This window comes from Myxococcaceae bacterium JPH2, from assembly GCA_016458225.1.
GTDB lineage: Bacteria > Myxococcota > Myxococcia > Myxococcales > Myxococcaceae > Citreicoccus.
In genome coordinates this window covers 512,166-627,508 of sequence record JAEMGR010000001.1, presented here as the reverse complement: position 1 = coordinate 627,508, position 115,343 = coordinate 512,166, and the positions used below count along the sequence as shown (strand labels likewise).

General features: G+C 69.6%; 96 protein-coding genes (2 of these 96 cut by a window edge). 52 read left to right on the top strand and 44 right to left on the bottom strand.

The features are described from left to right. A protein-coding gene (gene htpG / locus JGU66_02655) for a molecular chaperone HtpG (protein ID MBJ6759647.1) crosses the window boundary here: on the bottom strand, positions 1-95 show its beginning. 1,840 nt of this gene lie to the left of the window's left edge; only the first 95 of its 1,935 coding nucleotides appear in the window; its start codon is at positions 93-95; its stop codon lies off the left edge, out of view. Positions 96-323: 228 nt separating this feature from the next. Between htpG and JGU66_02650 the strand changes: the two genes are divergently transcribed. The 4 genes from JGU66_02650 to JGU66_02635 all read left to right on the top strand — a co-directional run bounded on the left by JGU66_02650 (position 324) and on the right by JGU66_02635 (position 4,533). Continuing rightward, on the top strand, positions 324-2,048 hold the full coding sequence (locus JGU66_02650) for a hypothetical protein (GenBank protein MBJ6759646.1): 1,725 nt from the start codon (positions 324-326) through the stop codon (positions 2,046-2,048). 77 nt (positions 2,049-2,125) lie between these two features. Then, on the top strand, positions 2,126-2,875 hold the full coding sequence (locus JGU66_02645) for a fatty acid desaturase (protein MBJ6759645.1): 750 nt from the start codon (positions 2,126-2,128) through the stop codon (positions 2,873-2,875). Between the two features lie 34 nt (positions 2,876-2,909). Continuing rightward, positions 2,910-3,899 (top strand): protein-methionine-sulfoxide reductase catalytic subunit MsrP, encoded by a 990-nt coding sequence (gene msrP, locus JGU66_02640; GenBank protein MBJ6759644.1) that lies wholly within the window; start codon positions 2,910-2,912, stop codon positions 3,897-3,899. Between the two features lie 10 nt (positions 3,900-3,909). Further along, complete coding sequence (locus tag JGU66_02635; GenBank protein ID MBJ6759643.1) at positions 3,910-4,533, top strand: sulfoxide reductase heme-binding subunit YedZ; 624 nt, start codon at positions 3,910-3,912, stop codon at positions 4,531-4,533. Between the two features lie 50 nt (positions 4,534-4,583). Here the strand turns inward: JGU66_02635 and JGU66_02630 are convergent, their stop codons facing one another. Further along, positions 4,584-5,057, bottom strand: coding sequence for a response regulator (locus JGU66_02630; GenBank protein MBJ6759642.1), 474 nt, complete (start codon positions 5,055-5,057; stop codon positions 4,584-4,586). 295 nt (positions 5,058-5,352) lie between these two features. Here JGU66_02630 and JGU66_02625 point away from each other — a divergent pair, with 295 nt between their 5' ends. Further along, on the top strand, positions 5,353-6,984 hold the full coding sequence (locus JGU66_02625; protein ID MBJ6759641.1) for a M4 family metallopeptidase: 1,632 nt from the start codon (positions 5,353-5,355) through the stop codon (positions 6,982-6,984). Positions 6,985-6,987: 3 nt separating this feature from the next. On the opposite strand, the gene JGU66_02620 is transcribed toward JGU66_02625, so the two are convergent. From JGU66_02620 to JGU66_02610, 3 genes are read right to left on the bottom strand one after another with little or no spacing between them, the layout of a single operon-like run. Beyond that, the gene (locus tag JGU66_02620; GenBank protein MBJ6759640.1) at positions 6,988-8,229 is read right to left on the bottom strand and encodes a hypothetical protein; all 1,242 of its coding nucleotides are present in this window, start codon (positions 8,227-8,229) and stop codon (positions 6,988-6,990) included. Further along, the gene (locus JGU66_02615) at positions 8,226-10,715 is read right to left on the bottom strand and encodes a TonB-dependent receptor (GenBank protein ID MBJ6759639.1); all 2,490 of its coding nucleotides are present in this window, start codon (positions 10,713-10,715) and stop codon (positions 8,226-8,228) included. Before JGU66_02615 ends, JGU66_02620 begins: the two co-directional genes overlap by 4 nt. Before the next feature lie 38 nt (positions 10,716-10,753). After that, positions 10,754-12,310 (bottom strand): serine/threonine protein kinase, encoded by a 1,557-nt coding sequence (locus JGU66_02610; protein ID MBJ6759638.1) that lies wholly within the window; start codon positions 12,308-12,310, stop codon positions 10,754-10,756. Between the two features lie 324 nt (positions 12,311-12,634). Between JGU66_02610 and JGU66_02605 the strand changes: the two genes are divergently transcribed. From JGU66_02605 to JGU66_02595, 3 genes are all read left to right on the top strand, one after another. Beyond that, a complete protein-coding gene (locus JGU66_02605; GenBank protein MBJ6759637.1) occupies positions 12,635-13,504 on the top strand; it encodes an ABC transporter substrate-binding protein in 870 nt (289 codons plus the stop codon). Between the two features lie 215 nt (positions 13,505-13,719). Then, the gene (locus tag JGU66_02600; protein MBJ6759636.1) at positions 13,720-15,549 is read left to right on the top strand and encodes a BamA/TamA family outer membrane protein; all 1,830 of its coding nucleotides are present in this window, start codon (positions 13,720-13,722) and stop codon (positions 15,547-15,549) included. A 68-nt stretch (positions 15,550-15,617) separates the two neighbouring features. Continuing rightward, entirely contained in the window at positions 15,618-16,184 is a 567-nt protein-coding gene (locus tag JGU66_02595) for a RecX family transcriptional regulator (protein MBJ6759635.1), read from the top strand. A gap of 14 nt (positions 16,185-16,198) precedes the next feature. Here JGU66_02595 and JGU66_02590 read toward each other — a convergent pair whose 3' ends face one another. Continuing rightward, the gene (locus JGU66_02590) at positions 16,199-16,975 is read right to left on the bottom strand and encodes a UPF0489 family protein (protein MBJ6759634.1); all 777 of its coding nucleotides are present in this window, start codon (positions 16,973-16,975) and stop codon (positions 16,199-16,201) included. 118 nt (positions 16,976-17,093) lie between these two features. Here JGU66_02590 and JGU66_02585 point away from each other — a divergent pair, with 118 nt between their 5' ends. Then, the gene (locus JGU66_02585) at positions 17,094-19,310 is read left to right on the top strand and encodes a DPP IV N-terminal domain-containing protein (GenBank protein MBJ6759633.1); all 2,217 of its coding nucleotides are present in this window, start codon (positions 17,094-17,096) and stop codon (positions 19,308-19,310) included. 119 nt (positions 19,311-19,429) lie between these two features. On the opposite strand, the gene JGU66_02580 is transcribed toward JGU66_02585, so the two are convergent. The 3 genes from JGU66_02580 to JGU66_02570 form a co-directional block, all read right to left on the bottom strand. Beyond that, complete coding sequence (locus JGU66_02580; protein MBJ6759632.1) at positions 19,430-19,633, bottom strand: cold-shock protein; 204 nt, start codon at positions 19,631-19,633, stop codon at positions 19,430-19,432. 169 nt (positions 19,634-19,802) lie between these two features. Beyond that, on the bottom strand, positions 19,803-21,023 hold the full coding sequence (gene odhB, locus JGU66_02575; GenBank protein ID MBJ6759631.1) for a 2-oxoglutarate dehydrogenase complex dihydrolipoyllysine-residue succinyltransferase: 1,221 nt from the start codon (positions 21,021-21,023) through the stop codon (positions 19,803-19,805). After that, on the bottom strand, positions 21,013-23,889 hold the full coding sequence (locus JGU66_02570) for a 2-oxoglutarate dehydrogenase E1 component (protein MBJ6759630.1): 2,877 nt from the start codon (positions 23,887-23,889) through the stop codon (positions 21,013-21,015). The genes odhB and JGU66_02570 overlap by 11 nt, the downstream gene beginning before the upstream one ends. 238 nt (positions 23,890-24,127) lie before the next feature. On the opposite strand from JGU66_02570, the gene fabI reads away from it, so the two are divergent. The 8 genes from fabI (at position 24,128) to JGU66_02530 (ending at position 33,053) form a co-directional block, all read left to right on the top strand. Continuing rightward, positions 24,128-24,961 carry an enoyl-ACP reductase FabI gene (fabI, locus tag JGU66_02565; protein ID MBJ6759629.1) on the top strand — a complete coding sequence of 278 codons (834 nt, stop codon included), beginning with the start codon at positions 24,128-24,130 and terminating at the stop codon, positions 24,959-24,961. 158 nt (positions 24,962-25,119) lie between these two features. After that, positions 25,120-25,497, top strand: a complete 378-nt coding sequence (locus JGU66_02560) for a response regulator (protein ID MBJ6759628.1) — start codon at positions 25,120-25,122, stop codon at positions 25,495-25,497. Positions 25,498-25,500: 3 nt separating this feature from the next. Further along, a complete protein-coding gene (locus tag JGU66_02555) occupies positions 25,501-26,367 on the top strand; it encodes a response regulator (GenBank protein MBJ6759627.1) in 867 nt (288 codons plus the stop codon). After that, on the top strand, positions 26,364-27,584 hold the full coding sequence (locus tag JGU66_02550) for an SAM-dependent methyltransferase (protein MBJ6759626.1): 1,221 nt from the start codon (positions 26,364-26,366) through the stop codon (positions 27,582-27,584). Before JGU66_02555 ends, JGU66_02550 begins: the two co-directional genes overlap by 4 nt. Next, positions 27,581-28,126, top strand: coding sequence for a chemotaxis protein CheW (locus JGU66_02545; GenBank protein MBJ6759625.1), 546 nt, complete (start codon positions 27,581-27,583; stop codon positions 28,124-28,126). The genes JGU66_02550 and JGU66_02545 overlap by 4 nt, the downstream gene beginning before the upstream one ends. Further along, positions 28,116-30,278, top strand: coding sequence for a response regulator (locus JGU66_02540; GenBank protein ID MBJ6759624.1), 2,163 nt, complete (start codon positions 28,116-28,118; stop codon positions 30,276-30,278). Before JGU66_02545 ends, JGU66_02540 begins: the two co-directional genes overlap by 11 nt. Beyond that, positions 30,275-31,348 carry a chemotaxis protein CheB gene (locus JGU66_02535; protein MBJ6759623.1) on the top strand — a complete coding sequence of 358 codons (1,074 nt, stop codon included), beginning with the start codon at positions 30,275-30,277 and terminating at the stop codon, positions 31,346-31,348. The genes JGU66_02540 and JGU66_02535 overlap by 4 nt, the downstream gene beginning before the upstream one ends. Positions 31,349-31,421: 73 nt before the next feature. Beyond that, entirely contained in the window at positions 31,422-33,053 is a 1,632-nt protein-coding gene (locus JGU66_02530) for a HAMP domain-containing protein (protein ID MBJ6759622.1), read from the top strand. A gap of 90 nt (positions 33,054-33,143) precedes the next feature. On the opposite strand, the gene clpA is transcribed toward JGU66_02530, so the two are convergent. The 4 genes from clpA to JGU66_02510 all read right to left on the bottom strand — a co-directional run bounded on the left by clpA (position 33,144) and on the right by JGU66_02510 (position 37,467). Beyond that, entirely contained in the window at positions 33,144-35,420 is a 2,277-nt protein-coding gene (gene clpA / locus JGU66_02525; GenBank protein MBJ6759621.1) for an ATP-dependent Clp protease ATP-binding subunit ClpA, read from the bottom strand. Positions 35,421-35,423: 3 nt separating this feature from the next. Continuing rightward, positions 35,424-35,747, bottom strand: a complete 324-nt coding sequence (locus JGU66_02520) for an ATP-dependent Clp protease adaptor ClpS (protein MBJ6759620.1) — start codon at positions 35,745-35,747, stop codon at positions 35,424-35,426. Positions 35,748-35,789: 42 nt separating this feature from the next. Beyond that, positions 35,790-36,950 carry an N-acetyltransferase gene (locus JGU66_02515; protein ID MBJ6759619.1) on the bottom strand — a complete coding sequence of 387 codons (1,161 nt, stop codon included), beginning with the start codon at positions 36,948-36,950 and terminating at the stop codon, positions 35,790-35,792. A gap of 76 nt (positions 36,951-37,026) precedes the next feature. After that, positions 37,027-37,467: a hypothetical protein gene (locus JGU66_02510; protein MBJ6759618.1), complete on the bottom strand. Its 441-nt coding sequence runs from the start codon at positions 37,465-37,467 to the stop codon at positions 37,027-37,029. Between the two features lie 153 nt (positions 37,468-37,620). Here JGU66_02510 and JGU66_02505 point away from each other — a divergent pair, with 153 nt between their 5' ends. Next, on the top strand, positions 37,621-38,181 hold the full coding sequence (locus JGU66_02505; GenBank protein MBJ6759617.1) for a NifU family protein: 561 nt from the start codon (positions 37,621-37,623) through the stop codon (positions 38,179-38,181). After that, complete coding sequence (locus JGU66_02500) at positions 38,178-39,083, top strand: SAM-dependent methyltransferase (protein MBJ6759616.1); 906 nt, start codon at positions 38,178-38,180, stop codon at positions 39,081-39,083. The genes JGU66_02505 and JGU66_02500 overlap by 4 nt, the downstream gene beginning before the upstream one ends. On the opposite strand, the gene JGU66_02495 is transcribed toward JGU66_02500, so the two are convergent. After that, positions 39,061-39,948 carry an oxidoreductase gene (locus JGU66_02495; GenBank protein ID MBJ6759615.1) on the bottom strand — a complete coding sequence of 296 codons (888 nt, stop codon included), beginning with the start codon at positions 39,946-39,948 and terminating at the stop codon, positions 39,061-39,063. The two genes, JGU66_02500 and JGU66_02495, sit on opposite strands and share 23 nt — an antisense overlap. Positions 39,949-40,208: 260 nt before the next feature. Here JGU66_02495 and JGU66_02490 point away from each other — a divergent pair, with 260 nt between their 5' ends. The 3 genes from JGU66_02490 to JGU66_02480 all read left to right on the top strand — a co-directional run bounded on the left by JGU66_02490 (position 40,209) and on the right by JGU66_02480 (position 43,074). Beyond that, positions 40,209-40,964, top strand: coding sequence for a 1-acyl-sn-glycerol-3-phosphate acyltransferase (locus JGU66_02490; protein ID MBJ6759614.1), 756 nt, complete (start codon positions 40,209-40,211; stop codon positions 40,962-40,964). 72 nt (positions 40,965-41,036) lie between these two features. Continuing rightward, positions 41,037-41,924 carry a DMT family transporter gene (locus JGU66_02485; GenBank protein ID MBJ6759613.1) on the top strand — a complete coding sequence of 296 codons (888 nt, stop codon included), beginning with the start codon at positions 41,037-41,039 and terminating at the stop codon, positions 41,922-41,924. Positions 41,925-41,937: 13 nt separating this feature from the next. Further along, complete coding sequence (locus JGU66_02480) at positions 41,938-43,074, top strand: RNA methyltransferase (protein MBJ6759612.1); 1,137 nt, start codon at positions 41,938-41,940, stop codon at positions 43,072-43,074. A gap of 1 nt (position 43,075) precedes the next feature. Here JGU66_02480 and JGU66_02475 read toward each other — a convergent pair whose 3' ends face one another. From JGU66_02475 to JGU66_02465, 3 genes are all read right to left on the bottom strand, one after another. Further along, on the bottom strand, positions 43,076-44,671 hold the full coding sequence (locus tag JGU66_02475) for a histidine kinase (GenBank protein ID MBJ6759611.1): 1,596 nt from the start codon (positions 44,669-44,671) through the stop codon (positions 43,076-43,078). A 218-nt stretch (positions 44,672-44,889) separates the two neighbouring features. Next, complete coding sequence (locus JGU66_02470; GenBank protein MBJ6759610.1) at positions 44,890-45,987, bottom strand: TIGR02266 family protein; 1,098 nt, start codon at positions 45,985-45,987, stop codon at positions 44,890-44,892. A gap of 13 nt (positions 45,988-46,000) precedes the next feature. Next, complete coding sequence (locus tag JGU66_02465) at positions 46,001-46,375, bottom strand: response regulator (GenBank protein MBJ6759609.1); 375 nt, start codon at positions 46,373-46,375, stop codon at positions 46,001-46,003. A 508-nt stretch (positions 46,376-46,883) separates the two neighbouring features. On the opposite strand from JGU66_02465, the gene JGU66_02460 reads away from it, so the two are divergent. The 4 genes from JGU66_02460 (at position 46,884) to JGU66_02445 (ending at position 49,962) form a co-directional block, all read left to right on the top strand. Beyond that, complete coding sequence (locus tag JGU66_02460; protein ID MBJ6759608.1) at positions 46,884-47,678, top strand: SDR family oxidoreductase; 795 nt, start codon at positions 46,884-46,886, stop codon at positions 47,676-47,678. Between the two features lie 42 nt (positions 47,679-47,720). Continuing rightward, positions 47,721-48,779 (top strand): SDR family oxidoreductase, encoded by a 1,059-nt coding sequence (locus tag JGU66_02455; GenBank protein MBJ6759607.1) that lies wholly within the window; start codon positions 47,721-47,723, stop codon positions 48,777-48,779. Between the two features lie 153 nt (positions 48,780-48,932). After that, complete coding sequence (locus JGU66_02450; protein MBJ6759606.1) at positions 48,933-49,487, top strand: hypothetical protein; 555 nt, start codon at positions 48,933-48,935, stop codon at positions 49,485-49,487. Positions 49,488-49,500: 13 nt separating this feature from the next. Continuing rightward, a complete protein-coding gene (locus JGU66_02445) occupies positions 49,501-49,962 on the top strand; it encodes an SMI1/KNR4 family protein (GenBank protein ID MBJ6759605.1) in 462 nt (153 codons plus the stop codon). 52 nt (positions 49,963-50,014) lie between these two features. Here the strand turns inward: JGU66_02445 and JGU66_02440 are convergent, their stop codons facing one another. Further along, positions 50,015-51,595: a hypothetical protein gene (locus tag JGU66_02440; GenBank protein MBJ6759604.1), complete on the bottom strand. Its 1,581-nt coding sequence runs from the start codon at positions 51,593-51,595 to the stop codon at positions 50,015-50,017. Between the two features lie 196 nt (positions 51,596-51,791). On the opposite strand from JGU66_02440, the gene JGU66_02435 reads away from it, so the two are divergent. Next, on the top strand, positions 51,792-52,496 hold the full coding sequence (locus JGU66_02435; GenBank protein MBJ6759603.1) for a dienelactone hydrolase family protein: 705 nt from the start codon (positions 51,792-51,794) through the stop codon (positions 52,494-52,496). Positions 52,497-52,641: 145 nt separating this feature from the next. Here the strand turns inward: JGU66_02435 and JGU66_02430 are convergent, their stop codons facing one another. Further along, complete coding sequence (locus JGU66_02430; protein MBJ6759602.1) at positions 52,642-52,836, bottom strand: hypothetical protein; 195 nt, start codon at positions 52,834-52,836, stop codon at positions 52,642-52,644. A 173-nt stretch (positions 52,837-53,009) separates the two neighbouring features. Further along, a complete protein-coding gene (locus JGU66_02425; protein MBJ6759601.1) occupies positions 53,010-53,420 on the bottom strand; it encodes a helix-turn-helix transcriptional regulator in 411 nt (136 codons plus the stop codon). A gap of 111 nt (positions 53,421-53,531) precedes the next feature. Between JGU66_02425 and JGU66_02420 the strand changes: the two genes are divergently transcribed. Further along, positions 53,532-53,948 (top strand): Dabb family protein, encoded by a 417-nt coding sequence (locus JGU66_02420; GenBank protein ID MBJ6759600.1) that lies wholly within the window; start codon positions 53,532-53,534, stop codon positions 53,946-53,948. A 160-nt stretch (positions 53,949-54,108) separates the two neighbouring features. Here the strand turns inward: JGU66_02420 and JGU66_02415 are convergent, their stop codons facing one another. Continuing rightward, positions 54,109-56,439 carry a transglycosylase SLT domain-containing protein gene (locus JGU66_02415; protein ID MBJ6759599.1) on the bottom strand — a complete coding sequence of 777 codons (2,331 nt, stop codon included), beginning with the start codon at positions 56,437-56,439 and terminating at the stop codon, positions 54,109-54,111. Between the two features lie 373 nt (positions 56,440-56,812). Between JGU66_02415 and JGU66_02410 the strand changes: the two genes are divergently transcribed. From JGU66_02410 to JGU66_02395, 4 genes are all read left to right on the top strand, one after another. After that, a complete protein-coding gene (locus tag JGU66_02410; GenBank protein ID MBJ6759598.1) occupies positions 56,813-57,808 on the top strand; it encodes a hypothetical protein in 996 nt (331 codons plus the stop codon). A gap of 142 nt (positions 57,809-57,950) precedes the next feature. Beyond that, complete coding sequence (locus JGU66_02405) at positions 57,951-60,014, top strand: S46 family peptidase (protein ID MBJ6759597.1); 2,064 nt, start codon at positions 57,951-57,953, stop codon at positions 60,012-60,014. A gap of 122 nt (positions 60,015-60,136) precedes the next feature. Then, the gene (locus JGU66_02400) at positions 60,137-62,140 is read left to right on the top strand and encodes a S8 family serine peptidase (GenBank protein ID MBJ6759596.1); all 2,004 of its coding nucleotides are present in this window, start codon (positions 60,137-60,139) and stop codon (positions 62,138-62,140) included. Between the two features lie 164 nt (positions 62,141-62,304). Then, complete coding sequence (locus JGU66_02395) at positions 62,305-63,540, top strand: tetratricopeptide repeat protein (protein ID MBJ6759595.1); 1,236 nt, start codon at positions 62,305-62,307, stop codon at positions 63,538-63,540. Between the two features lie 67 nt (positions 63,541-63,607). On the opposite strand, the gene JGU66_02390 is transcribed toward JGU66_02395, so the two are convergent. Next, complete coding sequence (locus tag JGU66_02390) at positions 63,608-64,792, bottom strand: TonB C-terminal domain-containing protein (protein ID MBJ6759594.1); 1,185 nt, start codon at positions 64,790-64,792, stop codon at positions 63,608-63,610. Between the two features lie 17 nt (positions 64,793-64,809). After that, entirely contained in the window at positions 64,810-65,778 is a 969-nt protein-coding gene (gene pip / locus JGU66_02385; protein ID MBJ6759593.1) for a prolyl aminopeptidase, read from the bottom strand. Positions 65,779-66,038: 260 nt separating this feature from the next. Between pip and JGU66_02380 the strand changes: the two genes are divergently transcribed. Then, on the top strand, positions 66,039-66,230 hold the full coding sequence (locus JGU66_02380; protein MBJ6759592.1) for a hypothetical protein: 192 nt from the start codon (positions 66,039-66,041) through the stop codon (positions 66,228-66,230). A 24-nt stretch (positions 66,231-66,254) separates the two neighbouring features. On the opposite strand, the gene JGU66_02375 is transcribed toward JGU66_02380, so the two are convergent. Then, entirely contained in the window at positions 66,255-67,448 is a 1,194-nt protein-coding gene (locus JGU66_02375) for a methyltransferase domain-containing protein (GenBank protein ID MBJ6759591.1), read from the bottom strand. Positions 67,449-67,510: 62 nt separating this feature from the next. Between JGU66_02375 and JGU66_02370 the strand changes: the two genes are divergently transcribed. The 4 genes from JGU66_02370 to JGU66_02355 all read left to right on the top strand — a co-directional run bounded on the left by JGU66_02370 (position 67,511) and on the right by JGU66_02355 (position 72,442). Further along, the gene (locus JGU66_02370; GenBank protein ID MBJ6759590.1) at positions 67,511-68,512 is read left to right on the top strand and encodes an ATP-binding cassette domain-containing protein; all 1,002 of its coding nucleotides are present in this window, start codon (positions 67,511-67,513) and stop codon (positions 68,510-68,512) included. Further along, on the top strand, positions 68,509-69,312 hold the full coding sequence (locus JGU66_02365) for an ABC-2 family transporter protein (protein MBJ6759589.1): 804 nt from the start codon (positions 68,509-68,511) through the stop codon (positions 69,310-69,312). Before JGU66_02370 ends, JGU66_02365 begins: the two co-directional genes overlap by 4 nt. Positions 69,313-69,318: 6 nt before the next feature. Then, the gene (locus JGU66_02360) at positions 69,319-70,110 is read left to right on the top strand and encodes an ABC-2 family transporter protein (protein MBJ6759588.1); all 792 of its coding nucleotides are present in this window, start codon (positions 69,319-69,321) and stop codon (positions 70,108-70,110) included. A gap of 163 nt (positions 70,111-70,273) precedes the next feature. Continuing rightward, positions 70,274-72,442 (top strand): kelch-like protein, encoded by a 2,169-nt coding sequence (locus JGU66_02355; GenBank protein ID MBJ6759587.1) that lies wholly within the window; start codon positions 70,274-70,276, stop codon positions 72,440-72,442. A 27-nt stretch (positions 72,443-72,469) separates the two neighbouring features. On the opposite strand, the gene JGU66_02350 is transcribed toward JGU66_02355, so the two are convergent. Next, the gene (locus tag JGU66_02350) at positions 72,470-73,357 is read right to left on the bottom strand and encodes a DNA-binding protein (protein MBJ6759586.1); all 888 of its coding nucleotides are present in this window, start codon (positions 73,355-73,357) and stop codon (positions 72,470-72,472) included. Positions 73,358-73,529: 172 nt separating this feature from the next. Between JGU66_02350 and JGU66_02345 the strand changes: the two genes are divergently transcribed. Then, on the top strand, positions 73,530-75,155 hold the full coding sequence (locus JGU66_02345) for a peptide chain release factor 3 (protein ID MBJ6759585.1): 1,626 nt from the start codon (positions 73,530-73,532) through the stop codon (positions 75,153-75,155). Between the two features lie 25 nt (positions 75,156-75,180). Here JGU66_02345 and JGU66_02340 read toward each other — a convergent pair whose 3' ends face one another. Then, the gene (locus JGU66_02340; protein ID MBJ6759584.1) at positions 75,181-75,723 is read right to left on the bottom strand and encodes a hypothetical protein; all 543 of its coding nucleotides are present in this window, start codon (positions 75,721-75,723) and stop codon (positions 75,181-75,183) included. A 42-nt stretch (positions 75,724-75,765) separates the two neighbouring features. Here JGU66_02340 and JGU66_02335 point away from each other — a divergent pair, with 42 nt between their 5' ends. Further along, positions 75,766-77,259 carry a carboxypeptidase M32 gene (locus tag JGU66_02335; protein ID MBJ6759583.1) on the top strand — a complete coding sequence of 498 codons (1,494 nt, stop codon included), beginning with the start codon at positions 75,766-75,768 and terminating at the stop codon, positions 77,257-77,259. Between the two features lie 6 nt (positions 77,260-77,265). Here JGU66_02335 and JGU66_02330 read toward each other — a convergent pair whose 3' ends face one another. After that, entirely contained in the window at positions 77,266-77,622 is a 357-nt protein-coding gene (locus JGU66_02330) for a hypothetical protein (protein ID MBJ6759582.1), read from the bottom strand. A gap of 87 nt (positions 77,623-77,709) precedes the next feature. Here JGU66_02330 and JGU66_02325 point away from each other — a divergent pair, with 87 nt between their 5' ends. Further along, positions 77,710-78,351, top strand: coding sequence for a class I SAM-dependent methyltransferase (locus tag JGU66_02325; GenBank protein ID MBJ6759581.1), 642 nt, complete (start codon positions 77,710-77,712; stop codon positions 78,349-78,351). Positions 78,352-78,355: 4 nt separating this feature from the next. Here the strand turns inward: JGU66_02325 and JGU66_02320 are convergent, their stop codons facing one another. Beyond that, entirely contained in the window at positions 78,356-79,525 is a 1,170-nt protein-coding gene (locus JGU66_02320) for a ribonuclease D (GenBank protein MBJ6759580.1), read from the bottom strand. Positions 79,526-79,590: 65 nt separating this feature from the next. Between JGU66_02320 and ttcA the strand changes: the two genes are divergently transcribed. The 3 genes from ttcA to JGU66_02305 are packed head-to-tail and all read left to right on the top strand — an operon-like array spanning position 79,591 to position 82,066. Beyond that, complete coding sequence (gene ttcA / locus JGU66_02315; GenBank protein ID MBJ6759579.1) at positions 79,591-80,427, top strand: tRNA 2-thiocytidine(32) synthetase TtcA; 837 nt, start codon at positions 79,591-79,593, stop codon at positions 80,425-80,427. Beyond that, positions 80,406-81,230 (top strand): TerB family tellurite resistance protein, encoded by an 825-nt coding sequence (locus tag JGU66_02310; GenBank protein ID MBJ6759578.1) that lies wholly within the window; start codon positions 80,406-80,408, stop codon positions 81,228-81,230. Before ttcA ends, JGU66_02310 begins: the two co-directional genes overlap by 22 nt. Before the next feature lie 11 nt (positions 81,231-81,241). Beyond that, positions 81,242-82,066, top strand: coding sequence for a phosphate/phosphite/phosphonate ABC transporter substrate-binding protein (locus JGU66_02305; protein MBJ6759577.1), 825 nt, complete (start codon positions 81,242-81,244; stop codon positions 82,064-82,066). Between the two features lie 10 nt (positions 82,067-82,076). On the opposite strand, the gene JGU66_02300 is transcribed toward JGU66_02305, so the two are convergent. The 5 genes from JGU66_02300 to JGU66_02280 form a co-directional block, all read right to left on the bottom strand. Further along, positions 82,077-83,222, bottom strand: a complete 1,146-nt coding sequence (locus JGU66_02300) for a serine/threonine protein kinase (protein ID MBJ6759576.1) — start codon at positions 83,220-83,222, stop codon at positions 82,077-82,079. Between the two features lie 67 nt (positions 83,223-83,289). Beyond that, on the bottom strand, positions 83,290-86,283 hold the full coding sequence (locus JGU66_02295) for a choice-of-anchor D domain-containing protein (protein ID MBJ6759575.1): 2,994 nt from the start codon (positions 86,281-86,283) through the stop codon (positions 83,290-83,292). Positions 86,284-86,493: 210 nt separating this feature from the next. Next, positions 86,494-87,351: an alpha/beta hydrolase gene (locus tag JGU66_02290; protein ID MBJ6759574.1), complete on the bottom strand. Its 858-nt coding sequence runs from the start codon at positions 87,349-87,351 to the stop codon at positions 86,494-86,496. Between the two features lie 43 nt (positions 87,352-87,394). Further along, on the bottom strand, positions 87,395-87,574 hold the full coding sequence (locus JGU66_02285) for a hypothetical protein (protein ID MBJ6759573.1): 180 nt from the start codon (positions 87,572-87,574) through the stop codon (positions 87,395-87,397). Between the two features lie 201 nt (positions 87,575-87,775). Next, entirely contained in the window at positions 87,776-89,689 is a 1,914-nt protein-coding gene (locus JGU66_02280; protein MBJ6759572.1) for an AAA family ATPase, read from the bottom strand. A gap of 393 nt (positions 89,690-90,082) precedes the next feature. Here JGU66_02280 and JGU66_02275 point away from each other — a divergent pair, with 393 nt between their 5' ends. Together JGU66_02275 and JGU66_02270 are read left to right on the top strand one after the other, a co-directional pair. Continuing rightward, positions 90,083-91,741 (top strand): hypothetical protein, encoded by a 1,659-nt coding sequence (locus JGU66_02275; GenBank protein MBJ6759571.1) that lies wholly within the window; start codon positions 90,083-90,085, stop codon positions 91,739-91,741. Positions 91,742-91,821: 80 nt separating this feature from the next. After that, positions 91,822-92,304 (top strand): GNAT family N-acetyltransferase, encoded by a 483-nt coding sequence (locus JGU66_02270; protein MBJ6759570.1) that lies wholly within the window; start codon positions 91,822-91,824, stop codon positions 92,302-92,304. A 30-nt stretch (positions 92,305-92,334) separates the two neighbouring features. Here the strand turns inward: JGU66_02270 and JGU66_02265 are convergent, their stop codons facing one another. The 4 genes from JGU66_02265 to JGU66_02250 all read right to left on the bottom strand — a co-directional run bounded on the left by JGU66_02265 (position 92,335) and on the right by JGU66_02250 (position 95,388). Continuing rightward, positions 92,335-93,537, bottom strand: coding sequence for a beta-lactamase family protein (locus JGU66_02265; protein MBJ6759569.1), 1,203 nt, complete (start codon positions 93,535-93,537; stop codon positions 92,335-92,337). A 127-nt stretch (positions 93,538-93,664) separates the two neighbouring features. Beyond that, positions 93,665-94,507, bottom strand: a complete 843-nt coding sequence (locus tag JGU66_02260) for a transglutaminase domain-containing protein (protein ID MBJ6759568.1) — start codon at positions 94,505-94,507, stop codon at positions 93,665-93,667. Between the two features lie 33 nt (positions 94,508-94,540). Further along, the gene (locus JGU66_02255) at positions 94,541-95,083 is read right to left on the bottom strand and encodes a DUF350 domain-containing protein (GenBank protein ID MBJ6759567.1); all 543 of its coding nucleotides are present in this window, start codon (positions 95,081-95,083) and stop codon (positions 94,541-94,543) included. A 98-nt stretch (positions 95,084-95,181) separates the two neighbouring features. Then, on the bottom strand, positions 95,182-95,388 hold the full coding sequence (locus JGU66_02250) for a hypothetical protein (protein MBJ6759566.1): 207 nt from the start codon (positions 95,386-95,388) through the stop codon (positions 95,182-95,184). A 239-nt stretch (positions 95,389-95,627) separates the two neighbouring features. On the opposite strand from JGU66_02250, the gene JGU66_02245 reads away from it, so the two are divergent. Both JGU66_02245 and JGU66_02240 read left to right on the top strand, forming a co-directional pair. Then, positions 95,628-97,295 (top strand): carbohydrate-binding protein, encoded by a 1,668-nt coding sequence (locus tag JGU66_02245; GenBank protein ID MBJ6759565.1) that lies wholly within the window; start codon positions 95,628-95,630, stop codon positions 97,293-97,295. A gap of 87 nt (positions 97,296-97,382) precedes the next feature. Then, the gene (locus JGU66_02240; GenBank protein MBJ6759564.1) at positions 97,383-97,901 is read left to right on the top strand and encodes a hypothetical protein; all 519 of its coding nucleotides are present in this window, start codon (positions 97,383-97,385) and stop codon (positions 97,899-97,901) included. Here JGU66_02240 and JGU66_02235 read toward each other — a convergent pair. After that, positions 97,867-99,195, bottom strand: a complete 1,329-nt coding sequence (locus JGU66_02235) for a glycosyltransferase family 39 protein (GenBank protein ID MBJ6759563.1) — start codon at positions 99,193-99,195, stop codon at positions 97,867-97,869. The two genes, JGU66_02240 and JGU66_02235, sit on opposite strands and share 35 nt — an antisense overlap. 164 nt (positions 99,196-99,359) lie before the next feature. Between JGU66_02235 and JGU66_02230 the strand changes: the two genes are divergently transcribed. Next, complete coding sequence (locus tag JGU66_02230) at positions 99,360-101,435, top strand: thioredoxin domain-containing protein (GenBank protein MBJ6759562.1); 2,076 nt, start codon at positions 99,360-99,362, stop codon at positions 101,433-101,435. Between the two features lie 18 nt (positions 101,436-101,453). On the opposite strand, the gene JGU66_02225 is transcribed toward JGU66_02230, so the two are convergent. Then, positions 101,454-103,562, bottom strand: a complete 2,109-nt coding sequence (locus JGU66_02225) for a hypothetical protein (GenBank protein MBJ6759561.1) — start codon at positions 103,560-103,562, stop codon at positions 101,454-101,456. A 193-nt stretch (positions 103,563-103,755) separates the two neighbouring features. Next, positions 103,756-105,432, bottom strand: coding sequence for a hypothetical protein (locus tag JGU66_02220; protein MBJ6759560.1), 1,677 nt, complete (start codon positions 105,430-105,432; stop codon positions 103,756-103,758). A gap of 359 nt (positions 105,433-105,791) precedes the next feature. Here JGU66_02220 and JGU66_02215 point away from each other — a divergent pair, with 359 nt between their 5' ends. Then, on the top strand, positions 105,792-107,345 hold the full coding sequence (locus tag JGU66_02215) for a hypothetical protein (protein MBJ6759559.1): 1,554 nt from the start codon (positions 105,792-105,794) through the stop codon (positions 107,343-107,345). A gap of 207 nt (positions 107,346-107,552) precedes the next feature. Continuing rightward, complete coding sequence (locus tag JGU66_02210) at positions 107,553-108,233, top strand: hypothetical protein (protein ID MBJ6759558.1); 681 nt, start codon at positions 107,553-107,555, stop codon at positions 108,231-108,233. Between the two features lie 116 nt (positions 108,234-108,349). Here JGU66_02210 and JGU66_02205 read toward each other — a convergent pair whose 3' ends face one another. The 4 genes from JGU66_02205 to JGU66_02190 form a co-directional block, all read right to left on the bottom strand. Beyond that, positions 108,350-109,609, bottom strand: a complete 1,260-nt coding sequence (locus JGU66_02205; GenBank protein MBJ6759557.1) for a hypothetical protein — start codon at positions 109,607-109,609, stop codon at positions 108,350-108,352. Positions 109,610-109,691: 82 nt separating this feature from the next. After that, positions 109,692-111,203: a transglutaminase domain-containing protein gene (locus JGU66_02200; protein MBJ6759556.1), complete on the bottom strand. Its 1,512-nt coding sequence runs from the start codon at positions 111,201-111,203 to the stop codon at positions 109,692-109,694. A gap of 48 nt (positions 111,204-111,251) precedes the next feature. Next, a complete protein-coding gene (locus JGU66_02195) occupies positions 111,252-111,719 on the bottom strand; it encodes a GNAT family N-acetyltransferase (protein MBJ6759555.1) in 468 nt (155 codons plus the stop codon). Continuing rightward, positions 111,610-112,710: an ATP-grasp domain-containing protein gene (locus JGU66_02190; protein MBJ6759554.1), complete on the bottom strand. Its 1,101-nt coding sequence runs from the start codon at positions 112,708-112,710 to the stop codon at positions 111,610-111,612. Before JGU66_02190 ends, JGU66_02195 begins: the two co-directional genes overlap by 110 nt. A 151-nt stretch (positions 112,711-112,861) precedes the next feature. Here JGU66_02190 and JGU66_02185 point away from each other — a divergent pair, with 151 nt between their 5' ends. After that, positions 112,862-114,154 (top strand): HD domain-containing protein, encoded by a 1,293-nt coding sequence (locus JGU66_02185; GenBank protein MBJ6759553.1) that lies wholly within the window; start codon positions 112,862-112,864, stop codon positions 114,152-114,154. 10 nt (positions 114,155-114,164) lie between these two features. Further along, positions 114,165-115,343 carry the 5' portion of an MBL fold metallo-hydrolase gene (locus JGU66_02180; protein MBJ6759552.1) on the top strand. It continues 348 nt past the right edge of the window, so 1,179 of the gene's 1,527 nt are visible here — the first part of the coding sequence; it begins with the start codon at positions 114,165-114,167; its stop codon lies off the right edge, out of view.

The window sequence follows — 115,343 nt, the reverse complement described above, 5'->3', positions numbered from 1 at the left end:
TGGCTGTAGAGCGAGTTGATGACCAGGCTCAGGAGCTGGTTGATCTCCGCCTGGAAGGCATGGGTTTCGCGCTGGGGCTGCGATTCAACGGACATGAGGACCTCCGGGCGTCACCGCGGACGCCACCGACGCTTCCCCCATAACCATGCACGCCGGTTTGTCGAGTCCTCGTCCGGGCCATCGGTGTAGGTGTTTCTCTACCCCCGGGGGGGCCGCCTCGGGATCCGTTGATGCGCCGCGCCGAATGCGGACGGTGGACGTTCGGGGATGCGGGGCCCATCGGGCGCTGGGAGGGGGGAACACAATGCGCTAGGGAGGGATGCATGACCCGAACCTTCCTGCCCCTGTTGGGCGCGCTGCTCGTGGGGAGCGCCGCCCCCGCCGCGGAAAAGAGCCCCGAGCGCTTCCCGGATGCCGTCGAACTCCAGCGCATGACCGCGCGCTTCGCGCCGGTGGACCTCAAGGTGGACGTCAAGGCGCTGCCTTCCGAGGAGAAGCTCGCCCTCGCGAAGATCGTCGAGGCCGCCCGCGTGATGGATCCGCTCTTCCTGCGGCAGGCCTGGGCGGGCAACGAGACGCTCCTGCTCGACCTCGTGCATGACGACTCGGCCCTGGGCCGCGCGCGCCTGCACGCGTTCCTGCTCAACAAGGGCCCGTGGTCTCGCCTGGACGAGGCGCAGCCCTTCATGCCCGGCGTGCCCGCCAAGCTCGACGAAGGCAACTTCTACCCGGCCGGCGCCACCAAGGCGGAGGTGGAGGCCTGGGTGAAGTCGCTGCCCGAGGCCCAGCAGCACCAGGCCACGGGCTTCTTCACCACCATCCGGCGCGGACCCGACGGCAAGTTCGTCACCGTGCCCTACAGCGTCGAGTACCAGGGCGAGCTGGCCATCGCGGCGCAGCGCCTGCGCGAGGCCGCGGCGCTCACCCAGCAGCCCACGCTGAAGGCCTTCCTCACCAAGCGCGCGGACGCGTTCCTCTCCAACGACTACTACGCCAGCGAAGTGGCGTGGATGGAGCTGGACGCGAGCATCGACCCGACCATCGGGCCCTACGAGGTCTACGAGGACAACTGGTTCAACTACAAGGCCGCCTTCGAGTCCTTCATCGGCCTGCGCGATGACGCGGAGACGCAGAAGCTGACCAAGTTCAGCTCCGAGCTTCAGGAGCTGGAGAACAACCTCCCCATCGACGCCAAGCTGCGCAACCCGAAGCTGGGCGCGCTGGCCCCCATCCGCGTCATCAACAGCCTCTACTCCTCCGGCGATGGCAACCGGGGCGTGCAGACCGCCGCCTTCAACCTCCCCAACGATGAGCGCGTGGCGGCCGAGAAGGGCACCAAGCGCGTCATGCTGAAGAACGTGCAGGAGGCCAAGTTCCAGCGCGTGCTCGTGCCCATCGCGAAGGTGGCGCTCACGGAGAAGGAGCGCAAGGACGTGGCCTTCGACGCCTTCTTCACGCACATCCTCATGCACGAGCTGATGCACGGCCTGGGGCCGCACAACATCGTCGTCGGCGGCAAGGAGACGACGGTGCGGCAGGCGCTCCAGGTGGCCTCCAGCGCCATCGAGGAGGCCAAGGCCGACATCTCGGGCCTGTGGGCGCTCCAGCGGCTGGTGGACAAGGGCGTCATCGAGAAGTCGATGTCGCGCACCATGTACACGACGTTCCTCGCCTCCGCGTTCCGCTCCATCCGCTTCGGCGTCGACGAGGCGCACGGCAAGGGCATCGCCCTCCAGCTCAACCACTTCCTGGACACGGGCGCCGTGAAGGTGAACGCGGACGGCACCTTCTCCGTCGTCGCGGACAAGATGCCCGAGTCCGTCACCGCGCTGACCCGCCAGCTCATGGAGCTGCAGGCCAGCGGTGACCGCGTCGCGGCCGAGGCGCTCCTCGCCAAGCAGGGCGTGGTCCGCCCCGAGGTCCAGCGAGTCCTCGCCAAGCTGAAGAACGTGCCGGTGGACATCGAGCCCCGCTACGTCACCGCGGATCAGCTCGTGCGTGACGCGGCGAACGCCGCCACCGCGCGCCCCGCGGCCGGCAAGAAGTAACGCGCCGCCCGTGCTCCCTTCCTCCGCGCTCCATTCCTCGGGAGCGCGGAGGGTAGGGCACGGACCTCGCGGACCCGATGGACACACTGCCGCGTCAGCGTCCGGAGTCTCCCGGGCCGTGGGGCCTCGTCATCGCGCTCGGCCTGATGGGTGCCTGGTGTGCGCACCTCGTCTGGTTGCTGCGCGCGCCGGAGCTGTCGTGGACGGCTCCTTCGGCGTGGTTGCATGGCGCGCTTCAGGCGTACCTGTGCACTGGCCTCTTCATCACCGCGCATGACGCCATGCACCGCGCGGTGTCGCGCCACCGACACGTGAACGACGCGGTGGGCATGGCCGCGTGTTTCCTCTTCGCGGGCCTGTCCTATCGACGGCTCGTGGTCCACCACGCGGCCCACCACGCGACACCCACGGGCGCGAGCGACCCCGACTTCTCCACCCGTTCGCAGGCCTTCGTGCCGTGGCTGGCGCTCTTCATGGCCCGCTACACCACGTGGGGGCAGTGGGTGCTCATGGCGCTCCAGTTCAATCTGCTCTTGCTCGCCGGGGCGACGCGCGAGCGCCTGCTGGTCTTCTGGGTGGTGCCCTCGGTCCTGAGCACACTCCAGCTCTTCTTCTTCGGCACCTACCTGCCGCACCGGCGTCCGCACACCGAGGACATGGCGCCGCACCAGGCGCGCTCGCTGGCTCGCAACCACGCGTGGGCCCTGCTGTCCTGCTACTTCTTTGGCTACCACTGGGAGCACCACGCGTCGCCTGGCACGCCGTGGTGGCGGCTGTGGCGGCTGAAGGACGCGCGGCGGGCGGGGAGTCTCGCGTCGGGGCGGTAACCGCGCGGCGGGCTCGGGCGTTATAGCCTGGGCCATGGCCGACACGCTTCCGCCCGAGCCACCCGCTTCCGAGGTCACCCCCGAGAAGCTCTACCTCCGTCGCCGCGAGTTCATCCGGAACGTCGCCCTCTTCACGAGCACGGCCGTGGGCGTGGGCGGAGGCCTGTACCTGCTGGGCGCGCGGCAGGCGCCTCCCTCGGAGGGGCTCGTGCCTGACGCGGGGGCAGTGCCTCAGCCCGTGGCGCGCGCGGCAGGGACCGCGGACACGGACGAGCCGCGCACGCCCTACGACGTCGTCACCACGTACAACAACTTCTACGAGTTCGGCCTCGACAAGAGCGACCCCGCTCGCCACGCGGGCACGCTGCGAACGCGGCCCTGGACCGTGGTCGTGGACGGCGAAGTGCACGAGCCGCGCACGTGGGACATCGATGCGCTCCTCGCGGCGTTCCAGTTGGAGGAGCGCGTCTACCGCATGCGCTGTGTCGAGGCCTGGTCCATGGTGATTCCGTGGCTGGGCTTTCCGCTGGCCCGGTTGCTGGAGCGCGCTCGGCCTACGGGCTCGGCTCGGTACGTGGCCTTCACCACGCTGAATGATCCGGAGCAGATGCCCGGCCAACGGCGCGGCGTGTTGGACTGGCCTTACGTCGAGGGCCTGCGGCTCGACGAGGCGATGAATCCGCTGACGCTCTTGGCCTCGGGGCTCTATGGCAAGCAGCTCCCACCTCAGAACGGCGCGCCGCTGCGGCTCGTCGTCCCGTGGAAGTATGGCTTCAAGGGCATCAAGTCCATTGTCCGCATCACGCTCACGCGCGAGCAGCCACCCACGACGTGGAACCTCGCGGCGCCTCGCGAGTATGGCTTCTATGCGAACGTGAACCCGGCGGTGGATCATCCGCGCTGGAGTCAGGCCTACGAGCGCCGCCTCGGTGAGTTCCGTCGCCGGCCCACGCTGCCCTTCAACGGCTACGCGGAGCAGGTGGCCTCGCTCTACCAGGGCATGGACCTGACGCGGGACTTCTGAGGGACGCACCATGGCTTCGCCTCCGCATCCGTGGCTCAACCCCGCCCTCACTGTCGGCGGTCTCGCTCCTTTGGCGATCTTGGTCCTCCAGGGCACTCAGGGCTCGCTCGGCGCCAACGCCATCGAGCGCGCTTTGAACCAGACGGGGCTCACGGCCCTGGTGCTGCTGCTGGCTTCGCTCGCGTGCACGCCGCTGCGGCTGCTCTCCGGGTGGACCTGGCCCGCGCGCGTGCGTCGCACGCTGGGGCTCCTGGGCTTCACGTATGTCGTGGCCCACTTCCTCACGTACGTCGTGTTGGATCAAAACCTCGCGCTGTCCGCGCTCGTCGCGGATGTGGTGAAGCGTCCCTTCATCACCGTGGGCTTCACCGCGCTGGTGCTGCTCGTTCCGCTGGCCGTGACGTCAACGAAGGCGTCGGTGCGTCGGCTGGGCTTTCCTCGATGGCAGCGGCTGCACCGACTGGCCTACGTGGCCGCCGCGTTGGGCGTGGTGCACTTCGTGTGGCGGGTGAAGCGCGACGTCACCGAGCCGCTCGTCTACGGCGCGGTGCTCGCGTTGCTGCTGGCCGTGCGCGTGGGCGAAGCGCTGCGTCAGCGCCGGGCACGCGCGTCTCAAGCAAGACGCGCGGCCTGAAGCGGACACGCGCGCCTGCAGCGAGGCACGTGGCCTGACGCGGACGCGCGCTACTTGCGGGGCAGCGGGAGGATGGTGTCCACCAGCGTCATGAGCTGTGCACAGCTCACCGGCTTGCGGACGAAGGCGCTGATGCCGGCCTTCTGGCCCAGGGCACGCACCTCGGCGACGTTGGGGTCGCCCGTCATCATCAGGATGGGAACCTTGGCGAGTCGCACGTTCGCGCTGGCGCGAATCTGCGCCGCGAAGTCCGCCCCGTTCATTCCATCCATGTGGAAGTCCGTGAGGATGAGGTCCACCGGTCCCGCCTCGGCGACCTTCAGTCCCTCCTCGGCGGACTCCGCCTCGAGGAACTCGAAGCTGCGGGCCATCAGGTAGATCTTCAGCAGCGTCCGGATGGAGCGGCTGTCATCCACCAGCAGGACCCGCTGGGGCGAGATTCCAGAGGTCGGGCGCACCGCAGGCGTACTCCCGGACAGACGAGGGGATGGCGCTTCGGGAGTGGGGAGGGGGCCTGACTTCATACGAGGGCGAACCCGGAGGAACAGCCCCCCGTGGAACGCATGCATGTTGTCGGAACCCCCCCTCGAAGTCAAAGTCAGGACATCCCGTACAGATCGATTTCCTGGGTTCAGTTGTCACCCGCGTGAAGCCGGGCGCGCAGGATATCGCCTGCCTGTCCGGTTGCCTCGCGCACGGCGGAAAGAGCCCGCCGCAGGGCGGGCGGGGACGGCGATGCGGTGCATGTTTCCAGGAGGGGATTGGCCGCGCGCGAGAGGCACGTCTTCGCTTGGGGCGCGTGGGTCCCGGGGGGGAACCATGTCGCGGAATGGACTGAAGCGTTTTGCCTTCACGAGCCAGGATGAGAGCGCCCCGACGGCGCGCGCGCTGAGGCCGTTGGTGGGCGTGGATGTGCAAGCGCCGCCCGGCGAGGAGCTCAAGGCGCTCTCCGCGGAGATGGTGGCGCGGCGCTACCTGTCGGGCGCGCTGGCCAGCGACAAGTTGCCCACCTTCACGCTCGAGCCGCTGGCAGAGGGGCAGAGCGAGTTTCGCTCGCTGGGGACGGAGGCGCTGCCGCTGACCGGGACGCGGACGGTGAAGTTCCGGCAGGTGTACCGGAAGATTCCCATCTACGGCTCGCTGGTGACGGTGGAGCTGGATGAGAACAACGAGCTGCTCTCCATCAGCTCCGCGATGGGCGAGCCCGCCCAGGTGGACGCGGTGGCTCACATCGCGCCAAGTCAGGCCCTGGACGTGGTGCGCCGCGAGGCGGGCTACGGCGATGTCGCGTTGGAGGTGGTGCCGCAGCTCCGGTTCTACTTCGACGCGTCGGCGCAGCGCTGGCGGCTCGTCTACATCACGCAGGACGTGCCCAAGCACTCCGCGCCCGCGAGCGCGATGCCGCAGTTGTCGGACTTCGTCGTGGACGCGCAGACGGGGGAGTTCGTCGGCGAGCTGCCCCGGACGCAGAGCACCGGCCAGCCACTTCAAATCCACGCCGTGGATGCGCGCGGGCAGGAGCGGCTCATCGGCTGCAGCCAGGAAGGGGACACCACCCAGCTCTACGACGTGGAGCGCAACGTGCGCACGTATGACTTCGGCTTCCAGGACGTGAGCTTGGAGACGGGGCTGCCGGGCCTCGCGTGCGTGGCGCCGTGGGACCCCGGGGCGGTGAGCGCCCACGCGAACGCGGCGGAGGTGGCGCTGTTCCTCAAGGACGTGCTCAAGCGCGAGGGGTTGGACAACCGCGGGGGCTCGTTCGTCTCCAGCATCAACTGCACCTATGGCGAGAGCCCCGGCGGCCACGAGTGGCGCAACGCCGCGTGGATCGGCACGCAGATGGTGTACGGGCAGCGTCTGCTGGAGGGGCGGCTGCTCAGCTACGCGGTGGCCGAGGACGTGGTGGCACACGAAATCACCCACGGCCTCACGGGCTTCACCGCGCGGCTCCAATACCAGGGCGAGACGGGCGCGTTGAACGAGTCGTACTCGGACATCTTCGGCATCCTCGTGGCCAATCGTCACGAGCCGGACGTGAGCCGCTGGGACTGGCGCATGGGCGAGGAGCTGAGTGAAACAGGCGTGCCGCTGCGCGACCTGAGCCAGCCATCCAAGTACGGTCAGCCCGAGCACATGCGCGACTTCGTGCCGCTGCCGTTGGACGCGCTCCACGACTGGGGCGGCGTGCATCGCTACAGCGGCATCCACAACCGCGCCGCGTACCTCATCCTGACGGCGAAGGACGCGTCCGGGCGCCCCCTCTTCACGCCGGCGGAGGTGGCGGCCCTGTTCTACCTGACGCTGACGCAGCGGCTGTCGCGCACGTCCACGTTCAGCGACAGCCGCCGAGGCATGCTGCTGTCCGCCCGGAGCCTCTTCCGCGCGGACGCGGCCCGGAGCGACCGACTGCAGGCGCTCGAGGCCGCGTTCGACGCGGTGGGCATCACGTAGCGGCTAGGGGACCTCGATGGTGAACGACTGCGTCTCCACCGAGGGCAGTCCCAGCGTGGGGGCCAGGGCTGGGTCCAACTCGTTGGGCACGCGCCACGTCTGGCCCGTGGAGGTGATGAGGGTGATGGAGTAGCGGCCCGAGGGCAGCGTCGCCAGCGGCGCGGGAGCGGCCGGGTTGCGTGCGTCCAGCGCGATGGGCCGGATGGCGATGTCCAACTCGGGGACGATGATGGGCTTCATGCGCGGAGCGCCCGACTCGTCGGTGAGCGCGGTGATGAGCGGATCCGGCACCAGCCCCGCGGCGAGCACCACGACGTCCGGCTGACCGTCACGCATCCCGTCGGTGTGCACGTAGTCCACGCCCTCGGCGTCTGGGATGCCGTTGTGGTCCAGGTCGTTCTCGTCGAGCACGCCCACGGTGCCGGCCAGCTTGCGCACCACCACCTTGGGCCACAGGTCGCCCACGTTGTCGCGGTTGGCGTCGTCGGGGACGCCGTCCTTGTTGTCATCCACGTACTGCACCAGGAAGCCCGGCGGGCGCTGCTCCACGCCCCCCTGGGAGATGACCTGGGGCCGCAGCTTGAGGAACTTGGTGCCGGACTTCGCGTCCAGCGTGCGCGTGCCCACGGCCACCTGGAAGGCGGGCCTGTCCAACGGCACGGTGGCCGTGTCGGAGAAGGAGACCGCGACGCCGGTGAGCGGCTGAGGCCAGCCGTCCGCGTCCTCGGTCACTTCCAGGATGCGCGAGGCACCCGTGGCCAGGTCCACCGCGGCGCCGCCCACGTCGCCCATGTTGGGCTCGCCGGTGACGCCATACCAGGGGATGAAGTCCGAGCTGTGGCAGGGCTGCGCGCCCGTGCGGCAGGTGTCCGCGTCGATGAAGCCGCGCAGCAAGTAGCGCCCGGGATACACGAGGCTCAGCGTGAACGGCGCGGTGAAGGGGCCGGTGGCCGAGGGGTCGCCCAGGGCCTGTCCGAACAACTCCACGGCGGGGATGACGGTGAACGCCTTGGGCCGGCCAGTCCCCACGGGCGGGGGCGGACGGTCCGCGTCGTAGATGAACACGATGGCGTTGCCGCGCGCGCGCGTCTGCGCCACCAGCGTGCCCTCGATGCGTGCCGCGCGGGTGTTCTGCTGGTGATCCGCGGTGGGGACCACGGACGGGGCTTCGCAGCCCACGGACAGCACGGACGAGACGGCCAGGGCCCACAGGGCCCGGGTGGATGCAGGAATGTGGCGGCTCATGGAGTCACCGTCAGCGTGGCGAAGACTCGCCGCTCGATGCGATTGCCAAAGGGATGTTGGGCGTGCGTGCCGCCCAGGTGACTGCCCACGAGCGCGACGGACACCGCGTCCTTCACGGCCTCGTAGCCCACGCGCGCGTTGATGACCGTGTAGGCCGCCAGCGGGTTGGAGTTGAACTGCACGGTGGTGGGGTCGGACGGAGAGGGCTCACGCTCGATCCACGTGGTGGACGAGGTGAAGGCCGCGTCCACGCCGAACTCCAGGTCCGCGCGCGTGCGGTACGTGACGCCGCCGTACAGCTTGACCCCGGGGGCCTGGCTGCACGGGCCGCACTGCTCCTCGTTCTGCGCCGTCATGTGCTGGAGCGCGGCGCTGGCCTTGATGCCCAGGCCGTCGATGGGGGCCAGCGTGACGCCGGCCTCCACGCCGCGCGCCGTGTAGATGGCGGCCTCGTTCTGGAAGACCGAGCGGCCCAGGAGGTAGCTGCCCGTGCCCGGGTCATACGCCTCGCCCGCGGGCAGGGCCTGGAACGCGGACAGGCCGATGAGGTCCTTCACCGTGTTCTGGTAGAGCGCCAGGTCCCAGTCGAAGCCCAGCTCCGGGGCCTCGCCACGCCACCCCAGCTCCAGGGCGGTGAGGCGCTCGGGACGCAGCTGCGTGCTGCCCGTGGTGAGCACGCTGGCGCCGTTGACGCCCGGCACCGGGACGGGAAGGCGCGTGTAGCTCTCGAGGAAGGTGGGCTCGCGGAAGGCCGAGGCCGCCGAGGCGCGGAACGCCTGTCCCTCGAACGGCGTGAACAGCGCCGAGACGCGCGGCGAGTGCGCCAGTCCGGGCTTGCCGTTGTCGAGGAGCGGGTGGCGGTCCACGCGGTAGCTGGCCACGAAGCGGAAGGGCTCCACCACGCGCCACTCATCCTGGATGAAGGCCGCGGCGTGGACCTCCTGGCGCAGCGGGCCCAGGTAGCTGAAGGCCACGCGCTTGAGGCGGCCTTCCACGCCGATGTTCACCTGGTGCTCACCCGCCAGCTCGAAGTTCTTGGCGTACAGCGCTTCGCCGTTGAACACGTTGGAGGTGACGTGCGTGGCCAGCGAGCGCTGTCCGATGGGCTCGTACTGCGGCCCCGCGTCCACCGCGAGGTGGTTCCAGAACGCCTTGACCTTGATGGGGCCCAGCTCCACGTCGCTCTTGGCGTACGCGCTCAGGCCGTTGAGGTAGTAGTTGCGCAGGAGGCCGAGCGGATAGACCTCCGTGGCGTAGCGGTGCACGCCGCCGGAGACGCCGAGCTGCCGCCCGTTGTCGAACGTGTAGACGGTGGACAGGTTGCCGCGCGCGCCGCGGAGCCCCGTCTCCGGGGAGCCACCCAGCAGCGCCACGTCCGGGCGATCATCGCCGTAGTCGCGGCTCCACTTGTCCTGTTGCGCGTACGCCGCCGAGGCCCGGAAGCGCAGGGGGCCGGAGCCGCCATGGCTGACGAACGAGCCGTCCACCGTGTGGCCACTGCCCACCGTCGCGGTGAAGCGCGAGCGGGGCCCGCTGCCGGGCGCCTGGGTGATGATGTTGATGACGCCGAGCATGGCGTTGGCGCCGTACAGGGCGCTGCCCGGTCCGCGGATGACCTCGATGCGCTCGATTTCATCCAGCCCGATGGGCAGCGTGGACCAGAGCGTCAGGCCGAGGAAGTCCTGGTACTCGGTGCGGCCGTCCACCAGGACGAGCACCTTGTTGGCGATGCGCTGGTTGAAGCCGCGCAGCGACACGTTCGCGCTGCCCACGCCGAGCGTCATCACGTCCGCGCCCGGCACCCGGCGCATCAGCTCCGACAGGCTGGTCGCGCCCGACAGGCGGATGTCTTCCGCGGTGATGACCGTGGTCGCGTTGGGCGCCTCGAGGGAGGACTGCGCGCGACGGCTCGCCGTCACGACGCGCTCTTCGTAGGGCACCGCGCCTTCGTCCACCGCGGGCGCGGCCGCCGCCTCCACGCCCGAGCCCGGCAGGGCGACGGGCACGTAGGTGGAGGAGGCCGGGCCTTGCTGCGGCTGGCTCGGCAGGGACTCGGCGCGCGCGATGGCCTTCTCCAACCGCTCCATCAGCGTGGCGAGCTGCTGCGTCGTCTGCACGCTCGCCGGGGGCGGCGGCATGGGCAGCGACGAGCCGCTCGCTCCGGGCTTCGGCTCCGCCGCGGCCTCGGCGGCCTTGAGCGCCGCCTCCAGCTTGGCCACCTGCACCGTCACGGACGAGGAGTCCGCCGGATTCGAGGTCAGGTAGCGCTTGAACGTGTCGAGCGCCTCCTGGTTGCGGCCCGCGTCCTGATACGCGCGGGCGATGTTGAAGAGGACGTTGGGGTGCGGCTTGATGACGTAGGCCGCCTCCAGCTCCGCGATGCCCGGGTCGAACTGCCCCGAGGCGATGAGGCTCATGCCATTGCGGAAGTGACGACGGGCCTCGAGGCGGGCATCGGCGAGGGCCTCGGTCGCGCACAGACACAGCGCGACGACGGCCCCTCGCTTGAGGGCTTTCACTGTTCTCACTGGTAGGGATCGTCCTTGTACGCGGACGAGCCGGGGCCCTTGCTGGGCCGCGTGCTCGCCTTCTTCGTCTTCGTCAGCTTCTGGTTGAACCGAATCTCGGTGCCGGTGCCCTCGGCGAGGACGATGATGCGCTGATAGCCGTCCAGGCTGAAGGTGAGCTGGGCGCTCGCGTGACCGAGCGCGTCCGAGGGAACCTCGATGTTCACCGGCGTCTCGCCCACCAGCTTGCCCTCGTACTCCACCTGAGCGCCGGAGGGCTCGGTGGTGATGAGGAAGCGAACCGGATCCGGAATGGGCGCCAGGTCATCGCGCGCGGGAGGCGGCGAGGGCGTGGGCGTGGGCGCCGGGGTGGGCGCGATGGCGGTGGCCTCGACCGGAGCGGGCGAGGTGGGCTCGGGCGTGGCCGGGCGCAGCGCCACGACCAATGCGCCCGCGATGCCAAGGAGCACCGCGCCGCCGAACAGCGCGACCGCGAACCCCTTCTGGCTCTTCTTCTCGGGCTCCTCCACGGAGATATCCAGCGCCACGGTGCTGGGGCCGGAGCCGGGCATCACGTGCGGGCCGGTGTGCGGACCGCTGATGGGGCCGCTGCCCACCGCCGTGCGGGGGCTGGAGAAGACGCCGCTGACGCCCGAGGCCGCGGCGGCGCGGCGCATGGCGTTCATGACATCTTCCATGGACTGGAAGCGGTCCTCTGCGCGCTTGGCCAGGCACTTCATCACCACCGCCTCGACCTCGGGCGTGACGGTGTGCTCGGGCCACAGCGAGCCGAACGCGGGCGGCGGCTCGTTGATGTGCTTGACGATGACGTCGATGCTCTGCGCGGCCAGGAACGGCGGCCGTCCCATGAGCATCTGGTAGAGCACCACGCCCAGGCTGTAGATGTCGCTGCGCGGGTCGGAGACGTTGCGCGCCTGCTCGGGCGCCATGTACTGCGGCGAGCCCAGGATGATGCCCGTCTGCGTGAGCGACGCGTCCTTGGGGACTGGATCCGCGTCGCCCTGGATCGACTTCACCAGGCCGAAGTCGAGCACCTTCACCACGTCATGGTCGGTCTCCTGGTTGAGGACCATGATGTTGGCGGGCTTCAGGTCGCGATGGATGAGGCCGACCTTGTGGGCCTCTCGCAGCGAGCGCGCCACCTGCTGGGTGATGTTGAGCGCGCGGCCCCATGGCAGCGGCCCCTCCTGGGTGAGGAGCTGCGACAGCGTGAGCCCCTCCAGGTACTCCATCGCGATGTAGAAGATGCCGTCGTCGGTCTTGCCGTAGTCGATGACGGTGACGGTGTTCGGATGGCGCAGCCGCGCGGTGACGCTGGCCTCCAGGAAGAAGCGCTTCTGGAAGCCGGGGTCCTTGCCGTCGCTGTACTGCGGGTTGAGCACCTTCAACGCCACCAGCCGCTCCAGCGGGAACTGGACGGCCTTGTAGACGCGACCCATGCCTCCGGCACCGAGCGTCTCCAAGATGCGGAAGCGCTCGTTCAATACTCTCCCCAGAAGGGGATCCGTCACGTCGGGTGGCGCGCCCGCCGTCGGGACGTCGCTTTCGATCATGTCTTCCCCCACCGAGCGAGAAGGACGGGAAACGTCCGGTCGAGCGGGGGGATGGTAACACCGCAAATGTCCGTCTCCCAAGAGACCTGCATCGCTGCCGCAGCGCGGCAGGGGCCGAGAATCCGGCTCCCGCCGCTGCGCCAGCCGCCCTCCCATACCGCAAGTCTGGGTGCGCGGACAGGTTGCTTCCACTCGGGCTCATGCCTTCGAGCGCGCACTCCGGGTCGGGTGGCGCATTGCGTCATCGCGGATCCGAACAAGAGGGAACCGGGTGGGTTGTCGGCGCGCTCGCGGTGGCGGAGAGGGGCCACTAGGGTGCCGCGCATGAACGCCCGCCTGTCCGCGCTGCTTGCTTCGGCCCCGCCGTATCCGCGGCGGGTGGTGTGCATGACGGAGGAGACGACGGAGGTGCTCTACCGCATTGGCGCGGAGGACCTCGTCGTCGGCGTGTCGGGCTTCACGGTGCGCCCGCCCGCGGCGCGCAAGAAGCCGCGGGTCAGCTCGTTCCTCGACGCGGACTTCGAGCGCATCTTGGAGCTGAAGCCGGACCTGGTGTTGGGGTTCTCGGACCTGCAGGCGGACATCGGTCGCGAGCTGTGCAAGCGCGGAGTGCCCGTCTATCTGTTCAACCAGCGCTCCATCGCGGAGATCCTGCAGGCGGTGCGCGTGACGGGCGCGCTCGTGGGCCGCGCGGAAGGGGCCGAGGCGCTGGCCACGGAGCTGGAGGCCAACCTGGAGCGTCACGCCGACGCCGCCGAGTCGCTGCCGCGCCGTCCGCGCATCTTCTTCGAGGAGTGGCACGAGCCGCTCATCTCCGGCATCCGGTGGTGCTCGGAGCTGGTGGAGCTGGTGGGCGGCGTGGACATCTGCAGTGAGTCGCGCGCGTCCCAGGGGGCCAAGGGGCGCATCTTCGACCCACAGGAGGTGGCGCGCCGACAGCCCGACGGCGTCATCGCGAGCTGGTGCGGGCGCAAGGCGCAGCGGGACAAGATTGTCGCTCGGCCGGGCTGGGAGTCGGTGCCCGCGGTGCTGGCGGATCAGCTTTACGAGGTGCGGAGCGCGTACATCCTCCAGCCGGGGCCCGCGGCGCTGTCGGATGGGGTGGCGCAGCTCGCGCGCATCGTCGCCGCCGTCGCGCGGGGTGAGACGCTGCCCCCGGCTCGGGATGGGGAGCTGCGCTCGGCGTTGTCGTGACGTGGGGCCCTGGCGGTGGGCGTGGCCCGTGACAGGATGGGCGCGTGCCGCTCCTGTTGCTCGCCCTGCTCATCGCACCGCTCGCCCAGGTTCCGCCGGGGTCTGATGCCGCGTCCGCGGATGCGGGCACGGCTTTCGTGCAGTCTCCGCCGATGGGCGGAGGGAGCACTGCTCCCGTGCGGGCAGCGCCCGATTCAGGCGTGAGCGCTGCGCCGATGCCCTCGGGTGTCGAAGCAGGGACGCGCGCCGCTTCGGTGGTGGCTGGTATTGACGCGGGAGCGAGCAACGGATCCACGCCGTCGGATCCGAACGATGCGCAGGCAAGTGCCGCTTCTGGCTCGGGCACGAGTGGCGCGTCGCCCGATGCGAGCGTGGGCGCGGACTACGAGCAGACCCTCATCGCGTGGGGCCTCGCGCGAGGCGGCGATGTGGTGGAGCCCGAGCCCGAGGGCAAGGTGCTGGAAGACGTTCGCGTCGCCGCCGAGGACGTGGTGGCCCAGAGCGACCCGTACCCGAACTTCCTCAACATCTTCCATGCGCGCACGCGCGACGACGTGGTCCGTCGCGAGGTGTTGCTGACGCCGGGCCAGCGGTACTCGGCGGCGCTCGTGGAGGAGTCCGTGCGCAACCTGCGCAAGCTGGGCCTCTTCTCCGCGGTGCGCGCGGTGACGGTGAAGGGCAGCCAGCCCGGGACGGTCGTGCTGCTGCTCATCACCAAGGACCTGTGGTCCCTGCGGCTCAACAGCGACTTCTCCGCGGTGGGCTCGCTGCTCCAGTACCTGCGGCTCCAAGGCACGGAGCAGAACTTCCTCGGCCGCGGCAAGAAGGTGGCGGTGGACTTCGTGCTCCGCCTCGACACCCTCAGCCTGGGGCAGAGCTACACCGATCGGCGCGTGCTCGGCAGTCGCTGGGCCCTCAGTGAGTCCGCGGCGGTGTTGCTCGGTCGCGACAGTGGCAAGCCCGAGGGCTCGCGCGGCAGCATCTCCGTGAGCCGGCCGCTGTACTCGCTGGCCACGCCGTGGAGCGTGAGCTCCTCCGTGGCGTGGAACGTGGAGACCGCGCGTCAGTATCGCGGGGCGGAGATCTGGCAGCTCCCGTTCCCGGACGGGCCCGCCGTTCCCTACGTCTACAACGCGCGCGAGGTGGCGGGCGGCGTCACGTACACGCGCTCGTTCGGTCAGCGCTACAAGTGGAACGTGGGCATGGGCGCGGGCGCCTATCACGATGCCTACGCCGCGCCCGTCTCCTCCATGCTCACCGAGGCGCAGGAGGCGTGGTTTCGCAGCAACTACCTCCCGCGCGCCGAGGACGCGGCCTACGCGGGCCTGTCCCTCAGTGCCTACGAGGCGCGCTACGAGGTGTTCCACGACCTGGATTCGTATGCGCTGTCGGAGGACGTGCAGCTCGGCCACTCGATTGGCGCGTCGCTGCGATATGCGCCGCCGGTGCTCTCGTCCGCGGCGCACTACGCGCAAGGGGCGGTGACCGCGCGCTACCGCGTGCGCTGGGCGGGAGACGCGCTCACCTCCGTGTCCGCCGCCGCCTCCATTCGCCGGCAGCTCGGCGAGAACGCGGGGTGGACGGACCGGCGCTGGGCCACCGAACTCGTGCAGGCCTCGCCGCAGTTCCTGGGTGGACGCATCGTGGGGCGTGGTGTGCTGGACGTGAACATCGACGACCTGTCCGACCGCATCAGCCTGTTGGGCGGTGGCAATGGCCTGCGCGGGGCGCTCGTGGATGCGTACTCGGGCAAGCGGCTCCTGCTGTTCAACCTGGAGTACCGCTCACCTCCGCTCGTCATCAAGACGGTGCACCTGGGGGGCGTGCTCTTCCTCGACTCGGGCAGCGCGTTCAATCGCAGGCCGTCGATGGTGACCTCCGTGGGCGTGGGCCTGCGGCTGCTCTTCCCGCAGTTCAACGTGAACCCGTTCCGCATCGACTTCGGCTACGTGCTCAATGGGGACCGTCCTCCCGTGAGCGGCCGGTTCTCCTTCAGCGCGGGGCAGGTGACGGACTACCGGCCCTCGTTCCTGGACGCTCCCTAGGCCGCCTGCCCTGCGAACGTCGTGGGTGCGTGCGCGGCGTCAGACCCGGGTGGTAGACACGCCGCCGCATGGAAGACGAGCTGAAGGGTGACGCGGGCCGGGGCGGCCCCAAGAAACCGAAGCAGCCCCGGAAGGTCTCCCCGCGCTACCTGGAGAACGCGGCGCTGCATTACCTCAAGCGCTACGCGGCGACGGTGAGCCAACTCCAGCGCGTGCTGGAGCGACGCGTCGACCGCTCGCTGCGCTGCCACGGAGGCGACCGCGCCGAGGCGCTGGGCTGGGTGCGCGCGCTCACCGAGAAGCTCGTCCGAAACGGGCTCGTGAATGACCCCGCTTACGCCGAGATGAAGGCGCACGCGCTGCGCGCCTCGGGACGCAGCGCGCGGGTCATCACGCAAAAGCTTCGGATGAAGGGCATCGCGCCCGAGGTCGTCGCGCAGAAGCTGGCGCTCGCCACGGAGGACGTGTCCGAGGAGGCCGCCGCGCGCATCTGGGCCCGCAAGAAGCGGCTGGGGCCCTTCCGCAGGGACTTGAGCACCCGCGAGGAGAACCGGCGTCGCGACCTCGCCGCTCTGGCTCGCGCGGGGTTCTCCTTCGCGACCGCGAAGAAGCTCGTGGATGGGCCGGTGGAGTGAGTGGCGTCGGAGCCCTACGGCGGCTCCACGCGCAGCAGCTCTCGAAACAGCACCTCGGCTATGTCGCGGAACAGCGCTCCCGAGGCGAGCAGTCCGCCGCAGTGATACGGCTCGCGCGCCAGCGTCAGGGCCACGGCCTTGCTCAGCACCGCGTCCCAGAAGGGCTCGGAGTCCGAGGGCAGGAGGAACTCGCGGATGAGCGCACGGGGCCAGGGAATCACCGTGGTGGGGTCCGCGTCGCTCAAGGTGGTGAAGCAGTCCAGGTCCACGTCGAGCAGCACCCGCTCGGCATCCTCGAGCACGGTGCGCACGGCCTCGCCGGGGGCGGGGGCTCTATATGCCTCCGCCGCGCGGTCCACCGTGGGCGCGATGACCAGCCGGTGGGTGCGCCCGCGCGTGTCCACGTAGGTGTCCTCGGTGAAGGCGCCGCGCGGTCGCGAGCGGGCGATGAGCAGCGCGTCTCCCACCACTCCGGCCTCCATGGCGGCGAGGATGTGGTCGTAGTTGCGGACATCCAGGGACCAGCGCGCGTGTTCATCCAAGGCGCGCAGCCCCGCCGAGATGTCCGGTACGTCCGAGGGCCGAGCAGGCACGACGGTGTCCAAGTGACGGTCGAGCGTCACCAACAGTGCTGGCGGCCCAGCCGCTCCGAGCGCGCAGACCCACGAGGGGAGGGCGAGCCGATGGGGGTCGAAGACGTAGGCATCCGAGGGGCCTCGGCCTCCGCCCAGAGAGAGGCGGATGACTCCGGCCAGTCGCAGATGCTGCGTGGCGTCGTCGTCGGGGCGCATGTCCAGGGAATCCTCTCGTGGGCCTTGGGTTACCCGGCCCGCGCGGCCGGCGGAGTGTAGGCTCGGCCCCGCCTTCACGCGAAAGGAGACCCGCTCCCCCGCGGGTGTTCAAGCACGCATGCGACAGGTCCTCACTGCCGCGCTCCTCCTCATGAGCGCTCCTTCCGTTGCCCAGGAGAACAAGACTCCTCCCATGGCTCCCTCGCAGACCCAGGTCGATACCTTCCTGCGCCAGTACTCGGACACGCGTCGCTTCATGAGCGGCCGTCCCGTGGGCGTGCGCATCACCCCGGACGAGAAGACCGTCCTCTTCCTTCGCACGCAGCCCACCTCCAACGTGCAGATGCTGTACGCGTTCGACGTGGACTCGGGGCAGACCCGCGAGCTGCTCACCCCCGCCTCCATCCTCCAGGGCACCGAGGAGACCCTCACCCCCGAGGAGAAGGCCCGCCGTGAGCGCATGCGCGTGAGCGCGCGCGGCTTCACCACCTACAGCCTGTCCGAAGACGGCACGCGGCTGCTGGTGCCGCTCTCCGGTCGCCTCTTCGTGGTGGATCGCGCCACGGGCAAGTCGCAGGAGCTGAAGACGGGCCCGGGCGTGCTGGACCCTCGCCTGTCGCAGGACGGCAAGCAGGTGGCCTACGTCCGCGACCATGACCTGTACCGCGTCGACCTGGCGACCAACCAGGAGAAGCGCGTCACCACGGGCGGCACCGAGCAGAAGACGCACGGCCTGGCCGAGTTCGTCGCGCAGGAGGAGATGAGCCGCTTCTCCGGCTACTGGTGGAGCCCGGATGGCAAGTCGCTCGCCTACACTGAGTCCGACACGAGCGACGTGGAGAAGCTCACCATCGTCGACGTGATGCACCCCGAGCGAGGCGGCGAGGTGTTCGCCTATCCACGCCCGGGCAAGCCCAACGCCAAGGTGCGCCTGGGCATCGTCCCCGCCGCGGGCGGCAAGACGGTGTGGGCGCAGTGGGACGCGGCGAAGTACCCGTACCTGGCCACCGTGAAGTGGGACAAGGGCGGGCCGCTGACGCTCGTCGTGCAGGACCGCGTGCAGATGGAGGAGCAGGTCCTCTCCGTCGATGTGCGCACGGGCAAGACGCAGCCGCTGCTCACGGAGAAGGACGCGGCGTGGCTCAACCTGGACCAGGACTTCCCGCTGTGGCTCGAGGATGGCAGCGGCTTCCTCTGGTACACCGAGCGCAACGGCGGCCCCGAGGTGGAGCAGCGCAAGGCGGACGGCTCGCTCGTGCGCTCGCTGGTCAAGCCCGACGCGGGCTTCCGCACCCTCAGCCGCTTCGTGCAGGCGGACCACACGCTGTTCTTCACCGGCGGCTCCAACCCCACAGAGAGCTACCTGTGGCGCGTGAAGGACGGCGGCGCCCCGCAGAAGGTGGCGTCCGGCGTCACCGGCCCGGCGATGGAAGGCGGCGCGGTGTCCAAGCAGGGCGGGCTCGTGGTGCTGGGCACGCAGGGCCCCAAGAGCATGCCGCGCACGTACGTGCTGCGCCCGGACGGCACCCGCGTGGGCGAGCTGCCCGAGGTGGCGGACGAGCCGCCCTTCTCCCCCAACATGGAGATCCGCCAGGTGGGCCCGCGCAAGTTCTGGGCGGCCATCATCAAGCCGCGTGACTTCAAGCCCGGCCAGAAGCTGCCCGTCATCGTGGAGGTGTACGCCGGCCCCACGACGACCACCGTCGCCCAGTCCATGGCCGCCAACCTCCTCAACCAGTGGATGGCGGACCAGGGCTACCTCGTCGTGAAGTTCGACGGACGGGGCACGCCGCTGCGCACCGCGGAGTGGGAGCGCTCGGTGAAGTACGACTTCGCCGGCGTCACGCTGGAGGACCAGGTGGCCGCGCTCCAGGCGCTCGCCGCCGAGATGCCGGAAGTGGACATGAACCGCGTGGGCATCGAGGGGTGGAGCTTCGGCGGCTACATGTCCGCGCTCGCCGTCCTCAAGCGCCCGGACGTCTTCAAGGCCGCGGTGGCCGGCGCCCCGGTGGTGGACTGGCTGGACTACGACACGCACTACACCGAGCGCTTCCTCGGCGTGCCCTCGGAGCACCCCGAGGCGTACGAGAAGAGCTCGCTCTTGTCATACGTGAAGCAGGACAAGCCCATTGGCGCGCTCTTGCTCATGCACGGCACCGCCGATGACAACGTCTACTTCTTCCACTCGCTGAAGCTGAGCGACGCGCTGTTCCGCGCGGGCAAGCCGCACGAGCTGCTGCCGCTCAGCGGCCTGACGCACATGGTGCCGGACCCGCTGATTACCCAGCGCAAGCAAGAGGCGGTGATGTCCCACTTCAAGCGGTACCTGAAGTGACGCGCTGACGTGACGCGCGGAACCCATCGCTGAAAAGCCAGAGGCCCGGCCTCCTTCAAGGGAGTACCGGGCCTCATCATGTGGCCAGTCCGTGAGGAGTGGCCTGAAACGCGACGACTTCAGGCAGCGCGGACGTTCTGCGCCTGCAGGCCCTTGGGGCCGCGGGCCACGTCGAACTCCACCTTCTGACCCTCGGCCAGGGTGCGGAACCCGTCCATGTTGATGGCGGTGTGGTGGCAGAACACGTCCTCGCCGCCGCCATCCTGGGTGATGAAGCCGAAGCCCTTCGCGTCGTTGAACCACTTCACGGTACCGGTTGCCATGTTGCTTCCTTGCGGTCTGCGGGGCGGTGTGGAGAGGCCGCCCGTTCTTCCTGCCCCCCCGACGACCGGGGAGGCATCCTATTTGTAGTGAAAGGGCCGACTGGAAGTCCAGCCGGCCCCTTGGATTACGGGAGTTGACGTGATTGCGGCGGTTGAAAGCCGCGCCGCGTCAGATGTCGAGGAGCAGCCGCTCCGGGTTCTCGATGCACTCCTTCACCCGGACGAGGAACTGCACGGCCTCGCGGCCGTCCACCAGCCGGTGGTCGTAGGTGAGGGCGACGAACATGATGGGCCGGATGACGACCTGGCCGTCGCGGGCCACGGGGCGCTCGACGATGTTGTGCATGCCCAGGATGCCCGTCTGCGGCGGGTTGAGGATGGGCGTGGACAGCATGGAGCCGAAGGTGCCGCCGTTGGTGATGGTGAACGTGCCACCCTGCAGGTCCGGCAGGGTCAGCTTGTCGTTGCGGGCGCGGGCGCCGTAGTCACCGACGGTCTTCTCCAGGTCCGCCAGGCCCACCTTGTCCGCGTCACGCACCACCGGCACCACCAGACCGCGGCTGCCGCTGACGGCCACGCCGATGTCGTAGTAGTGCTTGAAGATGACGTCCTCGCCGTCGATCTCCGCGTTGATTTGCGGGAAGGCCTTGAGGGCGTCCACGGCCGCGCGGATGAAGAAGCTCATGAAGCCGAGCTTCACGCCGTGCTTGGCCTGGAACTTCTCGTTGTACTTCTTGCGCAGGGCCATCACCTCGCCCATGTCCACCTCGTTGAAGGTGGTGAGCATGGCGGCGGTGGACTGGGCCTGGATGAGGCGCTCGGCCACGCGCTTGCGCAGCGGCGTCATGCGCACGCGCTCCTCGCGGGCGGCGTTGGGGCGCGGGCCGGACGGCGCGGCCGGGGCCACGGGAGCCGGGGCGGCGGGCGTGGCCGGGCGGTTGAGCTGCCCCAGCACATCCTCCTTCGTGATGCGGCCGCCGGAGCCGGTGCCCTTCAGCTGGGCGACGTCCAGCTTGTTCTCCTCGGCCATCTTCTTGGCCGTGGGGGTGATGCGCGCGTCCGGGCCCTGAGCGGCGGACTCCGCGGCCGCCGGAGCGGGCGTGGCGGCCGGAGCCGGGGCAGCGGCGGCGGGCTTCGCGGCGGAGGCGCCGGCGCCGGCCTCGATGAGGCCGAGCACGTCACCCACGCGCACCTTGTCGCCCTCCTTGAAGGCGATGCTGGCGATGGTGCCAGCGGCGGGCGCGGGCACGTCGATGGTGACCTTGTCCGTCTCCAGGACGACGAGCGGCTCGTCCGCGGCGACCGCGTCACCCATCTTCTTGTTCCACTTGCCGACGACGGCCTCGGTGATGGACTCGCCGAGGGGGGGCACTTTCAGTTCAACGGCCATTCTTGGTTCCTCGGAGGATGGCTTCCTCGATGATGAGCTGCTGCTCGTACTCGTGAGTCTTGGGGAAGCCCGTGGCGGGGCTGGCTGCCGCCGCGCGCCCGATATAGCCAATCTTCACCGGGGACTGCGTGCGCGGGGCCACCAGGTCAAGCAGGAGGGGGAGGGCGAAGTGCCACGCGCCCGCGTTCTGGGGCTCTTCCTGCACCCAGAACAGCTCGGTGAGCTTCGGCATCTTCGCGACGAGCCCTGCCAGCTCGTCGAAGGGGAAGGGATAGAGCTGCTCCACCCGGACGATGGCGATGCTCTCGTCCTTGCGCTCGTCCCGAGCCTTCACCAGGTCGTAATACACCTTGCCGCTGCAGAGCAGCAGGCGCGTCACCTTCGCCGGGTCGCCCTTGTCCGCGATGACCTCGCGGAAGGTGCCCGTGGCCAGCTCGTCCAGCTTGCTGGTGGCCTCCGGCCGCCGCAGCATGCTCTTGGGCGACATGATGACCAGCGGCTTGCGCAGCGGCCGGACCATCTGGCGGCGCAGGAGGTGGAAAATCTGCGCGGGGGTGGTGGGGTAGCAGACCTGGATGTTGTCCTCGGCGGCGAGGTCCAGGAAGCGCTCCAGGCGGGCGCTGGAGTGCTCCGGGCCCTGACCCTCGTAGCTGTGGGGCAGCAGGAGGGTGAGGTTGCTCAGGCGGCGCCACTTGCTCTCGGCCGCGGCGATGAACTGGTCGATGATGATCTGCGCGCCGTTGGCGAAGTCACCGAACTGGGCCTCCCACAGGGTGAGGCCGTCCGGCACGTCCAGGCTGTAGCCGTACTCGAAGCCCAGCACGCCCATCTCGGACAGCGGGCTGTTGTAGACCTGGAAGGTGGCGCGGCCGGTGGGGAACTGCCGCAGGGGCACGTACTCCTCGCCCGTCTGCACGTCGTGCAGCACCGCGTGGCGGTGGCTGAAGGTGCCGCGCTCGCTGTCCTGGCCGGACAGGCGCACCGGGTAGCCCTCGGAGAGGAGCGTCGCGTAGGCGAGCGACTCGCCCTCGCTCCACTGCAGCTCCTCGGACTCCAGCATGCCCAGGCGCTTCTTGATGACGGTGCGCTCCACGTCGCGGTGGACGTGGAAGCCCTCGGGGAGGGTGCACAGCTTCTGGAGCGCGTCGCGCAGCGTGGCCTTGTCCACCGCGGTGGGCACGGCCGTGGCGTTCTTCAGCGAGCCGCCCTTGTAGGCCTTCCACAGGCCCTCCAGGGCGCTGGGCTCCTTGAACTGGCTCTCCTGGCGCGCGCGGGTGAGCGCCGCGTCGAACTCCTGGAGGCAGCGCTGCTTGAGCGCCTCGGACTCCTCCGCGGACACGCGGCCCTGCTGCGCGAGCTGCTGCGCGTAGAGCGTGCGCACCGTGGGGTGCTTGCGAATGAGGTCGTACATCTGCGGCTGGGTGAACGAGGGGTCGTCGCCCTCGTTGTGGCCGTAGCGCCGGTAGCAGATGAGGTCGATGACGACGTCGCTCTTGAACGTCTGGCGGTACTCCGCGGCCAGCCGCGCCACGTGGACGCAGGCCTCCGGGTCATCGCCGTTGACGTGGAAGATGGGGATGTCGAGCATCTGCGCGATGGCGGTGGCGTAGATGCTGGAGCGCGAGTCGGACGGGTCGGTGGTGAAGCCGACCTGGTTGTTGATGACGACGTGGAGCGTGCCGCCCGTGGTGTAGCCCTTGAGGCCCGCCAGGTTGAGCGTCTCCGGGACGACGCCCTGCCCGATGAAGGCCGCGTCGCCGTGGATGAGCAGCGGCATCACGCCCACGCGCTCGGTGTCCCCGCCGCGGTCCTGCTTGGCGCGCACGCGACCCTCGACGACGGGGTTCACGCATTCCAGGTGGCTGGGGTTGAACGCCAGCGACAAGTGCACGTGGTGCCCGGTCCGGGTGGTGTGATCCGACGAGAAGCCCATGTGGTACTTCACGTCGCCGCGGCCCAGGTACGCCTTGGGGTCCTTGGGGCCGTCGAACTCGCTGAAAATCTGGTCCGGCTTCTTGCCCAGGATGTTCGTCAGCACGTTGAGGCGGCCGCGGTGGGCCATGCCGATGACGACTTCCTTGAGGCCCATCGCCGAGCCGACCTCGTTGATGGCGTCCAGCATGGGGATGAGGGCCTCGCCGCCATCCAGGCTGAAGCGCTTGGCGCCCACGTACTTCGTGTGGAGGAAGTTCTCGAAGCCCTCCGCGTAGGAGAGCTTGGTGAGGATGTGGCGCTGGTCTTCGACGGAGAACGCGGTGCGGTTCTCGCTGTGCTCCATGCGCTGCATCAGCCAGCGGCGACGCTCGCTGTCGAGCATCTGCATGAACTCGACGCCGATGTGCCCGGTGTACGTGCCACGCAGGCGCGTGAGCAGGTGGCTCAGCTGCACGCGGGGCTCGGCGAACACGCCGTTGCCCTCCACGCTCTGGGTCAGCTCGCGCGCGGTGAAGTGCTTCTCGTCCACCATGCCCATGTCCGCCACGTGCTCCAGCGCCGGTCGCGGGCGCTCGAGCGGATCCAACGTGGCGCGCAGGTGGCCGCGCAGGCGGAACGCGGTGATGGCCTGATCCACCTTGGCCTGCAGGCCAATCGTGTCCTGATCCACGGCCGGAGCGGCGGGCGCAGGCGCGGGCGCCGCGGCCTTCACCGGTGCGGCGGCCGCCTTGCCATTGGCCTTGGCAGGCGCGGCAGGCGGCGCCTCGATCAGCTTCGTGTTGAAGATGGGGCGACCGGCTCCGGAGTTGCGCTCGAACACTTCGCGCCAACTGGGATCCACGCTCGCGGGGTCCTCGAGGAAGCGCGCATAGAGCCCCTCGATGAAGTCGATGTTGCCACCGGAGAGAAAGGTGTCCTGGAAATTCGCCATGGCGGGCCGTCTTTTACTGGAAGGGCGCCCCGTTGGGGGGTTTTCGCCGCACCTTTGTTGAGCCCCCGGGGGGCGACCAGACGGCCTTTCCAGGGAGAACAGGAGGAGTCATGCCCCACGTGAGCGCAACTTCACGTCCACTCCCCATAAAAGGCGGGCGGGCTTTCACCCCTCCCGGCCGGAAGGAGTGCTAGACAGCCCGCTCCAATCCCTTTTCCCCCTCTCGAGGCTCTCGCCGATGCTCCTCCAGGGCAAGAAGCTGCTCATCACCGGGGTGCTCACCCCTCAGTCCATCGCCTATGGCGTCGCCGAACACGCCATCGCGCAGGGCGCGGACGTCCTCCTCACCGGCTTTGGCCGGGCCAAGTCCCTCACCGAGCGGAGCGCGAAGCGCCTCAAGCCCGGGATGGAGGTGCTGGAGCTGGATGTCACCAATCCCGCGCACTTTCCCGCCCTCACCGAGGCCCTGCGCCAGCGGTGGGACCGGGTGGACGGCGTGCTGCACGCCATCGCCTATGCCCCCGAGGACGCCCTGGGCGGAAACTTCCTCAATACGCCCTGGGAGAGCGCGCAGACGGCGTTCCGCATCTCCGCGTTCTCGGTGAAGGAGCTGGCCATGGCGTGCCTGCCGCTGATGCCGCGCGGGGGCTCCATCGTGGCGCTGGACTTCGACAACCGCATGGCGTGGCCCATCTATGACTGGATGGGTGTGTGCAAGGCGGCGATGGAGGCCACGGTGCGCTACCTGGCGCGTGACCTGGGCCCCAAGGGCATCCGGGTGAACACGCTGGCGGCCGGGCCGCTGGCGACGGTGGCCGCCAAGGGCATCCCGGGCTTCAAGGCCCTGTCGCAGGGCTGGGGCCAGCAGGCGCCGCTGGGCTGGAGCGAGAAAGACAGCCACGACGCGGTGGCGCGCACGGCCTGTGCCCTCTTGTCGGACTGGATGCCCTCCACGACGGGCGAGATGGTCCACGTGGATGGTGGATACCACGCGGTGGGTGCGCCACCGGTGGACGCGCAGGCCGAGTCCGCGGCGACCGCCTCGGCCCCTGGCAAGCCGTCCGAGGGCTAGCGGCGCGGAATCAAGGGGGCTTGCGTCACTCGGCTGTCCGGTCTCGCACCGGGTCGCGCCCGTGCCGCTTTCTCCCGCGAGAGTGCTCACGGTAGGATCTGCGAAGAAACGCCGGCGGTCCCGCACTCCGCGGGGCCGGCGTGAGGAGCCGTGGCACAGTGAGCACCAACGTCTTGCTGGTCGACGACAGCCCGACCGTCCGCAACATCCTCAAGATCTACCTGATGAATTTGAAGGTAGGCATTGTCGAGGCCGACGACGCCGCGCGTGCATTGCAGCTCGTGCGGCTTGTGCCCGTGAGCGTGGTGATCGCGGACATCAACATGCCGGGCATGGACGGCATCACCTTCGTGAAGGAGTTGCGGGCCAGCAGCATGCCCCTGGTGCGGGTGGTGCCCGTCATCCTGCTGACGGCCGAGAAGAGCGTGGACCTCCGGCAGAAGGGCACGGAGGCCGGGGCCAATGCGTTCATCCAGAAGCCGGTGTCTCACAATGAGCTGACGGAGACCGTCCGCCAGTTCCTGCCCCGGACCTGATCCGTGAGCCTGCCGTCCCTGCTGCTCGTCGACGACAGCGACGCCATCCTGGCGCTGGAGCGGGCCATCCTCTCGGGCCATTACACCATTCACACCGCCAGCAACGGGCGCGAGGCCTTGGACAAGGTGGGCCGGCTGCAGCCCGCGGCCATGCTGCTGGACCTGTCCATGCCGGAGATGGACGGCGACGAGGTGCTGCAGCGGATGAAGGCGGATCCGGTGCTGGCGGGCATCCCGGTCATCATCATCTCCTCGGAGAAGTCGCGCGCGGAGGCGTGCATGGGGCTGGGGGCCGAGGCGTTCCTGGCCAAGCCCTTCCGCGCGGACGAGCTGCTGCAGACGGTGGGTGACGCGCTCGCGAGCGCGCGGCGCCGGATGCGCACGGGCTCGCTGCTGGTGCTTCGGCTGTCGGTGGGAGACCTGGAGTTCGCCGTGCCGCTGGACGCGGTGCGCGAGGTGCTCCTGCAGCCACAGACGCGGCCGATGCCCACCGGGCCCGCGTACCTGCGCGACTACGTGGAGCTGCGCGGCGCGCCGGTGTGCGTGCTGGACGTGGCGCAGCGGCTGGGGCTTGTGCACAAGGTGCCGCTCGTGGAGCGCATGCTGGTGGTCATCCAGGTGGATGGCGTGGCGCTGGCGCTCGCCGTGGACACCGTGCGCGACCCCGAGGAGTACGCGGCGGCGGACATCGACCGGCGCGAGACGGTGGGCGGCGCCGACCATGGCCTCTTGCGCGAGGGCCTCATCGGGATGCTGCGCGTGGGTGGCCGCAACCAGCCCATCCTGGACCCCAAGGTGTTCATCGCGCGCGGCCTCCTGCGCGAGCTGCCGACGCTCCTGGCGCCGGTGGAGGTGGAGCGGAGCGCATGAGCGGAGGGCTCGACCCCCGGCTCCTCGCCCGCGCGCGCGAGGTGGTGGCCGCCACGACCGGCTTCCGCGACGACGCCATCGCGGGAGAGGCCATGGAGCGCGTGGTGCGCGCGGAGCTGGCGCGCGGGCGCGCCGTGGGCGAGATGCTGGGCGAGCTGCTCCGGCCTGACTCGCCGCTCGCCGCGCTGCTCGTCCGCGCGGTGCTGGTGGGCGAGACGTACTTCTTCCGGCAACCGGAGCACTTCCGGTTCCTCGCGCACGAAGGCATCCCCGCGGCGCTGCGGCGGGGTGGGCTGATGCTGCGCGGTTGGAGCGCCGGATGCGCCAGCGGCGAGGAGCCCTACTCGCTGGCGGCGTGCCTCCTGGCGTGCGCCCCCGCGGGCGTCGCCGTGGAGGTGCTGGGCACCGACATCCACGAGGCGAGCCTGGAGACCGCGCGCCGCGCGACGTACGGCTCGTGGTCTCGGCGCGAGTCCGCCCCGCAGCTGTTTCCCCTCTATATGGCCGAGCCGGATGGCCGGCACGTCACCATCCACCCGGCGGTCCGCCGCGTCACCCACTTCGCCCCGGCGAACCTGCTGGCCCCGCCGCTGGAGCGCTGGGGGCACTTCGACTTCATCCTCTGCCGCAACGTGCTGACCTACTTCTCGACGGCCGCGCGTGACGTGGCCATCGCGCACCTGGCGAGCGCGCTCGTGCCCGGGGGAATGTTGATGCTGGGCACCGTGGAGGTGGACCGCGTGCCGGCGGGGCTGGTGCGTGAGGGGCCGCCCGAGCTTCAGGCCTTCCGCCGCCCGCTGCCCGGAGAGCTGGCGCCGCCTCCTCCGGTGCGCGCGCCCGTGCCGCGCCCCGTTCCGCCTCGGCGCGTGTCTCCGCCACCTCCACCTCCGCCCGCGTTGGTGGCGCCTCCGCCCATGCCCTCGCGCATGCACCTGGACGCGCTGGAGCGCATCGAGGAGGGCGATGAGCCTGGGGCCGCCGCGGTGCTGGAGTCGCTCGTGAAGCAGGCCCCGGACTATCTGCCCGGGCTCTTGGAGCTGGCGCTCCTGCGCGAGCGCGGCGGGGCCCGTGACGCGGCCTTTCCGCTGATGCGAGCCCTCCGGGCGCGCGCCTGTCAGCTTCCTCCCGATGCGCTGGTGGAGGGCCCCGAGGCCCTGCCGGCGCGCTTCTACCAGGCGTCCGCGGACGCCTACCTCAACCTGGGGTCGCTCGAATGAAGGTCACTCCGCGGATGGTGGAGGAGGCCCAGGAGGCCGAGGCCAGGGACCTGCTGGCGCGCCGCGCTGCCCGGCTGCGTGAGCGAGGCGAGAACACCGTCGAGGAGGCGGTCCATTGGATCGCCGAGTTCCCGCTGGGCGAGGAGCGCTACGCGCTGCCGCTGGAGTCGCTGCGCGCCGCGCTGCCCCTGCGCATGGTGACGCCGGTGCCGCTGTCCGCGCCCGCGGTCATCGGGGTGCTGCGCTTCCAGGGTCAGGTGCTCTCCGCGCTCAGCCTCGCGTCGCTCCTGGGCGGACACGGCTGGCGCCAGGACCCCGCGGTCCTGCTGGTGGTGGAGAAGGGCGATGGTGAGCTGTGCGCCCTCGACTGCGAGGCCATCCCGCGTCCCACCACGCTGCCCCTGGCGGCCGTGGAGGCCGCGCGCGCGCGGACGGAGGGCGCGGTGATGGAGATCTTCACCTCGGACCGCCAGCTCATCCACCTCATCGACCTGAAGCGCCTGTTCTCCGAGCGGGACACTGGGGGGCGCCATGGCCGTTGACGCGATGTTGCAGGGGTTGGTCGTCGGGTTCGCCGCCGAGGCCCAGGAGGTCATCCAGAAGGTCACCATGGACCTGCTGGAGATCGAGCGCGATGGCCTGGAGTCCGAGGCGCTCGGGAAAATCTACGTGCGGCTGGGGCGCCACCTGCACACGCTCAAGGGCAGCGCGGCCTCGCTGGGGCTGCAGGACCTGAGCGACATCGCCCACCGGCTCGAGGATGCGCTCGCGCCGGTGAAGGCCAGCACGCAGAAGATGCCGCGCGGGCTGGTGGACACGCTGCTGCATGGGCTGGACCTGTTCATGCTGCGCGCGCAGGCGCACGCGGATGGCCGAGGCGAGCAGCTCCCGGACCCGGCCGCGGCCCTGGCTCAGCTCGTGGCGGATGCGCCGGCCCCGGAGCTGGCAGGCGCGACGAGAAACCCCAGCGGTGGTGCCGAACTCACGGCGCCTTCCGTCGCGGGACCGGGCGCGGCGGAGGCGGCGGCGCTGGCCATGACGGAAGCGCTCAGCGAGACGGCCGAGGCGGGCTGGCGCGTGAGCGCGCGGCAGGTGACGGCGCTGATGCGCGAGGTGGAGCGCCTGCGCGAGGTCCGCCTGCGCGTGGAGGAGCGCAGCCGCGAGCTGGAGCGGGTGGCGACGCTGCTCGCGCGGCAAGGGCTCCTGGCGGAGACGGCCGAGGCGCGCACGCTGCTGTCGGGAACGGGCCGCTCGCTGCGCACCGATGGCGAGGAGACGAGCGACATCGTCGACGCGCTGGAGGACGGCCTCAAGGCCATCACCACGCGGCCGGTGCGCACCATCCTCGAGCCGCTCCAGCGCATGGTGCGCGACCTGTCGCGGCAGTTGGGCAAGGAGGCGCGGCTGTCGGTGGTGGGCGCGGAGGTGTCGTTGGACCGGCGCCTGCTGGAGAAGCTCCAGGGCGCGCTCGTGCACCTGCTGCGCAACGCGGTGGACCACGGCCTGGAGCTGCCCGGAGAGCGCGAACTCGCGGGCAAGCACCACGAGGGCGCGCTCACCCTGCGCATCGAGCAGCAGGGAAACCTCCTGTACCTGGAGGCGAGCGACGACGGGCGCGGCATCGACCTGGGCGCGGTGCGCCGGGCGGCCGAGAAGCGCGGCGTGGCCAGCGCGGACGAGACCTCGCGGCTCAACGACAATCAGGTGCGCGACCTCATCTTCCGCCCGGGCTTCAGCACGCGCTCGGATGTGACGGACACCTCCGGGCGCGGCGTGGGCCTGGACGCGGTGCGCGCGGCGGTGGAGTCGCTCCAGGGCCGCATCGAGGTGGCGAGCACGCCGGGGCAGGGCACGCGCTTCGTGCTGACGTTGCCGGTGGACCTGGGCAGCTCGCCGGTGCTGGTGGTGCGCGCGCTGGAGCAACTGGTGGGTCTGCCCATGCTGGCCGTGGAGGCCACGCAGCTGGCGCGCCTCGAGGCGCTCCGGGTGGGCAAGCGCCGCGCGCATCTGGAGTACCAGGGGCAGCTGTTGCCGGTGGTGAACCTGGGCGCGCGCCTGGGCCTGTGCGCCCCCGCGGCCCCGGCCGAGGGACAGCCGCTGCTCATCGTGCAGAGCGGTGGGCGCCGGGTGGCGCTCGCGGTGGACGCGGTGGTGGGGGACCGGGACCTGGTCATCCGCCCGCTGCCCGCCGAGGTGCGCGACGTGCCCTCCTGGCAGGGCGCGGCCACGCTCAGCCGCGGCGAGCTCTTGCTCATCCTCCGCCCGGATTGGGTGGTGGGGGATACGGAGAAGACGACGGTGGGCGCGGCCAGCCGCCGGGCGCTGGTGGTGGATGACTCGCTCACCGCGCGGGCGCTCCACCGGGCCATGCTGGAGGCCGGTGGCTTCACGGTGCACCTGGCCGCCAGCGGCGCTCGCGCCCTGGAGCGGTTGCAGGCGGATACCTACGACGTGGTCATCTGCGACCTGGACATGGAAGAGATGGACGGCACGCAGCTCATCGCCCACTTGAGGGACCGGAAGGAGACGCGCGCGCTGCCCGTCATCCTGGTGTCCGCGCACGACAGCGCGTCCGCGCGAGAGCGAGGACTGCAGGCAGGTGCCGACGGCTTCCTCAGCAAGCGCGAGTGCGCGGCGGGACGGCTGTTGGCCGAGGTGCTCGACGTCATGAGCCGCAAGGGGAGTCGCGTTTGAACGCGAAGCGTCCCATCCGGGTGTTGGTGGTGGACGACTCGCCCACCATGGCGAACACCGTCACCGCGCTCCTGACCGAGGAGCCGCGCATCGAGGTCGTGGGCCGAGCCGCGGACGGCAACCGCGCCGTGCAGCTCGCGCGGCTGTTGCGCCCGGACGTCATCACGATGGACCTCTTGCTGCCGGGGCTGGATGGTCCGGCGGCCATCGCGGCCATCATGTCGCAGTCGCCCGCGCGCATCCTGGTGGTGAGCGCGGTGGCGGAGCAGCGCGGCGTGGACCTGGGCTTCCAGGCCATGAGCGCGGGCGCGCTGGAGCTCATCGGCAAGCCCAACGTCACCAACGTGGACGAGCTGCGCAAGTGGGGCAAGGACCTGGCCCACTCGGTGTGCCTCATGGCGGAGGTGCCCGTCATCTCGCGACGCCCGCGCCCCGCCTCGGCGCCGCCTCCTCCCGCGGGGGCTCGGGTGGATGCCTTTGGATTGGTGGCCTCCACGGGCGGACCTCCCGCGCTGGCGGATGTGCTGTCCAAGCTGCCGGCGGACCTGCCCGTGCCGGTGCTCATCGCGCAGCACATCACCGTGGGCTTCACGCAGGGCATGGTGCGGTGGCTGTCCCAGGTGTCCGCGATGGTGGTGGGCATGGCGCGCGATGGCGAGCGGCTGGAGCCCGGCCGCATCTACTTCCCGCTGGATGGTCACGACCTGCTGGTGGACAGCGGCGGCTTCGCGCGGCTCCAGCGCAACAAGGGCGGCCCGTGTCCCTCGGGAGACGTGCTGCTGGCCTCGATGGCGGCGGCGTATGGCCGGCGCTGTGGCGGCGGCGTGCTCACCGGCATGGGCGACGACGGCGCGCGCGGGCTCGTCGCCATCCGCGAGGCGGGCGGCGTCACCTTCGCGCAGGATGAGGCCACCAGCGTGGTGTACGGGATGCCCCGCGCCGCCATGGAGATGAAGGCCACCGACCGCTCCGTGCCGCTGTCCGCGGTGCCGAACCTCATCCTCCAGAGCTGCATGCGCCCGCCCTACCGAGGGGCGCAGGGCTCGGATGGGGGAGGTTCCACCCCATGACGCCCGCTCGACTGTTTCCGCGCCCGCTGTCCGCCCCGCGCGCTCCCGATGACGCTCGTCTCTCGGTGCCCCTGTGAATCGTTCGAATCCGCTCGTCACGCCCTTCCGTCAGTCGCTGGGGCTGGCGCCCAAGCTGGTGCTCGTCACGGCCGCGGTCAGCGCGACGGTGGCGGTGCTGCTGACGTTCATCGCCACGCGCCAGCTGGGAGATGACCTGGCGGAGCGCCACGCGAGCGAGGGCCAGACGGTGGCGCTGAGCCTCGCCATCGCGGCCGAGCAGGGCGTGTCCGCGGGCATGGGCTCGCTTCAGCCGCTGCTGGAGGCGTTCCGCTCGCGCGAGGACCTGTCCTACATCTTCATCGAGGACCCCACGGGCTACGTGACGGTGCACTCGCTGGGCGGCGACAGCTTCCCGGAGGCGCTGCGGCTCGCCACGGGCGCGAAGGTGGCCGGCGGCGTGGAGAAGGGCGGCACCCGCGTGCTGGCCTCGGTGGAGGTGGACGTGGCGGGGCGCCGCTTGCGCGCGCTGGACGTGGCCGCGCCCGTGGCGCAGGGCCGGCTGGGGACGGTGCACGTGGGCATGGCCCGCGAGTACGTGGACGCGCAGGTGGTGTCGCTGCGCCAGCGCATGTTGCTGTTTGCGCTGCTGCTGGTGGTGGCGGGCGTGGTGGCCTCCGCGCTGCTCGGCCGCAGCATCGTGCGCCCCCTGAGCGAGCTGACCTCGGTGGCGGGCCACATCGTCGCGTCCGGAGACCTCACGCGCCCCATCCAGGTCCAGAGCGGGGACGAGGTGGGGCGGCTCGCCACGTCGTTCTCGCAGATGGTGCACAAGCTGCGCGAGGTGACGCTGAACCTCCAGACGGCGGCCTCGGCGCTCACCCAGTCCACCGAGCACCTCAACACGTCCTCCACCGAGCAGGCGCAGACCATCTCCCGGCAGGCCGCCGCGCTCCAGGAGACGCAGGTGACGGCGCAGGAAATCAAACAGACGTCCATGCTGGCCGCGCAGAAGGCCGAGGGCGTGCTGAGCGTGGCCGAGCGCGCGGACAACCTGGCGCGCGCGGGCGAGGCGTCCATCGAGCAGACGATGGTCGGCCTCAACGACATCCGCGCGCAGGTGAACGCCATCGCGGAGAAGATTCTCAGCCTGGGCGAGCGCACGCAGCAGATTGGCGGCATCACCCAGACGGTGAAGGACCTGGCGGACCAGTCCAACATGCTGGCCCTCAACGCGGCCATCGAGGCGGTGCGCTCGGGCGAGCACGGCAAGGGCTTTGGCGTGGTGGCGCGAGAGATTCGCGCGCTCGCGGACCAGTCCATCCAGGCCACCACGCAGGTGCGCGAGCTGCTGGATGACATCGCCAACTCCGTCACCGCCGCCGTGCGCGACACCGAGCGCGGCGCCGAGCGCATGGAGGCGAGCCTCACGCAGGTGCGCAACAGCGGGCAGAACCTGCGCGAGCTGTCCTCCATCGTCCAGGACAACGCCGCGGCCGTGCGACAGATTGCCGCCGCGGTGAATCAGCAGAACGTGGGCATCAACCAAATCACCCTGGCAGTGAACGACTTGTCCAAGATGATGGACGAGACGGTGGCCCGCATCGGCTCCACGGGCGAGGCCGCCACCACGCTGCAAATCATCTCCGAGCAGCTCACCAGCGCGGTGAAGAGCTACCGCGTCGAGTCCGAGTCGAAGCCGGCGTAGCGCGGGGATGAAGCGGCTCGCTCGAAAGACGAAGGCCCCGCGCTCCACGGAGGGAGCACGGGGCCTTGTCGCATCCAGGGATGCGGAGGACTACGCGGTGGCCAGCGGCTGGAGCTTCAGCGCGTCGTCCACGACGTCGAAGCGGGCCACGCCGCCGTTCTTCAGCGGTCCGAAGAGGAGCGCCTCGGCGAGCGGCTTCTTCAGCGAGTTGTCCACCAGCCGCGCCATGGGGCGCGCGCCGAAGGCCGGGTCGTAGCCGCGCTCGGCCAGCCACGCGCGGGCCGCCGGCGTCAGCTCCATCTTCACCTTCTTCTCGTCCAGCACCTTCTGGAGCAGGGCCACTTCCTTGTCGACGACCTTGAGGATGACCTCGGGCGGCAGACCGGAGAAGAGAATCCAGCCGTCCAGCCGGTTGCGGAACTCGGGCGTGAAGGTGTTCTCGATGGCCTTCTTCGCGCGGTTGGCATCCGCGACCTGCTTCTGGTCCCCGAAGCCCAGGGACTTGGTGCTCATCTCCCGCGCGCCCGCGTTGGTGGTGAGGATGAGGACGATGTTGCGGAAGTCGGCCTTGCGGCCGTTGTTGTCCGTCAGCGTCGCGTGGTCCATCACCTGGAGCAGGATGTTGAAGAGGTCCGGGTGGGCCTTCTCGATTTCATCCAGCACCACCACGGCGTAGGGGTGCTTGCGCACGGCGTCCGTGAGGAGGCCGCCCTGGTCGAAGCCCACGTAGCCCGGAGGCGCGCCGATGAGCCGGCTCACCGTGTGCTTCTCCGAGTACTCGCTCATGTCGTAGCGCAGGAACTCCACGCCCAACGTCTGCGCGAGCTGCTTGGCCAGCTCCGTCTTGCCCACGCCCGTGGGGCCCGAGAAGAGGAAGCTGCCGATGGGCTTCTCCGGCGCGCGCAGGCCCGAGCGCGCCAGCTTGATGGCGCTCACCAGGTCATGGATGGCCGCGTCCTGTCCGAAGATGACGGACTGCAGCTCCTTCTCCAGGTTCTGCAGCTGCACGCCCTCGCTGGCGGACACGCTCTTGGCGGGGACGCGCGCCATCTTGGAGACGACGTGCTCGATGTCCGCGGCGGTGACCTTGCCGGTGCGCACGCCCTCGGGCTTGAGCCGCTCGGCGGCGCCCGTCTCGTCCATCACGTCGATGGCCTTGTCCGGCAGGAAGCGGTCGTTGATGTGCTTGGCCGACAGCTCCGCCGCCGCCCGGATGGCCTCCGGCGCGTACGTCACGTGGTGGTGCTCCTCGTACCGGCTCTTGAGCCCCTCCAGGATGAGGACGGTGTCCTCGATGGAAGGCTCGCCCACCTCCACCTTCTGGAAGCGGCGCGACAGGGCGCGGTCCCGCTCGAAGGCGGACTTGTATTCCTGGTACGTGGTGGAGCCGATGCACCGCAGCCGGCCGCTCGCCAGCGCGGGCTTGAGCAGGTTGGAGGCATCCATGGAGCCGCCGCTGGTGGCGCCCGCCCCGACGATGGTGTGGATCTCGTCGATGAAGAGGATGGCGTCCGGCTGCTCCTGGAGCTGCTTGAGCACGCCCTTGAGGCGCTCCTCGAACTGGCCGCGGAACTTGGTGCCCGCCAGCAGCGCGCCCATGTCCAGCGAGTAGACCACCGCGTTCTTCAGCGCCTCGGGCACCTTGCCCTCGACGATGTGCAGCGCGAGTCCCTCGGCGATGGCCGTCTTGCCCACGCCCGCCTCGCCCACGTAGAGCGGGTTGTTCTTGCGGCGGCGGCAGAGCACCTGGATGGTGCGCTCCAGCTCCTTCTCACGGCCGATGAGCGGATCGATGCGGCCCGCCTTCGCCTCGTCGTTGAGCTGGACGGTGTACGCCTCGAGCGGGCTCTTGCGCGGCGCCTCGCCCTCGTCTTCTTCACCCGCGTGGGCGGGACGGCTCTCGGTCTCCTCGGCGGACTCGCCGTCCTTGGAGATGCCGTGGGAGATGAAGTTGAGCAGGTCCAGGCGGCTGACGCCCTCCTGCTGGAGCAGGTAGAGGGCCTGGCTCTCCTCTTCGCGGAACAACGCCACCAGCACGTCGCCGCCGTCGATGACCTTCTGCTCGGCGGAGTAGGCGTGCACCGCGGCGCGCTGGAGCACGCGCTCCACGCCGATGGTCTGTTGGGGTTCGGCTTCCACGCCCTCGGGCAGCCGCTCGACGGTCTCCTCGAGGAACTCGACGAGCCGGTCCTGGAGCCGCTTCACGTTGGCGCCGCAGCCCTTGAGCACCTCTCGTGTGCGAGCGTCCTTGGTGAGCGCCAGCAACAGGTGCTCGAGGGTCAGGTACTCGTGGCGCATCTTCCGCGCCTCATCCAGGGCGGTACGGAAGCTGGCCTGCAATTCTTTGGCGATGGACGGTCCTGCCACGGTTCAACCTTCCTCGGGTTCCATGGACAGCCGCAGGGGGAACCCGTTCTCCCGCGCCGCGGCCTCCACTGTCTTGACCTTCGTCTCGGCGACATCGAATGTATAAACGCCCGCGACTCCGATGCCGTTGTAATGAATGTGCAGCATGATCTGCACGGCATCCGACTCCGACTTGTGGAAGACCTCCTTCAGGACGGCCACCACGAACTCGCGCGTCGTGTAGTTGTCGTTGTGCAGGAGCACCTTGTAGAGCGTGGGCTTCTTGAGCTTCTGCTTCGGAACGGTCTCCGTGACGACGTGCGTGTCGCTCTCGTGCTTCTGCGCCATGGGTGTGCGGACTCCCTTACCGGAATGCGAGCGCGAGCCTGCTCAGGCCCGCTCCTTGAAACCTGTCTCGGCCCACCACTGGGGCAGGCCTCCCTGGACGGCTGCTCGCTCGTGGGCCAGCAGGCCGCGCACCGCCCGGTCCAGGCCGGGGTGGAGGAGCAGGTGTGCACTGTATGTGAGCTGGGGCTCGAAGCCGCGCGTCAGCTTGTGCTCACCGCCGGCCCCGGGTTCGAAGCGCTCCAGTCCCCGGGCGATGGCGTCCTCCACCGGATGGTACAGACAGACGTTGAAGTGCAGGAACGGGTGCTCCTCGAAGCAGCCCCAGTAGCGTCCGAAGAGCGCGCGCGGGCCAATGAGGTTGAACGCGCCGGCCACCCGGTTTCCATCCCGCCGCGCCTCCACGAACTCACAGCGGTGCCGAAAGTCCCGCAGCAGCCGGGCGAAGAAGTCCGGGGTGAGGTAGCGCACGCCCCACGGATAGCGGTCCACCGTGGACACATACAGCCGCCAGACGGTGTCCACGTCCAGGGTGTCCAGCGCGTCCCCGCGCAGGGTGCTCAGCGTGATGCCTTGCGCGGCCGGGGCGCGCACCTCGCGCCGCACCTGGTTGCGCCGCTTGGAGTGGAAGCGGGCGAGGAAGTCGTCGAACGAACGATAGTCCCGGTTGCGCCACTGGTACTGCACGCCCAGGCGCAGGGCATAGCCCTGGGCCTCCAGCGTGGGGGCCTCCTCGGGCGTGTGGAAGAGGACATGCACGCCGCTGAAGCGCTCGGCGCGGGCGTACTCCAGCGCGGCGCCGTACAGCTCGGCCTCGCGGCTGGCGCGGTCCTCGCCCGGGGCCACGAGCACGCGGCGCCCGGTGGCGGGCGTGAAGGGCACGGCCAGGACCAGCTTGGGGTAGTAGTCGAGGCCCGCGCGCTCGGCGGCGGTGGCCCAGGGGCCGTCGAAGACGAACTCACCCTGGCTGTCGTCCTTGAGATAGGCGGGCGCGGCGGCCACCAGCCGCGAGCCTCGCCACAAGGTGAGGTGGCGCGGGTGCCAGCCGCGCTCGGGCACCGCGCAGCCGCTCTCCTCCAGCGCGGCGAGGAAGGCCCACTCCAAGAATGGCGCCGCCGCGTCGTCCACGAGCGCATCCCAGGCCGCCCGAGGAACCTCGGTGATGGCCTTGAGGATGCGCAGGGTGGTGGGCAGCGGGGTCGACATCGGCGGGCAGGGAGATGGGTCTGGGAGGGGCCAGCCTATAACGACGGCCGGGTGCTCCCGCCATGTCCGGCCCGCCCTACTTCCCGCGCGTCAACTCCTTGGCGAGGAATCGTCCCGCCTCCGCGAGTCCGTCGTCGGCGCGCTGGCGCCCCGCGTCGGTCTCCATGACCCGGCGCGCGGCCTCGCTGGCGGTGCCCGCTTCCAGGTCCGCCACCACGAGGAAGGCGCTCCAGGCGGGAGACAGGGTCGCGACGCGGCCGGGGCGCATCGGCCGGTCGCCCAGCGTGGCGGCGACCTTCTCCAGGAGGCCGTCGTCGTTGAGGCGCTTCGCGGTGCCGCGCATGGCGGACCAGGCGGAGTCCAGCAGCGCGGGCAGCAGGCGCCCGGCGAGCGCGGAGGACAGCCGCTGCGCCGCCTCCTCGTCGTCGATGTTGTGCGCGGTGGCGAAGGTGGGGGCGAGCTTCGCCACCACCACGGCGCGGGTGGCGAGGTGGGCGAGACGCGGAGGGTAGGGCATCCCGCCGATGTAGCAGTGGCGCGGCGCGTCCACCAGCGCACGGGCGGACAGGGCGACACCGGGAGGAAGGAGCAGGAGTCCGTTTGCCTGCCGGCCACTCGGGTTGCTATGGGGCCGCGAGCGTCTTAGAGGAATGGAACCAGGAGACTTTTCATGTCGGTGAACATCCAGCTCGAGTGGACCCCCAATCCCAGCACGCTCAAGTACGTCGTCGACCGGCGCCTGCTGGGCTCTGGCGCGGTGAACATCACCAGCAAGGACGACGCACAGGCCAAGTCGCCGCTGGCGCGCAAGCTGATGGACATCCGCGGCGTCACGGCGGTGATGGTCGGAACGAACTTCGTCACCGTCACCAAGGGCGACGAGGGTGAGTGGGACGAGTTGAACGACTCGGTGATGGCGACGCTGGACTCCCACCTGGAGTCCAATGAGCCGGTGGTGGACGAGGCGGCGGTGGCGGCGTCGCGGCAGCAGTCGACCGGGGATGGCTCGGTGGTGTCGCGCATCCAGGACATCCTCGACAGCGAGATCCGCCCCGCGGTGGCGCAGGACGGTGGCGACATCACCCTGGACCGCTTCGAGGACGGCGTCGTCTACCTGCACATGAAGGGCTCGTGCGCGGGCTGCCCGTCGTCCACGGCGACGCTGAAGATGGGCATCGAGTCCCGCCTGCGGGAGATCATTCCCGAGGTCAATGAAGTGGTGTCCGTCTGAGACGCAACGTCAAAGCCCCCCAGGTCCGGCGGGAGCTGTTGCCGGACCAGTCCCCCGCGCTCTTGCGCGAGCTGCACCTGCTCACGCGCGAGGGCAACCTCAACGCGGATGCGCTGCGCAAGCTCAAGCAGGTCAACCACCTGATGGGCTTGCTGCGTCCGGCGATGGAGGAGGTGCAGGCGCGCCACCCGAGCCCGCTGGTGGTGGACGCCGGCAGCGGCAACGCCTACCTCGGCTTCGTGCTGTACGAGCTGTTCCTCAAGGGCGCGGCGGACGGCGCGCTGCTGTCCATCGAGGGGCGGCCCGAGCTGACGGAGCGCGCGAAGGAGCGCGCGGCGCGGCTGGGCTTCGAGCGCATGCGCTTCCAGACGGCGCACCTGGACGCGGCCGATTATCCGGAGCGCATCCACGTGATGCTGGCGCTGCACGCGTGCGACACGGCGACGGATGACGCGCTGGTGGCGGCCATCCGTCACGGCGCGGACCACGTCGCGGTGGTGCCATGCTGCCAGGCCGAGGTGGCCGCGCAGCTCAAGTCACAGCGCCCGCAGGGGCCGGGCACCATGTCCCTGCTGTACCAGCACCCGTGGCACCGTCGCGAGTTCGGCTCGCACATCACCAACGTCATCCGCGCGTTGACGCTGGAGGCGTTCGGCTACCAGGTGACGGTGACGGAGCTGACGGGCTGGGAGCACTCGCTGAAGAACGAGCTCATCCTCGGCCGGCGCGTGCACCGGGAGAACCGCCGGGCCCGCGTGCAGTTGGAGGCGCTCCTGGCCGAGGTGGGCGTGCAGCCCAAGCTGACGCGCCTGCTGGGCGTGACGCCCACGGCGCGTCCCGGTGCCGAGGTGACGTCGGAGCCTGAGCCCGAGGACGCGCCTACCCGTACGTCTCCCGCTTGATTCGCTTGTCCGGGATGCCGAGCGCGTGGAGGTGGCCCAGCACCGCCTCGATGAAGCGCGGCGTCGCGGGCGTGCGCGTCTCCAGCGCCTTGCGGCGGTCCCACGGGGTGATGGCGGGGCCGCACGCGTAGACGAGGCACGTCTCGAAGTCCGGCAGCAGCTCCTCGAGGAGCGCCTGTCCCACGCGTCCCTTGCGCACGGCGGGGCCGAAGTGTGACGCGTCCGTCTCGCGCGTGAGCGTGTGCACCACGCGCAGGCGCTCCGGGTGGGCGCGCTCCAGGGCGGCCAGCTCCTCGCGATAGAGGATGTCGCCCCACGTCTTGTTGGAGAACAGGAACGTGTGACGCAGCGGCAGCCCGCGATGCAGCGCGTCCTTGAGGATGGAGAAGTTGGGCACGGCGCCCGAGCCCGCCACCAGATGGACGAGATGATCCGTCCGCTCGGTCACGTCGTCCGGCAGGACATAGGGTCCCAGGAACCCCGTCACCTTCATGCGCGTGCCCACGAGGTGGCCGTGCACGAGGTAGGGCGACAAGAGGGGCGGGTACTGGGTGAGGCCCGGGATGAACTCCTCGTCCTTCACCGTGATGGCCAGGCGAGACTCGTGGGGCGCCGACGCGAGCGAGTACGAGCGGATGGGCTCGCGTCTGCCCTTGTGCTCCTGGAGGTAGGCGCACAGCCGAGCGAGGGCCGGGAACTGGTGCGGGTCGATGTTGAGGAACTGTCCGGCCTTGTAATCCCGGGGCGCACCTTCGAGGTCGAGGAAGAGCGTCACGGTGTCGTGCGTGTCACGACGCACCTCGGTGACGGTGGCCTCGTATTCCACGGGCTTCTTCGCGCGGGCGGGGGCGGCTTCGACACTCATGGCCCCCCCATAACCCAACCCGGGGTGCCGTGCCGACGCCGTTGCGTTCGAGCTTGCGGCCGGTGGACAGGCGGGGCTCCGGCGCGGGCTGACAGTGGCGTGACAGCGGTATGAGACATGATTCGCGTTCGCCCCCCAGGATGGCTCGAAGCGTTGGCTGCATGACGGCATGGCCTGCGAGCGGCGAAGGGTTCCGCGTCACTCACTGACCTGGACCCTGGGGCGGGACTACATCTGGAGAGGAAGGAGTTTCCAGGCGCGTGCTACGAGCTCTCTTTTTCGTGCTGTCCCTGCTGCCGGAGGGCCTCCGCCGCCGCATCGTGCGCGGGCTCATGCACTGCGTCTGGTCCACGATGGCGCGCGAGGAAGTGGTCGGCCGGGAGAACCTGCCCGACGAGCCCTGTCTCTTCATCTGCAACCACCTGTCCAACGCGGATGGCTTCACGCTGTTTCGCGCGTTGCGTCCGCGTCACATCGTCTTCCTCGCGGGCGTGAAGTTGCAGGGCACGGTGATGACGCGGCTGGCCACCGAGTCGATGGACACCATCTGCATCAAGCCCAACTCGCCGGACATCGAGGCGCTGCGGCGCTCGGTGGACACGCTGAAGAAGGGTGAGTCCGTCCTCATCTTCCCGGAGGGAGGCCGCAGCCGCACGGGCGCGCTCTGCGAGGCGAAGAAGGGCGTGGCGCTCATCGCCAAGCGCGCGGGAGTGCCCGTGGTGCCGGTGGCGCTGGAGGGCACCGAGAAGCTGATGCCCATCAACGACACGGACATGGGCGGCGAGCACGTGCACCGAGCGCACGTCACGGTGCACGTGGGGCAGCCCTTCCGCGTGGAGGACCTGGAGCCGGAGACGCTCGGCGCCGCGGACCCTCGGCAGGCGCTGGTGGACGCGATGATGCGCCGCGTGGCGGAGCTGCTGCCGCCCGCCTACCGAGGCGTCTATGCCACCGTGTCCGAGCCCGCCGAGGCGCCCTTGGTCCGGGAGGCTCCCCTGGCCCCGCTGCCGGGGTGAGCGGCCCGCACGGCCAGCGCGAGGCGTGCTTCCCTGGAGCAACCCGGACGGCGTGCGGTTAGCGTAGCGGGAATGACCGCCGTGCCCGCCGCCCGTTCGCCTCGAACCCTGTCCCCCATCCCCGCGGTGTTGCTCGCGGTCATCAGCGTGCAGGGAGGCGCGGCGGTCGCCAAGGAGTTGTTCCCCGCGCTGGGTGCGGCGGGCACCTCGGGCCTGCGCATCTCGTTGGCCGCGCTGGTGCTGCTGGCCGTCTTCCGGCCCTCGTTCCGAACGCTCACGCGCGCGCAGTGGCTGGCCGTCATTCCGTATGGCGTGCTGCTGGGCGGGATGAACCTCTCGTTCTACCTGGCGCTGCAACGCATCCCGTTGGGGCTGTGCGTCACGGTGGAGTTCCTGGGGCCGTTGGCCGTGGCGGTGTTCGGCTCGCGGCGCGCGTCGGACTTCCTGTGGGTCTTGCTCGCGGCGGTGGGCATTGGATTGCTGGTGCCGTGGAAGCAGGGGGAGGGCGCGTTGGACCTCATGGGCGTGCTGCTCGCGCTCGTCGCCGCCGCGTGCTGGGGGGCGTACATCGTGACGGGAGGCCGCGTGTCGCGCCTGTTCTCCGGAGGGCAGGGCGTGGCCATCGGCATGACGTTCGCGGCGCTGACGGTGCTGCCAGTGGCCTTGGCGGGGGGCGTGGTGTCTCGGCTGACGCCGGGGCTGTTCGCGGCGGGCCTGGGGGTGGCGGTGCTGTCGAGCGCGCTGCCGTACTCGCTGGAGATGACGGCGCTGCGGGTGCTGCCCAGCCGGACCTTTGGCATCTTGATGAGCTTGGAGCCGGCGGTCGCGGCCCTCGCGGGCCTGCTCTTCCTGCGGGAGCGGTTGTCCGTCGTGCAGTGGCTCGCGGTGCTGTGCGTGAGCGCGGCGTCCGCGGGCTCCGCCCTCACCGCTCCCCGGGCTCCGGCCCCGGTCGAGGCCTGACGTGGACACTCCCATGAGAGGTCGAGACACGCGCGGCGCCGAGCGCGTCTATGTGTCAGCGCTGCCGGGCCTGGAGCCCGCGTTGGAGGGCGAGGCTCGGGAGCTGGGCTTCGCTCCGCGCGCGGTGGAGGGCGGCGTGGAGTTGGAGGGCGCGCCGGGGCTGCATCAAGAGGCCAACCTGCGACTGCGCACGGCGAGCCGCGTGTTGCTTCGCCTGGGCACCTTTCGCGCGTCCGACGAAGCGGCGCTGGAGAATGGGCTGGCCGCGCTGCCGCTGTCGCGGGTGTGGGCCGCGGGGGGCGCGCCGCCTCGGATGTCCGTGACGCTGCATCGTACCGGCGTGCCTGGGGCGGGCACGGTGCTGTCCGCCGCCGCGCGCGCCTGGCGGCTGCGCACGGTGGAGCAAGCGGGTCCGCTGGACGATGAGTCGAGCCCGGGCCTCACGATGCTCGTGCGCGTGGACGGCGAGTCGTTCACCGTGAGCGTGGACACCAGTGGCGAGTCGCTCTATCGCCGAGGCTACCGTCAGGAGGTGAGCCGGGCGCCCCTGCGCGAGACGCTCGCGGCCGGCATCCTGCGACTGGCGGGCTACACGGGCGCGGAGCCCCTGGTGGATCCAATGTGCGGCTCGGGCACGTTCCTGGTGGAGGGCGCGTGGATGTCCATGCGCCGCGCGCCAGGGCTCGGCCGGACGTTCGCGTTCGAGTCCTTCCCGAGCTTCGATGCGCGCGCGTGGACGGAGCGTCGCGCGAAGGCCGAGGCCGAGGCACTGGAGGCGCCGCGTGCGCCGCTGCTGGGCTTTGACCTCAACGCGGGAGCGCTGGGGACGGCGAGGCGCAACGCGCGGCGCGCGGGCGTGACGCTGACGCTGGAGCGGCACGACCTGCGAACCTTGGCCACGCCGGCGACAGGGCCGGGCTTCGTGGTGGCGAACCCGCCGTATGGCAAGCGCGTGGGCGAGGCCGACGACCTGCCGGGCCTCTATCGCGCGCTGGGCGCGACGCTGCGTCGGTCGTTCCGGGGATGGCGTGTGGCGCTCATCGTCCCGGAGGACGCGAAGCTGGTGGGGCAGCTCGGGCTGGACGGCGCGAAGAGCCTGCCGGTGCGCAACGGTGGACTGCGCTGCCGGCTGCTGCTCGCCACGCCCTGAGTCAGGCGCGCGGCTCCAGGGGGAGGACCAGCTCGAAGCGGGCGCCTCCCTCGGGCTTCGAGCCCGCGCGCACCTGCCCTCCGTGCGCGAGCACCACGCGTCGGACGATGGCCAGGCCCAGGCCTCGGCCATTGGCGCGGGTGAGGAAGAAGGGCTCGAAGACGCGCTGCGGATCCACGCCTGGAATGCCCGCGCCCGTGTCCTCCACGCTCAACGAGACGCCCTCGGGCACGCGCGTCACCTGCACGCGCACCGCGCCGGGTTCCGGTGCGGCTTGCAGCGCATTGCGCAGCAAGTGGGTGACCGCGAGCTGGAGCAGCGTCTCGTCCGCCTGAAGCAGCGGCAGGTCCTCGTCCTCGCTCACCTCGACGGGAGGACTCGCGGCGCTCGGGCGCTCGCGAAGCAATCCGAGCGCGCGGCGCACCAGCTCGCCCAGGTGCAGCGGACGCGGGCGTGGCTCCAGCGGGCGCACCACGTCCAGGAGGTCCCGGACGATGTCCTCCAGCCGGATGGCCTCTTCCTCCAGCATCTCCACGGCGGAGACGCCGGCCGTGCCCAGTCGCGACTCGCGCTTGAGCACCGCCACCGCGTTGAGGATGGCGCCCAGTGGGTTGCGCACCTCATGCGCCACCACGCCCGCGGCTTCGCCCAGCACCGTGAGCCGCTCGCGTGCGACCAGCTCTTCCTGGAGGCGGGACAGCTCGCCGAGCCGCGCCTCCGTGTCGCGGTGGTGGCGCACGTTCTCCAACGCGCCTCCCACGAGCTGCGCGAAGAGTTCCAGCGTGCCCGCGCCCGCGGGCGTGAGCGTCAGGCCCTGCGCGGAGAAGATGCCGTAGGGCTCGCCGCCCACGAAGATGGGGGCGTCCAGCCCGCGCGTTCCCGGGGGATAGGTCCGCACGATGAGCGAGGCCACCTCGGGCGCGTGCAGTCGGCGCACGACCTCGAACAGGTCCGGATGGAACAGGGCCCGTCGCTGGGCGAGCACTGCTTCCAGGTGCGGCATGCTGGCGCGGGAGAAGCGCACCTCGGACATGGCCTTGCCGTACAGCCGCTCGGCGGCGGCCACCGTGTCCGCGTCCTGGCGCATGGGGCCGTGCCGGAGCGAGTCACCGTCCAGCAGCATGAAGGACACATGGAAGCCCTGCCGGTGCACCGCCTCCGCCGCCAGCTCGAGCACCGCGTGTTCGTCCCGGCAGCGCAGCATCTCCGAGGCCGCCATCGCGAGCGCCTCGCTCAGCCGCAGCACCGCGTCTTCGCCCTCCGCGTCGAGCAACATCAGCACGTGCTCGTCTGGCGTGATTCCCGGCAGTCGGCGCAGGCCTCGGACGTGTTCGGGCTCGTGGGTCGCGCGCACCCTGAGCCAGAGGGGTGGCTCCGGGTACAGCGGCGCACGGGAGGGGTTCACCGGACCCTGCCCCGGGGCGAGCAGCCGGGTCAGCAGCTCCGCGGGCGCGCTCGGCGGGCTCGCTCCGGGCCCGAGCAGCGAGGTGAGCGCGGGGTTGGCGTACACCACCCGCTCCTCTCGCACGACGGCGGTGGGCAGGGGGAGGCCTTCGAGCAGCCGGTACTCGGCGGGCGGGACGGACACGGGAGCCATCCTGGGAGGCGCCATCGTCCGGCGCAAGGTGTCCGGACACGCGATGCAATCACGAGAAGCCGACGCCGTAGGAAGGGGCGAGGGGATTGACCAAGGGGCCGACGATGAAGTTCTCGAATGTGATGGACCGCGAAGATGTCGAGCTGAAGGCCGTCGTGGCGGTGATGGCGACCTTCGTGATGGCCGCGGGTGTGTTCCTGGGGCAGTTCCTGTAGCCGTCAGGGCTTCTTCACTCGCCGCTTCAAGTACTGCTGGATGAAGTCCCGCTCCTCGGGGCGGAGGCTGCTCAGGCGCAACCCGTAGCCGCGCGGGTTCTTGCCGTCATCCAGCGAGTTCTCCCAGATGACCGAGCTGCGCATCGTCATCACCCGCGCCGGATCATCGAACCGCAGGGTCAGCTCCACCTGAGTTCCCAGCCGCAGCGGCTTGTCCGTGGCGATGAAGAGTCCGCCAGAGGACAGGTTGATGATGCGGTGGTCGGTGAAGATGCCTGCGTTCTGGAGTGACACCTTCACGTCCGCGTGGATGCGGTCGTCGGTGCGGCGCTCCAGACCCACGAACTCCGCGCTCGTATACGCCGGAGCCGCAGGAGCGGGAGCCGCGCGACGCACGGGCGCCGGAGGTGGCGGCGGCGGCGCGGGAGGCGGCGGAGCCACGGGAGCGCGGGCCACCGGGGTCATCACCGGCGGGGGCCGAGGTGGCGGCGCGGGCGGTGGTGGCGCGGGCGGCGGGCGGACGACGTTCGCCGGGGGAGGCGGAGCGACAGGCGCGGCACGCGGCGCGGGAGCCGGGGGCGGCGGCACGGTCGCGCTGACGTCCAGCCGAGGCGGCGGCGCCCGAGGCACGGGGTTGTTGTTCAACGTGTAGAGGGCTTCGGCGTCGCGCATGCGCCGCGCGAGGAAGTCGAAGATCTCCGCCGACACCTTCTTCAGCTCCGGATGCGTCTCCGGCGACAGGTGCTCCGGCGAGAAGCGCTTCGCCATGCGGAAGAAGGCCAGGCGCACCTCGTCGAGGCTCGCGGTGGGCTTCATGCCGAACACGTCGAGCGGTCCGAGGTTGAGCAGTCCGCGAAGCTGCGTGCGCAGGCGCTCGGCCTGCTGGACCTCCATGGAGGCGGTGGGCTGCGCGGCGGCGAAGAGGTCGCGCACCTCGGCCAGCTCTTGGATGGGCAGCCAGGTCGTCCCGTCTCGGGACGCGCGCACCGCGGCCTTGAGTCGGCCGGAGGAGATGAGATCTCGAAAGGCCTGGAGGGTCAGCGGGCCCAGAACGCGGCCGAGCGAGTCTCCCACCCAGTAATTCACAACGGAGGACGACACGGGCACCTCTGGGTCAGTGGGCGAGCGCCTGGCGTACGGCGGAAGCAATCTCCAGGGGATGGAAGGGCTTGCCCACGAAACCCACGGCGCCCGCGGAGATGGCCTGCTCCACCACCGGCTCCGCGTCCATGCTGCTGATGACGAGCACGCGCGTTCCTGGCGACACGTGCTTGATGGCTCCCAGCACTTCGAGCCCGCTCTTCTTCGGCATGAAGAGGTCCAGGAACATCACCGCGGGCTGCTCGCGCTCGGCCACGGCCAGACCTTCTTCGCCATCCGCTGCTTCGAGCACCCGAAGGTCGATGCCCGTATCGGTGATGACGTCCTTGAGGATGCGACGAACGAAGCTGTCGTCATCCACCAGCAGCAGGGTGGGAGTGTCAGACATAAGGACGCGCATGATACGCGCGCGCCCGGTGTTTGGGCCAAAGCGCTGAGCCCTCGGGCCTCAGAACTCGCACGCAGCCGGGCTCGCTTGCGCGCAGAGTGAATCCGAGCGCGGTGGCACAACCGTGCCCTTGAAAACATTCAGTCCACCAACATCCACGACAGGGCTGGGGTCCGCTGGACGCGCGAGCGCGCGGTTGTGCTCGCGCGGCACAAGCGTTGTGCCCCAGGTCGCGTGGCTCGCGAGTCGTGCGTGGCGCATATCGGGCTACCACCGAATGCCGCGGTGCTTGCGAGTGCCTCGGCGCACGGTGGGGCTCGTGACGCGCGTTGCGCACGAGCCCTTCAAGCTTCTTGGGGCGGACAGCCCACGGCTGACGTCCTTGTCTTCGACCGGGCTCCCCAGTGGGCTCGGTGCCGTGGAGCGCGGCGTGGGTGCCGGGCTCCGCGTTCACGTCGCGCCCGGGGCCGAGCGTCCCGAGCGCCTTCCTTCGAGTGAGTGCCCTGTCATGAAGATCGACCTGTCGCAGAAGACCGCCATCGTCTCCGGCTCCACGGTGGGCATCGGCTTCGCCATCGCGAAGCGGCTCGCCGAGTGCGGCGCGGTCGTGGTGGTGAACGGTCGCAAGCAGGACTCCGTGGACAAGGCGGTGGCGGCGCTGAAGAAGGCCGTGCCCGGAGCCACGGTGCGCGGCGTGGCCGCCGACCTGAGCACGGCGGCGGGCAGCGCGGTGCTGCGCAAGGCCGAGCCCGCCGCCGACATCCTCATCAACAACATGGGCATCTTCGGGCCGCACGACTTCTTCGAGATTCCGGACGAGGAGTGGTCGCGCTTCTTCGAGGTGAACGTGCTGTCGGGCGTTCGCCTGTCGCGTGAGTACCTCCCGAGCATGGTGTCCAAGGGCTGGGGCCGCGTCGTGTTCATCTCGTCCGAGTCGGCGCTGAACATCCCGGTGGAGATGATCCACTACGGCGTCACCAAGACGGCGAACCTCGCGGTCTCGCGCGGCCTGGCCAAGCGCGTGGCGGGCACGGGCGTGACGGTGAACGCGGTGCTGCCCGGCCCCACGCTGTCCGAGGGCGTGGAGGCGATGCTGAAGGACTCCGCCGCGAAGGCGGGCCAGTCCATCGAAGAGGCCGGAACGGCCTTCGTGCGAGAGCACCGCTCCACCTCATTGCTCCAGCGCATGGCCACGCCGGAGGAGGTGGCCAACCTCGTGGCCTATGTCTGCTCGCCCCTGGCCTCCGCCACCACCGGCGCCGCGCTGCGCGTCGATGGCGGCGTCGTCGACACCCTCGCCTGAGCCGGACCTCTGCAGTTGTCGCGACACTTCGCAAGGACATCCATGAATACCCATCACAAGGTCGCGCTCGTCGTCGGTGCGCAAGGCGTCATTGGTCGGAACCTCGTTCAATATCTCTCCACGCTGCCGGACTGGGACGTCGTGGGCCTGTCGCGTCGAGGCGGCGACGCGCAGGGGCGGATCCGTCACGTCGCGGTGGATCTGCTCAGCGCTGAAGATTGTCGCCGGCAGCTCGCGGGCCTCACGCACGTCACGCATATCTTCTATGCGGCCTATCAAGACCGGCCCACCTGGGCGGAGCTGGTTCCGCCCAACCTGGCCATGCTCGTCAACGTCGTGGATGCCATTGAGCCGATTGCCCCTGGTCTGCGGCACATCAGCTTGATGCAGGGCTACAAGGTCTACGGCGCGCACCTCGGGCCGTTCAAGACCCCCGCCCGCGAGACGGACGCGCCGCACATGCCGCCTGAGTTCAACGTGGACCAGCAGGCGTTCCTGGAGTCGCGGCAGCAGGGCAAGGCGTGGACGTGGTCCGCCATCCGCCCCTCGGTGGTGGGAGGCTTCGCGCTGGGCAACCCGATGAACCTCGCCATGGTCATCGCGGTCTATGCGTCCATGTCGAAGGAGCTGGGGATTCCGCTGCGCTTCCCGGGCAAGCCGGGCGCGTATGACAAGCTTTTGGAGATGACAGACGCGGGGCTGCTCGCCAAGGCCACCGTGTGGGCGGCCACGAGCGAGCAGTGCGCCAATCAGGCGTTCAACATCAACAACGGCGACCTCTTCCGTTGGAATGAGCTGTGGCCTCGACTCGCGCGCTCGTTCGGCTTGGAGGTCGCGCCGCCGCTGCCCATGTCACTGGACGTCGTCATGGCGGACAAGGAGCCCGTGTGGACCGCGATGCAGCGGAAGCACGGACTCGTGCCCACGCCCTACCGAGACGTGTCGTCCTGGCGCTTCGGCGACTTTGTCTTCTCCTGGGACTACGACATGTTCGCGGATGGCTCGAAGGCGCGCCGCTTCGGGTTCCACGAGTACGTCGACACCGAGGCGATGTTCCTCGGGCTGTTCGAGGACCTCCGCCGCCGTCGCATCATCCCGTGAGCCCTGTCGCCTGAGGGCACGGTCGGCACGATGGGGGCGGTGTCCTGATTGTACTGGCTGTTCTGCGTTAGCTTGATCCGCGTGAAGAGCACGCTCATGCGCATCGTTTCGGCCGCTGCCGCGCTCACCCTTGCTGCATGTGCTGAGGGGGCGATGTCCACCGCCGGGGGCGTCAAGCGATGGGTCGGTCCCCAGGTGGCCGTCCCCGGTGGCGGACAGTTTCGCACCGTCATCTTCTTTGGCCCTTGGCAGTGCAGTCCGCAAATCATGGACTATTGCCGCGACAAGTGTGCCGGAGAGGGGCACGTGCTTCAGGGCTGCATCTGGCTCGCGGACGTGAAGATGGACTACGAGGGAACGGTTGTCCGCACCGGCAGCCGGTTCGCGCAGGCCAACTGTTGCTGTAACTACCCTGAGTTGACGAAGGCAGAGAACGAGGTTGCGCGTTCTCGGTGGAAAGCCATCCGCGAGGGATTCCGTGAACGCTGGGCCGAGAGATTCGGCGCGTGGCCACGTGAGGCAGATGGCTCTCCCTACCAGGGACACCACATCCGGGACCTCAAGCACGGAGGCAACCCAACGGACTGGGACAACCTGATTCCCTATCCGAAGGAGATTCACGAAACACTCCAAGGGCTCTACAACCAGTGCTACGCGAACGAGCCACCGTGGACGAGCGCGGGCGGTAGCTATCCCTACGGAGAGTAGCCACATGTCGACCATGAGCGACTTGCTGTCCGAGGTGTCGCGGAGCCATTTCCCGAATCCGCCGGCCACACCGGAGCATATTGCCGAGTTCGAGGCTCGCGTGGGCTGGCGCCTCGATCCGGACATGCGCGCGTTCTATCTGCACTGCGATGGCGCGAAGCTGTTCGACACCACCGACTCGGACTACCACTTCCTGCCGCTCGCCATGATTCGGCGTGCGCGGGTCGTCATGAGTCAGAGCGATAGTGACAAGGCGGGCCCCGTGTCGTGGTACGTCGCATGTGCGCTCCAGGACAGCAACTACATCATCGTGGACGTGGGGCAGCAGCAGTCCGGCCGGTATCCCATCATCGATGGTTACCGCGAGGGGTTCCCTGACCCGTACTACTGCGCCCAGATTGCGCCCTCGTTCTCGGACTTCCTCGAGCGCGCACTCCACTCCGAGGGGCGCTGGTTCTGGCTCCGCGATCAGTAAGCATCAGGGGCGCCGCCGGCGCATCATCCCGTGAGCCGCGGCGTCGGACAGCTCAGCAGCCAGGGCTTGCGGGCGACTTCGGCGAGATGGGGCAGGGCCTCTCGGCATGGAGGGGTTCGTCGCGGCGCTCCCACACTCCGGCGCCGGGGACCTGCTCCAGTGGTCGCTCCGTGAAGTGCTCCGCGAGCCAGTGTTGGCTCGCGGGATTGAGCTGCCGTTGTCCGCGCGCGCCCAGGATGGCGATGTCACACCGCGACAGCAACGCACGCATGCCGAGCTGAGAATCCTCGGCCTGGAAGGCGTCCTGGATGGTGGCGTAGCGCGACCCGGAGCCGATGGCCTCACTGAGCATCAACGCGTACGGGTCCACGGCTTGGGGCGCGTCCTGAACGCGAGGCGGCAGTCGGTTGGCCACGAGCCCCCACGAGGGCTCAAAGGCACACACCGTGGTGTCCTCGGCGGCCTGCGCATAGACGTGACGCGCGAGCTGAAGCTCCATCGTGGGGCCGGATGCCGGGCTTCGCGCCAGCTCACGCGCTGGTTGGAGCGCAGCGAGCACCACGACGACCGCCACGCCACGACCGCCCATTCGTCCCAGGCGCTGGCCCCAGCCCACCATCGTCGCGCCCCCGAGCCCCGCGAGCAGTGCCAGCGTCGGGGTGAGGAAGGCGTTGTAGGTGGTGTAGTAGCTGTGCGCGAACAGGTAGCTGATGACCGTGAGCACGTAGGCCGTGGCCACGAATCGCTCCACGGCGCGCTCCTCGCCTCGTCGCCAGATGGCTCGCGTCAGAGCCACGACCAATCCCAGCATCACCAGCGCGACGACGAGCGCTCTCCGCTCGGGCAGCATGTCTTGCAATCGCGACCACCGGTCGAGGAAGCCATCCTCGGGGCGGTGGAGCTGGAACTGGAGCGCTTGCTGCAAGAACGCGCCGGGCGCGCGCGCGGCCAAGGGACCTACCACCGCCACGGCGGTGAGGGCTCCCGCGAGGACGACCTGAAGCACACGGCGCCAGCCCATCGCCGAGGGCCGAGACAGCAGCGCGGCGACTCCCCAGATTCCACCCAGCGCCTTCACGCAGACGGCGAGGCCCGCGAGGACACCGGCGCGCCACGTGCGAGGGGTTCCGTCGCCGCGCCGCATGAGCCAGACCGACGCGAAGCCCAGGCAGCAGAGATTCAGGATGGGGTCGAGGAACGGGCCTCGTTCCAGGGTGATGGCCTCGGGCTGGACCGCGTAGGTGAGCGCCGTCACGACGGCGGCGACCGGTCCCCAGGCCTTGAGCGACAAGCGGCCCGCGAGGAACGTGTTGAGGGCACCGACTCCCGTGGCCATCCACCGCGCGAGCGCGAAGGCGGACGCGGGACCCACGTGCGTTGTCCACACCGACGCCAAGGACCAGAGCAGCAGCGCGCCGGGCGGGTGGACGAAGGTGAAGTCTCGGTAAGGGAGCTGTCCCTGCCAGAGGAGGGCGGAGGCGCTGAAGTAGACGCCCTCGTCATAGCTCGTGGGGTGACCCAGCGCGCCGTAGCGATGCAGGAAGGGCAGGGCACGCAGGCACCAGGCGCCCAGGGCGATGACGCCGAGCGCGAGCTGCCACGTCCTATCGTTGGTGTCTCGAGGTGTCGGCACGAGTGTTGTCTGTCCGACACATGCTACTTCGGATGCTGGCCGATTCCTCCAATCGCCTCTGCGCGTGTCTCCCTACATTTCGCGGGGTCCAGCCAAGGCATCTCCTGGACGTTGGAGCCAATCCATGTGCGTCGACCCAGACTCCGCGCCGCCCATCGCTCATGAGGCGGGCATCGCAGTTCACTCACGACAGAGGGTGCTCACCTCTCAAGATGGCACGGCGTTCGCGGCCTTCGAGGCGCGGTCCGAACAGCCCTCGGGCGTGGGCGTCATCGTGCTCCCTGATGTGCGAGGACTGACGGCCTTCTATTCCGAGCTGGGACTGCGGTTCGCCGAGCGAGGTCACACCGCAGCGGTCGTCGACTACTACGGGCGGACGGCGGGCGCGGTGTCACGGGCGCATGACTTCGCGCATGAGCCGCACATGGCGCGGTTGACGCCGCAGGGGCTGTACAGCGACCTGTCCGCGGCGATCGCGCACTTGCGCTCACCGGAGGGCGGAGCCTGTCGCGCGGTGCTGACGGTGGGCTTCTGTCTGGGCGGGCGCCTGGCGGTGCTCGCTGCCGCGCAGGGCCATGCGCTGGCGGGCGTGGTGGGCTTCTCCTGCTGGCCCGCGGCAGGAAGACAGGGCGCACCCGGTCCGACGCAGCGCGCGGCAGAGCTGAAGTCCCCCGTGCTCGCGCTGATGGCAGGAGATGACCCAGGCATTCCACGTTCGGATGTCGAGGCCTTCGAGGCGGCGCTGACCCAAGCCGGCGTGGACCACGAGGTGGTGACCTATGCCGGAGCCCCGCACAGCTTCTTTGACGTGAAGTACAGCGACCACGCCGAGGCCTCCGCCGATGCGTGGCGCCGCGTCCTGTCTTTCATCGAGCGTGTCACCCGCGACGTGCGCGCCTGACGCCGTTTGCCCTCGCTGAAATCCGTGTCTGGATTTCGGGGCTGAACGGCCGCCGAGGACAGCGGTCACGTTCGGTCATCAGGACGGTCCGAGCCTCGGTCCACGGTGAGGTCGAGGCTCGGACCCGCCCTTGGGAGCGAAGACGTCAGTAGCTGTAGAAGCAGACGCAGACGTTGACGTCGCACCTGCCGTAGGAGAACCCGTCCTCGATGCACTGGTTCACGCAGTTGACCTCACAGTAGGAGAGCGGCTCGGCCGGGCGAGTGAAGGCCTGGGTGCCACCAAACGAAACGACCGCGCCCAACGTCATCGCGAACAGCAGCTGTCCGAGCTTCTTCATGGCGTGACTCATCTTTCCCTGAGGGGTGGAACCGACGGCATGGACACACGGCACTGCGGACACAAAGGCTAGGCCGCGAAACACATGTCTTGCCATGGGGCGTGAATCACTCAGCGCCCGGGTGTCCTCATCGACTCCAGACGCGGCGCGAGAGGCCCACCGTCCAGTCAGGTCTACCGAGGGCGTGGATGAAGAGCGGCGGGTCGGGGGCTCGGAGACTCGGGCGTGCTTCGTGGTCTCGCGTCCTCCATGCGCTGGAGCTTCATCCCCACCTGGACGATGGTTTGAATGACTGGGATGAGTTCCCGGCCCAGCGCGGTCAACGCGTACTCGACCGAGGGCGGCGAACTCGCGATGACATGCCGGGTGAGTACGCCGTTCTTCTCGAGCGCACGCAGCTTCGCGCTGAGCACCTTCGCGGAGATGAGCGGAATGTCCGAGCGCAGCTCACTGAAGCGGCGCGGCTCTCCACTGAGGCGCCAGACGAGGTTCGCGGTCCAGGCGCCACCGAGGAGCTTCATGCATGCGGTGAGGGGGCAGAGCGGCGGAAGCGGCGGCGTCTTGTTCTTGCGGCGGCGGAGCATGGCGCGTCACCTGGAGTGGTAACCCGGAGGAAACCACATCGTGCTGGTTACCTGAGGTTACCTCCTGCCCTGACGCAGGCGCGCGGCTATCTTTCCGCGAGAGGTGATTCCATGTTCATCAACCTGCTGCGATTCCGTTTCAAGGATGGGGTGTCGGAGTCCGACAAGGCGCATGCCTTGGAGGCGATCTCTCGCACCGCGAAGTCAGAGGCGGTCTCCTTCTCGGTCGTTGGCCGAGACCTGGGAGATCCATCCGAGGGGTTCACGCATGCGTACTGCGTTGGCATCGCGGACCTGCTGGCCCTGAAGAGATACTTCGATGATCCCGTGCACCGCGCGGGCGACTTCCTGTTCCTGCCGCTCGTGGGAAGGCTCCGGCGCATCGCGATGACCGATGACGCGGACCCCGCGCTGGGCGAGAAGATTCAAGCCATGCACGCCGCGAAGATGGCAGGCGACCCCGAATGGCTGGCGCTGCTCGCCGCCATTCCGGAAGTCCAGAACGTGGGCTCGCTGTCCAATCGCTGAAGCGCGGGGAGCGGAGCCTCTCTTCGCCCCGAGGAGAGACCGCATCCCCGTCCGCGCCCGCAAGGCACCCGCCGGCCAACTCGACCGATGCGAGCCGGGCCGAACCGAGGAACGTTCGGCCTGTCGCGTCGTCTTCCGCGCAGGGCATCAGGAACAGGCCCTACAGCGGTGCGCGCGTCAGCCAGGTATTGGGAGAGGTCCGAGGCGCGTAGAGCAGCTTGTAGGCATGCGTGCTGCCCAGCACGTGCTTGACGTACTCGCGCGTCTCCTCGAATGAGATGTGCTCCACCCACTCGTCCAGTTCGGCGCGAGGCAGGTCTCGCCTCCAGCGGTCCACCGCCGCGGGGCCCGCGTTGTAGGCCGCGACCGCGTAGGCGGGATTGCCATCGAAGCGCGCGAGGAGCTGGCCCAGGTAGGCCGCGCCCAGGCGGATGTTCTGCGCGGGCTGGAGCAGCGAGGCTTCGTCCACCGACGGAATGCCCAGCGCGCGCGCCACCGCCTGGGCCGTGTCTGGCATCAGCTGGGCCAGCCCGAGCGCGCCCGTGGACGAGCGCGCTCGGAAGTTGAAGCGGCTCTCCTCGCGGATGAGTCCCTGGAGCAAGTCCGGGTCGACGCGGGAGCGACGGGCATAGCGCTCGATGAGCGGGCGGAACGCGAGCGGCCAGGTCGCTTCCCAGACGGGCCGGGAGGTGGGGGTCAGCGGCCCCTCTACCTCTTGTCGCAAGGACACTCGCGCCACCTGGCGCGCGGCCCAACCCCGGCCCGTGCGCCGGAGCGTTTGATAGAGCAACCGAGCGGACTCCTCGGACAGGGCGCGCGTGTCGACCGCCAGCAGCTCGTCCACCGCGCCGGGCTGCCCCAGTCGGAGCAGCTCGACTCCCGCCAGGAAGCGCGGGTCATGTTGGAGCGGACCCAGCGGCAGCGGCCACAGCTCACCGGTGAGTCTGCTCCCATCCGGCGTTGCCACAGGCGGGGACAAGGGGCGCGACATCGGCTCTTGCGAGGACAGCGCCAGCCGCGCGCGGGCCAGCATTCCGTACCACGTGGCGGGCCGCTCGGTGGCGATGTGCTCATACCGAGACACCGCCGCGTTGGTGGCGTCCCCCGACTCCAACATCCGAGCCTGCCAATACCGGGCGCGCCACAACGACTCGTCCGTGCGAGCCGCCACGGGGAGCTTCTCCACGGACGCGAGCGAGGCGAGCGCGGCCGGTGTATCCCCCTGACGGACGTGCAGCCAGAAGGCGCGGAACAGGGCCTCCGCGGCGAAGTTGCCCGTGGGGTAGCGGCGCGCCACGTCTTCGTACCGTGTGAGCGCGTCGTCCTCCTGGCCCGAGCGCTGGAGCAACCATCCCTCGAAGAAGAGGGCGTCATCCGCGTAGCCATGCGCCGGGTAGTCGTGCGCGAGCGTGGCATAGGTGCCGATGGCCGCCTCGGGCTCCACCACCGACTGCGAATACGCCAGGAGATAGAGCGCCTGGGGCCGTTGCTCCGGCGCCAGGCAGTGCTCGACCACGGGCGTCAGCACTTGAATGGCGCGCCGATGCTGGCGCTCCTTGCGCAGGGCGCGGCCTTGCAGCAATCGCACGCGGCACGCCAGTTCGTCTGGCAGCGGTGAGAGCGGACCCGTGTGGGCCAGGAGGTCCATCGCGTCTTGGTTGTGGTGCAGCTCGACGAGCGCCTCGGCGCGGCGCACCCGCCACTTGAGTGGCAAGGGCAGACCTCGCAGCCGCTGCCTCGCGCGGTCGCCCTCTCGCGAGAGCGGGCTGGTGGCCCAGACCTCCAGCAGCGCGCGGTGCTCCACGTTGTAGAGGCCCTGTGTGCGCGCGAGGTCGCACAAGGTCAGCAGGGCTTTGAGCCGGAGCGGATCCGGTCCGCGCTCCTCTCGGCTGTCGATGAACTCCTGCAGGGCTTGCAGCGCGCCGGGGACGTCGTGCTGTCGCTGGAGCAGCTTCGCGAGACGGAATCGCGCCTCGGGATAGAGCGGCGAGTGGGCATCGACGGCGCGGTAGCGCGCGATGGCCTCCGTGGGTTTGCGCAGTCGCTCGAAGGCCTGGGCCGCGCGAATCGAACAGTGGTCGCGCAGTGGGACGTAGTCCTCGGCCAGGGCGGAGAACTCGCGCGCGGCGGTGGCGGCGTCACCCGAGAGGAGCGCGCTCTGCGCCATGAAGAAGCGAACGGGCTGCGTGGGCTCGCTCTGCTCCAGCAGTCGCCGCGCGCGTTCGTAGCGGCCTCGCTCGAGCTCCGCGCGCGCCCGGCCGAGGACTCCATCCGCGAGGTAGGGCGCCAGGTGCTCCGGGCCGAAGGTCGCGGCTTCCTGGGGCTCACCCGTCAGCGGCGTGACAGGGCTTTCGAGCAGGGCCTCCAGGTGTTCGTCGGAGAGCACTTCGTCGGGCTCGTCGGGTGGCGCCGCCTGGGCCCAGGCGGTTGCTGGCCCCAGCAGGTTCGCGCAGGCGAGGAGCACCGCGGTCGTGCTTCGAAATCCATCCATGGCAGCCCTCGTCCTCCGACATGGGTTGGATGGATTGTCACGACCGGCGCGGATGGGACTGGGGCTCGCGCGACGTCGTCCCGAGCGCGTCGTCCAGCGGATATCGTGGGCCGTCGCGCGGGCGGGCCTGCTCGAAACACGACGCCGATGTGTCTGTTGGCGCGTAAGCGGTCCTGGGCGGCGGTGGCGCAGCCGACCACCTGCTCGACCGCGCGCACGTGTTCGATATGCGTCCCCGCACGGTGCGTTCAATGGTTCGCAACGCGCGGTCGCTCGCGCGATGCACGACTCGCTCGCGCCCGGGCTCGAACGCTTCTGGATGAAGCGCTCGACGGAGCTGCGTTCGGTCGGAATCCCAGAGAGGAACCAGGACATGCACGGACGCTGGATGATGGCCGCGCTGGTCGCGGCGGGTGTGCTCGTGGGCTGTGATGGCGCAGGGACCGGAAGCGCGGAGCAACCGTTGCTCTCGCAGGCACAGGGCGTTCGCGCGTCCACGCGCGCCGCGCGCCGCTTTCCGGAGCGACTGCACATCCCGGTGCCGGACTTCTTCCCCGAGGGCATCGCTCACGCGAACGACGGCACCTTCTTCGTGGGCAGCTACGCGGATGGTCGCGTGATGCGGCAGCGGCCCGGCGCGTCGTGGATGGAGCCCTTCCTGGCTCCGACCGGACGCGCGGTCGCGGGCATGAAGGTGCACGACGCGACCCATACCTTGTGGCTGTGCGACCTGGACCTCTCGCAGGCGACGCCGGATCAACTCCGGGCCTATGACTCGCGCACGGGCGCGGCGCGCGGCGCCTGGGCCTTTCCGGCGGGTGGCTTGTGCAATGACCTCACGCTGGACTCGCAGGGCACGGTCTACGTGACGGACTCGTTCCTGGGCGTGGTGCGGCGGCTGAAGCCGAATGGGAAGACGCTGGAGACGTGGGCCTCGGATCCCGCGCGGTTCATGGCTCCCCCTGGCGTGCCGGGGCTCAATGGCATCGCATGGGCCGACGGCGCGGTCTACGTCGTGAAGTACGACAGCGGGGACCTGTTCCGCGTGGACGTGCGCCCGGATGGCAACGCGGGGGCGATCACCGCCATCACCCCCAACGCGCCCATCGGGTATCCAGATGGCATCGTGTTCCAGTCTCCGGGCGTGCTGCTCGTGGTCGACAACGACAACGGCCGCTTCCTGAAGCTGAACCTGTCGGGAGATTCTGCGGCGGTGACGGTGCTGGCGACGGGGTTCGACAACCCCACCACGGTGGCGCTGCATGACGGAGATGCCTTCGTCGTCCAATCCCAGTTCGACCACTTCTTCGGCGTGGACGTGACACCGCCGGACATGCCGTTCGCGGTGAAGCGCGTCTGGCTGAGATAGGTCCGCGTGGCGGTGGTGTGTCGTCCGGTGGGCGAAGGGGCGGGGGCCATGCCTTCCGGACGACACACGGCTTCCAGCACGCATGACCCGCGAGGTCGGAGCGGTTGCAGTGCCGCGCCGAACCGACAGGAGGGAACCCGCCATGAGACGACCGCTGCTGCTCGTCTTGATTCCCCTGGTCGCCGCCACCGCGCGAGCCGACGAGGGCATGTGGACTTTCAACAACTTCCCCACCGAGGCCGTGCAGAAGAAGTACGGCTTCCAGGCCACTCCCGAGTGGCTCGGACAGGTGCGCCTGGCTTCGGCGCGTCTGGCGGGTGGGTGCTCGGGGAGCTTCGTGTCCCCGCAGGGGCTGGTGATGACCAATCACCACTGCGCCCGCGAGTGCATCGAGCAGCTCTCCACCGCGAAGCGTGACTACACGCGGGATGGCTTCCTCGCGCGCACCCTGGCCGACGAGCGGCGCTGCCCCACGATGGAGGTGAACCGGCTGCTGGAGATTCGCGACGTCACGCAGGACGTGCAGCAAGCAACGCGCGGCCTGGAAGGAGAGAAGTTCGAGCAGGCGCAGCGCGCCGTCTTCGCGAAGCTGGAGGGCGAGTGCGCCCAGAGCGCGGCGCTCCGCTGCGAGGTGGTGACGCTGTATCAAGGCGGTCGCTACGACTTGTACAAGTACCAGCGCATGCAGGACGTGCGGCTCGTCTTCGCGCCCGAGGAAGGCATCGCGTTCTTCGGTGGAGACCCGGACAACTTCGAGTTCCCTCGCTATGACTTCGATACGTCCTTCGTGCGCGTCTACGAGGACGGGAAGCCCGCGCGCACCGAGCCGTACTTCCGCTGGAGTCCGCACGGCGTGAAAGAGGGACAGCTCACGTTCGTGTCGGGCAATCCCGGCAGCACGTCACGGCTGGACACGCTCGCGGAGCTGGCCTACCAGCGGGACTTCGCGCTGCCGGAGCGACTCTTCTGGTTGGCGGAGCTGCGCGGCCAGCTCACGCAGTTCGCTCGGCGCGGGCCGGAGTTCGCGAGGACCTCCGAGGGGCTGCTGTTCGGCGTGGAGAACTCCTACAAGGCGCTGCGCGGCCGGCGCGCGGCCCTGGTGGACGAGCGCTTCTGGGAGCAGCTCGCCCAGCGCGAGCGGGAGCTGCGTGACAAGGTCAACGCGAACCCTCAGTGGAAGCAGCAGTATGGCGGCGCGTGGGATGCCATCGCGCAGGCGCAGGACAAGCTCCGGCCCATGCGCAAGCCGCTGCGGATGCTGGAGCAGGGCGCGGGCTCCGGCTCGGACCTCTTCGCTCACGCGCGGGCGTTGGTGCGCGCCACGGAGGAGCAGAAGAAGCCGAACGAGCAACGGCTGCGTGAGTACACCGAGTCAAAGCGGCCCGCGCTGGAGCAGGAGTTGATGAGCACCGCGCCCGTCCATCCTCAGGTGGAGGAACTCACGCTCGCGTTCTACTTGTCGAAGCTGCGGGAGGAACTCTCTCCGGACTCGCCGGTGGTGCGGCAGGTGTTGGGCAATGAGGCTCCGGAGGCGATGGCGGCGCGCCTGGTGAAGGGCACGCGGCTGGGCAGTCCCGAGGTGCGCAAGCAGCTCTACGAAGGGGGCGCGGCGGCCGTTGCCGCGTCGAAGGACCCGATGATTGTGCTGGCTCGGGAGCTGGATGGTCCCGCGCGCGAGGTGCGGCGGACCTATGAGAACGAGGTCGAGTCCGTGCTCAAGCGCAACAGCGAGCTCATCGGGCAGGCGCGCTTCGCCGTGTATGGGACTCGCATCTATCCCGATGCGACGTTCACCCCACGCCTCTCGTATGGCTCCGTGCAGGGCTATACGGAGGATGGCAAGCAGGTGGCTCCGTTCACCGACGTCGCGGGTTTGTACGCGCGCGCCACGGGGCAGCCTCCCTTCAAGCTGCCGCCGAGTTGGGTGAAGGCCAAGCCCACGCTCAACCCCAAGACGCCGATGAACTACGTGACGACCAACGACATCATTGGGGGGAACTCCGGCTCGCCTGTCATCAACCAGGACCTGCAAATCGTCGGGCTCGTGTTCGACGGAAACATCCAGTCCCTGGGCGGAGACTACGGCTTCGACGCAGCGGTGAATCGGACCGTGGCCGTGGACAGTGAAATCCTCGCGGAGGGACTCGCCAAGGTGTACGGCGCGCAGCGTCTGGTGAAGGAGCTGGGAATTTCTCCTGACAAGTGAGTCGTCTCTGCCCCGGTTCACGTGAAGGGGTGAAATTGATTCCAAGGCCAATCGTGAATACCCATGCAGTTTCTCATTGGGGGTTCACGATGGTGTCTCGTAGTTCAGCCTTTCGATTCATCTTGCCGTGGTTGTCCTTGTTGTCGGTCGTGGGTTGCGGTGGCTCCGTCCCGGAGCCCGCGACGCCGGTGGCGCACCAGTCGAAGGCCCTGGAGACGAAGGAGGTCCGCAGGTTCGTCCCGGGGCGCGTCATCGTGAAGTTCATCGCGGATGCGAACTCGGGCAAGCGCGTGTCGTCCGTGGCGCTGAGTGGCTTCGTGGCCCAGTCGCTGCGGCCGTTGAGCACGGGCGCGGAGCTGTGGTCGCTGACGTCGGATGGCTCCTTGCCCCAGGCGACGAGCATCGCGGAGGAGGAGGCCCGCACGCTCTCGGCCATCGAGTCGCTGCGCAAGCGCTCGGATGTCGAGTACGCCCACGAGGACCTGTACCTGGACTATTCCTCCACGCCGAACGATCCGCTGTATCCGTTGCAGTGGAGCTACCCGGCCATCGACCTGTCTCAAGCCTGGGACTACGTGACGGGGAACGTGACGGTGGCGCTGCTCGACACGGGGCGGCTGAACCATCCCGACCTGGTGGGGCGCTGGACGACCGGACGGGATTTTGGCGTCACGCCCGCGGACTCCGACCCGACGGATGACGGCACGTGGCATCACGGCATGCACGTGGCGGGCATCGTGGGCGCCAACACGAACAACAGCGTGGGTGGGGCTGGCATCTGTCAGGGCTGTCTGCTCATGCCGGTGAAGGTCTCCATCGATGACCACCCGGTGATGTCCAACGTGGACGAGGCCATCATCTGGGCCTCCCAGAATGGCGCGCGGGTCATCAACATGAGCTTCGGCACGGGGACGCAGAACGCGCCCTGTTCCACCTATCCAGACATGCAGGCCGCGGTGAACTTCGCGCTGGCGCACAACACGGTGCTGGTGGCCGCCGCGGGCAATGACAACTTCGACACCAGCAAGGTGACGCCGGCGTCGTGCACGGGCGTCATCGCGGTGGCGGCGAGCACTCGGACGAACGTGCGCGCGTCGTGGAGCAACCGTGGCGCGCGGGTGGACCTCACGGCGCCGGGGGGTGGCCCTGGCTTCTATGGCAATGGCATCAACTGCCTGAATGATGGAACGGAGTACTCGGGGACGGACGGCGTCGTGTCGAGCTGGGCCATCGTGAAGAATGGCACCACGTTGCTGCCGGGGGACTACTGCTATCGCTACCTCAGCGGCACGTCGATGGCCGCGCCTCACGTCGCGGGCGTGGCGGCGCTGCTGCTGTCCCAGAACCCGGCGTGGACTCCGGCGCAGGTGACGGCTCGGCTGAAGGCGACGGCCACCCCGATTCCCGGCTGCACGACGGACTGTGGCACGGGCCTGCTCAACGCGCTGCGCGCCGTGGCGCCGCCGCTGTCCATCCCGAGCTTCGCGTGCACCTCCTCGCAGGGCACGTTCTCGTGCTCGGGGAGCGCGGCGGGTGGCATGGGCAATTATGTGTATGGCTTCGCGGGGGTGGCCAACGCGACGGTGACGGCTGTCTCGGCGAACAGTGCGACGGGAACGTGCACGCCGAATACGGCGGCCACGGTGCGCATGACCGTGACTGACCGGGATGGGACCATGGCGAACCGGGACGCCTCCTTCACGTGCGGGGCGCTGGTCCGGGATGCCCAGTTCGGAGCGATGATGACGCCCGTCACGGTGTACGCGGGGCGGGCGTTCACGGCGTCGGTGACGATGCGGAACACGGGCACGCAGACGTGGACGGCGGCGGACAACTTCAAGCTGGGTGCGCAGTCCCCGCAGGACAACTCCACGTGGGTTCCGAGCACGCGCGTGTTGCTGGCGCCATCGGATGCCATCGCGACCGGGCAGCAGAAGATCTTCACCATCAACGCCACGGCGCCCATGACGCCGGGGACCTATGCGTTCCAGTGGCGCATGGTGCAGGAGTTCGTCACCTGGTTTGGGGACTACACGCCGGTCCGGAACATCACCGTGATTCCGGACCCCTGCTACTGCCCGCCGGGTGGCGAGTGCCCGGCGGTGGTCTGCCCTGAACCGATGTAACGCGTGTCGTGCCGCCAGGACTCCGCGTGGGTCCTGGCGGTGCGACTGCACGCACGTGCGCGGTTGTCTGGAATGCATGGACTCAAAGTGATGGGACCGGGCGTGAAAGGGAAATGATGGAACCATGAGGATTCGTTCGGGGCCTGCCATGTGAACTTGCGGCCATGCCTCGACGCCTCATGGTTCTCTCTTCGTTGCTCTTGATTGCGGCATGCAAGACGGCTGCGCCTGTGATTGCGAACCCCGCCGTTTCGAAGCCCAAGGCTCCGGCTCCGACGCCTGCCGATCTGGCTCTGGAAGAACGCCTGGACATTGCGCGGTTCGGTACTGACGCTGCTGCCACGAAGCGCGACTTCAACACGCTTCGAGAGGAACTCAAGAAGGCGGTCCAGCAGACGCCTGAAGACGCGCACCTGCATTATCTGTTGGGGCGAGTGTATTTCTATCTCGAGCAGGACGCCGAGGCGCGGTGGGAGTTCGACCTGGCGATTGCCTTGGCTCCGGATGTCGCGGAGTACCACTACCTCAAGGGGTACTTCCTGCGATGCATCCAGGACATGCAAGGGGCCGCCGCCGAGATGTCGCGAGCGACGGAGCTTGAGCCTCAGTCGTCAAAGTACTGGGCCGCGTTGGGCTCGCTGCTGGCGAGCGCGAACGAGAACGATGGCGCGGTGAAGGCGTTCCATCGCGCCATGGAACTCAATCCGAACGACGCCGGGCTCTCCGCCGAGGTGGGCCTGTTGCTGTTGTCCATGGGGAAAGAGGCCGAGGCCTTTGCGTATCTGGGAAAGACGACGGCCGAGCATCCGAAGGATGAAACGACTCAGTACAACATCGGGCAGGCGTATCAGAACAAAGGAGACCACCCGAACGCGCTTGTGCACTTCCGAGCGGCGTCCCAGCGAATGCCAGATGACTGGCGGATGCTCGCGAAGCTGGTGCAAGAGCACGCAGCGCTGAACCAGCCTGTGGAGCGCGATGGGGCGAGGGCTCGGCTGATGAAGCTTCATGCCGACGGGAAGGTGGAGAGCGCATTCTTCGTTCGCGAGCAATTCCAGGTCGGCGAGGCGAAGGTGATGGTCGCGGAGAACTTCAAGCTCGAGGGCGCCTGGGCCGTTCGTTACACCTTCTACGTGACGAAACCCGGGTCTGACGGCGCTGCGCTGGACTCAAGGATGAGCCTTGGCTCGTATGAGTTCACCCAGCATGCAAAGGCCTCCAGTCCTTTGGCGAGTGCGGAGCGGATTTTCCACTTCGACTCCTACGAGGGGAACTCCCGGCATTTGACCTACGCGTTCTTTGACGGAGAGCCCTCGTATGAAGTCGCGCGCAAGCTGGCGGTGGCGGTGCTTCGCGACGAGGTGAAGCCCATCTCAGGAACGACGGCCCATCGCGAGTAAGCCTCGCGGCTCAGTGCACGCCCGCCCGCGATTCCTTGCGTGAGCGGGCATGCTCAACGGCGCGGTGCTACTGCGCGCCCGTGAGCTTGAGGTGCTTGAAGTAGTCGGACTCCGCGATGGCTCCGGCGAAGTCGAAGGAGACGTCGCGGTGGTGCGTGTCCCAGCCTCGCACCAGCTCCAGCTCCCACAGGCTGACGAGCTGCGTGCGCGAGCCGAGCGCCTCCTGCGGCGGCTCGGGCAGCGTTCCTCCCGCCGCGCGGATGTTCGCGAGCGCGCCTCGGTCAATCTCCGGCAACGCGGAGGGCTTGAGCATCCGCAGCTCCAGCAAGTGCCCGTCGCGGTCCTGCGTCAGCCGCATGAGCATCCGCCGCTTGCTCTTCACGTCCGCGCCCGCCTGCGACTCCAGCGCCACCTGCGTGGAGAAGTTCGACGTCAGGTCCTCGCCTCCCAACGTGCGCGGCATGAAGCCCGGCGTCACTCCCGCCAGCGGTGAGCCGGACTTCCCATACGCCTCCGCTCGCTGCTGCCACGAGTTCAGGAAGTCCTTCGTGCCGTAGCCGCGGCTGCGCAGCGTCTCAGTGCCCAGCTTGGCCACCACCGGCTCCGGCTTCCACGCGTCGAACAGCGCCTGGCCCAGCTTCTGGAAGTACGGATGCACCGCGCCCCGCGTCGCTCGGCTGAGCGCGAGCGCGTCCTGCGCGGTCTCTCGCACGAGCTGCTCGGGTGACACGCGCCGCGGCGCCTGGATGCCCCGTGCGTCCTCCGTCTCCTCTTCCGGCGGCAGGTCGTTCCCCGCGGTCTGGGCCAGCGCTGACGCAGAGGGGGTCAGCGACACCGGCCCTCGCTGCCCGTCGGGCCTCGCGCGAGGCACGTCCGAGCCCGGTGCCGCCGTGGGCATGTCCGTCGCGAGCACGGGCTGATCCGACCCTGCTCGCGGAGTGTCCGTCTCCTCGGCGGGGCGCTCCGCCTTCGCCGGGGCGGGCGCGGTCACCACGGGCGCGGGAGCCTTGGGCGTGACGGGCCGCCGCACGACGGGCGCTTGCGGCGGCGCGGGCGGAGGCGTGACGGGCGTGACAGGCGCCGGTCGCTTGCGCTCGATGATGCTCACCTGCAGTGGCGTCCGCTGCGGAGCCACGGGCGGGGGCGTCTTGGCTCGCGACAGCCAGAGCGCCGCGAGCCCGTGGACTCCCAAGCTGACAAGCAATGCCCACGTGAGGAACGAGCTGTGGCGCCGAGACTGGGGCTTGCGCATGAGGACGGGGACTCCGCTCAGTTCCCGGTGCGGAACCGGTCCGTCGCTTCAACGAGCGCGGACGTGTTGCCCGGCTCGTTCGCCGAGTGGCCCGCGTCCGGGACGATGACCAGCTCGGCCTCGGGCCACGCGCGGTGCAGCGCCCACGCGCTCTCGGGCGGGCACACGACGTCGTAGCGGCCCTGCACGATGACGGCGGGGATGTGCCGGATGCGGTGCACGTCGTCGAGCAACTGCGTGTCGCTGCGCAGGAAGCCCTTGTTGACGAAGTAGTGGCACTCGATGCGCGCGAAGGCGAGTGAGAAGTCGTCGCCCGCGTTGCGCGCCACCAGCTCCGCGTTGGGATACAGGCAGCTCGTGCGGCCCTCCCACACGCTCCATGCCCGCGCGGCCTCCTGCCGCACCCGCATGTCCGTGCTCATCAGCCGCTTGTGGTAGGCGGAGAGCAGGTCGCCGCGCTCCTCAGGGGGGATGGGGTGCAGGAAGTGCTCCCACGCGTCCGGATAGATCGCATCTGTGCCGCGCTGGTAGAACCAGTCAATCTCCTGCTTGCGCAAGAGGAAGATGCCGCGCAGCACCAGCTCCGTGACGCGCTCCGGATGCTTCTGCGCATAGGCGAGCGAGAGCGTGCTGCCCCACGAGCCGCCGAAGAGCTGCCAGCGCTGGATGCCCAGGTGCTCGCGCAGGCGCTCCATGTCCGCCACGAGGTCCCACGTGGTGTTGTGCTCCAGGCTCGCGAACGGCGTGCTCCGCCCGCACCCGCGCTGGTCGAACAGGATGATGCGGTAGACGCGAGGGTCGAAGAACCGGCGCTGCTTCGGATCCGTGCCGCCACCGGGGCCGCCGTGAACGAAGATGGCGGGCTTGCCCTGGGGGTTGCCGCACTCCTCGAAGTACAGCTCGTGCCCGTCCGTGACGGGCAGGCGACCAGTGCGATAGGGCTCGATAGGCGGATACAGGGTGCGCGGCGGGGTCGGGGAGGACACGTCATTCCTTCCGTGGCAGCAGGGTCGACGCCACCCTAGCAGAGCGTCCCCAACCCGGCCGGTGACGGAAAATTTCCGAGGAGCGCCCCTCAACCCGGCCAGTGCCCCGCCGGCCGAGCGGCCTGTCCACCAGGCCACGCTTCCAACCCGCCCGCACCGAGGACCCCCGCGGATGTGACGGTGAATTGACCCGCGCGCAACGAGGCCTTTGCGCGAGCCAGGGACACTGCTCGCGCACTCCAAACCCAAGGAGCGTTCCCATGAACATCGCCTCGCTCGTCAATCCCCCCAGGCCGCCGGCTCCGCCCCGTGCCCCGCGGCGGCTCCAGATGGCGCGCCTCCAGGCCTCGGTGCTCGCCCAGGGCGCGGTGACAGGGCTCCGAGATTCGGTGATGGCGTTCCGCTTCATGCGCGGCGTCCTCACCGGCGCGGGCCTCGCCGCCGTGAAGTAGCCGCGGAAGTCGCCGCGCCTCGCGTCAGGCCTTCGGCGGTGTCGCGGCCGGCTCAGGCTCTCGGGGCGGAGGCGGCACGCCGCGCCCCGCTTGGGCCACCATGCGGACCTCCGAGCCCTCGCCCATCGCGATGCCGTCGCCCTTCGCCTCCGTCTGCGTGACGGCGATGACGTCGCCGCGCTGCAGGTGGAAGAAGCGCTCGTTCTGCTCGGTGCGGTGCTTGTCCTGCATCGCCAGGCCCACGCGTCCCTCCGGACCGCAGCCGATGTAGCGCTGGCGCCCCTTGCCCTCGAGCGACTCGGAGACGATGCGGAAGAGGCGACCCGGCGGCGGCTCCGGCCAGCTCTCGCCCTTGGGTGCCAGCACCAGGTAGCTCATCTTCAGCGCCTCCTTGTGGAGGCCCGCGGCCTTGGCCAGCTCCTCCACGACGCGAGGCATGGGCCACGCGCGCTCGGCATGGCACCAGTCGGTCTCCTTCACCAACGCGGGGCAGGCGCCTCGGTACATGCACGGCGCGCGCACCGCGTAGCCGCGCTCCACCAGCAGGTCGCGCACCTTGAGCAGGTTGCGGCTCGTCTCGCGCAGCGCGGGCTCCAGCACCAGCACGCTGCCGCCGCGCTTCACCTTGCCGAGCACCGCCTCCAGGAGCGCCGCGCGCGGCTTGAGGGCCTCATCGGTGGCGCCGTACAGCTCGTTCACCACGTGGCCCAGGGTGATGAGGTCGTACTGGCCCTCGGGCAGCTCGGTGCCCTTCTTCATCGGGTCCCACTCGCGCGTGGCCAGGGCCTCGCCGGCCTCGGTGGCCAGCGCGCGCGCCAGGGTGAGGGCCGCCTTGCTGCGGTCCGCCGCGGTCACCTCGCCGCCGCCCGCGTCCATCGCCGCGAAGGCCACCGGGCCCGGACCGCTGCCCAGGTCCAGCACGTGGCGCGGGCGCGAAGGCAGCTCGCCCAGCACCTGCCGCGCCTGCGCGTAGGACACCGGCCAGTAGAAGAGGAGGTAGGCGCCCAAGAGGCGCGGGTCATCCATGTAGCGCGCGCCCGCGAGCTGGCGCTCACGCGTCAGCCCCAGCGACAGCTGCTTCACGCCCGCGGCGACCTCTTTGACTTCCTGCGGCGTGAGGCGCCCCTCGGGGCCCTCGGTCCGGCCGCGCGAGGCCCGCCACACGGCGATGAGCCGGGGCATCCATCGCTCCAGGTCCTTGCTGTACGCGTTGCTCATCTACCGTGCCTTCTAAAGAGAGGGTCGCTCCCGGGAGCCGACCGCGTTAAACACCGCCGCACATGATCTCCGTTCGCGGCCTGCGCAAGCACTACAAGGTCCACAAGCGCCCGCCCGGCCTGAAAGCGGCCCTTCGTTCGCTCGTCCACCGCAGCTACTCCACGGTCAAGGCCGTGGATGGCATTTCCTTCGACATCCGTCCCGGGGAGCGCGTGGGCTTCCTGGGGCCCAACGGCGCGGGCAAGACGACGACCCTCAAGGTCCTCGCGGGCCTGCTCCACCCCTCCGAGGGCGAGGTGCGCGTGGACGGTCACGTGCCGCGCCTGCGCGAGGATGAGTTTCTCAAGAAGATCATGCTCGTCATGGGGCAGAAGCAGCAGCTGCTCTGGGACCTCCCTCCCGCGGAGACCTTCGAACTCAACCGCGCCATCTACGACGTGCCCCGCGCTCAGTACAAGCAGACGTTGGATGAGCTGGTGGGGTTGTTGGAGCTGGAGGACCTCATCGGCAAGCCCACGCGGCAGCTCTCCCTGGGCGAGCGGATGAAGTGCGAGCTGGCGGCGGCCCTCATCCACCGGCCCCGGGTGCTCTTCCTGGACGAGCCCACCATCGGGTTGGACGTGGCCATGCAGGCCACCATGCGCAGCTTCATCAAGAGCTACAACGAGCGCTACGGCGCGACGCTCATCCTCACCAGCCACTACATGGATGACGTGGCGGCGCTCTGCCCGCGCGTCATCGTCATCGACAAGGGGCTGTTGTCGTACGACGGCAGCCTGGAGGCGCTGGTGCAGCGCGTGCGCCCGGAGAAGCGCGTGGTGCTGCGCCTGGCCGAGCCGGTGGACAACGCGCGCCTGACACCCCTGGGCAAGGTGGTGTCGCACGAGCCGGGCATGGCGGTGCTCCAGGTGCATCAGGAGTCGGTCAACGCCACCATCAGCCGCGCGCTGGCGAGCCTGACGGTGACGGACCTCACGGTGGAGAACGCGCCGCTGGAGGAGGTCATGGGCGAGCTGTTCGCGGAGGGCAAGGCCCGGCGTGCCGCGGCCGAGGGCGCTTCATGAGCCTGCGCAACACCGTGCGGGCCTTCCCCACGCTCTTGAAGGTGGGGTTCTCCGAGGCGGTGGCGTACCGGGCGGAGCTGCTCGTCTGGGTGCTGTCCACCACCATGCCGCTCATCATGATGGCGCTGTGGACGGCGGTGGCGCGCACGGCGCCGGTGGGGCGCTTCGGGCAGGCGGACTTCGTGGGCTACTTCCTGGCCACGTTCGCGGTGCGCCAGCTCATCAGCTCGTGGGCCGCGTGGCTCATCAACTGGGAGGTGAAGCAGGGCACGCTGTCCATGCGCCTCCTGCGTCCCATCTCTCCCTTGTGGGCCTACGCGGCGGAGAACATCGCGGCGTTCCCCATGCGCCTCGTGGTGGCGATGCCGGTGACGGTGCTGGGCGTGGTCTTCGTGGGGTGGCAGGTGGTGCCGCGCTCCGCCGTGGGCTGGGTCCTCTTCGCCGTGTCCATCGTGGGCGGGTGGCTCATCACCTTCCTCACCAACGCCATCATCGGCTCCTTGAGCCTCTTCATGGACAGCAGCCAGAAGCTGATGGAGGTGTACCTGGTGCTGTTCTTCGTGTGCTCCGGGTACATGTACCCGGTGGAGCTGTTTCCCGAGGGGCTGCGCTCGCTCATCGACTGGCTCCCGTTCCGCTATCAGATGGGCCTGCCCACGGAGCTGATGACGGGCGCGCATGAGACGGCCGAGGCGCTGCGGCTGCTCGCCTTTCAGTGGGGCTGGGTGACCGTGTTGGCGGTGGGGACGACGGTGGTGTGGCGGTACGGACTGCGGCGCTTCGCGGCGTTCGGAGGGTAGGGCGGAATGCTGCGGCGATATCTCAGACTGCTGGGCGTGCAGCTGAAGGCCTCGGGCCTGCAGGCGCTCCAGTACCGCGCGGACTTCCTCACGGATGGGGCCACGTCGCTGGCGTGGACGTTCACGGCGCTGGCGCCGCTGCTCGTCGTCTACGGCGAGCGGCCGAGCATCGCGGGGTGGACCTTCAGTGAGGCGCTGCTGGTGGTGGGCTGGTTCACCTTGCTCCAGGGGGTGTTGGAGGGCGCCATCAATCCCAGCCTCACCGGCGTGGTGGAGCACATCCGCAAGGGCACGCTGGACTTCGTGTTGCTCAAGCCCGCGGATGCGCAGTTCCTGGTGTCCACCCAACGCTTCCTGCCCTGGCGCGCCATCAACGTGCTCACGGGCGTGGGGCTGTTCATCTATGCCTTCTGGAAGCTGGGGCGCTGGCCGTCCGGGCCGGGGCTGCTCGCGTCCGTCGTGCTGCTGGGCACCAGCACGCTCTTGCTCTACTCGCTGTGGATCCTCACGGTGAGCGCCGCGTTCGTCGTGGTGCGCGTGGACAACCTCACGTACTTCTTCACCTCCATCTTCGACGCCGCGCGTTGGCCCTCGTCGGTGTTCCGGGGCGGGCTGGCGCTGTTCTTCACCTTCGTCATTCCGCTGGCGCTGATGACCACGTATCCGGCGGAGGCCATGCTGGGCCGGCTGCCGTGGCAGTCATTGGTGGGCGCGGTGCTGGGCTCGCTGGTGTTCGCCTGGGTGGCGCGTCGCGTGTGGTTGCGCTCCATCGGGCACTACACCTCCGCGAGCAGCTAGCGCGCGAAGAAGTGTCGTGCGCGCGTCATGCACGACCCTGCCCGGGTGACGCGTGACGCGCGCGGCGTGGCGTTCTTCCTGAGTGGTGTCCACCTTCGTGCTGGGCTATGGGGCCGCCGTCGCGGGCCTGGCCGCGCTTTGCTGATTCGAAGGACTCCCCCTCATGAAGAACCTGGTCTGGCTCGGCTGGATGGCCGGGCTCGCGCTCGTCGTGTCTGCCTGCGCACCTGATGATGCACTCCGGGCCCCCGAGCCCGGTCACGCGCGGGCCCGCCTGGACGACGCCTCCACCTGGACTTCCACTGCACCCATGGGCACCGCGCGCGTGGACCACAGCGCGACGCTCCTTCGCTCGGGCTATGTGCTGGTGGCGGGCGGCGCCACCGCCAACGCCGAGCTGTATGACCCGCGCCTCAGTCGCTGGTACGCGCTGCCGGCCATGAGCGCGTTCCGGCAGCGGCACACCGCCACGCTGCTTCCGTCCGGCAAGGTGCTCGTGGCGGGCGGCAATGCCTCCACGCAAGCGGTGGGCACCGCGGAGGTCTACGACCCGGACAGCTACTCCTGGACGCTCACGGCCTCGTTCGATGCGCCGCGCAGCCAGCACACCGCCACGTTGTTGGGCAACGGCAAGGTCCTCCTGGTGGGCGGTGACAATGGCTCCGGGAAGGCGCTGGCCACGGCGCTGCTCTTCGATGCGACCACCTCCGCGTGGACGGCCACGGGCGGTCTCGCCGCGGCGCGGCTGGGACACGGCGCCACGCTGCTGCCTTCAGGGCAGGTGCTGGTGACGGGCGGGCGCTCCGCGGCGAGCGGCGAGGTGCTCACCAGCGCGGAGCTGTATGACCCGGCGACGGGCCAGTGGCGGAGCGTGGCCTCCATGAACCTGCCGCGCGTGGGGCACACGTCCACGCTGCTCCTGTCCGGCAAGGTGCTGGTGGCGGGCGGCTTCGCGGGCAGCCTCGCCACCTCGAGTTCCGAGGTGTTCGACCCGGCCACGGGGCAGTGGACGCGGACGGGCGAGCTGCCCACCGCGTGCGCGCTGCACACCGCCACGCTGCTCGCGTCCGGACAGGTGCTGGTGGCGGGCGGCTCCAGCGGCGGCTCGTCGTACCTGGACGGCGCGGCGCTGTTCGACCCGGCCACGGGCGCCTGGAGCGCCACGCACTCCATGACGGCGCGGCGCGGCGGGCACACCGCCACGCTGCTGCCCTCCGGGGAGGTGTTCGCCACGGGCGGCGTGCCCGAGGCTGGCACCCGCCACGCATCCACGGAGCGCTACCACCCGCCCGTGCTGCCATGGCAGCCCACCACGGGCATGGCCTTGTCGCGCGCGCAACACACGGCGGTGACGCTTGCGACCGGGCAGGTGCTCGTCGCGGGGGGCACGGGCACGAGCGGCGAGGCGCTGCTGGCCTCGGAGCTGTACGACGAGCAGCGCGGGACGTGGACCGCCACGGGCCCGCTGGGCGCGAAGCGCTTCTTGCACTCGGCCACGGTGCTCGGCTCCGGCGGCGTGCTGGTGGTGGGGGGGCAGGCCGACGCGACCACGTACCTGTCGAGCGCGGAGCTGTATGACCCGCAGCGCGGCGCGTGGACGCCGGTGCCGAGCATGTCGGTGCGTCGCGCGCGGCACACGGCCACGGTGCTGCGCTCGGGGCAGGTGCTGGTGACGGGCGGTTGGACGGGCGCGTCCACCTCCTCGAACCTGTCTGTCACGGAGCTCTATGACCCCGGGCTCGGGAAGTGGTCGACGGTGGGCGCGATGACCAAGGCGCGCGCCTTCCACACCGCGACGCTGCTCGACTCGGGGCTCGTGTTGGTGACGGGCGGCACCACGCCCGAGGGCGACGTGGCCACCGCCAGCGCCGAGCTGTACGACCCGGCCTCGGGAACGTGGCGCGCGACGGGCAGCATGACGATGCCGCGCTACGGACACGTGGCGATGCCGCTCGCGTCCGGCCGGGTGCTGGTGGTGGGCGGCTGGGGTCAGGGCGGCGCGCTGCGCTCGGCGGAGATTTATGACCCGCTCACGGGGCTGTGGACGCCCGTGGCCGCCATGGGCTTCCCGCGCTACGCGCCGCGCGCCACGGTGCTGGCCACCGGTCGGGTGCTGGTGGTGACGGGCGACGGTGGCAGCGAGCTGGGCATGCTCGACTCCGCCGAGGCCTTCGACCCGAACACCGGGCTCTGGTCTCCCGCGGGCACGCTGTCCGCGCGCAGCACGCAGAACGACGTGACGCTGCTGCGCTCCGGACGCGTCCTCGTTCCCGGGGGCTACGGCTCCAGCGGCGCGCTCTCCACCTCGGAGCTGTATGTCCCAGCGGGGTGAGGCGCGGCGGTCGTCCGGGCGTGGCGCTCAGTGAGAGACGGGCGAGGGCACCTCGGGGCCCCGCCCGTAGTACGCGAGGCACTCCGTCTCGCGCCCCCGCACCACGCGCAGTCCTTCCAGCGGGCCGCTTCGCGCGGTGACCACGGTGCACTGTCCGCCCGCATCCTCGCGCTCGTAGTAGAGGACCACCCAGTCGTGGGTGGTGCCCTGCTGGTGCGCCAGCGCGGTGTTGGAGAAGAGGGCTCGCATGGCCCAGCCCTCCACCGTGCGGCTGAACACCGGGAGCCACGCCTCGCCCGAGGGATTGAAGCGCCGGGGCGCGATGCGCCGCAGCGTCCCCGCCTCCGCGCGCTGGCGGTACTCCTGGTCCACCTGAAGCAGCAGGGCGACGTCCGGCGCGGGGCTCTCCATGGGCCCGATGTCTCCGGCTCGGCGGGAGCGGCTCAGCCTCGCCGAGAGCAGCTCGCGGACCTGCTCGGCGCGCCGGGGTCCGAAGCCCTCCACGCGCTCCAGCCGGCCGTCGTGCGCCGCCTGCTCCAGCTCCTCCAGCGTGGACACACCCAGGGTGTCGTGGATGCGGTGGGCCAGCTCCGGCCCCAGCCCGGGCACGCTGGCGAGCAGGGCCTCGGGAGACACCTCCGCCTCCAGCCGCTGGAGCAGGGCCAGGTGCCCGGTGTGCACCCACTCGGCGATGGCCGCCGCGATGCTCTTGCCCACCCCGGGCAGCTTTCGCAGCCCGGCCTCACCGTCCGCGGCGAGCAGGTCCGCCACCGAGCTGGGCCACTGCGCGACGGAGCGCGCGGCGTTGCGATACGCCGTCACGCGGAAGGGCATGGCGTCCTGGGTCTCCAGCAGGTCCGCCACGCGCTCCAGCGTGTCCGCGATGTCGACGTTGCTCTTCCATCCCACGGCCATGGCGCCCCTGAAGATGGGGCGGCCCTCGTCGTCCCGCTACCCACCGCGTGGGACGGGGAAGCGCTGTTTCCTCGGAGGGGCGGGGGCTCGGCCCCAGGGCGGGGGACAGGCCGGGCGGGTGCGCGCTGCTTGCAAGCTGCAAGGAACGACGGCCCGTGATAGTTGCCCCCGGATGACGGCCAATGAGCTCGAGCGGGAGGTCGCCCGGCGGCGCACCTTCGCGATCATCTCCCACCCCGACGCGGGCAAGACGACCCTCACCGAGAAGCTGCTGCTCTACGGCGGCGCCATCCACCTGGCCGGCAGCGTGAAGGCCAAGCGGGCGCGGCGGCACGCCACCAGTGACTGGATGGAGCTGGAGAAGGAGCGCGGCATCTCCGTCACCTCCTCGGTGCTCCAGTTCGTCTACCGCGACCATGCGGTCAACCTGCTGGACACGCCGGGCCACCAGGACTTCTCCGAGGACACGTACCGCACGCTGAGCGCGGCGGACTCCGCGGTGATGCTCATCGACGCCGCCAAGGGCGTGGAGCCGCAGACCAAGAAGCTCTTCAAGGTCTGTCGCATGCGCGGCATCCCCATCTTCACCTTCGTCAACAAGCTGGACCGCTTCGGTCGCGAGCCGCTGGAGTTGATGAACGAGCTGGAGCAGGTGCTCGGCATCCGCTCGTACCCGATGAACTGGCCCATTGGCATGGGGCCCGAGTTCCGCGGCGTCTACGAGCGCCAGAACCGCGTGGTGCACGTGTTCTCCTCCGAGGGCTCGCATGGTGAGTCCGAGGTGTCCGAGCGCTCGGTGTCCATCGACTCGGATGAAATCCGCACGGTGCTCACCGAGGCCGAGCTGGCGAAGCTGCACGAGGACATCGAGCTGCTCGACATCGGCGGAGACGAGTTCACCCGCGCCAAGTGCGACGCGGGTCAGCTGTCGCCCATGTTCTTCGGCAGCGCCATGACGAACTTCGGCGTGCGGCCCTTCCTGGACGCGTTCCTGGACCTGGCCCCGGCGCCCGCGGGGCGCACCACGCGCGGCGGCACGCGCGAGCCGTCCAACCCGAAGTTCGCCGGCTTCGTCTTCAAGATTCAGGCGAACATGGACCCGGCGCACCGCGACCGCATCGCGTTCATGCGCGTGGTGAGCGGACGCTACGTGAAGGGCATGAGCGCCTACCACTCGCGCCTGGGCAAGGAAGTGCGGCTCGCCAAGCCCAGCCAGTTCCTCGCCGCCGAGCGCACCGCCATCGAGGACGCGTGGCCGGGCGACGTCATCGGCTTGTTCGACCCGGGCCAGTACCGCATCGGCGACACGCTGGCCGAGGGCAACGAGGTGGAGTTCGAGGGCGTGCCGCGCTTCAGCCCCGAGTACTTCGCCATCGTCCGCTCCAAGGACCCCCTGCGCCGCAAGCAGATGGAGAAGGGCCTGGAGCAGCTCTCCGAGGAGGGCACGGTGCAGATCTTCCAGCAGCTCGGGATGGGCATGAAGGACCCCATCGCGGGCGTGGTCGGCGCGCTCCAGTTCGAAGTGCTGCAGTACCGCCTGGAGCACGAGTACGGCGCGCGCATCGCGTTGGACCGGCTGCCGTTCAGCCACGCGCGCTGGGTGGTGGGCTCCAACTTCGAGGCCAAGTCCTTCGACTGGGAGGGCAACCGCCAGACGGTGCAGGACCGCGACGGATTGCCGCTGGTCCTCTTCCGCGATGACTGGGCGCTCCAGCACGCCGAGGAGAAGCACCCGGAGCTGAAGTTCCTCTCCGAGGCGCCCATGGTGCGCGGGGGCGTCGCGGTCATCGACTCCTGAGTCTCTGGGGCCGGCGCGGTGGGGCCTACTTGTAGGGCGCCACCGTGCCCCCGCGGAACGCGGAGTCTCGCAGGACCAGCCCTTCCTTGAAGAGGCGCGCGGCCTTGGGGCCCACGAGGAAGCCCTTGGGCTCGCCCTTGCGGAAGGTCTTCTTCACGTACTCCTCCACCTCCAGGTACAGGCGGCGGAAGCGGTCCGGTGCCGCGTCCCGGCGGCCCGTCTGGGCGGTGACTTCCAGCTCGGCCCACATCTGCCCGTTGAGCAGCTCCCCTGCCTCGTTGAGGCGCGAGCGCTCCAGGAAGATGACGGGCGAGCGCACCTCGTCGATGCGCCACGCGCCCTTGTCCGGGCCGCGCTTCACCTTGTCCACCAGGGCGGGGCCAATGTCGCTGGCCACCAGGTAGACGTCCTCGGGAGGCACGTGGGGCAGGTTCTCCTGGGTGGCGCGGAAGGGCGTCCAGTCCTGGGGCACGCGCCGGGGGTACACCTCCAGGACGTGTCGCTCCAGGAAGCGGAAGAAGGCGACCTCGTCGTCGGGTGCCATGAAGAAGCGGAGGATGTTGGCCATCGCGCGGCCCTCTTACCTTGGATGCGCGCTAGAAACACGCCCATGGACACCTGGCTGCTTCACCGCATGCGCGAACTGCGCGACCTTCAAGGCGTCATTGGCCTGGCCACCTGGGACCAGGAGACGTACCTGCCCGCCAAGGCGGGGCCGGCCCGCGCCTCCCAGCTCTCCACCCTCCGGGGCCTGTACCACGAGCGATTGGTGGACCCGCGCCTGGGGGACGCGCTGGCCCAGGCGGCCACCCAGGCAGACCTGTCCGCGGATTCGCGCGCCATGGTGCGCGTGCTCACCCGCGAGCGGGACCGGCAGGTTCGCGTCCCCGGCGCGCTCGTGAAGGCCCTGGCCGAGGCGCAGGGCAAGTCCCTGCACGCCTGGCGCGAGGCCCGCATCCAGAAGCGCTTCTCCCTCTTCCAGCCCCACCTGGCGCGCGTGCTGGAGATCCGCCGCGAGCAGGCGGACGCCTACGGCCACGACGGCGAGCGCTATGACGCCCTCCTGGAGGGATACGAGCCCGGCATGCGCGTGGCGCGCCTGACGCCGGTGCTCACCGCGCTGCGCGAGAAGCTCATCCCCATGGTGGCCACGCTCGCGTCCGCGCAGCGCGCCCGCCCGGCCCTGTTCGATGGCCGCCGCTATCCGCAGGACGCGCAGTGGGCCTTCACGATGCGCCTCTTGAAGGACGTGGGCTTCGACCTGGAGGCGGGGCGCCAGGACCTGAGCATCCACCCGTTCACCGGCGGCACGCACGCGCTCGACGTCCGGCTCACCACGCATGTGGACGAGGCCAACCCGCTGCCCGCCCTCTTCAGCACCATCCACGAGGCGGGCCACGGCCTGTACGAGCAGGGCTTCTCCCCCGAGCACCACGGCACGCCCCTGGCCGTCGCGCCCTCCATGGGCCTGCACGAGTCCCAGTCGCGGCTGTGGGAGAACCTGGTGGGCCGCAGCCGTCCCTTCTGGGAGCACTACTATCCGCACCTGCGCGCGGCGTTCCCGGAGGCGCTGGCCGGTGTGGACGTGGACACCTTCCACGGCGTCATCAACCACGTCGCGCCGTCGCTCATCCGCATCGACGCGGACGAGGTGACGTACAACCTCCACATCGCCCTGCGCTACGAGCTGGAGCTGCTGCTCATCCGCGACGCGCTCCCGCTCGACGATCTGCCCGCCGCCTGGAACGAGCGCATGCGCCACTATCTGGGCATCACCCCGCCGGACGACACGCGCGGCGTGCTCCAGGACATCCACTGGGCCTGGGGTGAGTTCGGCTACTTCCCCACGTACACGTTGGGCAATCTCTACGCGGCGTCCCTCCACCGCGCCGCGCGGCGCGCCATCCCGGACCTGGAGGGGCACCTGTCCCGCGGCGAACTGTTGCCCCTGCGCGACTGGCTGCGCACCCACGTCCACGCGCACGGCTTCCGCACGCCCGCGGAGGAGCGGGTGCGCGACATCACCGGCCAGGGACTCACCGACGCCGACTTCCTCGCCTATCTGCGGGACAAGTACGGCGCGCTCTCCGGCGTGGCGCTGTAGGCCGCGTCAGGGAGGAAACACCAGCGGCTGGCACGCGCGCGCCAGTTGGAGCGCGTCCCGTGCCAGCGCGCACGCGGCGGGGTCATCCGGACGGAGCCACGTCGCGCGCGCCACCTGGTTGCCCAGCTCGAAGCACAGGCTCGCCGTGTGCCGCACCAGCCGGCTCTCCTTGCGGAGCGCGCGCACGTTGAGTTCGCACAGCTCCGCACACTGCCTCAACAGCCGCACCGTCGTGTCGTCCGGGCGCAGCCCTCGGCGCAGCAGACACGCCACGCCTTGCTCGCAGGCCCGCTGACATTGGGTGCTTGCGTCGATGCACCGGGTGACTTCCGCACGCGTGCCGCACGGTCTGGCGCCGAGCATGGCCATGCACCTCCCACCAGTGGACACAACGGTAGGGCCGCGCGCGCGCGCGGCAACCCGAAGTGAGGCGCGTGTTAAACGGTGGCCATGGCACAGCTCACGCTTGTCCCCCCAGACATCGAGGCCTACGCGGAAGCCCATACCGAGCACGTCTCCCCGCTGCTGGAGGAGCTGCGCGAGCTGACGTACGCCGAGGTCGCGTCGCCGCACATGCAGGTGGGACGTATGGAAGGCACCTTCCTGCGCCTCCTGGTGGCCCTGCTCCAGGCGCGGCGGGTGCTGGAGCTCGGCACCTTCACGGGCTACTCGGCGCTGTGCATGGCCGAGGCGCTCCCGGCGGACGGGGAGCTCATCACCTGCGACCTCAACCCGAGCGTGGCGGAGGTGGCCCGGCGCTTCTTCGCGAGGAGCCCGCATGGGCACAAGGTCCACCTGCGGCTCGGGCCCGCGCTGGAGACGCTGGCCACGCTGAAGGGCCCGTTCGACCTGGCCTTCATCGACGCGGACAAGGGCAACTACGCCGCGTACTACGACGCGGTGCTGCCGCTGTTGCGCCCCGGCGGACTGGTGGTGGCGGACAACGTGCTGTGGAGCGGCCGGGTCCTCCAGCCGGAGTCCGCGCAGGACCACGCCATCGTCGCCTTCAACCAGAAGGTGGCCGCGGATCCGCGCGTGGAGAAGGTGATGCTCACCGTGCGCGACGGCATGTTGCTGGCGCGCAAGCGCTGAGGCTTCAGCCGCCCAGCACGGGCAGGGGCGCCAGCAGCGCGAGCAGCTCCTGCCCGTAGAGGCGCACCCGCTTCTCGCCCAGGTAGGGCAGGGTGGCCAGCTCCTCCAGCGTTGCGGGCGGACGCGCGGCCAGGGCCTCCAGCAGGGGATTGGTGAGCACCGCGCTGGGCGTCACCTTGCGCGCGAGCGCCTTCTCCACGCGGAACGCCTTGAGCGCCTCCTCGCGCTTGCGGCGATTGGGGTCGCGCGGGCCGCGGGGCTCGGCGTCGGTCTCCAGCTCGCCTCGGCGCGCCTTCTCCAACTGCTCGCGGATGAGGGTGAGCACCTCGTCGCCGTGGGCGCGCACGAAGGCGCCTCGCACGCCGGCGGCGCGCGCCAGCTCCCGCGGATTGCTGGGGGGCTTCACCGCCAGGTCCGTCACGGCCATGTTGGACAGCATGCGGCCCATGGGCACGTTGTCCTGCTCGGCCCACTCCAGGCGCTTGCGGTGCAGGGCCTGGGCGATGGCGTTCGCCAGGGCGAGCTGCGCCGTGGACAGGCCCGAGCGCGGCAGCTTGGGCTTGAAGTCCGCGCCCACGTCCGGCCGGGCCACGGCCTCGTCGCACATGCGGGTGCAGTCGAGCAGCACCTCTTCGAGGATGTCCGCCTCGCGGCAGGCCTCTCGCACCTGGCGGCCCAGCTCGCAGAGGTAGCGCACGTCGTTGGCGATGTAGTCGCGCATGCCGGGCGGCAGCGGGCGCAGCGAGAAGTCCGACTGCTGGTGCTCCTTGGGCAGCTCCACGCCCAGCCGCTCGCGCGCCAGGTCCGCCAGCCCCACCTTGGGCCAGCCCAAGAGCGTCGCGGCGCGGTGGGTGTCGAAGAGGCCGCGCACCCGCACGCCCACCTCGGCGAGGAACTGGAGGTCCCCCTGCGCGGCGTGGAAGTACTTGGTGCGCGCCGGGTCGGCCATCAGCGAGGCGAGCAGGCTGGCGTCCACGCCCGGCTGGAGCGTGTCCAGGAGGAAGACTTCCGAATCGGTGGCGAGCTGGAGGAAGCACAGCCGGGCGCGGAAGGCGTGCATCGAGTCCGCCTCCAGGTCCACGGCGACTTCGGGCGCGGCCTCCAGCGCACGGACGGCGGCCTGGGCCCCCGGTGCATCCACTACGTCCAAGGCACCCTGCGGGAAGGTTGGCATCGCGTTCGGCAGGCTAGCGGACCGGCGCTCCTGATTGACGTGTTTTTTCCCGGGCCGTGGCTAGGATGGCCGCGCCGATGAATGACGTCCAGCGTCTGGAAAAGAGTCTGCTTGGCCACATGGGCCGAGCCATCGCGGACTACCGCCTCATCGAGGCGGGGGACCGCATCATGGTGGGTGTATCCGGAGGCAAGGACTCCTACACGATGCTTCACCTGCTGCGACAGCTGCAGCAGCGCGCGCCAGTGAAGTTCGACTTGCTCGCCGTCAACCTGGACCAGGGGCACCCTGGCTTCCCGGCGGACAAGCTGGAGGGCTGGTTCCAGAAGGAGGGCTACGCCTACAAGATGCTGAAGGAGGACACCTACAGCATCGTCCTGGAGAAGACGCCGCCGGGCAAGACGCAGTGCTCGGTGTGCTCCCGGCTGCGCCGGGGCATCCTCTACACGGCGGCGGTGGAGCTGGGCTGCACGAAGATTGCCCTGGGGCACCACCGGGACGACCTCATCCACACGATGCTGCTCAACATGTTCTTCGCGGGCAGCCTCAAGGCCATGCCGCCGCTCTTGCGCAGCGACGACGGGCGCAACGTGGTCATCCGCCCGCTGTGCCTGGCGCCGGAGAAGGACATCGCCAAGTTCGCGGAGCTGATGCAGTTCCCCATCATCCCCTGTGACTTGTGCGGCTCGCAGGAGAACCTCCAGCGCAAGCGGATGCAGAAGCTGGTGGAGGACCTGGGGCGCGAGATTCCCAACGTGCGCCAGAGCCTGCTCAACGCGATGTCCAACGTGCGCCCCACGCACCTGCTCGACCAGACGCTCAATCCGGATCCGCTGAATTCCCCCACCCCAACCGACGACACGCAAGGGAGCGCCAGTCCATGGCTCGAGAGCAGGCAATGAGTGCGCGCAGGGAGCGCAACGCCGCGCTGGTGGAGGTGATGCTGCTGGCGGCCATGGCCGACGGTCGGGTGTCGCAGCGCGAGCTCCAGACGTTGCTGGCCCGGGTGCTGGAGCGCCCCGAGTTCGAGGGCACCCGGCCCGAGGAGCTGAACCAGCTGGTGGAGTCCAGCGCGCAGCGGCTGGCCCAGGCCAAGAACCTGGAGACGGTGCTGGCGTCGCTGCGCAAGCGCCTGCCGGACCACCGCAACCGGATGCTGGCCTTCGGGCTGGCGGCGGCCGTGGCGCTGGCGGATCAGCGCGCCACCCGCGACGAGCTGGGCCTCCTGAAGACGTTCCAGGCCGCGCTCGGCATCTCCGAGGACGAGGTCGCGCAGATCATCGACGTCATCGAGCAGGGCGGCAGCCTGGCCGAGGCGCTGGGGGAGCCGCTGGAGCGCCTCTACGCCGAGGTGATGGTGCTGGTGCTCGCCGCGGACGGCCAGCTGAAGGAGGCCGAGGCGCGCTCGATGGTGGAGAGCTTCGCGGCGGATCCGCTCTTCCAGAACGTCAGCCCGGAGCGCGCGCAGGGCTTCGTCAGCGAGGCCGTGGTGGCGCTCTCGGCGGAGGGCCTGCCGCACCGGCTGCACGTGCTGTCGCAGGGACTCTCCACCCACGCGCAGCGGGTGAAGGCCTTCCGGCTGGCCACGAAGATTGCCCACGCGTCGGGTCGCACGAGCACGGCGGAGCAGAAAATCCTCGATTTGCTCCAGGCGACCTTCGGGCTCGCCGATGACGAAGTGGCGCGCCTGGGCTGGGAGGGGTAAGCAGGGTCTACATGACCGTGCACGTTCCCCCCACGTCGCGTCACTCCTTTCGTTTCGGGCTGCCGCCCTCGCTGGGCAGTGAGATGGCGAGGGAGCGCGCCGAGCGGCTCTCCGCCTTTCTCCAGCGGGCGCTGGGAAAGCTGGTCGAGGTCTCGATGGCGCCCAGCTACGAGACGCTCGCCAAGGACCTGTTGTCCGGGCGGGCGGACGCGGCCTGGGCGCCTCCGTTCGTGTGCGCGCGCATGGAGGCCATGGGCGTGCGGGTGCTGGTGCGCGGGGTGCGCCGGGGCATGTCCAGCTACCGCTCCGCGCTGGTGTGCCGGGCGGGCGCGGGCCTCTCGGTGGAGCGCCTCAAGGGGACGAACGCGGCCTGGGTGGACCGGGACGCGGTGGGCGGCTACCTCCTGCCCACGGCCTACTTGAAGACGCAGGGCCTGGAGCCCGCGCGGGCCTTCGCGGCGCAGCACTTCACGGGCTCGTACCGGGGCGCGCTGGAGGCGGTGCTCGAGGGCAAGGCGGACGTGACGAGCATCTTCTGTCCCCCTGCCTCCACGGGTCTCACCTTCGCCACGGGCGTGGAGGACGTGCTGGGTCCGGGCGCGGGCGCTCGCTTCGAGCTCATCGCCTACACCGACGAGGCGCCCAATGACGGGGTGCCGGTGGCCATGGGCCTGGCGCCGCAGCTGGTGACGACGCTCGAGTCCGCGCTGCTGGGGCTTCAGGCCGCGCCGGACGGTCAGGCGCTCTTGCGCGACATCTTCAACGCGGAGCGCTTCGAGGTCGCGCCGCGCATGGGCTACCGCGCGCTGTACCGCGTGGCGCTCGCGAGTCTCTAAGGGCCGCGCCCTACTTGTCGGGTTCCGAAGGGCCGAGCTTCGCGGGACGCTTCACCGGGGTGGCGCCGTCGTCCGCGCTCTTGGCGGGCTTGGGCAGGGCGCGCGCCTTGGGCGCCGACTTGGTGGCGGCCGCGGCGGCGGGCTTCGCGGGCGGTGGGGCCGCGGCGGCTTGCGCCTTGGCCGCGAGGCGCGGCTCGTAGTGGATGACGGTGGGCTCGGTGGCGAACCGGTCCTCCTCCAGCTCGGTCGCGTACAGCTCGCGCATGAAGGCGGCCAGGTGCGCGGTGGTGGCGTGCAGCTTCTCCTGGAGGAGGAACTCCTCGAGGGCCAGCTGCAGCTCGCCGGCGGTGGCGTAGCGCTCGTCGCGCTTGCGGGCCAGGGCCTTGAAGACGATGGCGTCCAGGCCCTTGGGGATGTCCGGCAGCAGCTCGGAAGGGGGCTGGATCTTCGCGCTCACCACGGCCTTGAGCGTGGACATCTCGTCCGCGCGCTTGAACAGGCGCATGCCGGTGAGCAGCTCGTAGAACACGGTGCCCAGGCCGAACACGTCGGAGCGGCAGTCCAGCGGCTCGCCGCGCGCCTGCTCCGGGGACATGTACGCGTGCTTGCCCTTGATGGTGCCCACCACCGTCTGGGACAGCTTGCCGGAGGCCTTGGCCACGCCGAAGTCGATGAGCTTCACGCCGCCGTTGAAGCCCACCAGCACGTTCTGCGGCGACACGTCCCGGTGGATGAGCGCGAGCTTGCGGCCCGAGGGGCTGCGCGCGTTGTGCGCGGCGTCGAGCCCGGCGGCCGCCTCGGCGATGACGCGGCACTTGAGCCCCAGCGGCATGCCGCCCTGGCGATGCGAGGCCCGGGTCATCAGCGTGCCGAGCGCCTCGCCCTGCACGTACTCCATGGCGATGTAGTACTGCCCATCCACGTCGCCCAGCTCGTAGATCTGCGCGATGTTGGGATGGTTGAGGAGCGCGGCGATGCGCGCCTCGTCCAGGAACATGTCGAGGAACTCGTCGTCCTCGGACAGGTGCGGCAGCAGCCGCTTCACCACGAGGAGCTTCTGGAATCCGACGGGCCCCTTCTGGCGGGCCAGATAAACGGCTCCCATGCCACCGATGGCCAGCTTGCGCAGCAGCTCGTAGCGCCCGAACGTTTCCACTTCGACCCGCAGACTAGCCGCGCCGGGCCCGAGGGCGGAAGCCTTCGATCGGCCTTTTGTGCCGAGCTCACGGCGCCTTGCAGGTGCTCCGGTAGGAGATCTCCACGGACTGGCCGGCCCGGGGCGTGTCCCCCGGGTGGAAGTGGATGGCGTTGCGCTTCGCGTCGTAAGTCCACATCTCGGCGGGCACTTCCTGCCCCTGCACGCGCACCGTCATCTCCGCGATGCCGGTGGGCGAGGCGCTGAGCGGGAAGTCCGTGTCGGGGTCGCCGGCGCGGGTGATGAGCGGATCCAACAGCACGCGGTAGTCGTCGTCGCAGATGGAGGCCAGCTCGCCGCCGGTGCCCTGGGCCACGGACATGAAGCGGTGGGCCACGCCGCCCGCCGTGGTGCAGCGCCCGTCGAGCGGCACCCACCCGTGGAGCTGGCTGCGGTGCATGCTGCCCGTGCCCTTGAGGGACTGGAGGAACTGCACGTAGCTGTCCGGCGCGAAGCCCGAGTGGTCATCCTCGTCCGCCAGCACCACCACCGCGAGCCGGGCCGCGGTGCGGAAGAAGCCCCAGTTGCCGTCATCGGGCTGGGGCGTGCGCGGATCATCCACCTGCTCGGCCAGGGGGGCGGACAGGGCCTGGCGCATCGTCTCCAGGCCCTGCACCAGGTTGTGGCACAGGCCCACGTCCAGGTTTGCCTGGATGATGGCCGCGGCGTTGGGGTTGGTGCTGGAGGCCACGCGCGGACGGCTGTTGTCCACGGGAATCAAGCGGCCCGCCTCGCCTCCGTTCGCGCCGCCGCCGCACGCGGGACCGCGCGGCACGAGCCCCGTGCTGGTGACGCCCACGCGCACGTCCACGTTCTGCTGGCGCGCGCGCTCCAGCCATCCCGGGATGGCGTCGCGCAGGCGCTGTTGGTACGGCTCCATGGTGGTGGTGTTGGAGACGACGAAGAGCACGTCGAGCTGGCTGGTGGCGCCCTGGGTGTAGTGGTCCACCTGGAGCCCCTCGTGGTTGGTCTCCGCTTGGAGCGGGATGAGGAAGGGCGTGGGCTCGGTGTCGGTGTGGAGGTAGAGCGGGCTGAAGTGCTGGCCGAGGATTCGCCGCTCGTAGCCCACCTCCAGCTCGAAGCCCTCGCCGGGCTTGAGGACGCGCGGCGTGGTGAAGGGCTTGAGCAGCGAGAACTGGGTGCTGGTGCCGTTGCCAATCTCGGCGCTGGCCACCGTGACGGGCTCGCCACATTGGTTGGACACGAGCGTGGTGCGCGGCGTGGCGGCGCAGTCGAAGCGGATGGCGCCGAAGTCCACGAACGCGGGCGCGGCGACGAGGCAGCTCTTCATGGACTGGCCGCGCAAGGGCAGCGTCACGGTGGGGTAGTTGGGATTGTTCACCGTCATCCGCAGCTCGCCCTCATAGACGCCGGCCGTGAGCGGCTTGAAGGCCACCATGGCGCTGAAGGCCGTGTCGTAGAGGACCACCCCGCCCGTGAGCGGTCCGCCCGGCATGAAGAAGGCGCCGCCCGCGTCCTTGGAGATGTGGATGTCCTTGACGGCGCACTCGGCGCCGCCGGGGTTGTGGAAGTAGAAGCCCAGCACCGCGCCCATGCCCGGCACCACGTTGCCGAAGTCCAGGCTGGGCTGGGGCAAGAGCTCGTAGACGCAGGGGCCGCTGGCGCGCGCCCGCCCCGTGAGCGTGATGGCGCGCTCGGGGTTGAACAGGTCATCCGATTGCACAACCAGCGTGGCGGACCAGGAGCCCTCCGCGCGCGGCTCGAAGTAGACCTTCAGCTCCAGGGCGTCGTCGCCGGGATTGATGGGCAGCGCGTCGGCTTGGAGCGCGGGCCAGGCGCCGGCCTTCCACGGGTAGCCCTGGGCGCCGCGCATGGGCACGTCCACGCTGAACTGAGGCGCGTCACCCTCGGCGCGCACGCCGAGCAGCTTCAGCGCGCCGTTGCTGCCCGCGTTGGTGATGCGGAGGATCTTCTCCAGCTTGCCGCCCACCGGCAGCTCGCCGAAGTCCATCACCACCGGCGCCACCGCCAGGGTGGGCCGACCGCCGCGCGCGTCGAGCACGACCTTGGATTCGCGCGGCTTGTCGGATTCGTAGTGCACCGTCAGGTCCCCGACGTTGGGGCCCGAGTAGCGCGCCGCGAACTCCATGCGCATCTGCACGACCTCACCGGGCTGCACGGTGACGCCGTCGGGTTTGGACAGCGCCACGAAGGCGCGGTCGCTGGTGGCCAGGCTGGAGATGATGACGGGGCGCCAGGTCACGTTGCGCGCCTGGGTGAAGGACTCGGTGCGCTCATGCACCGGGATTTGATCGAACGGCACGGGGGCCGGGTCGAACACGAACGCGCTGGGCACCGAGTTGCCGGTCAGCCCCACCTTCGAGGGCGTGCACGTCCCGCAGGACGTCACCTCCAGCCGCGCGCCCATGGTCCCCAGCGCATGCGGTGCATAGGTGGTGTTCACCTTCACGGTGGCGTGCGGCGGGATGGTGACGGTGTCTGGACTGAAGGGGTCGGGCACGTCGCCGCGCACCGTCAAGGTGAGGGGCAGGTCCACCGGGTTGGTGATGGTGACGTCGAGCGTGCGGTCGCTCTCCACCTCCAACGTCTGGAAGTCGAGGTCGGCCGGCTCCAATCCGATGTTCGTGGGCGTGCCCTGGCCATGCACCTCCACTTGCTGCGTGGTGCCCACGTTGGCGTCCGTGGACACATGCAGCATTTCCTCCTGCAGCCCCTCGCTCAGGGGATGGAAGCGCACCTGGACGATGTGAGACTCGCCGGGCATCACCCGGCCGCTGCCGTTGACCAGCTCCACCTGGTACGACGGGTTGCCTGCCAGCCCCAGCGCGTCGATGGCGAAGAAGGGCACGTAACCGACATTGCGGATGCGCACCTGCTTCTCTCGCCACTCGCCCACTGGGACGTCACCGAAGTCGATGGCGTCTGTGTCGAGCACGGCGGTCGCCTGGACCGAGCGGATCCGCGCGTTGTCGTGACACGCCATCCCTCCCAGCGCCAGGGCCGCCACCAACAGGGCCCGCCCCCTCACGCCCATCGTCATCGTCCGCTCCCCACCCTTGTCCCAACACACACACGGATGCTCAGGTCGCGTCAGCTCATCCCACCCCAATCAATTCGCGTACCAACGCGCGCGCGCTGACGCGGCGTCCAGAAATCAGGAGCTTGAGGGCGCGCCGCGGTTGTCCAGGCGATGGAGGGAAGCGGGATGTCCCCTCGGGGAAAGGTTTTCCCGTGGGCTTGTTTCCCGGCGTCAGGCGATGAAGGCGGCCAGCGCGCGGGCGGTGGCCTCGGGCTGCTCCATGTGGACGTGATGGCCGCCTGGCAGCACGAGCGGCGGCTGCGCCAACGTGCTCAGCGCCGCCATGCGCGAGTGGAGCCAGGAGGAGTCGGGCAGGAGTCCCTCGCTGCCTCGGATGAGCTGCACGGGGCAGGTGACGGTGGCCTCGATGGCCAGCCATTGCGCCTCGTCGAAGCCGTGGCCGAAGCGGCGGCGCTGGCGAGGATCGAACGTGAAGGTCAGTCCACCTTCGGGGTGCGGCTGGGTGCCGTGGCGAGCGAGCAGGAGAGCGGCGGACTCGGGCAGGGACGGCGTGTTCTCTCGCAGGCGCGCGGCGGCGGCCTCCACCGTGGGGTAGCGCTTGCGGTTGGGCGGCCGGCGCGAGTCCTCCAGGAAGCCGCGCAGGCGACCCACCGCGCCCTCGGCGGGACCTCCCCTCGGACCGAGGCTCTCGATGAGGGAGACGGACTTCACGCGGGCGGGGCGCGCGGCGGCATAGGCCAGCGCGACGATGCCGCCCAGCGAGTGGCCCACGAGGTGCGCGGACTCCAGGCCCAGCCCATCCAGCGCGGCCTCCACGTCCAGCAGGTGGTCCCCGAACTGATAGGAGGCGCCGAGCGGCGCGTGTCCGCTGCGCCCCATGCCGCGGAAGTCCAGCAGGCCCACGTGCCAGTGGGCGGGCAGGTATTCCAGCAGCGGATCAAAGCTGTGCGAGTGGTCCAGCCAGCCGTGCAGGAACAGCACGGCGGGCGAGCCCACCGCGTGGCGCTGGCGAAGGTGCAAGGAGAGGCCCTCGGCGGCGAGGGTCCGGGACTCGAAGGGTGCGGGCACGCGAGGCTCCTCGGCGTGCCTTAGCGCGTCGCTGGCGGGCTGCCTAGCGCCGCTCGGCGGGAGGACGGGGCGGGCCCCCCGAGTCCGGCTTGCCCAGCACCAGCGCGAGCTGCCGAGCCTGATTCTCCGTCGCGCACCGATACTCCTGCGTCTTCCCGTTGGGCCGCTCCAGGCGGATGACCCAGACGTCGTTCTCCTTCGTCACCATCGGGGCTTGCGACATGGTTCCCTCCCACGTCGCGGTGAAAGCATCCGCCATGCCGGCGCCAGGGCTTTCGATAAATGCCTGATATTCGGGGCCTGAGACTGGGAGTGACATCCCGGGTGACAAAAATTGTTCAGGATTTCGACAATTTTCGACCCCCCTCCCGCAGACCTTGCGTAGGGCCGGGGGGCGATGGCGCCGTTGAAGAGTGGACAGGGCTCAGACGGCGTCGGGCCATTCCCAGGCGGAGCGGTAGCCTCCGTCGGTCTGCGTGCCCTCGATGAAGCGCGCGTAGAACGGGTGGCCGCTCAGCGTCGCCGAGTCGCCCACCACGAACAGGTGGCGCCGCGCGCGGGTGAGGGCGACGTTCATGCGGCGCAAGTCATTGAGGAAGCCAATCTGCCCCTCGCCGTTGGAGCGCACGAGGCTGACGAGGATGGCGTCCTTCTCGCGGCCCTGGAAGGCGTCCACGGTGTCCACCTCCACCTCGGGGCTGAGCGGCTCCACGGCCTCGCGCAGCCGGCGGGCCTGGGCGCCGTAGGGCGTGATGACCGCCAGCTCCCGAGGCGAGAGTCCCGCGGCGAGCAGGGCCTTCACGCGCGCGAGCACGAGGTCCGCTTCGCCGGGGCTGAAGAGGCTGTTCGTGGTGGGCTCGACCTCCTCGTCGAAGCCCTTGCCCGCGGTGTCGAGGAAGAGGACGGGCGGCACGTCCAGCCCCTCGCTGGAGGGGAGCACGTCCGCGAGGGTGCGGTCGGCCACGGAGGGGTGGGCGCGCAGCTCGCCGCCGTACATCTCGTGAGAGGGGAAGGCCATGATGCGCGCGTTCATGCGGTACTGCTCGCGCAGCATGCGCTTGACGCCGTCGCCGTGGTCCTTGAGCAGTCGCTCGAAGAGGCTGACGCCCAGGCCCGCCTTGGCGGCCTCTTGGGAGAGCAGCGTGGGCGGCAGCTGCTGCGGGTCTCCGGCGAGGACCACCTTGGGCGCGCGCAGGAAGCCGAGCAGGGCGAGCGGCTCGGTGGCCTGCGTGGCTTCATCCAGAAGCGCGCGGTCGAACTCCTCGCCCGCGAGGATGCCCGAGCCGAGGCTGGCGAGCGTCACGCAGACGACCTGCGCGCGGGCGAGCACGGAGCGCAGGGCCTGCTTCTCCAGCTTGCGCGCCTCATCCATCAGGTCCTTGGCCTCGGCGGTGGAGGCGCGGGCGTTGGAGAAGCGCTCGCGGCTGCGGCCCTGGTTGCGCTGGCGGCGCGCGTAGCCAAAGAGGCTGAAGGCCTCGTCGAACAGCTCGCGGCTGATGACGCGATCCGGGTGCTCCTCCACCACGATGTCGAGCGTGTGCTCCTGGAAGCGCGGCGCGACGCGGGCCGGGTGGCCCACGCGCAGGGCGCGCAGCCCCTGGCCCAGACACAGGTCGAGCAGGTGGTCCACGGCGGCGTTGCTCGCGGCGGTGCACAGCAGCCGCTCTCCGCGCGCGACGGCGTGAACGGCCACCTCCGCGAGCACGGTGGACTTGCCCGTGCCTGGCGGGCCGTGGACGAGGAAGAAGTCCTCGGCGGCGAGCGCGCGGGTGACGGCCTCCTGTTGCTCGGGGTTGAGGGGGCGGGTGGGGGTGAAGTCCCGGGTCGTGTCGAAGCGGGGCGGCTCGTTGCCCAGGAGCACCTCGCGGCGGCGTCGCTCGGTGCCCTTGTCCATGCCCTTCACGCGCTGGAGGCCGGCGCGGACGCGCTCGAACGTCACGTCGTTGGGGACGATGTCCAGGCGCAGCAGTCCTTCGTGGAGGTACGGCGGCGGCGCGCGGTCGAAGGCGAGCTGGATGCGGGTGGACGTGGCGCGAGACACGAGCGCGCGGGCGGGCTCCTTCACCTCGGCGCGGCGCGGGAAGACGGCGACGAAGTCTCCGTTGGACAGGCGGGACGGCAGGGGGCGCCGGTCGGCGCGGGCGAGGGTGATGAGGATGCGACCGCCCAGCCCCACGTCCTCTTCGATGGCCTCGAGGTCGAGGAGGGACAGGCCCTGCTCCTCGCGCTCGCGCAGGGTGAGCCCCTGGGCGAGCGCCGAGACGCGGGCTTTCTCGGCGTCGCGCTCCTGAGCCATGAGCGCGCCGAGGTGGTCGAAGAAGGAGACGTCACGGGCCATGGGCGAGTCATGCCACCGGGCGGCGGCCTCGGCCAGCGTCGCGTGGAGGGCGGTGTCCGCCACCGGGAGCCTGGCGTGCGCCAGTGCCTCGGGTTGAACCCTGGCGCTGGAAAATCACATCCCGCGCGCGAGCGACGTGGCCGGGACCTTGTCGGCTGAAGGGCAAATCAGACAGGACATGGAAGATCGCCGCGGTGCTTCGTTTGGGGAGTGACCGAAGTCGCTTCCGGCTCGGTCACTCCCATCAATCCCGAGGAATGCATGAAACGCCTTTCGTTGGTGAAGGGGGCCTTCGTGGCCGCTTGTCTCGCCACGGGCCCGTCCCTGGCCCGGACACCTCAGCTGTCGGAGGTCACCCCGGCATTGGACGCGCCACGCGGGCGCGCTTCCGACATGAGTGGGTGGATCGAGGTCGTCAATCCCAACTCGGTGGAGGTGAACGCCGTGGCGCGGAGGGTCAGCAGCCCATTGGGCTACGTCGTCGAGGTGAGCGAGCGGCCCTTCCTCTTGAAGCCCGGCGAGTCGGTGAAGGTCCCCTTCCGCATGGCGGTCCGCACCGATGGCCTCTATCACGTGACGGTTCCCGTGGACCTGCTCAGCCGGGACGGTGCGCCGGTGGCGAGCGTGGATGGCTCGATTGACCTCGAGGTGCGCGACGGCACCTACGCCGTCGACACGTACGAGAACCTGTTCGTCCGCCCCACGGCGCGCGAGAAGGATGAGGACGGCAACCTGATGTTCGTCTTTCCGACCGTGGCGTCCACTCCCTTCCCAGACGGGGCTGACACCACGGAGTTCCATTGGACGCCGGACCAGCTGGCGGTCAACACGGATGAGATGATCAAGGACAGCCCGGGAGAGAGCGGGGAGGAGGACTCACCCACGCTGCCGCTTCCTCCGCCGCGAGACACCTCGGTGCGCCACGTGGAGGCGGACGACGCGAAGTTCACGCAGCGCTCGGTGGACGAGCGCATCGCGCGGGCCATGGAGGCGAACAAGGGATTGGCCAAGGTTCAGACGTTGGGGGGAGGCATCGCGACGGGCATGACGGCCGTGGGCTCGTTTGTCTTCACGGGCCTGGATGGGAGCAAGCATCCGGGGTGGGGCTGGCGGGTGTACGCGCACATGACCATTGGCTCCATCCAGGTGCCCATCGCGAAGACGAACGTGCAGCCGAACGGCGCGTGGAGCTTGAACCTGCCGGCGGTCCCGACGCTCTTCCCCATCGTCATCACCTACGAGCCGCGCAACGTCTATTACACGCTCCGGAACATGGACGGCGCCTACTACCAGTTCACCTCGGGGGCGCAGTACACGCCGGTGAGCAACAAGGTGCTCAACGAGTTCACGCAGGTGGCGAAGCTGGCCAACAGCGACCTGGCCGGACTCGGGGAGGTGTATCGGACGGGAATGCGTTTCTGGGAGGCGCTCAAGGCCAAGGGCGAGGGCATCGATCCGGTGAAGTCCAAGAGCATCACGGTGTATTTCCCCAACACCGTCAAGGATTGCGGCCAGCCCAACAAGAAGCCTTGGAGCTGTGCGGCAGGCGATGAAATCTGGCTCATCCCCGGGGCGGCGAGCAGTCGTTCAACGTTCGCGCACGAACTGGCGCATCAGCTCGCGAACAAGTACTGGGACGGCTACTTGCCGGACGGGGGAGGCAAGAGCCACGGCTGGCCCGATTGCGTGAACACGGGCGTGGCGCTCTCGGAGGGCTTCGCAGACTTCATGCCGGTCTGGGCGGGGGTCGATCGCAATCAGACTCCGACGTCGCAGGGGTTCACGGACATCGAGCATCCGGAGAGCTTTGGGGCGTGCACCACGAAGAACGAGAACGAGGCCTGGGTGGCGGCCACCTTCTGGGACTTCTACGACAGCGTCTCGGACGGAAAGGACACCATCTTCTACGTTCACACCGGCGCGACGCCGAAGCTGTTCCTGAAGAACGGCACGCACGACGTGATGTCTGAGTTTCTTCCGTACTTCATGACGCTCGCGAGCCCGCAGCACGCCCTCAAGGTGATGGAGATCTTCAGCCAGAACCACCAGTAGGCGAGACCTGTCCTCGACGCCCGGCCACATCGCAGGTGGCCGGGCGTTGCTTACCTGCGTTGCGCCAGTAAGCTTGCGCCATGCGCATCAGGAGAGCCGAATCGGTCGATGCCACTGGCATTGCCGCCATCATCATCCCCACCATTCGCCAAGGCACGACGTACGCGCTCGACGCGAACATGAGCGAAGCGGACGCACTGGCTTATTGGATGGGACCGGACAAGGAGACGTTCGTCGCCGAGGAGGACGGTGTCATCCTTGGCACCTACTTCATCCGTCCGAACCAGTCGGGTGGCGGCCGACACGTCTGCAACTGTGGCTACATGACGAGCGCTGCCGCGACGGGCCGAGGCATCGCGCGCAGCATGTGCGCGCACTCGCTGGAATATGCACGCGCGCGAGGCTATCGCGCCATGCAGTTCAACTTTGTCGTCAGCACGAACGAGCGCGCCGTGAAGCTCTGGCAGGCGCTCGGGTTTGAAATCATCGGCCGGCTGCCGCTCGCGTTCCACCATCCCACCGCCGGCGATGTCGATGCGTTCGTGATGCACCAGCATCTCTGATGCATGTTCATCAGCGCGGACGGTCCGCCGCTACTTCTTGCAGGTCGTCGCCGGATCGACCTTGGCCACGTCGGCGCCCCATAGACAGATGACGCGGTCCAAAGCCAGGCCGCTGCGGGAGTTGCTGAAGAAGACGATGCCGTCGCCGGATTGAGGGCGCATCAAGAACTTGGCGCGGAAGCCAGCCTGGTTGCGCCCGTCGTGACCGACGGCGGTGCTCCCGTCGCCGAGGCGCTCGATGAAGTGGCCCAGGCCGTAGACCGCCTCGTTGGGAGCGCGCGGCGTGCTCAGTTCCGCGGGGGTGTACATCTGCGTGAGCTGCGCCTGGGTCAGTGGATGCGCGCCCGCGGTCTTCTCCATCCCGGCAATCATCCACCGGGCGAAGTCGTTGACGGTGGTGGTGAGGGTCGAAGGCGCCTGCTCGACGTAGTAACGCGGCGGCACCGGGCTGCCATCATCGTCGTGTCCCTCCGCTGCGCCGGCCAGGACCGCCGGCGTCATGGCGACACTGCTGTGTTTCATGCCGAGTGGCTGGAACACCAGCTCGCGCGCCAGGTCCGAATACTTGCGCTTCGTGGTCCGCTCGATGGCCAGCTGCATCAGGGTGTAGCCGCCCCCGGAGTATTGGAATTTCGCACCGACCGGCGCGAACAGTTCCACCGCGCCGCGCCCATTGGTCTTGCCGGCCAGCGACTCTTCCAGGCTCGGGAGCTCCTTGAAGTCGAGCCACCCCTGATATCCGCCCAACGTCGTGCCCGCGGTGTGCGAGAGCAGGCGGCGGATCGTGATGAGGCGATGGTCGAACTGGTTCTGCGCCAAAGGCCACGGCGACAGCACCTCCGCGACCGGCTTATCCAGTTGCACGCGCCCTTGCTCGGCCAAGCGCATCGTCACCCAGCTGGCGATCGGCTTGGACAGCGAGGCGGCGACGAACACGGTGTCGGGCGTCACGGGCACCTTGCCCGCATGGTCCGCGAAGCCAAAGCCCTTCGCGTAGACCAGCTTGCCGCCAACAATCAGTCCTACGGCCGTGCCTTGGATGTGGGCCTCTTTCATGAGGGCCGGCACTTCGCGCTCGATGACCTGAGTGAACGGCGGTGGCGCGACAGCGGGGGCGCGCGGGGCCGCGACAGCGGGCGCGGTGAGCGCAACCGCGGCGGACAGCACCAGCGCTGAGAGCCCTCTGCGCACGGAAGCGCGGGGCGGGCCGAGGAAGGCGGGGCGAGAGGTCATGGAGTCCTGGGCCGGGGGGCGTGGATGCGCCGTGGGTGTTCCAGAACCCCTACGGTGCGCGGCTCACACGATTGCGAAGCAGAACATCCGCAGCCGCTCGACTTCCTGGCGCCGGACTGAACTGGCCTCAGTCCTCCAGAGGGAGAACCTTCCACAGGTGGAGCATGTTGTATCGGGGCGGCACCATTCCGGGCGGCCAGCCTTCCGCGGTGACTTCGGCATATTGATAGCTGCGGCCCCCCAGCTTCAGCCGCGCGCCCGAGCCGGGCAGCCCCACGCCCACCGCGGCATGCGCCAGCGGATCCGAGTACAGCAGCACCGCGTCGATGCCCACCTGCCGCAGCAACATCACCGCGAGCACGGCCTTGGAATCACAGTCGCCTCGGTTCTGGGCGGGGACCAGCGCGGGCGGCACGATGCCGAAGGGCTCGTCGTCCGGCACCTCGTAGCGGATGCGCTGCACGAACCCGAGGATGAGCTGTGCGGCCTGCGCGGCGTCGAGCTGGCGCGCCTGGATGGATGCGGCGAAGCGCTCGCCCAGCGCACGCACGGGACCTGGCGAGGTCCGCATCAGCTCCACGTAGATGCAGTGCATGTCCGTGCCGCACCCAGGAGGCGCCACATACGTGAAGCGCCCAGGCCCCAGCGCTCGGTAACGCAGTCTCCGGGCGTAGGCGTGATGCGTCGCTTCGAGCTGCGCCTCCAGTCGCTCGCTCAGCCCGTAGGCCACCTGCTGACGGTGTGGCGTGAGTTCCTCCACGCTCCAGACGTAGGTGACAGCGCGCCCCGGCGGCGTGTCCGCGGGCACGAGCACCCGGCCCAGGTCCTCGGATGGATCCTCCGGCGAGAGCCCGGGCAGGGACACGTGAGAACCCGGAGGGGACAGCCGGCCCACCATGCGCAACCCGCAGAAGCTCAACCCTGTCGCGATGCCCAGACCCACGAGCACCCACTTGGCGAACGTCTTCACGGGAGAAGTGCCGGAGGCCATGCGTGCTCGGCCTCAGCTTGGGGCGCGCAGCTCCCCGTCCGGAAGCTGAGGAAAGGGAATGAGCCCATCGAGCGTGGCCTGGAGCCCAGGCGCCGTGAGCAGCGCGAGCACCAGCAGGATGGCACAGAGGATGAGGGCGGCGGCGACGTTGCCTTGGCGCACCTCACTGAGCTCGTCGATGCCCGGCGTCATCCGGTCGAACATCAGGATGCCGACCGCGAGCACCGCGACGCCCACGCCCAGCGACAACCCCACGTGGGCCAGCGCGAGCCCCAGCAGCTTCGCCACCTCCATCGGCTGGAACGAGGGACTGCGCACCGTGAGGTCCACCGCGTCCAGCGTCGCCTGCACCGCGTGCTGCACCAGCAGCCCCAGCGACACCAGGCTCGTGCCGTGCACCAATCCCGAGGCCACGTTGCGCTGCCGCAGCTCCTCCACCGGATGCGTGCCGAGAATCCGGCTCAGGCCCCGCAGGCCCAGCCAGATGCCGAGCGCGGCGACCAGCCCGCCGAAGACCACCTTGATGAGTCCGACCGCGAAGAGGAGGAGGTTCATGGCAAGCCGCGATCGACTCTAGCGGAAGTCGCTCGCGGGACCTTGCTCAACTCACGCGCCCGAGTGCATGCCGACCAGGCGTGTGACCTCGGAGCGCACTAGCAGGCCAGGAGGCCGCAGTAGTCGTAGGTGGCGCCCTGCGCGGCACAGGTGCAGCTGTTACGCTGGATGGTCTTGATGCCCAAGCCGCCTTGGGGGCAGGGCACGCAGTAGTACATCTCGGGCTCACCACAGTCATCCACACAGCTGGCTGAGACCTGCCCACCCGAAGCTTCATCCGGCGAAGCGGGCGTCTGATCTTCCACGGGTGATCCGCCACAGGCAACCATCGCCAGAGCACACGGCAGCCACAGCAACGACTTGAGCGTCATGTGAAGCCTCCATGAACCACGAGACCGCTCAGAGCCAGGAGTCTCCGAGCGAAGCCCTCTGAAACAGGGCCGCGCGAAGCCTAATCAAAGAGAGACTTTGATTTCTTCAGGTGCGGGTTTTCCACGAGGACATGGATGGATAGGCTCATGCCGCACCTCGCCAGGAGTCGTCCATGCACCGGAGTCTCTGTGCCGTCGTCGTCTGGGTGGTTCTCACTGTCGGTTGCTCATCCCAGACACCTGCGCCGGGTGAGGGCGACCCCGAGGTCCCGACGGACGCGGGCACCCAGAACCCGGACGGAGGTGTGGGCGGCTGCGAGCCGCTGGGGCATTTCGGCGCACCTACGACTGTCTTCACGCTTCCGGGGCCCAACGCGGCGGGCGAGCTCTACCTCCCGGACGTGCAGGCGAAGTTCCCCGCGGTGGATTGGAAGACGCTGGATCGGCTCTACATCCCCGCGGGCCAGTACACGCTCATCAACCTGGGCAACTTGCCTGACCGCGCCGGGACTCGGCCGCTGGTCATCACCAACAAGGGCGGGCAGGTCGTCATCCGACCGAAGGCGGGCAGCACGCAGGGCTACCTCTGGGCCATGAACGGAGGCGCGAACTGGGTCCTCACCGGTCGCTATGACGCGGAATCGGGGACCGGCGACGAGGCCTTTCCGGGACACCGCTGCGGCGCCTATGCCACGTCACGTTCTCGTTACGGCTTCTTGAGCGACGACGCGTTCCTGAGCGATGGCCACATGGGCTTGGGCGTCGGCGGCGCGCATGCCTTCGAGGTCGAGTTCGTCGAAATCACGCGCGCGGGCTTCGCGGGCCTCCGCATCAACCAGACTGTCAGCAGCGGCACGGCGCCGCCCCTCGAGGGCATCCGCCTGCATGACCTCTACATCCATGACACGGCGAGCGAGGGCATCTACTTCGGCTCGACACAGGGCGCGCCGACGCCGCTGGCCTCGGGGCTCCAGATCTACAACTGCCGACTCGTGCGCACCGGGACGGAGGCGCTCCAGTCGCAGAACCTTGGGGACGGCGCGGAGATCCACCACAACGTCTTCGCCTTCGGGGCGCTCGACTGGCGCGCTGCCTTTGGCGAGGACCAGGACAATGGTGCCCAGGCGCAGTTCCGAGGCGGCACCGTTCGCTTCCACCACAATGTCTTCATGGGGGGCGCGGACACGCTGCTCGCTGCGTTCGTGGGCGCGGAGGCAGGGGACGCACCGCTGGACGTGCGCTTCACCGACAACTACTTCGCGGACACGCTGAACCTGGGGCTCTACGTGGGCGGCACCGCGAGCGCGGCGTCACGCTTCCTCTGGGAGCGCAATGCCTTTCGGGGGCTCGACTTCGGTTACGCCAGTGTCTACCCGAGCGCGACGGACCCCGGCGTCGTCTTCCGTCTGGGCGCGGGCATCGCCGCGCCGACCACGCTGAAGGACAACACCTGGGAGGGCAGTCGCAAGCTCGTGGCGGGGCTCACGGGAGGCAGTGGCACCGTGGGAGGCGTGACCGCGACGGGCAATGTCAACGGACCGGTGACGGCCCTGCGCTTCGTCGCGACCGGACTTCCGGATGGAACCTCCACGCGACAACTGGAGATGTGGACGGACCGGGCCACGCTCGCCGTAGGCAAGCCCGAGGTGACGTACTCCGCGGGCGCGCTGGTGATGCACGACGGTGAGCTGTACCGAGCCCGCTCCGCGAACACCAACCAACCGCCGAGCGCGAACGCGGCCGTCTGGGAGCACCTGCCCTTGCCCGTGGATGACCTGCGCACCCTTCCCGGATCCGAATGGGCCCTGCGTGGCGTGGGGCTCTTGGGTGTCTCGCCGTAACGGGCCCGCGTGGCCCCTGGGTGAGCCGTCTTCGCGCTCGGGGCCGATATGCCGCATCCCGTTCCGCGTTACCGCCCAGGGTGCCCCATGACCATCTGCGTGCCGTTTTCCACGACTGCTCCGCTCAGCACCGCCCGCGCCCTCGTGGGCGGCACGCTCGTGGTGGGCGTGTTGGACCTGCTGGATGCCTTTGTCTTCTTTGGCGTCCAGGGCGTGTCTCCCGTCCGCATCCTCCAGTCCATCGCGGCGGGCCTCCTGGGGCGGGCCTCATTCCAGGGCGGCGCGTCCACCGCGCTCCTCGGCGGCCTGCTGCACTTCTTCATCGCGTTCGCGATGGTGGCCGTCTACCTGGCCGCGAGCCGGCGTCTGCCCATGCTTCGTGAGCATCCGGTGGTGTGTGGCCTGGGCTATGGCCTGCTGGGCTACGCCGTGATGAACGGGGTGGTGCTGCCGCTGTCGGCGGCGATGCCGGCGGTGTATTCGCTGCCTCGGCTCATCAATGGGCTGTTCGCCCACGCGTTCCTCGTGGGGCTGCCCAGCGCGTGGTTCGCGCGGGCCGCGTGCGTCCCCTTCAAGGGAGCGGTGAGCGAAGCCGCCACACCGTGAACGTGTGCACGGTCCTTCCGCGGTAGTCGCCCCGCAGCTCCACGGGCCCTTCGATGTCGCGGAAGCGAGCCGTCAGTTCCTCGGGCGGGGGCACGCCGTCCTCGGAGCACCACAGCACCTCCTGAGCCGACGCCACGGGAGGGAGCGGCCACAAGTCATATTGGCTGCCGCGTCGCGCGGGGCCCTCGGTGTCCGTGACGACGCCCGCGTAGCGCGCCACCTGTGACGCGAGCTGATACGTCGGGGCGTAGACGCGCACGACCGCGCCCGGACGGATGTCTGGGAAGAGCTTCTCCGGATGGGCCAGGTCGCTCAGCACGCTCCAGCCATGCGTGCGAGACAGCGGCACGTCCCGCTCGAACTCCAGCAGGGGGACGAGCAGGTGTGAACTCACCGCGAGCACGATGGCCGCGCCTGTTGCACCCGCCGCGCGCTGCCACCCGGGGCGAATGCCCGCGACGCCCACGCAGGCGGAGAGGTATGCCACGGCCGGCCAGTTGGCCTCACCGCGCGTGCCCGTCGCCGCGTAGCCGAAGAAGGCAAGCGGGACGAGCGTCGCCATCCGTGGGAGGAATTGCTCACGCGGCCCGCGCACCACGTAGATGAGCGCGAGCGGGAAGAGCACCGGCCCGCCCATCGCGAGCTGCCCGGCGAGGAACTCTCCGAAGGTGTCCCAGCCACCGTTGCCGCCGAGCCCATGGTGGAGCTGGAAGGCGAAGCCCACCCATTCATGGTTCGCGTTCCAGAGCACCACGGGCAGGAAGCACACCAGCGCCAGCGCCGCCGTCAGCCACGCGCCCGCGGGCAGCCTGCGCACGCGCACGGCGGTCGCCAGGAAGGCCAGTCCCAACAGGACGGCGGGATACTTGGACAAGAGCGCCAGTCCACACGCCAGGCCCGCCAGCACCCAGCGCTCGCGCCACAGCGCCCACAGGCCCAGCACCCAGAACAGCAGGAGCGGCGAGTCCGGCGTGGCCCACACCCCGGAGAGCACGCCCACGGGCACCACGGACCAGAGCGCGGCGGCGCGCCATGCGGGCTCGGGGGCGCCATACACGTCTCGCGCGAAGCCCCACACCGCGGCCACCGTCGCCACGCCGCACAGCAGCGCCGCGGGCCGGATGCCCAATGCGGCGATGAGCCACGCCACCAGCGGGGGATGGTCGAAGTAACCCCACGCGAGGTGCTGCGCCCATTGCCAGTAATAGGCCTCGTCGAAGTAGACGTCCGTGCCCACCGCGAGCGCCAGCCGCGCGCCCAGCCCCACCGCGAGCAGGGCGAGGCAGGCCTTCATTCCGATGCCGCTCGGGCGGACGTCGTGGGACGGGGTGGGACGCACGTCCCCCGACAAAGCGCACCAGGAGGCCGTTGGCCAGCGGCGAGTGAGGGCCTTTCGACTTGCCCGCACGCTCCGCGCCTCTCAATGTGCCCTCAGTCCCTTTCTGCTTGGAGCCTCCCTTGGCCGCCCACTCGCCCCCTGGCCCCACCAACCGCCTCGCGCGGGAGCCGTCGCCCTACCTGCGCCAGCACGCCACCAACCCGGTGGATTGGTATCCCTGGGGCGACGAAGCGCTGGCGCGGGCTCGCGCGGAGAACAAGCCCATCCTGCTCTCGGTGGGCTACTCGGCGTGCCACTGGTGCCACGTCATGGCCCACGAGTCGTTCGAGTCGCCGGTCATCGCGCAGTTGATGAATGACGGGTTCATCAACATCAAGGTCGACCGCGAGGAGCGCCCGGACCTGGATCAAATCTACCAAGGCGTGGTGCAGCTCATGGGGCAGGGCGGAGGCTGGCCGCTCACCGTCTTCCTCACGCCGGACCTGCGGCCCTTCTACGGCGGCACGTACTTCCCGCCGAGCGACCGCTACGGACGGCCGGGCTTCCCTCGCTTGCTCCAGGCGCTGCGCGACGCGTGGGAGAACAAGCCCGAGGACATCGAGAGTCAGGCGCGACAATTCCAAGCAGGGCTGGGCGAGCTGGCCACGTATGGATTGGACGCCGCGCCGGGCACGCTCACGGTGGCGGACGTGGTGTCGCTGGGGCAGCGCATGGCCGAGGAAGTGGACCCCGTGAACGGAGGCTTTGGCGGCGCGCCCAAGTTTCCCAACCCCATGAACGTGGCGCTGTTGCTGCGCTCGTGGCGTCGCGGCGGGGGAGAGGCGCTGAAGGCCGCGGTGATGCGCACGCTGGAGCGGATGGCGTTGGGCGGCATCTATGATCAGCTCGGCGGGGGCTTCCACCGGTACTCGGTGGACGACCGGTGGCTGGTGCCGCACTTCGAGAAGATGCTCTACGACAACGCGCAGCTCCTGCACCTGTACGCGGAAGCGCAGCAGGTGGAGCCTCGGCCGCTGTGGCGCAAGGTGGTGGAGGAGACGGTCGAGTACGTGCGGCGCGAGATGACGGACGCGGCCGGTGGCTTCTACGCGACGCAGGACGCGGACAGCGAAGGCGAGGAGGGCCGGTTCTTCGTCTGGACGCCGGAGCAGGTGAAGGCCCTGCTCCCGCCCGAGCAGGCCGCGCTGCTGTCTCGTCACCTGGGCATCACGCCGCGAGGCAACTTCGAGCACGGCACCACGGTGCTGGAGGTCGTGGTGTCCGTGACGGAGCTTGCACGCGAGCGGGGTGTCTCCGAGGACGTGATTGCTCAGGAGTTGAGCCAAGCGCGTCGGACGCTGTTCGAGGCGCGTGAGCAGCGCGTGAAGCCGGGGCGCGACGACAAGATTCTCTCGGGTTGGAATGGGTTGATGATCCGCGGGCTCGCCTTGGCGGCCCGGGTGTTCGGTCGGCCGGAGTGGGCCCGGTTGGCCGCGGGCGCCGCGGACTTCGTGCTGCGCCAGATGTGGGACGGCACGCGGTTGCTGCGCTCGTTCCAAGACGGACAGGGGCGCATCGACGGGTTCCTGGAGGACTATGGCGACCTCGCCTCCGGACTCACCGCGCTCTATCAAGTGACGTTCGACGTGAAGTACCTGGAGGCCGCGGACGCGCTGGTCCGTCGCGCCGAGGCTCTCTTCTGGGAGGCGTCCAAGCAGGCGTACCTCGCCGCGCCGCGCGGACAGAAGGACCTCGTGGTCGCGGCCTTCTCGCTCTTCGACAATGCCTTCCCCTCGGGCGCGTCCACGTTGACGGAGGCGCAGGTGGCGCTGGCCGCGCTCACCGGGGACAAGACTCACTTGGAGCGCGCGGGAGAGTACGTGGGCCGGATGCGCGAGGCGCTCGTGCGCAATCCCATGGGCTACGGACACCTGGGGCTCGCGGCGGACTCGCTCTTGGATGGCGCGGCGGGCGTCACCTTCGCGGGGACGCGCGAGGCGGTGGCGCCGCTGCTGGACGCGGCCAACGCTGTCTACGCGCCCACGTTTGCCTTCGGATGGAAGGAGGCGGGCGCGCCGGTGCCCGCGCTCCTTCGCGAGATCTTCGAGGGGCGCGAGCCCGTGGGAAGCACGGGTTCGGCCTACCTGTGCCGGGGCTTTGCCTGCGAGCCCCCGCGGACGTCACCGCCAGCGCTCACGGAGCGCCTGCGGTCCTGAGTCCAGACAGCCTTCGGGCTACCGGGGGACGAGCCAGGCGTCGAAGTCGGCGTTGTACGCGCCGCCCGCGACCTGGTTGTCCTTGCGGTAGAGGTCGAAGTTCGCCGGCAGCGTCGGGTAGTCCGCGTGCTTGAAGTTGCGGACCTCCCAGACGGAGTTCTTGTTCTGGTGGTGCGCGAACAAGAAGGGCTTCACGCCCTTGGGGATCTGCGGGTTGTCGAAGTGCAGCCAGTTGCGGATGCACGTGCCGTCGTTCGGGTCGTTCTCATTGCCGCCGGAGCACGCGTCCTGGACCTGGGTGATGGCCGGGTTGCGCACGCCCGTGAACTTCGCGTTCTTGATGACCACGGGCAGCGTGGGCACCAGGAAGTAGGGCAGCGTGCGGAAGCCATCCAGCGTGGCGTTCTCCAACCGCGCGCGGTTCGCGTCGCTCTGGATGGCAATCACCGCGAAGTCCGCCTCGCCGTTGTCCTGGGCGATGAGGTTGATGTACTCGTACCCGTTGGTGTACGCGCCGTGGTGGATGCCATTGTCGGCGTTGGACCACGTCTGGATGTTGTCGTAGGGCGGCTGCGTCTTGTCGGAGTTCTGCCAGTTGCTGATGCCGTGGCCCGCGTTGTTGTGCGCCACGCTGTCCTTGAAGACGAGCGCGGACGGACGGCCCGTGCCCATCTCTCCGAAGAAGAGCGCGGCCTCGTTGCCGAACGTGCCGCCGTTGTAGGCATTGCCAGAGACGGAGCAGTCATCGCAGCCCGTGTTCTCACCGCCGCCCGGGAGGATGGCCGAGACGCTGCCAATCGCCGCGCAGCCCGAGACGCGCTGCGGAATGGCGACCTTGGCGCCCAGCACATGTCGGAAGACGGTGTCCGCGGGAGCGTAGTCGCGCTCGCACCGCGTGCCGCAGGCGTGCGAGTCGAACTGCATGGTGAAGCCGTCGCCCGTGGTGTCGTAGCCCGCGTCGTCGAAGACCTCCACGCCGTGGCTCGCCTCGAGGGCCAGGAACTGGTTCTTGCCACCCCAGATGGAGGTGTGGCGCACGAACGAGCCGCGCGAGTCATTGAGCTGCTGGTGGAAGTAGATGGGCGCGCGGCGCTGGGGCTCGCCACCGGTGCACGGCTTGTAGGGCCCCAGGGCTCGCAGCTCCACGCTGTCGAGCTGGAGGCGGCCCTTCTCGCCGACAATCATGTGCGCGTGGGCGCTGGTGTCGAACGAGCGGATGACGACGTTGCGAGACAGGTTGATGGCCTCGCCGCGGCGCACGCAGCTCGGGCAGCCCGCGTGGTCGAACTTGGGCGCGGCCTTGAGCGTCACGCGTCCCGCCGCCTCGTCCACGGTGGCGATGGCGCCTTCGTCGAACTGGAGGAAGTGGTTCGCCACGCTGGACTTGGCCGTGGGCGTGAGGACGACCTTGTCGTTCGCCTCCCAGCCGGTGGCCTCCATCACGGTGAAGCTGGTGTCGCCCGGGCCGGCGCCGTCCGTGAGCTTGGACCAGGAGCGCTTGAGGCGGCCGGCCGCCGTCAGCTTGCCCGAGCCCATCACCCAGACGCCGTAGTCCGAGTCCACCACGGCGAGCGGCAACATCTTCGGCAGGCCCTGGACGTTGCCATCCGGGCCCTGGTTCGGCGTGCCCACGAACTTCGAGTCATCCATGCCCTGGAAGACAATCTCCGCGGAGGGAACACAGACGCGGTTGTCGGGGGAGCCGTAGTCCAGCGTGCCGCGGACCACGAGGTTGCCGTGCACGGTCAGCTTGGAGCTCTTGCTGCGCGAGGCGCGGAGCGTGGCGCCCGCGGGAATCTCCAGGGTGCGGACGTCGGCTTCACAATCCATCACCACTTCGCCGCTGACCACGAGGGCCGAGGTCGCCGTGGGCGCCTGTCCACCCCAGGTCGCGGGATCGCAGAAGGAGCGCGCGGCCTGCGAGGGCTCCTGGCCGCACTGGCCCACCGGAGGCGGATTCCCGGCGTCGGGCGTGCCGCCGCCCGCGTCAGGCGTGCCACCGCCGGCATCCGGAGTGCCGCTGCCCGAGTCGGGCGTACCGCCACCCGCGTCGGGCTTGGTGCCTGAGTCGGGCACCGTGTTGCCCGCGTCGGTCACCGTGCTCGCGTCCGGATTGGACTGATGCACGTCTTCGTTATTGGGAGAGGAAGGCTTGTTGTCATCGCCACAACCCACGCCTGTCATGAGGCAGACGGCAAGGGTCGCAGCAAGTGCTGGGGAGAAGAACCTCTGTCGATGCACGACTTACTCCTTACGCCCGGGGGGGAGATACGGACTGCGAACGACGCTCTACGAGGGTGCTACGTGCTGCACTCGGGTTTCAGGGGCACCCGAGCAAGTCGCCGTGGACCTCGGCGGGAGCGAGCGCGCGCAGGGCAGCGCGCTGATCCACGGACAATGCTTCACATCCAAAGCCCCACGCCTCCGCGAGGCGGGCATGGTGACTGCTGTCCAGCGTGCCTCCGGTCGCGAGGAACTCCTTCTCTCGCTTCAGGAAGCGCTGCATGAGGGTGACGCGCGCGGAAGCGGGACTCCCGCGCATGGGGACGAGCAGCAGCCGCACCGGGCCATCCGAGGTGCCCCAGCGCTGCATCAGCTCGCCGCGCGATTCCTCCCAACTTCCGAAGAGGTGGAGGAACGCGAGCTGGGAGGGCTCCAGGCCAGCGGCCTCGGCCGCGGACAGCACGTCCTTGAAGTTGAGGGGGCGCCGGCCCGTGGAGAAGCCTCGGCCGGGATAGGTCGCCACCTGGGTCCACCACCACGCCAGGGTCTGGCGCTCGGCGCCGGGGAGCGCCTGGGCCTGGGCGGCCTCGAAGAACGCGAAGCCGACCTCATAGGGATACGCGGGGCTCAGGTCCGGCATGCCGTGGTCCGCGCGGTCGAACCCCGTGCGCCGCGACCAATCCCAGAGCTTCACCGCGGCGAAGCGCAGCACCTCCACCTTGCCCTGATAGTCCCCGTCGCGCAGCAGCACGTCCTTCCCCACGAGGAGCGCCGCGGACATGAAGGCTTGCGCGGACTCCAGGGTGGGATTGCGAGCCAGCTCCGCCTCGGTGCGCGCCAGGATTCCGTTCAGGCGGGTGAACCAGTCATCCTTCAGCTCGCGCGGCAGCCACCGGTGCCAGGTGGGGAGCGCCACGCTGGTGGGGAGTTGGTAGGTGTTCACGCTCGCGGCCCAATCCCATGAGAGGGATTCCGGAGGCGCGTCGCTGCCCCAGGCCGCGTGGGCGAAATCACTGTCATGCGCCAGCACGGCGTCCGCTCCAGCGCCAGCGGCGCCGTGGTTGCCGGGCCCCGGCTGGAAGGGCGGCGCGAAGGGGCGCCCCTGCGGCAACAGCGGGAGGGCGCGGATGTAGCTGGCCAGGTCCTCGGCCTCACATTGGCTGAACCGATGGAAGCGCGCGCGCTGCACGAGGCTGTGGGAGGAGAACGCGTAGTACTGGAGGTCCGCGCCCGAGTCCGCATGGCACCGCGCGCAGGCGGGGCCGCCATCTCGGCTCAGCTCCTGGAACGCGCGGCGTCCGCGCTCGATGGCCTCGGCGGACGAGTCCGTGGGACGCCAACCCGAGGGGTCCTCCGCGGGAAGCGCAAGCGCGATGCGCTTGCCGTCGCGCGCCGTCCCCGCGAGCAGGGCCGCGCCGAGCACGCGGAACCCGGAGATGCCCGCCACGTCCTCGACCTGCCGCGCGTAGCGGAACACGAGCCGGTTGTCTCCCGCGCGCAGCGCCTGCGGCTCCAGCGGGATGACCCCCGCCGCGACGTCACCGTCGTAGGGGCGCACCAGTCCATAGGACGCGGTCGCCAGGTCCACGAAGGGCGCGTCATTCAGCGACACCTCCGCGCTCCCCGGCGCCAGGATGTTGTGGACCCGGAGCCAGAGGCCCGCTGTGCCCGCGTTCTTCGCGGCCTGGACGTCCGTGGCCTCCAGCGGGATGTGCGCTTCGACGCGCGTGCCGGGCGCACCAATGACTTCCAGCGGCAGCGTGGCTGCCTTCAAATCCAGTGCAGTGGGTAGTGCGGCGGCTGACTCGCACGACCTGACAGGTGGGGTCTCGGGTTGAGAACCATCCCCAGGTGGGTCGGAGGCACAGCTCGCGTTGAGGACGACGGGGAGAAGGATCGCGAGCACCTTCCACAGGCTCTGGGGAGAAGAGCCCGTGCTGCTCGCTTCGCCGGGGCGCGTCATGGTCCGCGCTCATTAACGCCGGACGCACTCCCGCGCATGCAGAAAAGTGGGGAAAAGCGGAGTTGTGACACGGAGACGGAGACCTCGCGAGGGGCACGACGGGATTGAACCCGCGCGGGTGAGGAAGATTTCGGGCGAAGAGCGTTCAGGGGTGGGGAGGGAACCGCGCCATGCGCTTGCAGGTCATCGCCGTACTGACATTCGTCCTGGGATTGGGATGCACCACGGATCCGCTCAACGGCACCGCATTCTCCGGTGCCGTGAAGGGCAAGTCCGTCACCATGAAAGGCTTCTACCCGAAGCCCTCGATTCCCATTGACCTTCAGGTCTTGAAGCAGCCGTCGCTGCCATCCGGCGTGGACACCAATTGGGTGACGATTGGATCGACAGTGAGCGGCACCACGGAGTTGCACTGGAACTCGGAGGATCCGCTGTACGCGTGGTCCGGCACGATTACGCCGGTGCCCGCGTCGCCCACCGCGACCGAGGCGCTGCGTTGGCCCGCGGGGAAGATTGCCCGGCTGCGCGCCGTGGCGCACGACCCGACGGGCGACAAGATTCTCACCATCTTCGACGAGGCGACGTACTCGAACTGCTTCGATGACCACTCCACCGAGGCGTGGTCGGCCATCGGGACGAAGTGCGCGTCACAGCTCGGGCCCCTGGCCATTGTCTCCACCTTGAACAACCCGGTGGGTGGGAACTTCGACTTCCTGGGGACGGTCATCAACAGCCATCCGGACCTGTCGACCCAGCAGACCAAGAACTACTACACGGCCATCGCCGCGCCGGCCACGCTGCCCGCCTTCATCAGCAAGTACCACTTCGCGTCGGGCGAGCACGTCGCCTCGTACTACAACGAAGCGGACCTCGGCTTCGGGCGCCAGATGCACTGCCGGAAGGACGGCGCGGTCATCGCCTGCTACGTGAAGAACTTCGGGAACGCGTCGCAGACGCCCAGCTTCCCGGCGACCCCCGCGTCCGCCCTGGCGCTCGCCACCGCGTCCACCAACAGCAATCACACCCAGTTCGCCACGGTGGCCATGGTGTACAACCCCGCGGCGGGTTCGGACGCCGTGAGCTTCATGGTGTACGACGCGGCGGACAACCTGGCCACGAACGCGCAGCTCGACTCGACGGGCCAGCACAAGTCCGTGCCGTCGAACTGCCTGACGTGCCACGGCATCAACTCCAGCGTCACCGTGAACCCCGGTGGTGTGGCCAACGCGGGCATTCCCACCGTGGCGGGCGCGCGCTTCCTCCCGTTCGACCTGTACTCGTTCCTCTACTCGACCGACGCGGGCTTCACCCAGGCCGCGCAGGAGGACACTTTCGGGCAGCTCAATGCGCTGGTCGCGCTGACGCCCATGACGACCGCCACGAGCCAGTTCCTCAAGGGAATGTATGGCGGCGTGCTGCCCACGGTGGGCACGACCCTCGCGCCCACCAACCGCTTCATCCCGCCGGACTGGGACACCAACAACTCGGACCGGACGATGTATGAGGGCGTGGTGAAGCCTTACTGCCGGGGCTGCCACATGACGGCCGCGGCCGCCACGTTCGACCTGGACAGCCCGAGCGATGTCTCGCTGGACATCGCCTGCAATGCCAATCACCTGATGCCGCACGCGGAGCACACGCTGCGCCGCTTCTGGAACGGCGGCGCGCGCGCCTATCTCTCCGCGCGCTACAGCTTGGAGGGCGCGGGCGACTGCTCGCCCTGAGTCACCCGCACGCGTGCAGCCGTGTGCACGGATGCGCCAACCCTGGCACGCCCCTGCACACGGCTGAGTCGCGCAGGGGCTGGGACAAGGCTCGGCCCAGGAAATGCTACGCACGGAGGCGTGCGCTTTCGCACCCACCGCCGTGAGAGGGAATGGAGAAGCGAGTCTCCGCGCCCACTCGCGAGGAAAGGTCGAGGACCCTTCTCCGTGCTACTTCGTCTGTATGGCATTGTCGTCGCGGGAGCCGTCTGTCTTGTCTCTTCGTCTGGCTGTGCGACGGACGCGGGCCCGGGTCGCATCCCTCCGAGTTCGCGGCACACCTCCGCGCAGGTGATTGCGGACGTGAAGAGCACCTTGGATTGCCGCGCGGAGACGGTGAAGGATTACTGCGCCGCGCTCAACCGCTTCATCCAGGCCACGCCTGTCACCCTCTCCAAGCAGCGGGTGATGCTGGGCGGTGTTCTCACCGCGCCGAAGGAGGGTGGGCCCGCTCAGGAGCAGCTCCAGGTGCTCTACCTGCGCGCTGGCGGTGGGTCGTTCTCCGGCTCGAACATCTACCGCAAGGAGGCGCAAGACGATGCGCGAGAGGAGGCGCAGGTGATTCTCCGGTCCGTGCATTCCGGCCAGGCGCCTCCTGCGGACTTGATGCTGACTTGGTTTCTTTCCCGAGCGCGCCTGGAGCCGGTGGAGGCCGAGGAGCGCGACCCGAGTGAGACACCCTCCCGGATGAAGCTGGAGAGGTCGTTGGTGCACGGGATGCGAATCACCCTGTTTCTCTCGGACGATCAGCGCGTGGAAGTGCGAGAGAACGCGCGGGAGATGCTGGCCATCCAATTGCCGGGTCGCGGCGAGTCGCAGGTGAAGATTGGAGTCTTTATCAAGCCGTGACCTCCAGCCGTGACTTCCAAGGGAGGTGCGCTCACTCTGACCCCAGACAGACGAGGGGCGCGGGGGCCTTGCTTCTGGCCCACGCGCCCCAGGGACTTCACGTCAGACGGTACGGCTTAGAACAGGCGGATGGCGCTCGGCTGCACGCCCGCGCGCACGCTGCGCAGGACCTGCGCGTTGGTGTACGGGACGTCGAACGGCTGGCACAGGCCCAGGCCGCCGATGTAGCGCGTCTGCACGCCGTCCGTGGCGCCACGCGGGTGCACCAGGATGCCCGAGAAGAGCACCGTCGTGCCCAGGTCGCCCGTGTCCAGCGGCTGCTCGACCTTGAAGCCGAGGGTCAGCGTGAGGCCGTCCGCGGACACGTCCGCGGAGACAGACTCCGAGGCGCTGTTGCCCGTGACGTCCGTCACCAGGCGGCCGGTCTGCGTGTCGCGGTCCGTGTCCGGCTCGCTCAGCAGGGCCACCTGGCAGTCCGCCGTGCGGGCGGCGATCTCAATGGGGCGGTTGAAGGTGATGACGAGCTTGCCATTGGCGCCCAGCAGCGCGTCCGCGTAGTCCGCGTTGGAGGACACGGCGTAGAGCGTCTGGTCCGGCGTGCCGTTGCCCGTGCCGAGGCTCAGCGCCTGGTCCGCCGCGGAGACGCCCGCGACGATGTTGGTCTCGCCCGACAGCACGCGGCCGTCGAACGCCTGGTTCATCACGGCCTCGCAGTGGTACGTCGCGCCGTTGACGAGCTGCGCGCCCGGGAGCGTGGCCACGCCGTTGGCGTCCGTGGTGGCGCTCAGCGTCGTGCTGCCCGTGGACATCGGGGTGATGAACCGCGAGCCCGACGTCTCCAGCGAGTTGGAGAAGTTCTGCAGGTACTGGCAGTTGACCTTCGTGTCCGGGACGCCGCGACCGGCGTAGTTCACCTGGAAGCGATAGTCGACCGCGTAGCCCGTGGGGAACACGCGGATGTTGCCCACGTACTGCGCCTTGTCGTGGTCGTAGTCGTTCGACCACTGGGGGTAGTCCACGATGCCGTGGAAGCGCTCGTAGCCCGCGCCCTGCGCGAACACCGGCACGGACTGGCCCAGCGGGATGCCGTCAATCTGGAAGCAGCCGTCCGCCTCGATGGCATTGCTCTTGTTCAGGTCGCCCTTGCCGCAGGGCTTGGCCGCGACGAACTCGCCGTCCACCACCGCGTAGACCTGGGACTTGCTGTCCTCGTCCTTGCCGATGTTGTTCTTCGAGTCCTCCGCCTTGAACCAGTTCAGGCGCTGACCCGTCTGACCATCCACCAGGAAGCCGACGATGCGACCCTCGTTCCCGTTGGAGCAACCGGCGGCCGCCACCATCGAGAACACCACACATGCCTTCTTGAAATTCTTCATGAAACCCAAAACCCCCTCTTGTGTAGAGGGGGCGGGTCCATAGTTCAGGATTCAACACGTTGCCAAGCGGAAAACGCGAAACTCATTTCACCGCGGTGACCTGCAGCGCGCCAATCAATGGCGTGATTTCGGCGTTTCCTTCCTGGCCCACGGCGAAGTGTGTGGCCTCGGCCACCGACTGATTGAAGGTGGGGTCCAGCTGGGTCCACTCGCCCACGTAGGCCTCCACCCATTCGTGCCAGTACAGCGCGGGCACGCCGTCCGCGTTCACCATGTAGATGACGCCATCCACGCGGCGGGCGGGGATGCCGGCGGCGCGCATCAGGGCCACGGCCAACAGCGAGTGCTCGGTGCAGTCGCCCTTCTTCTGGCGCAGCACGTCCGTGGCGCGGTCCGCGCTGGCGCCGTAGTCCTTGCGCAGCGTCTTGTAGACCCACGTGTTGATGAGGCGCGCGGCCGTGTACGCGTCCTTCTCCGTGCCCACCAGCTCCTGCGCCTGCGCGCGGATGGCCGGCGCCTCGCTCTCCACCGCGAGCGTGGACTTGAGGTTGGCGCCGCCTTCAGGGTCCGCGAGGGGACGCGGCTTGCGCGTCTGGTTCGCCGGCTGCGTGGCGAGCAGCGTCACCTCCACCTGACCATCCGGCAGCCGCTTGTACTTCTGGCGGTAGGTGTCCACCTGGAACTTCTCTGGCAGGCCCTTCATCACCAGGGTCGCCTTGCCGGGGACGATGGACGCCTCGGGCGGCAGCTCGCGCGGCAGCACGATGCGCGTGAGGCCGAACACCTCCACCAGGTCCAGCCGCTTGGCGACGGCCTCGGGCTCGGCGCGCGCCTGCATGGTCTGGCCAAAGTCCACGCGCACCAGCTTCCCCTCGGGGCTGATGAACTCCACCACCGGGACCTTCTCCTTGTCGGAGAGCGTGCTGACCTTGGAGAGCTTCACCTTCACACCGCCCAGCACCTGCTCCGTGGCCGGCTCCACCGTGGTGACGGTGCGGTAGCTCTCCAGGTCGGTGCCGTCGAGCGCGAGCCCCTCCACCTTGGCGCCGCGCAGCAGCGCCACGCGCGCCTGGTCCGCGTCCTCCACCGTCTCCTTGGGCGCGGGCAGGGCCTTGAGCAATTCGTCCGGCAGGCCGGGGCGCTTGCGCACCACGCGCATCCCGTCCGCCGTCACGGTGCCCTGCAGCACCTGGTCGCCACCGTCTCCGCGCTGCGTGGTGGTGAAGGACACGAGGCGCCCGCCCGGCTTCGCCTCATACACGCGCTCCTCGCGGTGCACGCGCTCGGAGACGCGGGTGCCCACCTGCGCCTTGAAGACCAGCTCGTTGACGCTCTTTACCTTGCCGCCCGGCTGGGCCGAGATGTCCGTGAAGAGCCAGCCCACCTTCTTGTCCATCAGGTACAGGCCAAAGAACTCGCCCCCCTTGGGGCGCGGGACCTTCAGCACGTCCGAGACGGCTTCAGCCTTGGGCGCGGGCGCCGCGGCCTTGGCGGCAGGCTGCGTCGGGGCCGCCCGAGCGACGAGCGGAGCCCCGAGGGCGAGGGTGCCCAGGCACAGGAGGGTGAGCGGAGTCGAGCGGTTCACGAGGGGCATCCCTCCTCCCGAGCGTGGGCCGGAAGGTGATGGTGGGTGGCGCGTGGGCTACAGGCGCTTGGACAGGATGATGAGGTCGTCGCCCACCTTGTAGAAGTCGCGGAAGCGCGCCTCCTCGCCGTACTTCATGGCGGCGTAGAAGCCACGGGTGGGGCCGTAGGCCTCCGTGGCGCTCGTCTCCACGCGGATGATGCGCGCGCGGTGGCGGCGCAGGTCGCCCTCCATGCCAGACACCAGCGCGGCGCCCACGCCCTGTCCACGGACCTCCGGAGCGGAGGCAATCCAGTACAGGTCGAAGGTGCCCTCGGTCATCGGCGTGGGGCCGTAGCAGATATAGCCGATGATCTGTCCGTCGCGCTCGGCGACGAGGATGGAGTAGTCGCGGTTGCTGGGCGTGAGCGCCAGGTCAACCAGCTCGATGGCGCACTCCACCTCCAGCGGCGAGAAGGTTTCGATTCGCCGGATCAGCGCGGCGAGCGGCTCCCGGTCCTTTCCTGCGATGGGTCGGATGTCCATGGGCCCTTTCGAGAGCGATCTCCACGAGGCGCGAGGCCAGGGCGGGATAGTCCATGCCGGCGGACGCCGCCGCCTTGGCGAAGCCCGCGCTCGGATGGAGGTCGCAGTTGGGGTTGATGTCGATGACGTAGGGGATGCCCTCGGGCGACACCCGAAGGTCCACGCGTCCATAGTCCTGACACTCGAGCGCTGCAAATGCTTCCAGCGCGACCTGCACGCACCGGGCTTCCTGCACTGCGTCGAGCTGGCAGGGGCCGGTGGGGGAGTCTCGGAACTCGGGCGAGTCCGCCTCCCACTTGGCGCGGTAGGAGACGATGTTGGGCCGGTCCTGGAACGTGTCACCGAAGTGGATCTCGGTGAGGGGCAGGGCCTGGCGAGGATGATTGCCCAACAGGGGCACGTACACCTCGCGCCCGGGAATGAACTGCTCGACGAGCGCGGGCTGGTGGAAGGTACGCAGCACGGCCTCGCACGCGCGCGCGAGCGCCGCCCGGTCATGCACCACCGAGTCGAAGTCCATGCCCACGCTGGCGTCCTCGCGGGACGGCTTGACGATGAGCGGCCAGGGCAGGTCCACCGCCAGCACGTCCTCCAGGCGACGCACGACGCAGGACGCGGGCGTGGACACGCCGTGCGCGCGCAAGAGCTCCTTCGCCTTGGGCTTGTGCAGCGCCAGCCCCAGCGACAGGGCGGACGAGCCGGTGTAGGGCAGGCCGAGCGCGTCCAGCAGGCAGGGGACGGCCATCTCTCCCCGGCTGTCCGCGGCCAATGACTCGCAGAGGTTGACGACCAGGTCTGGCTGGAGGCGGCGCAGGGTGTCCACGAAGTCCAGGCGGTCGCCTTCGATGGCGAGCGGCTCGGCTGTGACGTCCGCGTGAGTCAAAGCCTCGGACAGCGACTCGGCGACCCGGACCACGTCCTCTCGGGCTTCCCGTCCTGGGTCATCCTCCAGGAGTTCGTGGTCGCGATTGTGCAACAGGGCGATGTGCATTCGTTGGGACCGGAGGGTTAGCACGTCCCCCGGGACGTTCACAGCCCGCACGCACCCGGCCGGTCGGCGTCCGGCAGAGCTACCTCCGGGCGAGGTGTGCGGTACGGTCGGTCACCTCCTGGGGAGGTATCCCGGGGTATGGAAGAGAACCATGCGGATCCGCGACCCCATCCACGGCACCATCACCGTGAGCGACTCGGAGAAGGCCGTCATCGACAGCCGCTTCTACCAGCGGCTGCGCTACGTGCGGCAGCTCGGCTTCGGCGACCTGGCGTTCCCGGGGGCCACCCATACGCGCCACGCGCACTGCCTGGGCGCCATGTCGGTGGCCTCCAAAGTGTTCACGTCCGTGTCGGCGCGCTCCTCGCTCCCCGAGGACGTGAAGGAGCGCTTCTGCACGGCCGTGCGGCTGGCGGTGCTCTGCCATGACCTGGGCCACATGCCGCTGTCGCACGCGTCCGAGCGCATCGCGCCCCGGCGTGCCCTCTTGCGCCTGCCGTCCTGGCTGGACCCCGTGGCGGAGGGCGAGCAGGCCACGCACGAGGACTTCACGGCCAAGCTCATCCTCGACAGCTCGCTGACGCCCATCATCGAACGGGAGTTCGGTCCCGTGGGCATCACCCCCATGGCCGTGGTGGCGCTCATCACCGGCGCTCGTCCGCCGCAGGACCCGGGCTTCACGCACCAGGGGGTGGACTGGACCCCGCTGTTGCGCGCCATCGTGTCCGGTGAGCTGGACGCGGACCGGATGGACTACCTGCTTCGCGACTCGTTCTACACGGGCGTGAACTATGGCCGGTACGACCTGGATTGGATTGTCTCCAACCTGAACCCGGCGGTGAAGGACGGGCGCGCGGTGCTGGCGCTGTCGCGCGCGGCGGCGTTCGCGTTCGAGGACTTCCTGCTCAGCCGCTACCACATGTTCGTGTCGGTGTACCTGCACCACACGTCGGTGAACTTCGACTACATGCTGCGGCGCTACTACGAGGAGTCGCCGGGCGAGTTCGAGATTCCCGCCGACCCGGACGGCTTCCTGCTCTGCGACGACGCGGCGCTCTGGTACACGCTGCGCCGCTCGCGCAACCCGTGGGCCGAGCGCATCAGCACGCGCCAGGGCTTCAAGCTGCTGGCGCAGTTCACCGAGCGGGACACGGGCTATGACCTGGACGTGCTGAGAAGCGCGCTGGTCAGCTCGGGCTTCGAGCACTACACCGTCCAGTCCCAGGGGACGCTCAGCAAGTACGTGGGCTCGGCGGGAGGCAACCCGGGCCTGTTCATCCTGGATATGTCCACGGGACGACTGACGGAGGTGGCGCGCTACACGCCGCTCTACCAGCGCTACAGTGGCGCCGTGCGCCTCACCCGGCTGTATGTCCGGCCGGACCAGGCCGGAGCGGCGCGCGAGATGATGGGCCGGCTCCTCGGCCAGACCCCGCAACCCTGACGGTGCAACCATGAGCGAGCGCCTTCCTGGCATGGGAATCCCCCTGTCGCCCACCGCGGCCGAGCCTCGGCTGTCCGCGGTGGCCATCCTCTACCGGCGCGCGGGTGACGGCGCCCAGGTGTTCTGGGTGAAGCGCGGCGAGGCGCTGCGCTTCGCCGGAGGCTTCTACGCGCTGCCCGGCGGCAAGCTGGACACCGCGGACGCGCGGGTGCCCGTGCGCGGCGCCACGGGTGAAGAGGCCGCGCTGCGTTCGGCCGCGGCGCGAGAGCTCTTCGAGGAGACCGGCGTGCTGGTGGCCGAGGGCGCCCAGGCGCTCCCCGAAGCGCGGCGCGCCGAGCTGCGCCGGGCCCTGCTCGCCGACGAGGTGAAGTGGGCGGACGTGCTCCAGCGCGAGGGGCTGTCGCTGCGCGCGGAGGACTTCCGCCCCGCGGGCCGGTGGATTACGCCGCCGTCGGTGCCCGTGCGCTTCGACGCGCACTTCTACCTGGTGGAGGCGCCGCCGGACTCCCACGCGGAGGTGCTGCCGGGCGAGCTGTCCGAGGGCGCGTGGATCGCGCCCGAGGCGGCGCTGCAACGCTGGCGCGACGGCTCGGCGCTGCTGCACCCGCCCACCGTGCACGTGCTCCAGGTGCTGGCGGACTTCAAGGACGATGCGGATGCGCGCGCGCGGCTCACCATGCCGGCGTACTGCCCGGGCTTCATCTCCCAGCGCATCGAGTTCCAGCGAGGCGTGCGCGTGGTGGCGCTGGAGACGCCCACGCTGCCGCCGGCCATGCACACCAACGCGTATGTGCTGGGGCACGGCGAGCTGCTGATTGTGGACCCAGGCGCCTCGGACGTGAAGCAGTACGCGAAGCTGCTGTCGCTCGTCGCGGGGCTCAAGGCGGAGGGCCTGAAGCCCGTGGCGGTGGTGCTCACCCACCACCACGGCGACCACACGGGCGGCGCGCGCGCGGTGAAGGAGCGGCTGGGCGTGCCCGTCTGGGCGCATGCGCGCACCGCGGACCGGTTGGACTTCCCGGTGGAGCGGCTGCTGCAAGACGGTGAGGTGCTGGAGCTGGCCGGGGACGTGGTGCAGCGCTGGCGCGTGTTGCACACGCCGGGACATGCGCAGGGCCACGTGTGCCTGGTGGACGAACTCAGCCGGGCCGCGGTGGTGGGGGACATGGTGGCCGGCGTGGGCACCATC

Bases quoted from the DNA above. Each gene is read 5' to 3' on its own strand.
- JGU66_02650 (MBJ6759646.1), top strand. From the start codon at position 324: ATGACCCGAACCTTCCTGCCCCTGTTGGGCGCGCTGCTCGTGGGGAGC.
- JGU66_02645 (MBJ6759645.1), top strand. From the start codon at position 2,126: ATGGACACACTGCCGCGTCAGCGTCCGGAGTCTCCCGGGCCGTGGGGC.
- msrP (MBJ6759644.1), top strand. From the start codon at position 2,910: ATGGCCGACACGCTTCCGCCCGAGCCACCCGCTTCCGAGGTCACCCCC.
- JGU66_02635 (MBJ6759643.1), top strand. From the start codon at position 3,910: ATGGCTTCGCCTCCGCATCCGTGGCTCAACCCCGCCCTCACTGTCGGC.
- JGU66_02630 (MBJ6759642.1), bottom strand. From the start codon at position 5,057: ATGAAGTCAGGCCCCCTCCCCACTCCCGAAGCGCCATCCCCTCGTCTG.
- JGU66_02625 (MBJ6759641.1), top strand. From the start codon at position 5,353: ATGTCGCGGAATGGACTGAAGCGTTTTGCCTTCACGAGCCAGGATGAG.
- JGU66_02620 (MBJ6759640.1), bottom strand. From the start codon at position 8,229: ATGAGCCGCCACATTCCTGCATCCACCCGGGCCCTGTGGGCCCTGGCC.
- JGU66_02610 (MBJ6759638.1), bottom strand. From the start codon at position 12,310: ATGATCGAAAGCGACGTCCCGACGGCGGGCGCGCCACCCGACGTGACG.
- JGU66_02605 (MBJ6759637.1), top strand. From the start codon at position 12,635: ATGAACGCCCGCCTGTCCGCGCTGCTTGCTTCGGCCCCGCCGTATCCG.
- JGU66_02600 (MBJ6759636.1), top strand. From the start codon at position 13,720: ATGCCCTCGGGTGTCGAAGCAGGGACGCGCGCCGCTTCGGTGGTGGCT.
- JGU66_02595 (MBJ6759635.1), top strand. From the start codon at position 15,618: ATGGAAGACGAGCTGAAGGGTGACGCGGGCCGGGGCGGCCCCAAGAAA.
- JGU66_02590 (MBJ6759634.1), bottom strand. From the start codon at position 16,975: ATGCGCCCCGACGACGACGCCACGCAGCATCTGCGACTGGCCGGAGTC.
- JGU66_02585 (MBJ6759633.1), top strand. From the start codon at position 17,094: ATGCGACAGGTCCTCACTGCCGCGCTCCTCCTCATGAGCGCTCCTTCC.
- JGU66_02580 (MBJ6759632.1), bottom strand. From the start codon at position 19,633: ATGGCAACCGGTACCGTGAAGTGGTTCAACGACGCGAAGGGCTTCGGC.
- odhB (MBJ6759631.1), bottom strand. From the start codon at position 21,023: ATGGCCGTTGAACTGAAAGTGCCCCCCCTCGGCGAGTCCATCACCGAG.
- JGU66_02570 (MBJ6759630.1), bottom strand. From the start codon at position 23,889: ATGGCGAATTTCCAGGACACCTTTCTCTCCGGTGGCAACATCGACTTC.
- fabI (MBJ6759629.1), top strand. From the start codon at position 24,128: ATGCTCCTCCAGGGCAAGAAGCTGCTCATCACCGGGGTGCTCACCCCT.
- JGU66_02550 (MBJ6759626.1), top strand. From the start codon at position 26,364: ATGAGCGGAGGGCTCGACCCCCGGCTCCTCGCCCGCGCGCGCGAGGTG.
- JGU66_02545 (MBJ6759625.1), top strand. From the start codon at position 27,581: ATGAAGGTCACTCCGCGGATGGTGGAGGAGGCCCAGGAGGCCGAGGCC.
- JGU66_02540 (MBJ6759624.1), top strand. From the start codon at position 28,116: ATGGCCGTTGACGCGATGTTGCAGGGGTTGGTCGTCGGGTTCGCCGCC.
- JGU66_02520 (MBJ6759620.1), bottom strand. From the start codon at position 35,747: ATGGCGCAGAAGCACGAGAGCGACACGCACGTCGTCACGGAGACCGTT.
- JGU66_02515 (MBJ6759619.1), bottom strand. From the start codon at position 36,950: ATGTCGACCCCGCTGCCCACCACCCTGCGCATCCTCAAGGCCATCACC.
- JGU66_02510 (MBJ6759618.1), bottom strand. From the start codon at position 37,467: ATGCCCTACCCTCCGCGTCTCGCCCACCTCGCCACCCGCGCCGTGGTG.
- JGU66_02505 (MBJ6759617.1), top strand. From the start codon at position 37,621: ATGTCGGTGAACATCCAGCTCGAGTGGACCCCCAATCCCAGCACGCTC.
- JGU66_02495 (MBJ6759615.1), bottom strand. From the start codon at position 39,948: ATGAGTGTCGAAGCCGCCCCCGCCCGCGCGAAGAAGCCCGTGGAATAC.
- JGU66_02485 (MBJ6759613.1), top strand. From the start codon at position 41,037: ATGACCGCCGTGCCCGCCGCCCGTTCGCCTCGAACCCTGTCCCCCATC.
- JGU66_02480 (MBJ6759612.1), top strand. From the start codon at position 41,938: ATGAGAGGTCGAGACACGCGCGGCGCCGAGCGCGTCTATGTGTCAGCG.
- JGU66_02475 (MBJ6759611.1), bottom strand. From the start codon at position 44,671: ATGGCTCCCGTGTCCGTCCCGCCCGCCGAGTACCGGCTGCTCGAAGGC.
- JGU66_02465 (MBJ6759609.1), bottom strand. From the start codon at position 46,375: ATGTCTGACACTCCCACCCTGCTGCTGGTGGATGACGACAGCTTCGTT.
- JGU66_02460 (MBJ6759608.1), top strand. From the start codon at position 46,884: ATGAAGATCGACCTGTCGCAGAAGACCGCCATCGTCTCCGGCTCCACG.
- JGU66_02455 (MBJ6759607.1), top strand. From the start codon at position 47,721: ATGAATACCCATCACAAGGTCGCGCTCGTCGTCGGTGCGCAAGGCGTC.
- JGU66_02450 (MBJ6759606.1), top strand. From the start codon at position 48,933: ATGTCCACCGCCGGGGGCGTCAAGCGATGGGTCGGTCCCCAGGTGGCC.
- JGU66_02445 (MBJ6759605.1), top strand. From the start codon at position 49,501: ATGAGCGACTTGCTGTCCGAGGTGTCGCGGAGCCATTTCCCGAATCCG.
- JGU66_02430 (MBJ6759602.1), bottom strand. From the start codon at position 52,836: ATGAAGAAGCTCGGACAGCTGCTGTTCGCGATGACGTTGGGCGCGGTC.
- JGU66_02425 (MBJ6759601.1), bottom strand. From the start codon at position 53,420: ATGCTCCGCCGCCGCAAGAACAAGACGCCGCCGCTTCCGCCGCTCTGC.
- JGU66_02420 (MBJ6759600.1), top strand. From the start codon at position 53,532: ATGTTCATCAACCTGCTGCGATTCCGTTTCAAGGATGGGGTGTCGGAG.
- JGU66_02415 (MBJ6759599.1), bottom strand. From the start codon at position 56,439: ATGGATGGATTTCGAAGCACGACCGCGGTGCTCCTCGCCTGCGCGAAC.
- JGU66_02410 (MBJ6759598.1), top strand. From the start codon at position 56,813: ATGCACGGACGCTGGATGATGGCCGCGCTGGTCGCGGCGGGTGTGCTC.
- JGU66_02405 (MBJ6759597.1), top strand. From the start codon at position 57,951: ATGAGACGACCGCTGCTGCTCGTCTTGATTCCCCTGGTCGCCGCCACC.
- JGU66_02395 (MBJ6759595.1), top strand. From the start codon at position 62,305: ATGCCTCGACGCCTCATGGTTCTCTCTTCGTTGCTCTTGATTGCGGCA.
- JGU66_02390 (MBJ6759594.1), bottom strand. From the start codon at position 64,792: ATGCGCAAGCCCCAGTCTCGGCGCCACAGCTCGTTCCTCACGTGGGCA.
- JGU66_02380 (MBJ6759592.1), top strand. From the start codon at position 66,039: ATGAACATCGCCTCGCTCGTCAATCCCCCCAGGCCGCCGGCTCCGCCC.
- JGU66_02375 (MBJ6759591.1), bottom strand. From the start codon at position 67,448: ATGAGCAACGCGTACAGCAAGGACCTGGAGCGATGGATGCCCCGGCTC.
- JGU66_02370 (MBJ6759590.1), top strand. From the start codon at position 67,511: ATGATCTCCGTTCGCGGCCTGCGCAAGCACTACAAGGTCCACAAGCGC.
- JGU66_02365 (MBJ6759589.1), top strand. From the start codon at position 68,509: ATGAGCCTGCGCAACACCGTGCGGGCCTTCCCCACGCTCTTGAAGGTG.
- JGU66_02360 (MBJ6759588.1), top strand. From the start codon at position 69,319: ATGCTGCGGCGATATCTCAGACTGCTGGGCGTGCAGCTGAAGGCCTCG.
- JGU66_02355 (MBJ6759587.1), top strand. From the start codon at position 70,274: ATGAAGAACCTGGTCTGGCTCGGCTGGATGGCCGGGCTCGCGCTCGTC.
- JGU66_02350 (MBJ6759586.1), bottom strand. From the start codon at position 73,357: ATGGCCGTGGGATGGAAGAGCAACGTCGACATCGCGGACACGCTGGAG.
- JGU66_02345 (MBJ6759585.1), top strand. From the start codon at position 73,530: ATGACGGCCAATGAGCTCGAGCGGGAGGTCGCCCGGCGGCGCACCTTC.
- JGU66_02340 (MBJ6759584.1), bottom strand. From the start codon at position 75,723: ATGGCCAACATCCTCCGCTTCTTCATGGCACCCGACGACGAGGTCGCC.
- JGU66_02335 (MBJ6759583.1), top strand. From the start codon at position 75,766: ATGGACACCTGGCTGCTTCACCGCATGCGCGAACTGCGCGACCTTCAA.
- JGU66_02330 (MBJ6759582.1), bottom strand. From the start codon at position 77,622: ATGCTCGGCGCCAGACCGTGCGGCACGCGTGCGGAAGTCACCCGGTGC.
- JGU66_02325 (MBJ6759581.1), top strand. From the start codon at position 77,710: ATGGCACAGCTCACGCTTGTCCCCCCAGACATCGAGGCCTACGCGGAA.
- JGU66_02320 (MBJ6759580.1), bottom strand. From the start codon at position 79,525: ATGCCAACCTTCCCGCAGGGTGCCTTGGACGTAGTGGATGCACCGGGG.
- ttcA (MBJ6759579.1), top strand. From the start codon at position 79,591: ATGGCCGCGCCGATGAATGACGTCCAGCGTCTGGAAAAGAGTCTGCTT.
- JGU66_02310 (MBJ6759578.1), top strand. From the start codon at position 80,406: ATGGCTCGAGAGCAGGCAATGAGTGCGCGCAGGGAGCGCAACGCCGCG.
- JGU66_02305 (MBJ6759577.1), top strand. From the start codon at position 81,242: ATGACCGTGCACGTTCCCCCCACGTCGCGTCACTCCTTTCGTTTCGGG.
- JGU66_02295 (MBJ6759575.1), bottom strand. From the start codon at position 86,283: ATGACGATGGGCGTGAGGGGGCGGGCCCTGTTGGTGGCGGCCCTGGCG.
- JGU66_02285 (MBJ6759573.1), bottom strand. From the start codon at position 87,574: ATGTCGCAAGCCCCGATGGTGACGAAGGAGAACGACGTCTGGGTCATC.
- JGU66_02280 (MBJ6759572.1), bottom strand. From the start codon at position 89,689: ATGGCCCGTGACGTCTCCTTCTTCGACCACCTCGGCGCGCTCATGGCT.
- JGU66_02275 (MBJ6759571.1), top strand. From the start codon at position 90,083: ATGAGTGGGTGGATCGAGGTCGTCAATCCCAACTCGGTGGAGGTGAAC.
- JGU66_02270 (MBJ6759570.1), top strand. From the start codon at position 91,822: ATGCGCATCAGGAGAGCCGAATCGGTCGATGCCACTGGCATTGCCGCC.
- JGU66_02265 (MBJ6759569.1), bottom strand. From the start codon at position 93,537: ATGACCTCTCGCCCCGCCTTCCTCGGCCCGCCCCGCGCTTCCGTGCGC.
- JGU66_02255 (MBJ6759567.1), bottom strand. From the start codon at position 95,083: ATGAACCTCCTCCTCTTCGCGGTCGGACTCATCAAGGTGGTCTTCGGC.
- JGU66_02245 (MBJ6759565.1), top strand. From the start codon at position 95,628: ATGCACCGGAGTCTCTGTGCCGTCGTCGTCTGGGTGGTTCTCACTGTC.
- JGU66_02240 (MBJ6759564.1), top strand. From the start codon at position 97,383: ATGACCATCTGCGTGCCGTTTTCCACGACTGCTCCGCTCAGCACCGCC.
- JGU66_02235 (MBJ6759563.1), bottom strand. From the start codon at position 99,195: ATGAAGGCCTGCCTCGCCCTGCTCGCGGTGGGGCTGGGCGCGCGGCTG.
- JGU66_02215 (MBJ6759559.1), top strand. From the start codon at position 105,792: ATGCGCTTGCAGGTCATCGCCGTACTGACATTCGTCCTGGGATTGGGA.
- JGU66_02205 (MBJ6759557.1), bottom strand. From the start codon at position 109,609: ATGAAGAATTTCAAGAAGGCATGTGTGGTGTTCTCGATGGTGGCGGCC.
- JGU66_02200 (MBJ6759556.1), bottom strand. From the start codon at position 111,203: ATGCCCCTCGTGAACCGCTCGACTCCGCTCACCCTCCTGTGCCTGGGC.
- JGU66_02195 (MBJ6759555.1), bottom strand. From the start codon at position 111,719: ATGGACATCCGACCCATCGCAGGAAAGGACCGGGAGCCGCTCGCCGCG.
- JGU66_02190 (MBJ6759554.1), bottom strand. From the start codon at position 112,710: ATGCACATCGCCCTGTTGCACAATCGCGACCACGAACTCCTGGAGGAT.
- JGU66_02185 (MBJ6759553.1), top strand. From the start codon at position 112,862: ATGCGGATCCGCGACCCCATCCACGGCACCATCACCGTGAGCGACTCG.